The sequence below is a fragment of the Pseudomonas sp. ADAK7 genome, assembly GCF_012935675.1.
Lineage (GTDB): Bacteria > Pseudomonadota > Gammaproteobacteria > Pseudomonadales > Pseudomonadaceae > Aquipseudomonas.
In genome coordinates this window covers 3,069,060-3,184,402 of record NZ_CP052861.1, presented here as the reverse complement: position 1 = coordinate 3,184,402, position 115,343 = coordinate 3,069,060, and the positions used below count along the sequence as shown (strand labels likewise).

Here is a 115,343-nt window from a genome sequence, read left to right as displayed (position 1 = left end):
GTGCCGGTATCTTCCTTGAGATCGTGGTGACGCCTTCGCGGGCAAGCCTTGCTCCGACAGGTTTCGTGTCGTGCGCCAAACATGTGAACGACATCAACCCTGTAGGAGCAAAGCTTGCTCGCGATGCTTTTGTTAATGCTTGAACATCACATGCCGAACGACGGTGTAGTCCTCCAGCCCATACATGGACATGTCCTTCCCGTAACCGGACAATTTCTGACCGCCATGGGGCATCTCACTGACGAGCATGAAGTGGGTATTCACCCACGTGCAGCCGTACTGCAAACGTGCAGCCAGGCGATGGGCGCGGCCGACGTCCGCGGTCCAGACCGACGACGCCAGGCCATAATCCGAATCGTTGGCCCAGCCCAGCACCTGCGCTTCATCGTTGAACTTGGTCACCGACACCACCGGCCCGAACACTTCGCGACGAACGATCTCGTCGTCCTGTTGCGCATCGGCCAAAACAGTCGGTTCAAAGAAGAAACCGTTGCCTTCCACAGCCTTGCCACCCGTGATCAAACGGATGTGCGATTGCGCCACGGCACGCTCGACAAACCCGGCCACGCGGTCGCGGTGCTGAGCGGTGATCAGTGGCCCCAACTCGGTCGCCGGATCATCCTGCAACCCGTACTTGATGCTGCTGACCGCCGCGCCGAGCTTCTCGACGAATTTGTCGTAGATGCCTTTTTGCGCATAGATGCGGCAAGCAGCGGTGCAATCTTGCCCGGCGTTGTAGAAACCGAAGGTGCGAATGCCTTCTACGGCAGCATCGATGTCGGCGTCGTCGAAGATGATCACCGGCGCCTTGCCGCCCAGTTCCATGTGCATGCGTTTGACGCTGTCGGCGGTGCTGGAAATGATATTCGCGCCAGTGGCGATGGAACCGGTCAGCGAGACCATGCGTACTTTCGGGTGCGTGACCAATGGACTGCCAACCGTAGGACCACGGCCGAATACCAGATTGAGCACGCCTGCCGGGAATATTTCCGACGCCAATTCCACCAGGCGCAGCGCGGTCAGCGGGGTTTGTTCCGACGGCTTGAGCACCACGGTATTACCGGCGGCGAGGGCCGGGGCGATTTTCCAGGCGACCATCATCAGCGGGTAGTTCCACGGCGCGATGGAGGCGATCACGCCCACCGGGTCGCGGCGGATCATCGAGGTGTGGCCGGCCAGGTATTCGCCCCCGGCCGAACCGCTCATGCAGCGGCTGGCGCCGGCAAAGAAGCGGAACACGTCGGCAATCGCCGGGATCTCGTCGTTCAGCGCGGCGCTGTAGGGTTTGCCGCAGTTGTCCGATTCCAGTTTGGCCAGCTCCTCGCCATGGGCTTCGATGGCGTCGGCGAGTTTAAGCAACAGCAGCGAGCGTTCTTTCGGTGTGGTTTGCGACCAGGCTTCGAACGCGTTGTCGGCGGCACGCACGGCGGCATCGACCTGGGCTTCGCTGGCTTCGTTGATTTCTACGAGCACCCGGCCGAGGGCTGGGTTGAACACCGGTTGGGCGGGGCCTTCGCCGACGATCAGTTGGCCGTTGATCAAGAGTTTTGTTTGCATGGTTCTGTCCTCATCGAAACTATTATTTTTCTGCCGGAACCGGATCCCTTGTAGGCGCGAGGCTTGCCCGCGAAGGCGTCCTCAAGTGCGCTAAAAGCTTCGCGGGCAAGCCTCGCTCCTACGGGATTCGGTTTGCACATTGGGTTATTTCCCGCCACTACCCGCCACACTCTCACCACCCCGTGTCAGGTAATACGCCCCCAGAATCGGCAGCATGGTCACCATCATCACCAGCATCGCGACGACGTTGGTCACCGGCACGTCCCGAGGGCGGCTGAGTTGGTTGAGCAGCCACAGCGGCAAAGTGCGTTCATGGCCGGCGGTGAAGGTGGTGACGATGATTTCGTCGAACGACAGCGCAAACGCAAGCATGCCGCCGGCCAGCAATGCCGAGCCGAGGTTCGGCAGGACGATGTAGCGAAACGTTTGCCAGCCATCGGCGCCGAGGTCCATCGAGGCTTCGATCAAACTGTGCGAGGTGCGGCGCAAACGGGCGATGACGTTGTTGTAGACGATCACCACGCAGAAGGTCGCGTGGCCGACGATGATGGTGAACATCCCCGGCTCGATCCCCAACGTTTTGAAGGTCGCCAGCAGCGCGATCCCGGTGATGATCCCCGGCAGCGCAATCGGCAGGATCAGCATCAGCGAGATGCCTTGCTTGCCGAAGAAGTCCCGGCGGTACAACGCCGCCGAGGCGAGGGTGCCGAGCACCATGGCGATCAACGTGGCGATGGCGGCGATTTCCGCCGAGAGCTTGATCGCTTCCAGCACGTCGGGTCGCGAGAACGCGACGCTGAACCACTTCAGGGTGAAGCCCTTGGGTGGAAAGCTGAACGCCGCTTCTTCGGTGTTGAAGGCGTACAGGAAGATGATCAGGATCGGAAAGTGCAAGAACATCAACCCGCCCCAGGCTGCGATTTTCAGACCCAACGAAGCTTTCTCAGAGTGCATCGAAGGCCCCCAGTCGTTTGACGATGGTCAGGTAAATGGCGATCAACACAATCGGCACCAGGGTGAACGCGGCGGCCATCGGCATATTGCCAATCGCACCCTGCTGCGCATAAACCATGCTGCCGACGAAGTACCCCGGTGGGCCCACCAGTTGCGGCACGATGAAGTCACCCAAAGTCAGCGAAAACGTGAAGATCGAACCCGCCGCAATGCCCGGAATCGACAACGGCAAAATCACCTGCATAAAGGTCTGGCGCGGTTTCGCCCCCAGGTCGGCCGACGCTTGCAGCAGCGATGGCGGCAGGCGTTCCAGCGAGGCCTGGATCGGCAGGATCATGAACGGCAGCCAGATGTAGACGAACACCATGAACCGCCCCAGGTGCGAGGTCGATAAGGTGCTGCCACCCACGCCCGGAATGCCGAGGATGAATTGCAAAACCGGCTCCAGCCCCAGGTGCTGAACGAACCACTGTGCCACGCCGCCCTTGGCCAGCAGCAACGTCCAGGCGTAGGCCTTGACGATGTAACTGGCCCACATCGGCAGCATCACCGCGATGTAGAAAAACGCCTTGGTCTTGCCGGTGGTGTAGCGCGCCATGTAGTAGGCAATCGGGAACGCGACGACGGCGCTGGCGATCGACACGACAATCGCCATGCTCAGCGTGCGTAGGATGATGTCGAAGTTCGACGGCTGGAACAGCGCGGCGAAGTTCGCCAAGGTCAAGTCAGGGGTGACCGCCATGGTGAAGTCGTCGAAGGTGTAGAAACCTTGCCACAACAACACCAGCAGCGAGCCAAGGTAAATCGCGCCGAACCACAGCAGAGGCGGCACCAGCAGCAGCGCCAGGTAAAAGTTCGGCCGCCGATACAGCAGGTTGGAAAAACGGCGCAACGGCGAACCGCTGGCCGGGGTTTGCGAGATGGCCAAGGTGTTCATCTCACACCCCGCCGACAGCGTTGTCGTGCAGCGGAATCATCGCTTCCCGAGCCCAGCGCGCGCTGATGCGTTGCCCGGTCTGGTGCTGGGCGCTGGTGTCCAGCCACTGCACATTGGCCTGGCTGATGTTCAGGGTCTGGCCGTTCTCCAGTTTCACTTCATAGCGCGTGGCACTGCCCTGATATTGGATGTCGTGGAGCAGGCCGCTGACTTCGATTTCATGGCTGGCCAGCGGGCCTTCGGCGAAGCGCACGTGTTCCGGGCGGATCGAAAACGGCTGCGGATTGCCGCTCAACTGCTTGGCTAGATCGCCGCGAATCACGTTGGAAGTGCCGACGAATTCCGCGACGAACGTTGTAGCCGGTTTCATGTAGAGATTGCGCGGGGTGTCGACCTGTTCGATGCGACCCTTGTTGAACACGGCCACGCGGTCGGACATCGACAGCGCTTCGGTCTGGTCGTGGGTGACGAAGATGAAGGTAATGCCGAGCTGGCGTTGCAGTTTCTTCAATTCGCCCTGCATTTGTTCCCGCAGCTTGAGATCGAGAGCGCCCAGCGGCTCATCAAGTAACAGGACGCGAGGACGATTGACCAAGGCGCGCGCCAAAGCCACACGCTGGCGCTGACCGCCGGACAGTTGCACCGGTTTGCGTTCGCCGTAGCCACCGAGGGCGACCATGTCGAGGGCTTCTTCGGCGCGTTTCAGGCGTTCGGCCTTGCCGACACCTTTGACTTTCAAACCGTAGGCAACGTTGTCGCGAACGTTCATGTGCGGGAACAGCGCGTAATCCTGGAACACGGTGTTCACGTCACGCTGATACGGCGGCAGCCCGGCGGCTTCCTCGCCGTGAATGCGGATCGAGCCGGTGCTCGGTTGTTCGAACCCGGCGATCAGGCGCAGGCACGTGGTTTTGCCCGAGCCGGAAGGGCCGAGCATGGAAAAGAACTCGCCGTCCTGGATATCGATGGAAACCCGGTCAACGGCCTTCACTTCGCCGAACTGCCGGGAAACGTTGGTGAACTGGACTGCAAGCGTCATGGTGCGGTGCTCCAAAAAGGCGAGGGCCGTCGCAGCGGCCCTGCCTGGACTTCTGAAAAATCTGAATCATGGTGAAGAGCCGTCGCAGCTGCCGAGGCACGAGGCTGCGTTGGGCTGCGCAGCGGCCCCCGGGGGCGGTCCTGCGGACACGCAACGCAGCCTCGTGCCTCGGCAACTGCTACGAGGGGCTTTAACGACCGCCCATGATCGCGATGTAATCCTGGGTCCAGCGGCTGTACGGCACGAACTTGCCGCCTTCCGCCTGCGGGGTTTTCCAGAAGGCGATCTTCTCGAACTGGTCGAAACCGTTGGTTTTGCAACCCTCGGCGCCGAGCAATTCGCTGCCGGTGCACGCTGCCGGCACCGCTGGCAATGAGCCGAACCACGCCGCCACATCACCCTGGACTTTCGGTTGCAGCGACCAGTCCATCCACTTGTAGGCGCAGTTCGGGTGCTTGGCTTCGGCATGCAGCATGGTGGTGTCAGCCCAACCGGTAGCGCCTTCTTTCGGGATGGTCGAAGCAATTGGCTGCTTCTCGTTGATCAGGCCGTTGACCTGATACGGCCAGGCGCTGGACGCGACCACGCCTTCATTCTTGAAGTCACTCATTTGCACGGTGGTGTCGTGCCAGTAGCGGTGAATCAGCGGCTGCTGGGCACGCAACAGATCGAGCACGGCTTTGTACTGCGCTTCGGTCAGTTGATAGGGATCTTTGATCCCCAGTTCAGGCTTGGTGCTCTTGAGGTACAGCGCCGCGTCGGCGATGTAGATCGGGCCGTCATACGCCTGCACGCGGCCCTTGTTGGCCTTGCCGTCCGGCAGGTTTTGCGCGTCGAACACCACGCCCCAACTGGTCGGCGCGGTCTTGAACACGTTGGTGTTGTACATCAGCACGTTCGGGCCCCACTGGTACGGGGTGCCGTAAGTCTGCTGGTTGACCACGTACCACGGCGCATCCTTGAGGCGTGGGTCGAGGCCTTTCCAGTTCGGGATCAACGCGGTGTTGATCGGCTGCACCCGCTTGCCGACGATCAAGCGCAACGAGGCATCGCCCGACGCGGTGACCAGGTCGTAACCGCCCTTGGCCATCAGGCTGACCATTTCATCGGAGGTGGCGGCGGTTTTCACATTGACCTTGCAGCCGGTTTCCTTCTCGAAACCGGTCACCCAGTCGTAGGCCTTGTCGCTCTCGCCACGTTCGATGTAGCCCGGCCAGGCCACGATATCCAGTTGACCTTCGCCGGCGCCGACGGCTTTCAGCGGTTCGGCGGCCTGGATACTGGCACTGGCAAGCAATGCAGTGGTGATTGCACTGAGCAGTGCGGTCTTGTGCACGAACATGGGGTTTCCCTCTTCTTTAATTATGGTCGGGGCAGTTGTGAACGTGGTGAAGCATGCCGTTGGCGGCTTGTTATTAGCGTAGTCAGAGATGCTGGCCGTGGCGGGCCATGATGTGCCGCACCACGCTGTAGTCCTGCAGCGAATCGCTGGATAAGTCTTTGCCGTAGCCCGAACGCTTCAGGCCGCCGTGGGGCATTTCGCTGACCAGCATGAAATGGCTGTTGATCCAGGTGCAGCCGTACTGCAAGCGCGCCGCGACTTGCATGGCTTTGTCGAGGTTCTGGGTCCAGATCGAAGAGGCGAGGCCGTATTCAGAGTCGTTGGCCCAGTCCACCGCTTGCGCCAGTTCATCGAAACGGGTGACGGTGACCACCGGTCCGAACACTTCGCGCTGGACGATTTCATCGCTCTGTTTGCAACCGGCGAGCAAGGTCGGCTGGTAATAGAAGCCGACGCCGGAATGCACCGCCGCGCCGGTGACCCGTTCGATGTGCGGCTGGCCGAGGGCGCGTTCGACAAAACTGGCCACGCGATCACGCTGACGGGTGCTGATCAGCGGGCCGATTTCGTTGTCGGCATCGCGTTTACCGGCGAAGCGCAGGCTGCTGACCGCCGCGCCCAATTCCGCGACCAAGCGGTCGTGAATGCCGGCCTGGGCATAAATTCGGCACGCCGCCGTGCAGTCCTGGCCGGCGTTGTAATAACCGTAGGTGCGCACGCCTTCGACCACCGCTTGAATGTCCGCGTCATTGCAGACGATCACCGGGGCTTTGCCGCCGAGTTCGAGGTGCGTGCGCTTGAGGGTTTTCGCTGCGGCCTGGAGGATTTTTTGCCCGGTGACGATATCGCCGGTCAGCGAGACCATGCGCACTTTCGGGTGACTGACTAAATGACTGCCGACGCCTTCACCGCCGCCGCAGATGATGTTGATCACCCCGCGCGGCAGGATTTCCGCCAGCGCTGGCGCCAAGGCCAGGATCGACAGCGGCGTATGTTCGGATGGCTTGAACACCAAGGTGTTGCCGGCGGCCAGGGCCGGGGCGATTTTCCAGGCGGCCATCATGATCGGGTAGTTCCACGGCGCGATGGACGCGACGACGCCAATCGGATCGCGCCGCACCATGCTGGTGTAGCCCGGCAGGTATTCGCCGCTGAGCTGGCCGGTCTGGCAGCGCACGGCCCCGGCGAAGAAGCGGAACACATCCACCGTCGCGCTCAAATCGTCCTGACGGGCCAGGTGCAACGGCTTGCCACAGTTCAGGGATTCGAGACGGGCGAGGAGGTCGGCGTTTTTTTCGATGGCGTTGGCGATGTCCAGCAACAGGTTCGAACGTTGCTGCGGCGTGGTCCGCGACCAACTGGCAAAGGCGCGGTGGGCGGCGAGGATCGCGGCTTCCACCTGCTCGGTGCTGGCTTCGGCGATGTGCGTCAGCACTTCACCAGTGGCGGGGTTGAGGATCGGCTCGACAAAGCCCTGGCCCGCGACCAATTCGCCGTCGATCAACAACGCGGTGAACAACGGGGTCTGCGCGCCAGCCATTTTTCGGGTTCTCTTTTCTTGTGTGGCCATGGTGCTCCCAGTGACTGGGGCCCGGCCGTCTTATAAAGATGTAACAAGACTAGTGCGCGGACCTGCGGTCGACAAATTCTAAATACTGAAGGAGGCGTTCGATTAAATAGATGGCTTGCGCCCGCCGTGGGGCTGCTCACGGGCGACGGTCAGGAACGGATCGACCAGCGCCGGACGTGCAGTGCCACGGCGCCAGGCCAAGCCGACGTCGAGGGTTTGGCTGAGGTCGGCGATGGGCCGGGCTTCGATGATGTCGCCCTCCAGGGACCATGGGCGATAGGTCATGTCGGGCTGGATAGACACACCTAAACCCGCGGCGACCAGGCTTCGCACGGCTTCCGTTGAAGCGGTCCGCAGGGTGATGCGCGGTTGCAGCGACGCCGCTGACCACATGCGCTGGGCGTTGCGGTCCATTTCATCGACGTTGAGCTGAATCAGCGGTTCGCGCGTCACGTCGGCGAGGTTGATGCTGTCGTGTTCCAGCAATGGGTGCTGCGCCGGTAGCCACAAGCGGTGGGGGGAATGGGTCAGCACTTCGGTCTGCAAGGCGTGGCGGTCTTCGAGGTTGGAAAGGATCAGCACGCCGACATCAATCTCGCCGCTGACCAGCAAATGCTCGATGTAAGGACGCTCGTCTTCCATCACGCGGATTTCGACGTTGGGGTAGGCGCGTTGAAAGCGGGTAAGCAAATCGGCGAGGTAGTAACCGGCAACGAGGCTGGTCACGCCGACGATCAACTGGCCGGCCACCTGATCGGTGCTTTGCTGGAGGCTGCGTTTGGCATTATCGACGGTGGCCAGAATCAAGTGCGCCTGGCGTAGGAATTGATGCCCTTGGTGCGTAAGCGTCATGCCTTTAGCGTGACGGTTGAACAGGCTGACGCCGATTTCCTGTTCCAGTTGCTGGATCGCCAGGGTCAGGGTGGACTGAGAAATAAACGCGGTTTGCGCGGCGGCGGAGATCGAGCCGGTCTCGGCCACGGCGATGAAATGACGGATTTGACGCAAGGTCATCATGGGGAACGTACCCGGTGGGCGGTTTTTATAGATTTATTCGAGTGTATATCTTTTTTTCTGAAGGGCTGCCGAAGGCGGGCAACATCTCGAAGCACTCTCGCAAGCAGGCACCGGGCACTTTCGATCTAGGCTGGTGGCCTTAATGATCCGGTTACCCCGAATTCGTGGAGGCAGCAAATGAACACCCGTGGATTACTCGATCAGCTACTCAAGTCCGGCCAGGACATGTTGCAGAAGAAATCTGGCGGTCATCAGAACAAGTCTTCCGGCAGTGGCTTGGGCGGTTTGCTCGGCGGCAGCGGTGGCTCGGGCGGCCTCGGTGGCTTGCTCTCGGGGGCGGGGGGCGGTGCGTTGGCGGCTGGCGCGATGGGGCTGCTGATGGGGAACAAGAAGGTGCGCAAGGTGGGCGGCAAGGTCGCCATCTACGGCGGTCTCGCGGCGCTGGGCGTGATTGCCTACAAGGCCTACGGCAACTGGCAGGCCCAGCAGGGCACGGCACCGAAGACTGAACCGCAAACCGTCGACCGCTTGCCGCCCGCGCAGGTCGAGTTGCACAGCCAGGCGATTCTCAAGGCCCTGGTGGCAGCGGCCAAAGCTGATGGCCACGTCGATGAGCGCGAACGCGCATTGATCGAAGGTGAATTCACCAAACTCGATAACGACCAGGAACTGCAACACTGGCTGCACGCCGAACTCAACAAACCCCTGGACCCGACCGACGTCGCCCGCGCCGCCAGCACCCCGGAAATGGCCGCCGAGATGTACATCGCCAGTGTGATGCTGGTGGATGAGGAGAACTTCATGGAGAAGTCCTACCTCGATGAACTGGCGCGGCAGTTGAAACTTGAGCCGGGTTTGAAGGCAGAGCTGGAGAAGCAGGTGCGGCAGGCTTCCCTGTAAATCTCGAAATCGCCTTCGCGGGCAAGTCGAATCGTCGCACCGCGAAGGCGTCCTCAACCCAACACATCTCCCAATGACCATTCCACCGCCCATTTTTGCCGATACGCCACTGGTACTCCTTCCCCGAGATAGCGGAAAGTCCCCGCTCTACACCGCTGTCTGCAACGGCACGGAAACCTGATATTGCCGGCGCCAAAGCGCAGGTATCGCAAAGGACGCGACGCATGACCTCGCAGAATCGCCTGACACACCTGGATGCCCTGAGAGGCATCGCTGCGATGATGGTCGTGGTGGCTCACTTCATCGAACGGACGCCGCTCAAGGACACCTTCTTTTTCACCTATGTGAACCTTGGGCAAATGGGTGTCGTCATCTTTTTCCTGCTTAGCGGGATGGTTATTCCCTATAGCCTGAAAGAGGGGAAGCATGCGCTGGTTGCCTTTGGCGTTTCCAGATTCTTCAGGCTGTACCCGGCCTACTGGTTTTCCATTGCGCTGGCTGTCATCAGTTCGTACTGGTTTTTATCGACGCCGGTCCCGGTTAATAACGTACTGATCAACATGACGATGTTTCAGGCGCTCTTGGGGGCGCCTGATTTATTTGGCGTCTATTGGACACTGATCATGGAGATGTTTTTTTACATGTCCTGCGCCGCGTTATTTAGCGTCGGCTTGCTGGGACGTGTCTCCGTACGCTTTGGCGCGGCGGTCGGGTTGTTGCTCGTGGCGCTGGTTTTTTCAATAGCCCGATTTTATCTGGCGAAAAAAATCCCCGTGGGATTGCCTTTATGCCTGTCGATCATGTTCTTTGGCAGTTTCTGGCGAGACGTCAGTTTGGGTTCCACCAGGCAGTTGGATCGCAAGTACGTGTATGCGTGGCTCGCACTGTTCTTCGTTTTCCTGCCGTTCATTTGTTTTCTCGCCTATAACGCCAATTATGGGCATAACGAAAACCCTTACTCGTACTGGGTCAGTTACCTGGCAGGGATGGCATTTGCTATCGCCATGACCCTGTTTTTGCGCCGGCCAGTAAAAAGCCTGACTTATCTGGGCACCATCAGTTATTCGGTTTATCTCGTGCATCCCTTCTTCCTGGAGTGGGCGGCCTACGTAACAAACCTGCCGGCAGCGTTCAACGTGGGTGTTTTTCTGTTGTACATCCTGGCGACGCTCGCGCTCTCGAGCATCAGCTACGCCTTGTTGGAAAAGCCCTGCGTCAGCCTCGCAAGAACCCTCAATAAAAGGCTACAGACCGGCGCCACACACCGTGTGTCGCCGCTGAACACACCGGCAAGCGACAGCAGCGCTGGAAAGTAGCGGCACCAGAATGAGAAGTGGCAGGTCTGGCGTCTTATAAATGAGACACCCTCAGCTATACTCCGCAGCATTTGAAAATGGCCCCGAGGACATACTGTGAAGAACTGGACGTTGCGCCAACGCATCTTGGCGAGCTTTGCGGTCATTATCGCCATCATGCTGTTGATGGTGGTCGTCTCGTATTCCCGGCTGCTGAAGATTGAAGTCAGCGAAGCCAGCGTCCGCGACGACGCGTTACCCGGGGTTTATTACAGCTCGACCATTCGTGGCGCCTGGGTCGACAGTTTCCTGCAGACCCAGGAAATGCTCGGCTTGAAGGAAGGGCAGGGCATCAGTGCCGAAGACGCCGCCGACTTCAAAAGCTTCGAGGCGCGCGTGATCGATGCGATGGAGAGCTATCGCAAAACGGTCACCACGGATGAAGATCGGGTTGAATTCGCCGCCTTCGAAAAACTTCATGAGGATTACGGCAAGGTCCTCGCCGCTGTCCTCGACTTGCATAAACGCAATCAGGAAGCCGAGGCCATTAAGTTGTTCAACGAGCAACTGACCCCGGCGTGGACCGCAGGGCGCATGAAACTCAATGACATCCTGCGCGAAAACAAAGCGGTAGCCGACCAGGACATGGTGATCATCGATGACGCCGTGCTCACCGCGAAAACCATCATGGGGGTTTCCCTGCTGATCGCGGTGCTGGCCGCCGGCCTCTGTGGCCTGCTGCTGATGCGGGCGATCATGGCGCCGATGAATCGCATCGTGCAGATCCTCGAAATCATGCGCACCGGCGACCTCAGCAGCCGCCTGAACCTGGAGCGCAAGGACGAATTCAACGCCGTGGAAACCGGCTTCAACGACATGATGACCGAGCTGACCTCGCTGGTGTCCCAGGCCCAGCGTTCGTCGGTGCAGGTCACCACCTCGGTCACCGAAATCGCTGCCACCTCCAAGCAACAACAAGCCACCGCCACTGAAACTGCCGCCACCACCACCGAAATCGGCGCGACCTCCCGTGAAATCGCCGCCACCTCCCGCGACCTGGTGCGCACCATGACCGAAGTTTCCACCGCCGCCGATCAGGCCTCGGTGCTGGCCGGTTCCGGGCAACAGGGCCTGGCACGCATGGAAGACACCATGCACTCGGTGATGGGCGCGGCCGACCTGGTCAACGCCAAACTGGCGATCCTCAACGAGAAGGCCGGCAACATCAATCAGGTGGTGGTGACCATCGTCAAGGTCGCCGACCAGACCAACCTGTTGTCGCTCAACGCCGCCATCGAAGCCGAGAAGGCCGGTGAATACGGTCGCGGTTTCGCCGTGGTCGCCACCGAAGTGCGGCGTCTGGCGGACCAGACTGCCGTGGCCACTTACGACATCGAGCAAATGGTCCGTGAGATCCAGTCGGCGGTCTCGGCCGGGGTCATGGGCATGGACAAGTTCTCCGAAGAAGTGCGCCGCGGCATGTCCGAAGTGCAGCAGGTCGGCGAGCAGCTGTCGCAGATCATTCATCAGGTCCAGGCGTTGGCGCCGCGGGTGTTGATGGTCAACGAAGGCATGCAGGCCCAGGCCACCGGTGCCGAACAGATCAACCACGCGCTGGTGCAGTTGGGCGATGCCAGCAGCCAGACCGTCGAGTCCTTGCGCCAGGCCAGTTTCGCCATCGACGAACTGAGCCAGGTGGCGGTCGGGCTGCGCAGCGGCGTCTCGCGATTTAAAGTCTGATGAGCGAACTCGCGGCCAAACGCACTGCCGTGGTGTCGGCGAAGCAGGCGCTGTTCCTGGTGTTTCGCGTCGGTAACGAGCGTTATGCCCTGCAAGCCATCGAGGTGGCGGAAGTGCTGCCGCGCGTGCCATTGAAGCCGATTGCCCGGGCACCCGAGTGGGTGGCCGGGGTGTTTGCCTATCGCGGCGCGGTGGTGCCGGTGATCGACCTCAGTGCGCTGACCTTCGGCCAACCGGCCCAGGCCCGCACCAGCACGCGCCTGGTGCTGGTGCACTATCGGCCGGACGAAGCGACGCCGGCGCAACTGCTCGGGCTGATACTGGAACAGGCCACCGATACCGTGCGTTGCAACCCGGCGGATTTTCAGCCCTATGGCCTGGACAATCGCCAGGCGCCGTACCTCGGTCCGGTGCGCAAGGATGCCCAGGGTTTGCTGCAATGGGTGCGCGTCGCCGATCTGCTGGATGAGCAGGTGCGCGCGCTGCTGTTTCCATCGCCGCCCCTGGACCTGACACAGGTTGAGGAACAGCCATGAGCAGCGACCAGCGCTTTTTCGATTTTCTCAAGGACCGCATCGGCCTCGACGTCGCGTCGGTGGGCCCGGCGATCATCGAACGCGCGGTGCGCCAGCGCACCACCGCCTCCCAGGCGCTGACCGCCGACGAGTATTGGCACACCCTGCAAGGCTCGCGAGATGAGCAACAGGCGCTGATCGAAGCGGTGATCGTCCCGGAAACCTGGTTTTTCCGTTACCCGGAATCCTTCGCCACGCTGGCGAAACTGGCGAGCAAACGCCTGGCCGACATCAATAACATGCGCGCCCTGCGGATCCTCAGCCTGCCGTGTTCCACCGGCGAAGAGCCGTACTCCATCGCCATGGCCTTGCTCGATGCCGGGCTCAAGCCGCATCAGTTCAAGGTCGAAGGCATGGACGTCAGCCCGCTTTCGGTAGAGAAAGCCAAGCGTGCGCTGTACACCAAGAACTCCTTTCGCGGGCAGGACATCGCCTTTCGCGAGCGGCATTTCAGCGCCGAAGAGGACGGTTTTCGTCTCAGCGAGCGGGTGCTGGAACAGGTGCGTTTGCAGGTCGGCAATCTGCTGGATCCGGCCCTGCTGGCCAGCGAACCGCCCTATGACTTTGTGTTCTGTCGCAACCTGCTGATCTATTTCGACCAGCCGACCCAGCAACAAGTATTCGAAGTGCTCAAGCGCCTGACCCACGTCGACGGTGTGCTGTTTATCGGCCCGGCCGAGGGCAGTTTGCTCGGGCGTCTGGGCATGCGTTCGATCGGCATTGCGCAGTCGTTTGCCTTCAGCCGCCAAAGTGCGCCGGAGCCCGAACCTTTGCCGGCTTTCGTTCCAACCCCGCTGCCGGTGCGGCAACCGGTGCGCAGCGTGACTCCGCCGCCAGTGCGCAGCCGCCCGTTCGCCAGCGTCGTGCCGTTGCCCGCTACCGTGAAAACCGCCAACCCGGACGCCGCCGCGCTGCTGGCGAACATTGCGGCGCTGGCCAACGAAGGCAAAAGTGCCGAAGCCCGTGCCGCCTGCGACAGTTATCTGCGCAGCCACGAACCGGTGGCTCAGGTATTTTATTGGCTGGGACTGCTCAGCGATGTGGCCGGCCGCGCACTGGAAGCCCAAGGGTTTTATCGCAAGGCGTTGTACCTCGAACCGCAGCACCCCGACGCGTTGATGCACCTGGCAGCCTTGCTGCAATCCCAGGGCGACACGGCGGGCGCCAGACGATTGCAGGACCGCGCCGCCCGCAGCGAGCGCGCCGCCGACAGTGAGCGTAAACGATGAGCGTCTCTGACACCTTGAGCGTCACCCATGAAGATGCCCAGGCCATCGACGACTGCTGGAACCGTATCGGCATCCACGGCGACAAGTCGTGCCCGCTGCTGGTCGAACACATTCACTGCCGCAATTGCGCGGTGTATTCCGCCGCCGCCACGCGTTTGCTCGATCGCTACGCCTTGCAGCAGGAAGATCACGAGCAAGTGGCGATGGCCGTCGAAACCGACGTCAAGACCCGCTCACTGCTGATGTTCCGCCTCGGCGAAGAATGGTTGGGCCTGGCCACCCGCAGCCTGGTGGAAGTGGCGCCGCTGCAAACCATTCACTCGTTGCCGCACCAGCGCTCCCGGGCCTTGCTCGGCGTGGCGAACGTGCGCGGCGCCCTGGTGGCGTGCCTGTCGCTGGTGGAGCTGCTCGGTCTCGACACCAGCAACCCGGTGGCGTCGGGCGCGCGGGTCATGCCGCGCATGTTGATCATCGCCGCTCGCGGTGGCCCGGTGGTGGTGCCGGTGGACGAAGTGGACGGCATTCATGCCATCGACGAACGCATTCTCGATGCCGCGTCGCAGTCGGGTGCCCAGGCCAGTGCGAAGTACACCCGTGGCGTGTTGCAATTCAAAGGTCGCAGCCTGCGTTGGTTGGATGAAGAACAGTTATTGTCCGCCGTGACCCGGAGCCTCACATGACCCCCGAGCAAATGCGTGACGCCTCTTTGCTGGAACTGTTCAGCCTGGAAGCCGAGGCCCAGACCCAGGTGCTGAGCGCTGGTCTGTTGGCCCTCGAACGCGATCCGACCCAAGCCGATCACCTGGAATCGTGCATGCGCGCGGCGCACTCGCTCAAGGGCGCGGCGCGGATTGTCGGCGTGGATGCCGGGGTCAGCGTCGCCCATGTCATGGAGGATTGCCTGGTCAGTGCGCAGGAAGGCCGGCTGTATCTGCGCCCCGAGCACATCGATGCGTTGCTGCAGGGCACCGACCTGTTGATGCGCATCGCGACGCCAACCAATGCCCCTTCGGCGATAGAAATCGATGCCTATGTGGCGCTGATGGGACGCTTGCTCGATCCGATGGCCCTGGCGCCGCCGATCAGCACGCCGATTGCGCCCTTCATGGACGAACAGCAATTACAGCCACCGGTGGTCGAAGTGCCGATTCCGGTCGTCGAATCGCTGCCGATTGCCCCCGCCGAGCCGCCGCGCAAGACCAAACGCACCACCGAAAACGGTGAGCGGGTGTTGCGGGTCACCGCCGAACGCCTGAACAGCCTGCTCGACCTGTCGAGCAAATCCCTGGTGGAAACCCTGCGGCTCAAACCGCACCTGGCCACCATGCAGCGCCTCAAACGCACGCAGAGCAATGGCCTGCGCGCCCTGGAAAACCTCAACGTCCACCTCAAGGACCAGAACCTGAGCCTGGAAGCCCAGGAAGCGCTGGACGATGCCCGCCGGTTGTTGGCCGAGTCCCAGCAATTGCTGGTGGAAAAGAACGCCGAACTGGATGAATTCGCCTGGCACGCCAGTCAGCGCGCGCAGGTGTTGTACGACACGGCCCTGGCCTGTCGCATGCGGCCGTTTGCCGACGTGCTGACCGGGCAAGTGCGCATGGTCCGCGACCTCGGTCGCGATCTGGGCAAACAAGTGCGGCTGGAGATCGAAGGCGAAAAGACCCAGGTCGACCGCGACGTGCTGGAAAAACTCGAAGCGCCGCTGACGCACCTGCTGCGCAACGCCGTGGACCATGGCATCGAAAGTCCGGAACAACGGCTATTGGCCGGTAAACAGCCGGAAGGCCTGATCCGTTTGCGTGCGTCCCACCAGGCCGGTTTGTTGGTGCTGGAACTGAGCGATGACGGCAATGGCGTCGATCTGGAAAAGGTCCGCCGCAGCATCATTGAGCGGCAATTGTCTCCAGCAGAAACCGCCGCGCAGCTGAGCGAAGAAGAACTGCTGACGTTCCTGTTCCTTCCGGGGTTCAGCCTGCGGGACAAGGTCACCGAAGTCTCGGGGCGCGGCGTCGGCCTCGATGCGGTTCAGCACATGGTCCGGCAATTGCGCGGCGCGGTAGTGCTGGAACAGACGGCGGGCGAGGGCAGTCGTTTCCATCTGGAAGTGCCGCTGACCCTGTCGGTGGTGCGCAGCCTGGTGGTGGAGGTCGGCGACGAGGCCTACGCCTTTCCGCTGGCGCACATCGAGCGCATGTGCGACCTGGAGCCGGAAGACATCGTCCAGCTCGAAGGCCGCCAGCACTTCTGGTACGAAGGCCGGCATGTCGGGTTGGTTGCAGCCAGTCAGCTGTTGCAGCGCCCGGCGAGCCAGAACAGCCAGCAAACCCTCAAGGTCGTGGTGATTCGCGAGCGCGATGCGATCTACGGCGTGGCCGTCGAGCGCTTTATTGGCGAGCGGACCTTGGTCGTATTGCCGCTGGATGAGCGGCTGGGCAAGATTCAAGACATTTCCGCCGGGGCTTTGCTCGACGATGGATCGGTGGTGTTGATCGTCGACGTCGAAGACATGCTGCGTTCGGTGGACAAACTGCTCAATACCGGGCGTCTGGAGCGCATTGCCCGTCACAGCAATCAGGCCCCGGAAGCAGCGCGCAAGCGGATTCTGGTGGTGGACGATTCCCTGACCGTGCGCGAGTTGCAGCGCAAGTTGCTGCTCAATCGCGGCTACGACGTGGCCGTGGCGGTGGACGGTATGGATGGCTGGAACGCCCTGCGTTCGGAGGATTTTGACCTGCTGATTACCGACATCGATATGCCGCGCATGGACGGCATCGAACTGGTGTCTTTATTGCGCCGGGACAACCGCCTGCAATCGCTGCCGGTTATGGTGGTGTCCTATAAAGATCGCGAAGAGGACCGTCGTCGTGGACTGGACGCCGGAGCCGACTATTATCTAGCCAAAGCCAGTTTTCATGACGACGCCCTGCTCGATGCAGTGGTTGAGCTCATCGGGGGAGCGCGTGCATGAAAATCGCAATCGTCAACGACATGCCCATGGCGGTAGAGGCCCTGCGCCGCGCCTTGGCATTCGAACCGGCGCACCAGGTGATCTGGGTCGCCAGCAACGGCGCCGAGGCCGTACAACGTTGCGCCGAACAGACGCCGGACCTGATCCTGATGGACTTGATCATGCCGGTGATGGACGGCGTGGAGGCGACCCGGCGGATCATGGCCGATACGCCCTGCGCCATTGTGATTGTCACGGTGGACCGCCAGCAGAACGTGCATCGAGTGTTCGAAGCCATGGGCCACGGTGCGCTGGATGTGGTGGATACGCCCGCCATCGGCGCCGGCAATGCGGCAGAGGCGGCGGCGCCGTTGCTGCGCAAGATCATGAACATCGGTTGGCTGATCGGCGACAAGGGCAACCGGGTGCGAGCGGCGCCGAGCCCGCTGCGCAGCTCGGGCTCGCGGCAAAAACTGGTGGCCATCGGCTCGTCCGCGGGCGGGCCGGCGGCGCTGGAATTGTTGCTCAAGGGCCTGCCGCGGGATTTTTCCGCGGCCATCGTGCTGGTGCAGCACGTGGACCAGGTGTTCGCCGCCGGCATGGCCGAATGGCTCAGCAGCGCCAGCGGCCTCAATGTGCGCCTGGCCCAGGAAGGCGAACCGCCCCAGGCCGGCACGGTGTTGCTGGCCGGCACCAACCACCATATTCGCTTGTTGAAGAACGGGACGCTGGCCTACACCGCCGAACCGGTCAACGAGATTTACCGGCCCTCGATCGATGTGTTTTTCGAGAGCGTGGCCAGTTACTGGAACGGCGACGCCGTGGGCGTTTTGCTGACCGGTATGGGCCGCGACGGGGCGCAGGGGCTTAAACTCATGCGCCAACAGGGCTACCTGACCATCGCGCAGGACCAGAACAGCAGTGCGGTGTACGGCATGCCGAAAGCGGCTGCGGCCATCGACGCTGCCGTTGAAATTCGCCCACTGGACAAGATAGCGCCACGATTGCTGGAGATATTCCCCAAATGAAGGCTTTTCTCAGCAATCCTGGCCCAAGTAGTACTCAGGTGACCGCACATGAATGACTTACAGCTCGACGACTTCAAGACCGACGAAAACGCCGCCATGGTGTTGTTGGTGGACGATCAGGCGATGATCGGCGAGGCGGTTCGGCGCGGTCTGGCGAATCAAGAGAACATCGACTTCCACTTCTGCGCCGACCCGCACCAGGCCATTGCCCAGGCGATTCGGATCAAGCCGACCGTTATCCTGCAAGACCTAGTCATGCCCGGTCTCGACGGTTTGACTCTGGTGCGTGAATACCGCAATCACCCGGCGACCAAGGACATTCCGATCATCGTCCTGTCGACCAAGGAAGACCCGCTGATCAAAAGCGCGGCGTTCGCGGCCGGCGCCAACGATTACCTGGTGAAACTGCCGGACAACATCGAACTGGTGGCGCGCATCCGCTATCACTCGCGCTCCTACATGACCTTGCTGCAGCGCGACGCGGCCTATCGCGCGCTGCGAGTCAGCCAGCAGCAGTTGCTCGACACCAACCTCGTCTTGCAACGCCTGATGAACTCAGACGGCCTGACCGGCCTGTCGAACCGCCGGCACTTCGACGAGTACCTGGAACTGGAGTGGCGCCGCTCGCTGCGTGATCAGACTCAGCTGTCGCTGCTGATGATCGATGTGGACTACTTCAAGTCCTACAACGACAGCTTCGGCCACCTGGAAGGTGACGAGGCGCTGCGCAAAGTCGCCACCGCAATTCGCGACGCCAGCGCCCGACCGTCGGACCTGCCGGCGCGTTATGGTGGTGAAGAGTTTGCCTTGGTACTGCCCAATACGTCGCCGGGCGGCGCGCGGCTGGTGGCGGAGAAACTGCGCCAGACGGTGGCGGCGTTGAAGATTCCCCATGTATTCCCGGCGGAGGGGGCGAATCTGACGATCAGCATTGGCCTGTCGACCATCACCCCGCAGGCGGGCAGCGATTGCCGGCAGTTGATCTCGGCGGCGGACAAGGGGCTGTATCTGGCGAAGAACAATGGGCGCAATCAGGTGGGGATTGAATAATCCGCCACAAATCCTTGGTAGCAGCTGCCGAGCCCGCGAGGCTGCGTTCGGCGGCGAAGCCGTCGTAAAACCAGACGACTCGTTCTTTCAGGTATGACGCGGTGGCGAGGACTTCGTCCTCGAACGCAGCCTCGCGGGCTCGGCAGCTGCTACAAGCGTCAGCTTCCTCATAGCTACAGCCCAAATCATTCACCCCTAAAGCCGCCAGGCGGGCTGCCGTGACAGCTTGATTACGTTATACTCGCCGGCTTTCAAAAGTTCGCCAACGAGTGCTGCCCGCCATGGAAATCAACCCGATCCTTAACAGTATCAAGGACCTGTCCGAGCGCTCCGAAACTATTCGGGGGTATCTTTGACTACGATCAAAAGCATGAGCGTCTGACTGAAGTCAATCGCGAGCTTGAAGATCCGGCAGTCTGGAACAACCCGTCGTACGCCCAGGAACTGGGGCGCGAGCGTTCGCTGCTGGCGCAGATCGTCGAAACCCTCGACGAAATGCACACCGGCCTGGCCGATGCCAAAGAACTGCTGCTGATGTCCGCCGAAGAAGAAGACCAGGCCGCCGTCGATGACGTCGCGACCGAAGTCGAGCGTCTGCGCGAAGCCCTGGAAAAACTCGAATTCCGTCGCATGTTCAGCGGTGAGATGGACGCCAACAACGCCTACCTGGATATCCAGGCCGGCTCTGGCGGTACCGAAGCCCAGGACTGGGCCAACATCCTGCTGCGCATGTACCTGCGCTGGGCTGACAAACGCGGTTTCGACGCGACCATCATGGAGCTGTCGGCCGGTGAAGTCGCCGGGATCAAGGGCGCCACGGTGCACATCAAGGGCGAATACGCCTTTGGCTGGTTACGTACCGAGATCGGCGTGCACCGTCTGGTGCGCAAGAGCCCGTACGACTCCGGCAACCGTCGCCACACCTCGTTCTCGGCCGTGTTCGTGTCGCCGGAAATCGATGACAACATCGAAATCGACATCAACCCGTCGGACCTGCGCATCGACACCTACCGCTCCTCCGGTGCCGGTGGCCAGCACGTAAACACCACCGACTCGGCCGTACGGATCACCCACGTACCGTCCAACACCGTGGTCAGCTGCCAGAACGAACGCTCCCAGCACGCCAACAAAGACACCGCGATGAAAATGTTGCGGGCGCGCTTGTACGAGCAGGAAGTGCAGAAACGCAACGCCGCCTCCCAGGCCCTGGAAGACACCAAGTCGGACATCGGCTGGGGTCACCAGATTCGTTCTTATGTGCTCGATGCGTCGCGGATCAAGGATTTGCGCACTAACATCGAACGCAGTGACTGCGACAAGGTGCTGGACGGCGATATCGACGAATACCTGGTAGCAAGCTTGAAACAAGGGCTCTAAGGCACGCCCTGCAGATTCAACCTGCAGGAGCGAGGCTTGCCCGCGAACCCCGGCTCACAGCCGGGGGCAACGAACCTGTGATGGAATTTTTAAAGACATGAGCGACCTAGAACTCGACCCGCAAGCCCTGCAACAGGAAGAAAACTCCCTGATCGCCCTGCGCAAGGAAAAGCTGGCTGCCGAGCGCGCCAAGGGCAATGCCTTCCCGAACGACTTCCGCCGCGAAAACTACTGCGAAGAACTGCAGAAGAAATACGCGGACAAGACCAAGGAAGAGCTGGCAGAGGCTGCAATCCCGGTCAAGGTTGCCGGTCGCATCATGCTCAACCGTGGCTCGTTCATGGTGATCCAGGACATGACCGGTCGCATCCAGGTTTACGTCAACCGTAAAACCCTGTCCGAAGACACCCTGGCCTCGGTGAAAACCTGGGACATGGGCGACATCATTGCTGCCGTTGGCACCCTGGCACGTTCCGGCAAGGGCGACCTGTACGTCGAAATGACCGAAGTGCGCCTGCTGACCAAATCGCTGCGTCCGCTGCCGGACAAGCACCATGGCCTGACCGACACCGAACAGCGCTATCGCCAGCGTTACGTTGACCTGATCGTCAACGAAGAAGTACGCAATACCTTCCGCGTGCGTTCGCAAGTGATCGCGCACACCCGTGCCTTCCTGATGCAGCGTGACTTCCTCGAAGTCGAAACGCCGATGCTGCAAACCATCCCGGGTGGCGCGGCGGCCAAGCCGTTCGAAACGCACCACAACGCGCTGGACATGGGCATGTACCTGCGCATCGCGCCGGAGCTGTATCTGAAGCGCCTGGTAGTCGGCGGTTTCGAGAAAGTGTTCGAGATCAACCGCAACTTCCGTAACGAAGGCGTCTCGACCCGTCACAACCCTGAATTCACCATGTTGGAGTTCTACCAGGCTTACGCCGACTACGAAGACAACATGGACCTGACCGAAGAACTGTTCCGCGAACTGGCGCAGCTGGTCCTGGGCAGCACTGATGTCCCGTACGGCGACAAGGTGTTCCACTTCGGCGAACCGTTCGTGCGTCTGTCGGTGTTCGACTCGATCCTCAAGTACAACCCTGAGCTGACCGCTGACGACCTGACCGACATCGACAAGGCCCGCGCCATCGCCAAGAAGGCCGGCGCCAAGGTGCTGGGCTTCGAAGGTCTGGGCAAGTTGCAGGTGATGATTTTCGAAGAGCTGGTCGAGCACAAGCTGGAACAGCCGCACTTCATCACCCAGTACCCGTTCGAAGTGTCGCCGCTGGCCCGTCGCAACGATGACAACCCGAACGTCACCGACCGGTTCGAGCTGTTCATCGGCGGCCGCGAAATCGCCAACGCCTACTCCGAGTTGAACGACGCGGAAGACCAGGCCGAGCGCTTCATGGCCCAGGTGGCCGACAAGGACGCCGGCGACGACGAAGCCATGCACTACGACGCCGACTTCGTTCGTGCGCTGGAGTACGGCATGCCGCCAACGGCCGGTGAAGGGATCGGCATCGACCGGTTGGTGATGTTGCTGACCAACTCACCGTCGATCCGCGACGTGATCCTGTTCCCGCACATGCGGCCGCAAGCGTAAACGTTTCAGTTAAAAAGCCGCCTAAAACAGGCGGCTTTTTATTGCCTGTCTGGTACAAACGTATCAATTGGTTACTTTTGACGTAAGAGAGGAAGACCTGTCGTGAATCGTGCAATGGCTCAAGAAGGTGCAGCGGGTATCGCCACTGCGGTCGCTGAAAGTGTTCAGTACCAGGGCCGCAAGGCCAGCCGACAGGGCAGCGAACAGCGTCGACAGGACATTCTCGATGCGGCCATGCGCATTGTCGTGCGCGACGGCGTGCGCGCGGTACGGCACCGTGCGGTGGCGGCAGAGGCCGGTGTGCCATTGTCGGCCACCACTTACTATTTCAAGGATATCGATGACCTGCTCACCGATACCTTCGCCCAATACGTGGAACGCAGCGCGGCTTACATGGGCAAGCTGTGGGTCAGCAACGAAGGGCTGTTGCGCGAGATGGTGGTCAGCGGCGATGGCACTCCGGAGTCGCGCTCGCAGTTGGCGGACGATATCGCGCGGTTGATGGCGGACTATGTTCATCGGCAATTGATTAATCGTCGCGAGCATTTGATGGCCGAGCAGGCGTTCCGTCAGGAAGCCTTGTTGAACCCGCGCCTGGCGGTGTTGGTGCGTTCGCATCAGCAGATTCTGTTGCAGGGCACCTGCCAGCTTTTCGAGGTATTGGGCTCCCGTGAGCCACAACAGGATGCCAAAGTGTTGACGGCGATTATCGGACGGATGGAATATCAGGGCCTGCTCAACGACGCCGAGCCTGCGTGCGAAGCCGAAATGCTCGGCATCCTCACGCGCTACATGCATCTGGTCTTGGCGTCGGTCTGACTCTTGATCGTTCCCACGCTCTGCGTGGGAATGCCGCCCGGGACGCTCCGCGTCCCTTGCCCGGTGTGACGCAGAGCGTCACAGGATGCATTCCCACGCAGAGCGTAGGAACGATCATCGTGCTGTATCGATAGGGAGTGTTGAATGAAAGCCTGGCGCGTCGTTGTGATCGCCTTGTCGTTCCTGCTGCTCAGTGGCTGCCTGGTGACCTTCAAGGAACCGCTGCCTTCGAGCGAACCCGCGCCCAAAGGGCTGCTCGGCAAATGGACCAGCACCAATGCCTGGGGCGAACCGATGAACCTGGAACTGACCCGCATCGGCGACAACCGCTATCAGGCCGTCAGCTACTTCAAGGCCAAGCCTCGCGAGCGCGAAGCGTATCCCTTCACCGTGTCGCGCCATGGCAGTCGCTGGTACCTGTCGGCGCCAGTACCGGCCAGATTCGGCGGCCACTTCACCATTGCCGGGTTCGAAGTCAACGAAAAGCACGAACTGGTGGTCTACAACCTCGACCTCGAGCAGATCAACCAGGCCATGGGGCAAAAAGTCCTCAGTGGCGAAGGCTTCCAGACCGACGACGGCGATGGCGTGTTGATTAACACCGACATGAACCAAGTCTTCGCTTACCTCGACGACCCGGCCAATTCCGATGTGTTCGTCGAAGCCGTGCGCTACCAGCGCCTGGCCAAAGCCAAAGCAACAGTCAAATAAAGTCAGCACCTAACGGTTCTACTACAGGAGTTTCGGGTGGACGATTACCAGCAGACGATACGCATTTTGTCCGATCGCATAGTGCTGGCGCAGACGCCGATTCGCGTCCTCGATGCGGTCAAGTGGGACGACAACATCCGCAAGGGTTTCCTCAAGGCCAAGGGCAAGGAAATGCCCGCCGTGGACCGCGACTATTACCTGAACCGGCCGCTGGCCTTCGACTCGAGCAAGGTGAAACTGGAATTCCAGAACATCGAGCGCGACATCACCCGCCAGCTCGGCCAGTTCAACCCGGTCGGCCAGATCATGCGCCGCATGTGCAAGGAATACCGGATGGTGGTGCGCATGCTCGAAGCGCGCGGCACCGAGGATTTCGGGCTGATTTCCCAGGAACTGTACGGCGCCGCGTCCGACGCGTTCCATGCTGGCGACCCGACCCTGGCCGACCTCGGCCTGATGATGTCCGACTATCTGAACAACATCGACGGCCGTGGCGACCTGAAGGATGAGCCGAAAATCCTCACCGCCAAGGACGCTGTCAGCCTGCTGCAACATCGACTCAACAAAGTGTTCGGTGAAGCCGAGGAAACCATCCGGGTGTTCGAGTCCGACGGGATTGTCGCCGACGCTGCGGCGGGCGCCGACTACATCAAGATCCGCGCCGATGCGATGTTCAACGACCGTGATGTGCGCGCCCTCGAAGTCCATGAAGGCCTGGTGCATGTCGGCACCACGCTGAACGGTTTGAACCAGCCGATCTGCACCTTCCTGTCCAAAGGCCCGCCATCGTCGACCGTGACCCAGGAAGGCCTGGCGATCCTGATGGAAATCATCACCTTCGCCTCCTACCCGAGCCGCTTGCGCAAGCTGACCAACCGCACCCGCGCCATTCACATGGTGGAGGAGGGTGCGGACTTCTTGCAGGTGTTCGAGTTCTTCCGCGAGCAAGGCTTCGAAATGGCCGAAAGTTACGGCAACGCCAGTCGGGTGTTCCGTGGTTCGGTGCCCAATGGCTTGCCATTTACCAAAGACTTGTCCTACCTCAAGGGCTTTATCATGGTTTACAACTACATTCAGTTGGCCGTGCGTAAAGGCAAACTGGAGCAGATACCGCTGCTGTTTTGCGGCAAGACCACGCTGGAAGACATGCGGACCTTGCGCCAGTTGGTGGATGAAGGCCTGGTGGTGGCGCCCAAGTATTTGCCGGATCAGTTCCGCGACTTGAACGCACTGTCGGCGTGGATGTGCTTCTCCAACTTCCTCAATCACCTGAGCCTGGACCGGATCGAAGCCGACTACTCCAACATCCTGTAAGCACCGCAACACCTGTGGCGAGGGAGCTTGCTCCCGCTGGGCTGCGGAGCGGCCCCTCTTTCCCCAAAAAAGCAGGGGACTGCTTCGCAGTCCAACGGGAGCAAGCTCCCTCGCCACAAAGATGTGTAAGGTTTAAGAATTTCTTCACTCACTGCGAGGTTTCACCGGATGAGAATCCTCGGCATCGTCTGCCTTCTCCTGACCTTGAGCGGTTGCAGCTCGCTGCTGTTCTACCCTGAACCCGGCCAGCCGTTCACCCCGGACAAGGCCAAACTCGAATTCCGCGACGTCACCCTGACCACCGCCGACGGCCTGAAGCTGCACGGTTGGTGGCTGCCGGTGGCCAAAGGCGTCGAGGTCAAAGGCACGGTGCTGCACTTGCACGGTAATGGCGGCAACCTGTCGTACCACTTGGGTGGCAGCTGGTGGTTGCCGAAAGAGGGTTACCAGGTGTTGCTGGTGGACTACCGCGGTTATGGCCTGTCCGAAGGCAAACCGAGCCTTCCGGCGATCTACCAGGACATCGACGCTGCGTTCAAATGGCTCGACCAGGCGCCCGAAGTCAAAGGCAAGCCACTGGTTATTCTGGGTCAGAGCCTCGGCGGCTCGATGGCCGTGCATTACCTGGTTCAGCACCCGGAACGCCAGCCTCAGCTCAAGGCGTTGGTCCTCGACGGCGCGCCCGCCAGCTACCGCGATGTCGGTCGATTTGCCCTGACCACCTCGTGGCTGACCTGGCCACTCCAGGTGCCGCTGTCGTGGCTGGTGCCGGACGGCGACAGCGCGATCAACTCCATGGCGCAGCTCAAAGGCGTGCCGAAACTGATCTACCACAGCATTGACGATGCACTCGTGCCCCTTTCCAACGGCATTCGTCTGTATCAAGCTGCGCCGCCACCGCGGGTGCTGCAACTGACCCGTGGCGGTCATGTGCAGACCTTCGCCGACCCGGTCTGGCGCCAGGTGATGCTGCGCTACCTCGAAGACCCGCAGCATTTCAACGGTCTGCGCCGCCTGGGCGAAATCCCGAATTACCCGGTGCCCCTGAATTCAAAAGATGAACCACCGAGAGTCCGCAATGAGTGAAGAACGTAACGCCATCCCGATGATCATCACCGGCATCTGCACCATCCTCGGCACCGTCGGCGTGCTGTGGTACTACGGCTACCTGCATTTCGCCAAGCCCGAGGATGCGTTGCTGCTCAACGAATTCACCATGCTCAAGACCGTGCCCGGCGAAGACTACAAAGTCGCGCTGGAACCAGCGCCGCAAGTGGCCCAGTGCATTGATGGCGTGCTGGTATTGTTCGACACCGAACAGAAAGGCCTGACTGGCGTGTTGATCAACGGCCAGAAAAAAGCCGTGCGCTGCATGGGCCAGGAAACCCCGCAGAAACTCGAACAATGATGATTCTGTAGGAGCGAGGCTTGCCCGCGAAGGCGGTTTAACATTCAACAAATGGGTTGACTGACACAACGCCTTCGCGGGCAAGCCTCGCTCCTACAGAAATGCATAAAAAAGCCCCGCCTGATCAGATCAGGCGGGGCTTTTCAGTTACAGCGTGACGCTTAGTTCGAGCTAACCGCCGAACGTGGCACCACTGGCTGGTTGTCGTTGGAAATGGTCACTTCCACCCGACGGTTCATCGCACGGCCCGACGCGCTGCCATTTTCGGCAACCGGGTATTCCTTGCCATAACCCTGGGCAACGATGCGTGCTGGATCAACACCCATCTTCACCAGTGCCATGCGCACGGAACCGGCACGACGCTCGGACAACGACTGGTTATGGCTCGCGGTACCGGTGCTGTCGGTGTAACCCTCGACGATCACTTTGCGATCAGGGTTTTCCTGAAGGAATTGCGCCAGTTTGTTGATGTTCACCAGACCGCTGGACTTCAGGTCAGCACGGTCGGTGGCGAACAGCACGTCACCGAAGGTCACCAAGGTGCCGCGATCGGTCTGCTTGGCGTTCAGGCTGTCTTGCAGTTGCTTGATCTGCTGATCGCGGGCATCCAGACGCGCCTGGGCACGTTGGGCGGCTGCGTTCTTCAGATTGTTTTCAGCGGTGCGCAGGGCGATGGTCTGCTTGGCCACTTCCACGCGCTGGTTGGTCAGGTAAGCCAGTTGATCGACCTTGGCCTGGTCCTGTTTGTCCTGGTAAGCCTTGTCGGCCTTGTCCAGGTAATCACTGGCGTCTTTGGTCTCGAGGGCCGCGACTTTGCTCGCTTGCGGGTTGGCTTGCAGGCCGGAGTAGTTCACGCGGGCCTGTTCCAGGTTCGCGTTCGGCGGAGTGGAGCAGGCAGCCAGGGCGACGCTTGCGGCCAGGAGAGCGGGGATCATCAATTGTTTACGCATAATGGTTCGTCCTTTCTATCGATAAGAGCTTCAGGCGTGTGGTCCGGATGCGCGCTTACTGCACAGTGCGCTGGCTTTCCTGACGCAGTTCCTGAACACCTTTCTGGGAATCCTTCACAGCCTGTTCGGCTTTCATCGCCTGGGCCTTGCGTTCGGCGACGCGAGCGTCCCACTCGGCCTGTTCGGCGAGGGTGCGGGCTTCGTCATACTTCTTGTCGTGCATGGCGATTTCGGCTTGTTTCAGCTTGTCCTGGGCGGACTTCATTTCCACGGCTGCGAATTCAGTACCACCGGCGCTGACGGCGCTGTTCACGGCGGATTGGGTCACGGCGTACTGCTCGGTCGGCGGGTTGCCAGCGCAACCGGCGAGGACGAAGGTGCTGCCGATTGCCAGGGCAGCCAGTTTCAGACCGCGCAGGTGGGTGAACGAGGATTTGGCAGTGCTGGTCTTCATGGTCTTCAACTCCATTGGGTATCTCCTGAAAAACATCTGAATCCATCCTGGTCCAAGGGGCCGTAACCATGTTTTCAAAGCGTGATTTGAAACGGCCGTACCAGGCGTGGTTACTGGGTACGACCCGAGGGGTTTTTCAAAAGTTCAGAGAAGATGGCCCATTGCCTAAAAAAACTTTGACCGAACGGACAAGGCTCTAGGACGGGAACTTTCGCGATGCGCAGCGGTATTCCCGGCCTGGGACAGGCTCGGGAATACGTAGTTATGGAGGCGGGGAGAGGCGCGAAAGTCAGTGCTTTTGCTTGTCGCCATCGGCCGACAAATCGTGCAAATGACGCCGGGACAACGCGAGAAAACGCGGGGTCGGACCCACGTCTTCATACAGTGGATCACCTTCTTCATCGGTGGCAACCACGGTCTGGCCTTTCACATATGGGAAGCTCGCTTCGAGCTCTTCCAGCGCGGCACCGATCAATTCGCCCAGCAGTTCTTCGGGGTGCCGTTTGGGGTACATTTCGGTAATCGCTGCCAGCCGGGCGGCGGCTTCCAGGTCCAGGTGAATGGTGTAGCCAGTGTCGGTCAGGCGACCCTTGGCGTTTTCTTCCCAATGCTGGGCCAGCTCACGGATTTTCATAATGACCTCATTGCGCACCTGCTCGTGGCAGGCAGGGTGAGTGCCGGCTGTGGCCGGCGGCAGCCGTTATACGGCGTACTGTTGAGACTAGCTTTAACGCCTAAGGTTTAAAGTCCCTTCGTCGTTTGCTTGTAAGAAGCGCTTTACGGCGGCACTCTTGGACTTCAAAGCATGGTGTGAAAGCCGCCCGGATTTTTGCTGGAGAACTGCTGATGACCGATATTGATGCACGCTTGCGCGAGGATGTTCACCTGTTGGGTGAGCTGTTGGGCAACACCATTCGTGAACAGTACGGGGACGGTTTTCTCGACAAGATCGAGCAGATCCGCAAGGGCGCCAAGGCTGACCGTCGCGGTTCGATGGACGCCGAGCTGAGCGCCAGCCTCAACCAGTTGAGCGAAGACGAGTTGCTGCCGGTGGCGCGGGCGTTCAACCAGTTTCTCAACCTGGCCAATATCGCCGAGCAATATCAACTGATTCACCGTCGCGAAGAGTCGCAACCGGCGCCGTTCGAAGCGCGAGTGTTGCCGGAATTGCTCGCCCGCCTGCGCGCCGAAGGCCATAGCGCCGAATCCCTCGCTCGACAACTCGGCCGGCTGGAAATCGAACTGGTGCTGACCGCGCACCCGACCGAAGTCGCCCGCCGCACCCTGATCCAGAAATACGACGCCATCGCCGCGCAACTGGCCGCCCAGGATCACCGTGACCTGACCAGCGCCGAGCGCGAGCAGATCCAGGCGAAATTGCAGCGCCTGATCGCCGAAGCCTGGCACACCGAAGAAATTCGCCGCACCCGCCCGACCCCGGTCGACGAAGCCAAATGGGGCTTTGCGGTGATCGAGCATTCGCTGTGGCAAGCGATCCCTAATTATCTGCGCAAGGCCGACTTGGCGCTGCACGCCGCGACTGGCTTGCGTTTGCCACTGGAAGCGGCGCCGATTCGCTTCGCCTCGTGGATGGGCGGCGACCGCGATGGCAACCCGAATGTCACGGCGGCGGTCACCCGCGAAGTGCTGTTGCTGGCACGGTGGATGGCGGCGGATTTGTACCTGCGCGATGTTGATCACCTGGCCGCCGAGTTGTCGATGCAGCAGGCCAGCGAAGCGCTGAAAGCCAAGGCCGGCGACAGCGCCGAGCCTTACCGCGCGGTGCTCAAGCAATTGCGTGAACGCCTGCGGGCCACGCGCAACTGGGCGCATGCCTCGTTGACGAAGACCACGCCGGCCCCGGCCGATGTGCTGCAAAACAACCGCGACCTGCTCGATCCGCTGGAACTGTGCTTCAACTCGCTGCACGAGTGCGGCATGGGCGTGATCGCCGACGGTCCGCTGCTCGATTGCCTGCGTCGGGCGGTGACCTTCGGCTTGTTCCTTGTGCGCCTCGACGTGCGGCAGGACTCGTCCCGGCACACCGCGGCCATGACCGAAATCACCGATTACCTGGGCCTCGGTCGCTACGAAGACTGGAATGAGGAAGAGCGCATCGCCTTCCTGATGCGCGAGCAAAACAATCGCCGGCCGTTGCTGCCGGCGTACTTCAAACCGTCCGCCGACACCGCCGAAGTGTTGGCGACTTGCCGGGAAATCGCCGCCGCCCCGGGTGCGTCCCTCGGCTCCTATGTGATTTCCATGGCGGGCGCCGCTTCCGACGTGCTGGCCGTGCAACTGCTGCTCAAAGAGGCCGGCGTGTTGCGGCCGATGCGCGTGGTGCCACTGTTCGAAACCCTTGCCGACCTCGACAACGCCGGCCCGGTGATTGAAAAACTGTTGCTGCTGCCGGGCTATCGCGCGCGCCTGCAAGGGCCGCAGGAAGTGATGATCGGTTATTCCGACTCGGCCAAGGACGCCGGCACCACGGCGGCGGCCTGGGCGCAGTATCGGGCTCAGGAACGCTTGGTCGATATCTGTCGCGAGCAACAAGTGGAACTGCTGTTGTTCCACGGTCGCGGCGGCACTGTGGGCCGTGGCGGCGGCCCGGCGCACGCGGCGATTCTGTCGCAGCCACCGGGTTCGGTGGCAGGGCGTTTCCGCACCACCGAGCAAGGGGAAATGATTCGTTTCAAATTCGGCTTGCCGGACATCGCCGAGCAGAATCTCAATCTGTACCTGGCGGCGGTGCTCGAAGCGACCTTGCTGCCGCCACCACCGCCGGAGCCGGCCTGGCGCCACTTGATGGACGAATTGGCGGCTGACGGCGTCAGCGCTTACCGCGCCGTGGTGCGGGAAAATCCGCAATTCGTTGAGTACTTCCGCCAGTCGACCCCGGAACAGGAACTCGGTCGTTTGCCGTTGGGCAGTCGTCCAGCCAAGCGCCGCGCCGGTGGAATTGAAAGCCTGCGGGCGATCCCATGGATCTTCGGCTGGACCCAGACGCGCCTGATGCTGCCGGCCTGGCTCGGCTGGGAGGCGGCGCTGAGCAAGGCTCTGGAGCGTGGAGAAGGCGAGTTGCTGGGGCAGATGCGCGAGCAGTGGCCGTTCTTCCGCACCCGCATCGATATGCTGGAAATGGTGCTGGCCAAGGCCGACGCGGACATTGCCCAGTCTTACGATGAGCGGCTGGTCGAGCCCGATCTGCTTCCTTTGGGGGCGCATTTACGCGACCTATTGTCGCAGGCCTGCGCCGTGGTCCTTGGCCTGACCGGGCAGTCGCAGCTACTGGCACATAGCCCAGACACCCTGGAATTCATCCGCCTGCGCAACACCTACCTCGACCCGCTTCATCTATTGCAGGCCGAGTTGCTGGCCCGTTCGCGGCAACAGGAAGTGGCGCAGGGCAGCCCGGTAGAACAGGCGCTGCTGGTGTCTGTGGCGGGGATTGCCGCCGGTTTGCGAAATACCGGCTAAGGTTTTCCTCTTGGGTCCTGGCACTTGGCGCTCGCGCCAGGTGCTTGTGGGCGAGGGGCGGAAAAGGTCTGGCAGGCGACAGTTAATGACGGGGTTGCGACTAGGGGCACCTCGTCCAAAGGTCGCGACCGGCGCGGGTTTCTCCGACTTTCGGCGGCTTGTGTGGTCAGGGCCTGCTGTGTATCTTGATCAGCCTTTGGCCGTTTGGGCGGCCACGACCCTATTTTTGAGATTGGCCCCACGAGGCGAATCTGACGTTATCTATATAAAAAATTGAGGAGCACATCGATGCGCGTCATTCTGCTGGGAGCTCCCGGGGCCGGTAAAGGTACTCAGGCTAAGTTCATCACCGAAAAATTCGGCATTCCGCAAATCTCCACTGGCGACATGCTGCGTGCAGCGGTCAAGGCCGGCACCGAGCTGGGCCTGATCGCCAAGAGCGTCATGGACAGCGGTGGTCTGGTCTCCGATGACCTGATCATCAACCTGGTCAAGGAACGTATCAGCCAGGCCGATTGCGCCAACGGTTTCCTGTTCGACGGTTTCCCGCGCACCATTCCCCAGGCTGAAGCCTTGGTGAAAGCCGGCGTCGAGCTGGATCACGTGGTCGAAATCGACGTTAAAGACGAAGACATCGTCCAGCGTATCGCCGGTCGTCGTGTTCACGAGGCTTCCGGCCGCGTGTACCACATCGTCTACAACCCGCCGAAAATTGCCGGTAAAGACGACATCACCGGTGACGAGCTGGTGCAGCGCAAGGACGATACCGAAGAAACCGTGCGTCATCGTCTGTCGGTCTACCACGCGCAGACCGAGCCATTGGTTAAGTTCTATCAGGAGCTGTCCACCGCTCAAGGTAAGCCGAAGTACAGCCACATCGAAGGTGTTGGCTCGGTGGAAGCGATCACCGGCAAGGTGCTTGAAGCGCTGAACTGAAAAGTCTGAAACGCTTCATCTTCTACGGCCCGCTTGCGGGCCGTAGTTGTTTATACTGGCGCACTTTTTCTGACCTCTCTTACGGAAACATCGATGAGCACCTTGCTGGCCCTGGACACCGCGACTGAAGCTTGCTCCGTTGCCTTGCTGCATGACGGCAAGGTCACGAGCCATTACGAGGTGATCCCGCGCCTTCACGCGCAGAAATTGTTGCCGATGATTCAGCAACTGCTGGCCGACGCCGGCACCACCCTGCAAGCGGTGGACGCCATCGCCTTTGGTCGTGGACCGGGCGCGTTTACTGGCGTACGGATTGCCATCGGCGTGGTGCAGGGGCTGGCGTTTGCGCTGGAGCGCCCGGTGTTGCCGGTGTCGAACCTGGCCGTGCTGGCCCAGCGCGCCTTTCGCGAACACGGCGTCAGCCAGGTCGCGGCGGCCATCGATGCGCGGATGGATGAAGTGTATTGGGGCTGCTACCGCGAAACGGCCGGGGAGATGCGGCTTGTCGGCAACGAAGCGGTGTTGCCGCCGGAAGTGGCGGCGTTGCCGGCGGATGCCAGTGGCGAGTGGTTCGGCGCGGGTACCGGTTGGGGTTATGCCGAGCGCATCGGCGTCAATCTGAGCGGGCAGGACGCGGGGATGTTGCCCCATGCCGAAGACCTGCTGACGTTGGCGCGGTTTGCCTGGGAACGCGGTGAGGCGATTGTGGCGGATGAGGCGCAGCCGGTTTATTTGCGGGACAAGGTTGCCACGCCCAAAGCGCGTTGATGCTTCCAGACCGAGTTGGTTTCTTCGCGGGCAAGCCTCGCTCCCACAGGTCGATGTGATCCGTAGAAGCGAGGCTTGCCCGCGAAAGCGATCTAACAAGCAACGCCAATCGTCAGTTTCTAACCCCAGGCTTTAAACCTTTTTCCTTTTATGTGTTCTAGTTATCACTCGACAGTTTGCGAAGTGGCTTGTGCGCCACTAAACTGCCATCACTGATACCGAGCATGCACTTATGCGTATAGACGGCTTTTCCTCTCAGTCCTACCCCATCAAGCGCAAGCCTCGCAAAGGCAACATCGCGCTGGATGAATCCGTTGATGACATCGACGGCGAGCTGGAAATCCCATCCGAAGAACAATTGGCCGCCCGCGCCGCCAAAGCTTCCGCGCAACGCTTGAGCAATCTCCCCGCCCGTCAGCAAGACATGATTTACCACCGCGCCATGAGCAAAAGCGTGGCGATGGCCCTGGCCAGCTACCTGAGCACCGCCGGTTTTGTCGATTGGGACGCTGATGTGCTGGGTCTCGACCTCTACATCTGATGTTGCTGCCTTACTACCTCGGTTGCCCGTCCTGGAGTGAAAACGCCTGGCGCGACTATCTCTACCCGCAAGACGCAAAACCCGCCGAATTCCTCAATCTTTATTCTCAAGTATTCAACGCCGTTGAAGGCAATACGACCTTCTACGCGAGCCCGGCTGCCAGCACCGTGCAGCGCTGGGCCGAAACCATGCCCGAACACTTTCGCTTCACCGCGAAATTCCCCGGCGACATCAGCCACAGCGGCGACCTGCGCGAGCAACTGACCGCTGCCGAAACCTTCCTGCAATTGCTCAGCCCGCTGGGCGAGCGGGTTTCGCCACTTTGGCTGCAATTGTCGAAAAGCTTCACTCCGCAACGACTGTCGGAGCTGGCCGGTTTTATCGATGCCGTGGACCGGCCGCTGGCGGTGGAAGTGCGGCACGACGAATTCTTCGCTAAGGGCGATGCCGAGCGCATGCTCAATCGCCTGCTGCTGGATCGCGGCGTCGAGCGCATCTGCCTTGATCCGCGAGCGCTGTTCAGTTGCATATCGACTGATCCGTCGGTGCTCCACGCCCAATCGAAAAAGCCCAGGGTGCCTCCGCGCCCGGCAGCGTTCACCCAATTCCCGCAGGTGCGATTCATCGGTCATCCGCACCTGGAGGCTAACGATCCGTTCCTCGTGCCGTGGATCGAGAAGATCGCCGTGTGGATTGAAGAGGGCCGCACGCCTTATATCTTCCTGCACACCGCCGACAACCTGCTGGCGGCGAAACTGGCGCAACGTTTTCACGCAAAACTGATGCTGCGTTTGCCTGGCTTGCCGCCGCTGCCTGAGCTATACAGAGAGCCCGCCGCCGAGCAACTTGGCCTGCTCTGAGGCGGATTCCTTCCTCTTTTCAGGAGCCTGCCAATGGATGCGCAAACCCTTCGAGCCCAGGCGTTCAAAGCGCTGCATGAACGCGCGGGGGCTTTTGTCATTCCCAACCCGTGGGACGCCGGCTCGGCGAAAATGCTCGCCAGCCTGGGCTTCGAGGCACTGGCGACCACCAGCGCCGGTTATGCCTTTTCCAATGCTCGCCCCGATGGCGGATTGTCGCTGGACGACACCCTGGCCAATGTTCGGGCGATTGTCGCGGCGACTGATCTGCCGGTGGCGGTGGATCTGGAAAACGGTTTCGCCGATGATCCCGACGAATGCGCCCAGAGCATTTTGCGCGCAGTCGAGGCGGGCGCGGTCGGCGGTTCGATCGAAGATGCCACCGGCAATGCAGACGCGCCGATTTACTGTTTCGAACATGCCGTCGCCCGTGTCGAAGCAGCGGTGAAAGCCGCTCGCAGCCTGCCGTTTCCTTTCATGCTGACGGCTCGCGCCGAGAATTTCTTGCATGGCAATCCAGATCTGGACGACACCATTCGCCGCTTGCAGGCGTTCGCCGAGGCCGGCGCCGACGTGTTGTATGCGCCGGGCCTGCGCAACGCCGAAGACGTGTTGGCGGTGGTCCGCGCCGTGGCACCGAAACCGGTCAATGTGTTGATGTCCGGCGGGCTCAAGTTGACGGTCGAGCAGTTGAGCGAGATGGGCGTCAAACGCATCAGCGTCGGTTCGGCGCTGGCCCTGGCGGCGTATGGCGAGTTCTTCCGCGCGGCTGAAGAGATCAAGACGTCGGGCACGTTCAGCTTTACATCGCGTTCCATGCCGTATGCGAAGGCCAATCAGTTGTTCAAGGACTGACGATGCGGTTTGCCAAGGGATTGCTGCTGGTGTTGTTGGTGATTGGAGCGGTGGGGGTCAGCGTCTGGCGTGGCTGGATTTCCGTGCCCGCGCAGTGGAATCCCAGGGCGCCGTTGGACGTGAGCGCGGCGCCGAATTTTCTGACCCGCTACAAACTGATGCGCCTGCGCAATGATCCGCAATTGTGCGACCAGGCACTCAGCACCTCCGGTTTGCGCGTCGCACGCCAGGCCGATAGCCCGGACGCGGCTTGCCCGTTGGCCAACACCCTGCGCGTCCAAGGCGGCGAGGTGGCCTTGAGCAGCAGTTTCCTCGCCAGTTGCCCGTTGGCGGTGGCGTTCGCCCTGTTCGAGCGCCACGCCTTGCAGCCAGCGTCTCAGACGGTCTACGGCCAAGCTGTGACGCGGGTCGATCACCTCGGCAGCTTCGCTTGCCGCAACATGTACAACCGCGAGAACGGCGCCCGCAGCCAGCACGCCGGCGCCAATGCGCTGGATATCGCCGGTTTTCGCTTGGCCGATGGCCGAACCATCAGCGTGCTCAAGGATTGGCCCAAGGATAATCGGGACGCGCGGTTCCTGCGCCTGGTTCGCGACAGCGCCTGCGACATGTTCAGTGTGGTGTTGAGCCCGGACTACAACGCCGCCCATCGCAATCACTTTCATGTGGATGTGGGGCCGTGGTGGGTGTGTCGCTAAAGGCTTAAGCGGCGATGCGCAGGTTCTGCAGCACGATCGGGCGCGCCCAGCCGTTGTCGAAATCGAGTTGTTTCTGTTGTTCAACCAGTTCTTCGGGTGAGAACGGTGGGAACGGTTTGTCCAGCAGGTGCAGTTCGAATTCGGCGATTGGCAGATGCAACGGACGCGGCTGCGGCGCCGGGCCGGCGGCTGGCACAGGTTGGCCTGCAGTGAGGACGATTGGGCGCACCCAGCCACTTTCGAAGTTCTGCTGTTGCTGCTGGGCGACGATTTCATCCGGCGGGAACGGCGGGAAAGGTTTGTCAGCCAGCTCCATTTCGAACTCGGCGATCGGCAGGAACAGCGGCTCTGGCGGCTTGACCTGGGTTTCCGTTACATCGCATTCACGCTGGGAAATGATGTGCGCGTAGAGCTCGCTGCCGACGGTCGGTTCGACCGGGCTTTCCAGATCCACCGGTGGAAAAGTCCCGCACGCCGGCACCACATCGCTCGACTGTTCGGCCAGGGCCTGGGCAAAAAAATCTTGCCACAGGTGACTGACGCCGCTCAGTGCTTGGGAGTTTCGCAGCCCATAATCGCCATGACGCGATATATAGCCTACGGATGTGGTTTGAATGTCTGACATTTTTCTCGGTCGACGCTCAGCTCTGGCAAAATGCTCGATAGTTTTGTTATCGGACGTTTTTGGCCGATCATTAATTTTTTGAGCACCTTTTCCCATGATTGAACAACCCGCGGCCTGCCGCATCCATGTCGAGGCCTCGGCCCCGGCGTTTCAGCCACAGGCCGAGCAATGGGCCGAGCGCCTGGGCCTGCCCATGCAGGTGGATGACGGCGAGTTTGCCTTGCAGGTGGGCGAACAGGGTTTGCAGCTGCAACAGCTGGGGCCGGATGCGCCGGGGCCGGTGCGGGTGGACTTCGTCGAGGGCGGCGCGGCCCATCGTCGGTTGTTCGGCGGCGGTACCGGACAAATGATCGCCAAGGCGGTCGGCATCGCCCAAGGCGTGCGCCCACGGGTACTGGATGCCACGGCGGGGCTGGGCAAGGATGCGTTTGTGCTGGCGAGCCTGGGTTGCGAGATGAGCCTGATCGAACGTCAACCGCTGATCGGTGCGTTACTGGAAGATGGCCTGGCTCGCGGTGCGGAAGATTTCGACGTGGCGCCCATCGTCGCGCGGATGCGCTTGCTCAAAGGCAATTCGATTGAAGTCATGCGCAATTGGGAAGGCGAGCCGCCGCAGGTGATCTACCTCGACCCGATGTTCCCGCATCGCGAGAAAACCGCTCTGGTGAAGAAGGAAATGCGCCTGTTCCGCCCGCTGGTGGGCGATGACCCGGATGCACCGGCCTTGCTCGAAGCGGCGTTGGCCCTGGCCAGCCACCGGGTGGTGGTCAAGCGCCCGCGCAAGGCGCCGTGCATTGCCGGGCCGAAGCCGAGTCATGCGCTGGATGGGAAATCCAGTCGGTATGACATTTATCCGAAGAAGGCGCTCAAGCCCTGATTCAGCACTGATCGTTCCCACGCCCTGCGTGGGAATGCAGCCCGGGACGCTCCGCGTCCCTGCCGAAGCGGACGCGGAGCGTCCATTGAGGCGTTACCACGCAGAGCGTGGGAACGATCATCAGGCTGACGCTGACCGATACGCCCGCATAAACAACCCCACCACTTCCCGCACGTGGCTCTCCGCCGCCTCGCCGATCAACGGCTCACCGCAGCCATACAACAAGCGGAAATTCCCCGCGCCTTTGAGCAGGCAGAAGAAATGTTCGGCGGCATTGCGCGGTTTATCGATGCTCAGTGCGCCGGCCTGATCGATCCGGCTCAGCAAGCGCTCCATGCCACTCAACATGCGCTCAGGCCCGGCCTCGAAAAAGATCAGCGACAGTTTCGGGTCCTGGCTACCCAGGCTGATCATTAACCGATGCAGGTTCACCGACTCATCGCTATTGATCAGTTGATGAAAGCCACGAGCGATGTTCAACAGCACCGTTTCCACCGAAATGCCGTCCGGCAATTCAAAAAACAACGGCGGCAGTTGCTCTTCGCACTTGGCGACTACGGCGGCGGAGAACAGTGTCTCCTTGTCATTGAAATGGCTGTAGACCGTCAGCTTCGACACCCCCGCCTCGGTGGCCACGGCGTCCATGCTGGTGCTCGCATAACCATTACTCAGAAACAGAATTTTCGCCGCGTCGAGGATGGCCTGGCGCTTGGCCAGATCCTTGGGGCGGCCCGGACCATTGGATGCTGAAAGATTGTTCGACATTCTTCGCTTTTAATACTGGACTGGTGAGTTTGCTATTAATAACATACCGGCCAGTATAATTATTCCAAGCACCATTAGCGAAAGGTCCTTCACCATGTTCCGCTATGCCTTGCCCCTCGCGTTGCCAGTCACACTGGCTTTTTTATTGTCGGCGTGCGGTCACGACGAGGCGCCGCAAGTCAGCGTGCGACCGGCCATGGTGGTACAACCCGAGCCTTCGGCCCAGGCGATGGAAAGCTATCCCGGTGAAGTTCGCGCCCGTTATGAGCCGGACTTGGCATTCCGCATTGGCGGCAAAGTCAGCCGACGACTGGTCGAGGAAGGTCAGCGGGTCAAGGCCGATCAGCCGCTGGCCGAGCTCGATCCCCAGGACGTGCGCCTGCAACTGGAAGCCACCCGCGCCCAGGTCACCGCCGCCGAAGCCAATCTGAACCTGGTCCGCGCCGAACGGGATCGCTACAAGACGCTGATGGACCGTCAGATGGTCAGCAAGTCGGCGTACGACAATTCCGAAAACCTCTACCGATCCGGTGAAGCGCGCCTCAAGCAAATCAAAGCCGAGTTCAACGTCTCGACCAATCAGGCCAGCTACGCGGTGCTGCGTGCGCCGCAGGATGGGGTGGTGGCCAAGCGTGCCGTTGAAGTCGGTCAAGTGGTCGCTGCCGGGCAAACCGTGTTCACCCTTGCCACCGATGGCGAGCGCGAAGTGTTGATCAGCCTGCCGGAACAAAGCTTCGGCCGTTTTAAGGTCGATCAACCGGTGTCGGTGGAACTCTGGACCCAACCCGATCAACGTTTCACCGGGCGCATCCGCGAGCTGTCGCCTGCGGCCGATCCCAAATCCCGAACCTTCGCCGCGCGCATTGCCTTCACCTCCGGCAAAGTCCCGGCGGAACTCGGCCAGAGCGCCCGGGTGTTTATCCAGACCGCCGCCGTGGTGTCGCTGGCCGTGCCGCTGTCGGCAGTCACCGCAGAAAACGGTGCCACCTACGTGTGGGTGGTAGGTGCCAACAATACGTTGAGGAAAGTCCCGGTCCGGGTGGGTGCCTTCGGTGAGAAAACCGTGCCGGTGCTCGAAGGGTTGAGCGCCAGCGACTGGGTGGTGGCCGCCGGGGTTCATGTGCTTCACGACGGGCAGCAAGTGCGCCCGGTGGATCGCTCCAACCGCGTGGTCAATCTGGCGGACAAGGAGTAATTCCCGATGGGTTTCAATCTTTCCGAATGGGCGCTGCGTAACCGCCAGATCGTACTGTTCCTGATGCTTTTACTGGCGATTGTCGGCGCACTTTCCTACACCAAACTGGGACAAAGCGAAGACCCGCCGTTCACCTTCAAGGCCATGGTGATTCGCACCAACTGGCCGGGGGCCACGGCCCAGGAAGTCTCGCGCCAGGTCACCGAGCGCATTGAAAAGAAGCTGATGGAAACCGGCGAGTACGAGCGCATCGTCTCGTTCTCCCGCCCGGGTGAGTCCCAGGTGACCTTCATTGCCCGAGATTCGATGCACTCGGCGCAGATTCCGGAGCTGTGGTATCAGGTCCGCAAGAAGATCAGCGACATCCGCCAGACCCTGCCTCCGGGCATTCAAGGCCCGTTCTTCAATGATGAATTCGGCACCACCTTCGGCAATATCTACGCCCTGACCGGCGATGGTTTTGACTACGCCGTGCTCAAGGACTACGCCGACCGCATCCAGATTCAGCTGCAACGGGTCAAGGATGTGGGCAAGGTCGATCTGCTTGGCTTGCAGGACGAGAAGATCTGGATCGAACTGTCCAACGTCAAACTGGCGACCCTTGGGCTGCCATTGGCGGCAGTCCAACAGGCCCTTGAGGAACAGAACGCAGTGTCGACCGCCGGCTTCTTCGAAACCAGCAGCGAGCGATTGCAGCTACGGGTCACCGGGAATTTTCAGACGGTCGAGCAGATAAAAAGCTTTCCGATCCGGGTCGGTGATCGTACGTTCCGCATCGCCGATGTCGCCGACGTGCGTCGCGGTTTCAACGACCCACCGGCGCCGCGCATGCGTTTCATGGCCGAAGATGCGATTGGCCTGGCCGTGGCGATGAAGGACGGCGGCGACATTCTGGTGCTGGGCAAGGCGTTGGAAGTCGAGTTCGATCGCATCCAGAAAAACCTCCCCGCGGGTATGCAATTGCGCAAGGTCTCGGACCAACCCGCCGCGGTTAAAACCGGTGTTGGCGAGTTCGTCCAGGTGCTGGTGGAAGCCCTGGCAATCGTGTTGCTGGTGAGCTTTTTCTCCCTCGGCGTACGCACCGGCATGGTCGTGGCGCTGGCCATTCCGCTGGTGCTGGCGATGACCTTCGCCTGCATGTATTACCTCGGCATCGGCCTGCACAAGATCTCCCTCGGCGCGCTGGTGCTGGCCCTGGGGTTGCTGGTGGACGACGCGATCATCGCCGTGGAAATGATGGCGATCAAAATGGAGCAGGGCTTCGACCGGATCAAGGCCGCCAGCTATGCCTGGACCAGCACCGCGTTCCCGATGCTCACCGGTACGCTGATCACCGCAGCCGGGTTCCTGCCGATTGCCACCGCGCAGTCGGGCACGGGTGAATACACCCGCTCGATCTTCCAGGTGGTGACCATCGCGCTGCTGGCCTCGTGGATTGCCGCCGTGGTGTTTGTGCCGTACCTGGGGGAAAAACTCCTGCCGGACCTGGCGAAGATTCACGCCGCCAAACACGGCACGGCTGACGGTCAGCCTGACCCTTATGGCACGCCGTTCTATCAACGGGTTCGGCGCTTGGTGGAGTGGTGTGTGCGCTGGCGCAAGACCGTGATCGTGCTGACCGTGGTGTTGTTCATCGCCTCCATCGTGTTGTTCCGCTTCGTGCCGCAGCAGTTTTTCCCGGCCTCCGGTCGTCTTGAACTGATGATCGATTTGAAACTGGCCGAAGGCGCATCCCTGAGCAACACCAACGATGAGGTTAAACGCCTCGAACGTCTGCTGAAGGATCACGCCGGTATCGACAATTACGTGGCTTACGTCGGTACCGGTTCGCCGCGATTTTACCTACCGCTGGATCAGCAATTGCCTGCGGCGAGCTTCGCCCAGTTTGTCGTCCTGGCGAAAACCATCGAAGAGCGCGAAATCCTGCGCACCTGGCTGATCGAAACCCTCAACGAACAATTCCCGGCCCTGCGCTCGCGGGTCACGCGTCTGGAAAACGGTCCGCCGGTTGGCTACCCGGTGCAGTTCCGCATCACCGGCGAGCACATCGAAGAAGTGCGCGCCCTGGCCCGCAAAGTGGCGGAAAAGGTGCGCGAGAATCCTCATGTGGTCAACGTCCATCTGGACTGGGAAGAACCGAGCAAAGTTGTCTATCTGAACGTCGATCAGGACCGCGCCCGAGCCCTCGGTGTGAGCACCGCCAACCTGTCGAAGTTTTTGCAAAGCTCGCTGACCGGTTCCAGCGTCAGCCAGTACCGCGAAGACAACGAGTTGATCGAAATCCTCCTGCGCGGCACCGTGCATGAACGCACTGAGCTGTCGCTGCTGCCGAGCCTGGCGGTGCCCACCGACAACGGCAAAAGCGTCGCGCTGTCGCAGATCGCGACCCTGGAATACGGCTTCGAAGAAGGCATCATCTGGCACCGCAACCGCCTGCCCAACGTGACGATTCGCGCCGACATCTATGGCAAGGAACAGCCGGCGACCCTGGTGCAACAGATCCTGCCGACCCTCGACCCGATTCGCGCCGAACTGCCCGACGGCTACTTGCTGGAAGTCGGCGGCACGGTGGAAGACTCGGCCCGCGGGCAGAACTCGGTGAAGGCTGGCGTGCCACTGTTCATCGTCGTCGTGCTGACGTTGCTGATGCTGCAACTGCGCAGTTTCTCACGCACGGTGATGGTGTTTCTGACAGCGCCATTGGGATTAATCGGCGTGACCCTGTTCCTGATGGTGTTCCGCCAACCGTTCGGCTTTGTCGCCATGCTCGGGACCATTGCCCTGTCCGGGATGATCATGCGCAACTCGGTGATTCTGGTGGACCAGATCGAACAGGACATCGCCGCCGGGCTCAAACCCTGGCAAGCGATCATCGAAGCCACAGTGCGCCGCTTTCGGCCGATTGTGCTGACAGCACTCGCGGCGGTACTGGCGATGATTCCGCTGTCGCGTAGCGTGTTCTTCGGGCCAATGGCGGTGGCGATCATGGGCGGGTTGATTGTCGCGACGGCGTTGACGTTGCTGTTCCTGCCGGCACTGTATGCGGCGTGGTTCAGGATCAAGAAAGAATCGGCCTGATCCCCACGTAGGAGCAGCCTGCGGTAGCTCCTACAGGAATTTCAGAAGTCTCTGATATTGAGTCGCAGAGGGCTCAATGCTGTACTCCAGGCTCGGTTTGACGAGTTCTTGAGACAGTCGCAATGAAAAAGCCCCCCGCGCTGAAGGGCCGGACCGACCCGGTGTTCGACCTGTTGGCGCAATCACCTCACAAGGAACGCCTGTCGGATTACCTGGCGTTGCTAAAACCCCTGGATGACCAGGGGCGCTACTTGCCGTTTGATGATCTGCGCTACCGCTGGGCGCCGGGACTGGATAGCCATCTCTGTTGGGCGTTGGTCAAGAAGGCCCGAACCGCCCAGTACGCCAGCCTGCTGCCATTGGGAGAACCGATCCAGTGGGGCAGTTTCGTGCTGACACCGGTCGCGCAAAAAGCCATTTCGGCGGTCGATCGGCAAGCCACCATTGCCGCGCTGGAGTATATGACCAGCCAGATCGGTGAACGCGCGCATTTCAGCTATCTGCTCAATGACTTGATTGAAGACGAAGCCGTCAGCAGCAGCCAACTGGAAGGTGCGGCGACCACCACGCGCGTGGCCAAGGACATGCTCAAGCGCAAGCGCCTGCCACGCACGCCGGATGAGCGAATGGTCATCGGCAATTACAAGATGATGAATTTCGCCTGGGAAAAACGTTACGAACCCTTGAGCATCGAGTTGATCGCGGCGATCCATCGGGTGGGTGTCGAAGGCATCGATGACGCGCAATATGCGCCGGGGACCTTCAGGATCAACGACGACGTCGTGGTGCAGGACGGCGAGGGCAACACCGTCCACACACCGCCTCCAGCGGCGGGGCTTGTGTCACGCTTGCAGGCGCTGTCGAAGTGGATCAATCAATCCCACGACGACCCTAATCGGGTTGACTGCCTTCATCCACTGATCAAAGCCATCGCGCTGCATTTTGCCCTGGGCTACGAGCACCCGTTTCGCGACGGCAACGGTCGTGTCGCCCGGGCGCTGTTCTACTGGTTCATGTTCAAGCATGACTTTTCGGCCTTCCGCTACATTGCCATCAGCGTTCTGCTGCGCAACGCGCCGGTGAAATACGGGCGCTCCTATCTTTACACCGAAGCCGACGACCTGGACCTGACTTACTTCATCGACTTCCAGTGTTCGGTGATCTTGCGGGCTGTGACTGGTTTTACTGAGACCTATCGCAAAAGCCTGGCGTACGCGGAGGACTTTGATCGATGGCTGTTGGCATCCGGTTTTTTCGACCGGCTCACCGAAAAACAGCGGGCGGTTTACCAAGTGGCCAAGAGCGGGATGGCTAAGGAGTTTACGGCGGTCAACGTGATGGACAATCTGGATTGCTCATACAAAACAGCGACGGCCACCCTGAACGGGTTGGTCGATTTGGAGGTGTTCGAGAAGCGCAAGATGGGGCGGGAGTGGGTGTTTTTCTTGCGGATTGCTTGACGCTTGATCGTTCCCACGCGGTGGGAACGATCAACAACGGGTTTACAGCGTACCGAAGACTTTCTTGGCCAAACTGGTAGCCGCAGCTGCCGGGTTCTGGCGAATGGTTTCTTCCTGCTTGCCGATCATCTCGAACAAGCCGTTCAACGCCTGCTCTGTCACGTAGCTTTCGATGTTGGCGCTCTTCGCGTCGACTACACCCAAAGTCGCTGCTTGGCCGGCGAACGAGTTGTATTGCTTGGCCAAGCCTACTTGGTCGGTGGCTTGCTTGACGATCGGCAGGAACTTGGCGCGGATCTGTTCGCGGCTGGATTTATCCAGGTATTGGGTGGCCGAGTCCTTGCCGCCGCTGAGAATGCCCTTGGCATCGGCCACGCTCATTTTTTTCACGGCATCGACCAGGATTGGCTGGGCCTGGGTGACGGCGGTTTCCGCCGCTTTGTTCATGCTGGTTTCCAGTTGATCAACCTGGGCGCCCATGCCGAAGGCTTTCATCTTGCTGGCGACTTTGCCCAGCTTGCCTGGCAGTTCGATTTTCACGTCCGGGTTGTTGCTGAACCCGCCCGGCGTGCCGAGTTGTTTCACGGCCAATTGCGCGCCTTGGGTCAGGGCGTCTTTCAGGCCGCCGGTGGCGTCTTGTTGCGACAGGTCACTGAGGGACAGCGCGAGGGCGCTGGCGGAAATCATCAAGCCTGCGCACAGGCCGGCGAAGCGAAGGGTAGGGCGGAGCATGGCGGCTTCCTTGTACGAATAAGGGATATTAACGGACGGCGTCGACGCGGATTTTCAGCGGTTGCGGATCGTTGCCATCGAGTTGCACGGCGTGGTTCTCGGTGGTGATGAACATCAGCTCACCATTGACTTCAATGCGCGCGCTGACCGAGTAACGATGACCGGGTTTGACCTGCGCCGGGTCGTAGCTCAGGTGAAACGGCAGCGGCACCTGGCCTTTGACCGGGCCTTTCTGCTCATCGAGCACCACGGCGGGCGCGTCGGCCAGGGACACGTCCTGCAGGCTGACGCTCAACGTGGCGCTTGGCGGCAGGGCGATGCGTTGCAGGTAGAACACTTCGCCATCGAGGCTGGTTTTGGCGCCAGGGTGCAGGGTCTGGCAAGCACCGAGCAGGCTGGTCAGACAAACAAGCGTCAGTTTTTTCATCAAGGGCCTCTGAGACATTGGCGCCAGAAGAAGCCTGGCGCCCGGGGAATTTAGCGGATTTTGCGGTAGACGTCGAAAATCAAAAACCAGGCAGGCGAGCAAGCGCTCTCAACAGGTCAATAGTTGAAGTGTCAGCCTTTGAACCCAAAGGGCACTAATACGGCGAGATCAGGGGACACGGATATATTCTGGCCAAACCTGTTTTCCATGCCTTTTAGCGCGTAGCGTTTTCCTGGTACGGCTTGAGCCGGATCGTAATTCAAGTAAAAGGCTGTGGCCGTTTCTTCATCGCAGTGAATGCGTACAAGTTCAGCGCCCGGCTCATTATGTTCATGGGCGTGGATCGTGACTGCCTGATCACGCTCGATAGGCTTTGGTTGTTGCGCTTCGATATAAAGTTGCCCAATTGGACTTAAGTGAAGTGTCTGCCGATGGGGCGCCTTGTCGACAATGACAAAGTAATCCAGGTCCAGCAGTAACGGTTTTTGATTGTGGCTGAGTTGAATATTGATCTGATATTTGACGCTGACATCCACATACGTGTGCTGGAAGGAGAAGTTCCATTGGCCATCCGCTATTGCGGGATGAACCCAGTTCACCACGTTGATGGGACGGGAAGTATTAATGACCTGAATGTTGATTCGAGTTTCGCAGTCGCCATCTGTTGGCGCTACGTAAGCAGGTGGAAACTTGAAAGTTAGAGTGACGTTTGAATGATGGCTCATCGCGATGTCCTTATCGTGATAATGAAAAACCCAATTTATCTTTTAATTAACTAACAAAGAAACGTCCTTGTTTCTTTGTTAGTTGTCTGGAAGTTACAACGGGTTAGCGTCAGCCGCATCTTCACTGCGATGTAACGCCACCTGACGGATCGACAAGCGAATCTCCGCCGGCAACACACGCTTGGCCGCGCCTTCCGCCAACTCGCCGAGCAATTCGTGATAGCTCAGCTTGCCCGCTTCATCGCGCTTGAGTACGTCCAGATCAAGCAGGGTCTGGATAAAGTGACGGAACAGGCTCTTGTCGAAAAATTCCGGGGCGTTCAGACCATGCAGGATCGACAGGCGCTGGGCCATGACGGTGCAGAGGTCTTCCAGCTCTTCGGCGCTGATGCTGTTCTGGCCGCTGTTGAGCAGCAGGGAAACCGTCATGTAGAAACGTTGCAGGGTCTGGGCGATGCTTTTCGACAGCAGCGTCAGCAACACGAAGTGCCGCGAACTCGGCGCGGGACGCAGGTACACGTCGTTCTCGAATCGCAGCAGGCCTTGCTCGACAAAGGCTTCGAGCCATTGATCGACCACCGCCTCCAGTTCATCCATGGACCAGCGAATGAACAGCTCCGATTGCAGGTACGGATACAGCGCGCGGGTGTAGCGCAGGATCTGTTCGCGGCTCATGCGCGACGCACTCTGGAAGAAGCTCGCCAGCAGCGCCGGCAGCGCGAAGATGTGCAACACGTTGTTGCGGTAGTAGGTCATGAGGACGGCGTTCTGCTCATCCAGATACAGAATCTTGCCCAAGGCATCGCTCTGCTCGGACAGCAAGTCCATGTCCTTCACGTGCTCGATCAGCGCCCGACCGTCACCTTCCGGCAGCGTGGTGTGCGGCGAGTACGGCACCTTGCGCAACAGCGCCAGATACAAATCGAGCACCCGCGCCATGGCGCGATCGTCCAGCGCCAGACGAGTGGTGGACAGCAGCGCAAGCGCCACCAGGTTCACCGGGTTGATCGCGGCGGCTTCGTTCAAATGCTGCGCGACTTTTTCGCCGAGACGGTTAGTGGTTTCGTTGAGCCAGGCCGGTTTGAACTGTGGGCCGAGTTCCTGTTGGCGCCAGTCCGGCTGCTCGCTGTCGAGGAATTCCGCCAGTTTGATCGGTTCGCCGAAATTCACCGCCACCTGGCCGAAGCGCTGCTTGAGCGCGCCGATGACTTTGAAAATATCGAAGATCGATTCTTTCTTCTTGCTCGCGCCGCGCAGTTCACCGAGGTAGGTCCGGCCTTCCAGAACACGCTCATAACCGATGTAAACCGGGATGAACACGATGGGCATGCGCGACGAACGCAGGAAGCTGCGCAGGGTGATCGCCAGCATCCCTGTTTTCGGTTGCAGCATGCGCCCGGTGCGCGAACGGCCACCCTCGACGAAGTACTCCACCGGGAAGCCCTTGGTGAACAGGGTGTGCAGGTATTCGTTGAACACCGAGGTATAGAGCGGGTTGCCCTTGAAGGTACGGCGCATGAAAAACGCGCCGCCGCGACGCAGCAGGCTGCCGATCACCGGCATGTTCAGGTTGATCCCGGCGGCAATGTGCGGCGGGGTCAGGCCGTTGCGGAACAGCAAATACGAAAGCAGCAGGTAATCGATGTGGCTGCGGTGGCAGGGCACGTAGATCACTTCGTGACCCTGGGCGACTTTCTGCACGCCTTCGATGTGGTTGACCTTCACCCCATCGTAAATCTTGTTCCAGAACCAGCTCAGCACCACTTCCAGAAAGCGGATGGCGGTGTAGGTGTAGTCCGAGGCGATCTCGTTGCCGTAGCGCAGGGCCTGGGCCTTGGCTTTCTCCGGGGAGATGTTCTCGCGCTCGGCTTCGTCGAGGATCGCTTGTTTGACCAGTGGCTGATTCAGCAGACCTTTGACCAGGTTGCGACGGTGGGAAATGTCCGGGCCGATGACGGCGGCTTTGAGGTTGCGGAAGTGTACCCGCAGGATCCGCTGGGCCATGCGCACGGTGCGCTCGTGGCCCTTGTTGTGCTCGATCAGCTCGCGCAAATGGATCGGCGCCGAGAACTGCACGCGGGTCTTGCGCCCCAGCACGATGATGCTGAGCAAGCGGCGCAAACGCCCGGTGACCGCCCAGCTATCGGCAAACAACAGCTTCCACGGGCTCGACTCGCTGTCCGGCGACTGACCCCAGAACACGCTGACCGGAATGATCTGCGCATCTTCGGCGGCGTTCTGGCTCAGGGCGCTGACCAGGCGGGTCAGGGTCGGCGGCGCGCCGCGTTTGTCCTGGCGGCCGAGCCAGTCGGGCTCCGGCGTCAGATAGAAGAACGCGGCAGGCTCCAGCAGGTTACCCACCGACACCGGCAGCACCGGCCGCGGCAGGCCGGCCTTGGTGCACTCGGCGTCGACCACGGCCAGGTCGGTCAGCGAAGGGTTTTGCAGGACGTAGAACACCGGACGGCTGCGGTCGAGGTTGAGGGTTAGGGACGACTGGTTGATCGTCTCCGAGCGAACCCAGAGGTACAACAGTCGGCGCAGGGTGCCAAACACAAGACGACGGAACGGGGAGCGGGTCATACGGCTTCTGCGTGAGTGAATAAAACCGAGCAGTTGCTCGGGGGGCTGACAGTGTGCCGGATTCGCCGAAAATCGGCAAAAAAGCGGCCAAGTAATCTTGAGTTGAGAGTTTTTGCGGCTGTCATATACTCGACCGCTCAAAATAAAAAGAAGAGGGACTGATACATGGCAACGCGCGAAACCGGCAATGTGAAGTGGTTCAACGACGCCAAGGGCTACGGCTTCATTCAACGCGAGGACGGGGTGGACGTGTTCGTGCACTACCGCGCGATACGTGGCGAAGGCCACCGTTCGCTGGCTGAGGGCCAGCAGGTTGAATACGCCGTGGTGACAGGGGAGAAGGGGTTGCAGGCTGAGGATGTCCTAGGTCTGTAAACCGATTCTTCGAATCACACATCACCCGAGCGAAGCTTGCCCGCGAAGGCGTCATCACTGGCGCTAAAAGCTTCGCAGCAAGCTGCGCTCATGCGGGGCTGTTGTGTTTCCCATCAGAAATTTTGCAGATCATCTGTTCACCGTCGCCCTTGCGGGATGCCTTAGTGGCTGCTCACTGCCATGCCATGTCTCAATGCTGGATACTTGGCCACCTGTCATATCTGACAGTAGACGTTGAAAAATCCATAGCCTTATATTTTTCCTTCAGGGACTTGCTTCAACTAAAGAAGCCCGTCTCGCTGAAGGAAAATGACGATGAAATGTTGGCTGATTCTGTTGTTGTTCATTTTACTGGCCGGTTGTGCGAGTGCTCCCCATGATGACGCTGGCAAGCTCGCTGATGGTCGGGCGATTGTGCCGCCGGCTGAGGCTAATGGTGGGTTTGCCGGTGCCTTGTCAGTTTCGCAAGCGTCGGCACCCGCCGCCCCAGTCATCGAGACCCCCACGCAAAGCAGTCTAAACGGCCGTTATCCATTGCTCTCCGGTACAGGGGCGCCGGGAGCAACGGTGCAAGTGATGCAAAGCAGCCAGATCAACCGTGTCGTGGTCAGCACCGTCGTAGGCGCGAATGGGCGCTGGGCTGCCCGCAGTGCGTTGGAGTTGGCGCCGGGCTCCTTTTCCATGGCTGGCCGGCAGACCCTCGGCGGCCAAACATCGGCCTGGGGCCTGACGCGGGTGTTTACCGTCGTTGACGCGCCCGTTGCTCCGGTGATTGAAAACCCGCTGCAGAGCAGCCAGAGCGGCCGGTATCCGCTGCTTTCCGGCACGGGCATTCCGGGAGCCACCGTGCAAGTCATGCAGAGTAGCCAAATCAACAAAGTACTGGTTAGTACCACGGTTGATGCTCATCGTCAGTGGACAGGTCGCAGTGCTTTGGAGTTGGCTCCGGGTTCCTTTTCGATGGCTGGGCGACAGACGCTTGATGGCAAAACATCGGCTTGGGGCCTGACGCGTGTGTTTACTGTCGTTGACGCGCCCACTGCTCCGGTAATTGCCAGCCCGCTGCAGGGCAGCCTGAACGGCCGCTACCCTTTACTCTCCGGTACGGGCATTCCGGGGGCGACTGTGCAAGTCATGCAAAGTGGCCAAATCAACAACGTCCTGGTCAGTGCCACGGTTGATGCTCAGGGGCAGTGGACAGGTCGCAGTGCGTTGGAGTTGGCGCCGGGGCCCTTTTCGATGGCTGGGCGACAATTGCTTGATGGCAAAACGTCAGCCTGGGGGCTGACCCGTGTGTTTACGGTCGTTGCGGGCCCGTCTGTATTCAAGGTGGTCGAGGCGACGGCCGGTGAGTTGAATGCCGAAACCCTGGGCGCCAATGCCACCGTGCAGGTGAGTTATCCGACATTGGCGCCCCGCGATACGGTCGGTGTGCGTCTGAGCGGTGTGGAGTTGCGCGATGCACCGATTCAGACGGTGTCTACGGTCGGCGTGCTGACGTTTTACCTGCCCAAGGCGTGGATCACTAAAAATCTAAATCGCACTGTTAGTCTCACCTACACCTACAAGGTGGGTGGCGCGGGCAGTCTGATTACGTCGTCGCCGCTGGCGATCAAAATCGTCGGTGCCGCGGCCGAAGGCGATGGTCAGCGGGTTGCGAATGAACTGAATCAGCAATACGCCGATACCCGACAAAACTGCGGTAGCGCCTCATTGCCTGCTGTCCTGTGTTCTGGTGTCATTCTGCGGGCAACGATAAACGGCACAGGGTATCGCGCGTGGAATCCCAGCCCCTTGTCTCAAAAAAACGGTGGGGTTTCGTTTTTCTACATTCGCAAGGATGCCGCTTTCAAAGCCTTTCCTGCGGTTTACCCGAATACCAGTGGAATCATCTTCTACCCTCCGCAATCGCGTCCCCAGGGAATGGTCGACGTGCCGGTCCTGTGTATCTTTCCAATGGATGGCGGCAGTGATATCAGGGGGGATCAAGGTTGTGGCGTGTCGAGTAATTACCCCTCTGTCAGTCGCTCGTGCGAGTTGCAGGGGATCACTACGGCGGCGGGTTGGTTGACTCATTACAATCAGGGGGCGGGGGCGCAGAAGTACCAGCGTCAATGCGGTTTTAATGTCAGAACCAGCCAGGGGCAACTGGCGGCAAACGCGTTTTATCAAGGTATTTTGGCAATGAAGTTACTGGGCGCCGAGTCGTTCAATACCTGGAATGAAATCCGCCTTGCCACGTGGCCGCAGAATATTCACACCACCCTCCCGATCAAGGCATTCTTTTACACCCGTAATGGTTTGGCGAATGCCAGGTTCAATCAGCAGGATTTTTACAAGTACTCAAGTAAGGCCGTGCCAGTGATCAAGCTGACACTGCCCAGTACGACCACCGAGTCAGCCAGGTTTGAATTCATCAAGGCTGATCAGGTGGTAGGCAACTGGCGCTGACAGTGGCCGAGAGCAGCGCAGGTCCTGGCGTTGTCAGGACCTGCTACTTCAAGCGGTTTTCCAGGTGATCTCTTCTTCACCATCAGCGCTGATGCGCATCCAGCGATCCGCCGTCTCTTCACCTTCTTCCTCGACCCACGTACCCGGCGCGCAACGTACTTCGACGTTCAGCGCGGTGAAGGCGGCGCGGGCGCAGGCGATGTCGTCTTCCCATGGGGTCTGGTCGCTTTCAAGGTACAGGCTGTTCCACTTGCCCACGGCTTTCGGCAGCCAGGTCACGGGTACGTTGCCGGCCTTGCACTTGTAGGTCTGGCCCTTCTTGACCCACTCACTGCACGGGCCCAACGCTACGCTGAGCCAATCGGCGACGGCTTTGTAGTCGACGTCGGCGTCTTTCAGGTAAATCTCGATATCGGGTTGGCGCATGGATGTCCTCACTGCGGTCTTGAAAAATCCATTCGCGGATTTAGCCGGCCTCAAGCTGTTGCTCGAGACCAAAATTATTGAAGTACGAAGTAATCGTAACGCATCGACACGGTGACCTCGAACGGCTCGACCTGCTCGATGACCGCCGCGCGCCGTTCGGCACTGGCGCGCCAGCCGTGGGGCGTCATGGCCAACAGGTTGGCACGGTCCTGGCCACTTTCCAGTATCAATTTGAATTCCAGGGTTTCACTGTGCGCCAGCGCCATGCCTTCCGGCACCAGGGCCAGGTGCTTGTCGTCGGTGTACTCACGGACTTCGTCGTACAGACTTTCGCGCAATTCCATCAGGTGGCCGCTGGTCGGGCCGACTTTCATCAAACCACCGCCGGGGCTGAGCAGCCGCTTGGCTTCTTCCCAGTCCAACGGGCTGAACACGCTGGCGAGAAACTGGCAACTGCCGGACGCCAACGGCACCCGCGCCATGCTGGCGATCAACCAGGTCAGCTCGGGGTTGCGTTTGCAGGCGCGTTTCACCGCTTCCTTGGAGATGTCGAGGGCGTAGCCGTCAGCATTGGGCAAGGCCTCGGCGATTTGCGCGGTGTAATAACCCTCGCCACAACCGATGTCGAGCCAGCGCTGCGGCGCGTACTGCGCTGCCAACTCGGCCAGGCGCTTGGCCACCGGCGCGTAATGCCCGGCGTTCAGGAAATCGCGGCGGGCCTCGACCATCGCCAGGTTATCCCCTGGATCGCGGCTGTTCTTGTGCTGCACCGGCAACAGGTTCAGGTAACCCTGGCGCGCGCGGTCGAAACGATGCCCGGCGGGGCAAGCGACGCCGTTGTCCACCGCGCTCAGCGGTTCGCTGCAGATCGGGCAGGCCAGCATCAGGCGAGCAACTTGATCAGGGTCTGGTAGTAGATTTCGGTCAGCACGTCGAGATCAGCCGCCAGCACCCGCTCGTTGACCTGGTGAATTGTCGCGTTGACCGGCCCCAGCTCAACCACTTGCGTGCCCATGGTCGCGATGAAGCGCCCGTCGGACGTGCCGCCGCTGGTGGAGGCTTTGGTTTCGCGACCGGTGATGTCCTTGATGCTCGACGCCACGGCATCCAGCAGGGCGCCCGGTTCGGTGAGGAACGGCAGGCCGGACAGTGCCCAGTCGATGTGCCAGTCCAGGCCATGCTTGTCGAGGATGTCGGCCACGCGTTTTTGCAGGCCTTCGACGGTGGATTCGGTGGAGAAGCGGAAGTTGAACACCGCCACCAGATCACCCGGAATCACGTTGGTCGCGCCGGTGCCGGAATTCACGTTGGAAATTTGGAAGCTGGTCGGCGGGAAGAAATCATTCCCGTGGTCCCAATGCTCGGCGGCCAGTTCGGCTAATGCCGGAGCAGCGAGGTGGATCGGGTTTTTCGCCAGGTGTGGATAGGCCACGTGGCCCTGAATACCGCGTACGGTCAGCTTGGCGCCGAGGGAGCCGCGACGGCCATTCTTGACCACGTCACCGACCAGAGTGGTGCTCGACGGCTCGCCGACGATGCACCAGTCCAGACGTTCCTTGCGCGCGGCGAGGCGTTCGATCACGGCTTTGGTGCCGTGGTGCGCCGGGCCTTCTTCGTCGCTGGTGATCAGAAAGGCGACTTTGCCTTTGTGATCCGGGTAGTCGGCGACAAAACGCTCGGCGGCCACGGTCATCGAGGCGAGGCTGCCTTTCATGTCCGCTGCGCCACGCCCGCACAGCATGCCGTGTTCATCAATCACGGCGTTGAACGGGTCGATCTGCCAGGCGGTCACGGGACCGGTCGGCACCACATCGGTGTGACCGGCGAAGCACAGCACCGGACCGTCGTGTTTACCGTGGGTGGCCCAGAAGTTATCCACATCTTCGATGCGCATTGGCTCAAGCATGAAACCGGCATCGCCCAGGCGCTGCATCATCTGCTTCTGGCAATCGGCGTCGACCGGCGTCACGGACGGACGGCGGATCAGGTCGATGGCGAGTTGAAGGGTCGGCGAAAGGTCGGCGTGGGCCGTCATGGAAAACTCCGGAAGCTCTTGTGTAGGAGCGAGGCTTGCCCGCGAAGAACGATAATGCGGTGTATCTGTTACACCGAGTCGCTTCATTCGCGGGCAAGCCTCGCTCCTACGGGGGTTAGGCTGGGGCGCGCAAAATGGCGGTTATCTTAAAGCAAAACGGCGGCCATTGGCCGCCGTTTAGTGCATCTGTACGGATTTAGACGGCTGGTAGCGGCTCAGGCTCGGCAGCCGGTTTCGGCAGCGAAGACAGGAACGCCATGATCAGCGCCGCCAGGTACGGCAGCGACTGCACCAACAACATGATCACCCAGAAGCGGATGTCGTTGCTCGGCAAGCCCTGCACCAGGAAGATCCCCAGCGCCGCGCCCCACAACAGCAGCATGATGAACACCTCTTCCCGCGCTTCCGAAATCGCCACCCAGAAGCCGTGGTTGTCGGCGTTTTTCGGCGTACGGAAGAACGGAATGCTGCTGGTGAAGAAGCCGTACAGCACCGCTTTGGCGATGGTGTGCGACAACGCCAAACCGGCCAGCGCCGCGCAGAACGCGTCCTTGAGGTTGACCCCGACCGCACGGCGATACAGGAAGATGATCTTGGCCACCTTGAACACGAACAGCGCCAACGGCGGGATCGCGAAAATCAGCAGCGGTGGGTCGACCCGTTGCGGCACGATGATCATCGCCGCCGACCACAACAGCGCGCCGACGGTGAAGAAGATGTTCATGCCATCCGCGACCCACGGCAACCAGCCCGCGAGGAAGTGGTAACGCTGGCCACGGGTCAGTTCGGTGTCCTTGCCGCGCAGCAAACTGGCGGTGTGACGCTTGATGATCTGAATCGCGCCATAAGCCCAGCGGAAACGCTGTTTCTTGAAGTCGATAAAGGTATCCGGCATCAGGCCTTTGCCGTAGCTGGTGTGGTAATACGCTGCCGACAGGCCTTTTTCGAACACCCGCAGACCCAACTCGGCGTCTTCACAGATGCACCAGTCAGCCCAACCCAGTTCCTCGAGCACCGAACGGCGGGTCATGGTCATGGTGCCGTGCTGGATGATCGCGTCACGGTCGTTACGGGTGACCATGCCAATGTGGAAGAAGCCTTTGTATTCCGCATAGCAGAGCTTCTTGAAGGTGCTTTCGTTCTGGTCGCGATAATCCTGTGGCGACTGCACCACGGCGATTTTCGGATCGGCGAAGTGCGGCACCATGTGCTTGAGCCAGTTCGGGTCGACGCAGTAGTCCGAGTCGATCACCGCAATCACTTCGGCATCCTTGGCGGTGTGCGGGATCAAGTAGTTCAGCGCGCCGCCCTTGAAACCAGCCAATGGGGCGACGTGGAAGAACTTGAAGCGCGGGCCGAGGGTTTCGCAGTAATCGCGCACCGGTTCCCAGACCGCCGGGTCCTTGGTGTTGTTGTCGATGATCAGGACTTCGAAGTCCGGATAGTCGAGGTTGGCCAGGGCGTTGAGGGTCTGTTTGACCATCTCCGGCGGTTCGTTGTAGCACGGTACGTGAATCGAGACTTTTGGTCGGTAGTCCGAATCTCCCACCACCGGCAGGAATTCTCGCCGGCGCTTGTGAGTCCAGACCGCTTCGGCCAGTTCATGGGCTTCAGTCAGCAACACGATGAACACCCCGAGCGCACCGAGGGCGAGCAAGAAGCCCACCGTCAGGCTGAACCAGGTGCTGTATTGCTGGCTGTAGTCATAACCGATCCACACCAGAACCGAACCGCACAAGAACGCGATAAAGGTCAGGAAGGTGCGGCCACGCTGGCGCAGGGCCGAGCCGTCGATCATCAGCAAGGTCAGCGACAGCAGGGCCAATACGGCCGAGCCGATCGCCAGCACCCGCCATTGCGGGATCGCGACGACTGGGCCTTCGAAGTTGAATTTCTGCTGGCGCGCGGCGTTGAACACGCCCCAATACGCGCCCACCGAACCTTCGTCCGTGGCTTTCCACGGCTGGTCAAACGCTTCGATCACGAAGTAGTTGAAGCCTTGGCGGTTAAGCTTGTTGACCAGGGTGCGCAGGTAGATCGCCTGGTCCGCCGGACTCGAATCGGTGCCGCCACGCATGCGGCCGTTGCTCGGCCAGCCAACCTCCGAAAGCAGCAGCGGTTTTTTCGGGAACATCTTTTTCAGGTCCCGGGCGCGGTCGAGGACGAACTGCCCGGCCTTGTCCACCGGGACGAATTCCCAGTACGGCAGAACGTGGGCGGCGATCAGGTCAACGTGCTTGGCCAGTTCCGGGTGCTCTTCCCAGACGTGCCACTGCTCGGACGTGGTCACCGGCACTTTTACGGCGGCGCGCACGCGGTCGAGGATGACGCTGAGTTCGGCGGCGGTAATTTCCTTACGGAAGATCGCCTCGTTGCCTACAACCACGCGAACCACGCTGCGGGAAGTGTTGGCCAGTTCGATGGCGCGCAGGATCTCGCGTTCGTTGCGCTCCTGGTCCGGGCTGATCCAGATCCCCAGGGTCACCCGCAGGCCGAACTCTTCCGCCAGCTTGGGAATGTCCTGCAGCGTGCCGTCGACCGAGTAGGTACGGATGTTGTCCGTCAGCTTGCTCATGATCTCCAGGTCGCGACGCATTTCATCGTCGGTCGGGAACTGGTCTTTCTGTGGGTACTGGCCTTGTTGAAAGGGCGAGTAGGAAAAACCGGAGATCTGTTCAGGCCAGTTGGGGGCGGTGACCGGGCGGTTGATTAGCGCCCAGAAGCCGGTAAACAAGGCTGCGATGGCGAGCACCACGACCAGGTTGAGTCCAAATTTACGCGATGACATAGCTTTTTCGGGTTCCAGAGGCTGTGGAACGAAGGAACGGTCGGCATGCTGCCAAGGGGCGCGCATCCTACACCGTGCTTTCCCTTACCGTACAGCAGGCAGGGAAAAGCCTCACATTTGGCACTGAAGTTTGTCTTAAGTTCTTACACTTGTAGCGTGAAGCTTAAAACTTGTCGCTGCGAAGCCCTATAATGCGCGCCGGTTTTTGGGGTAATGGTCATGAGTACAGAAGATCCGCGGTTTGCCGGCATCGCTCGGTTGTATGGCATCGAAGGCCTGGAGCGTTTGCGCGCGGCCCATGTAGCGATTGTCGGCGTCGGTGGCGTCGGTTCCTGGGCGGCGGAAGCCGTGGCCCGGTGTGGCGTGGGCGAGATTTCACTGTTCGATCTGGACGACGTCTGCGTCAGCAACGCCAACCGGCAGTTGCATGCGCTGGACAGCACCGTCGGCAAGCCCAAGGTCGAAGTGATGGCCGAGCGCCTGCGCGGGATCAACCCGGACTGCACGGTGCACACGGTAGCGGATTTCGTCACCCGCGAGACCATGGCCGAGTACATCACGCCGAACATCGATTGCGTGATCGACTGCATCGACAGCGTCAACGCCAAGGCTGCGCTGATTGCCTGGTGCAAACGCCGCAAGATCCAGATCATTACCACCGGCGGCGCGGGCGGGCAGATTGATCCGACGCTGATCCAGGTCTGCGACTTGAACCGCACGTTCAATGACCCGTTGGCCTCAAAAGTGCGCTCGACATTGCGCCGCGATTACAACTTCTCCCGCACCGTGACCCGCCATTACAGCGTGCCGTGCGTGTTTTCGACCGAGCAACTGCGCTACCCGAAACCGGATGGCAGCATTTGTTTGCAGAAGAGTTTTGTCGGCGATGGCGTGAAGCTCGACTGCGCCGGCGGGTTTGGCGCGGTGATGATGGTGACGGCGACGTTCGGCATGGTCGCGGCGACCAAGGCTGTGGATAAGATTGTGGCGGGTGTGCGTCGCCCTTCGGATCGGGTTAAACCTGCTTGAACCGTGATCGTTCCCACGCTCTGCGTGGGAATGCAGCCCGGGACGCTCCGCGTCCCTTTCGAGAGCTGGAACGCGGAGCGTCCCTTGAGGCATTCCCACGCAGAGCGTGGGAACGATCGGTCATCAGTTACTGAGCCAACTCATTCATCCGCTGTAACACGGCATTCAGGCCATTACTGCGCGACGGTGACAACTGCCGGCTCAGCCCAAGCTGACTGAACCACTCCGGCAAATCCACCTGCCGCAACTCAACCGCCGACAACCCATTAACTCGCGCCAGCAACAACGCCACCAACCCGCGAATCAACCGTGCATCGCTGCTGGCGCTGAATTGCCAGTGGCCATCCTGCAACGCCCCCACCAACCACACCTGGCTTTCACAGCCATGCACGCGGTTGGCATCGACCTTTTCCACATCGCTCAACGCCGGCAGACGCTCGCCCCACTGCATCAACAACCGCGCCCGCTGTTCCCAGCTTCCGGCCTGCTGAAAGGTTTCCAGCGCCAACACCGCATCGGCCGGCAAGCTCATCGCAGCAACTCCAGCGCCTGATCCAGCGCTTCAAAGAACCGCTCCAGATCCTCAGAGTCGTTGTACAGCGCCAGCGACACCCGAATCGCCCCGGCCAGTTCGAAGCTTTTGAGCAACGGCATGGCGCAATGATGACCGGCGCGCACGGCGATCCCTTGTTCGGTCAGCAAGTGCGCCAAATCAGAGTTATGCACACCCTCGACGACAAAACTGGCCAATGCGAGTTGCGGTTTGCCCAATAAACGAATGCCGTTACGCGCCTCAAGACCTTTGAACAAGTAGTCATGCAACGCGGCTTCATGGGCGCACACCGCGTCCTGATCCAGCCCGGCGAGGTAATCCAGGGTCGCCCCCAGACCAATCACACTGGCAATCGGCGGTGTACCAGCTTCGAAACCCAGCGGTGCAGGGCGGAAGCGCGCGTCGTGGTAGTTGGCGTCCAGCACCATTTCGCCGCCGAATTGCCATGGTCGCAGTTGTTCAAGGGCCGCATTGCGGCCGAACAGCACGCCCAGGCCATCGGGGCCGTAGAGCTTGTGGCTGGAAAACACGTAGAAGTCGCAGCCCAGCGCCTGTACGTCATGCCGGCCATGGACCACGCCTTGGGCGCCATCGACCACGGTCAGGGCGTTGTGCGTCTTGGCCAGCGCCAGCAACTCGGGCAGCGGTTGCCAGACCCCGAGCACGTTGGACAGCTGACTGACCGCCAGCAATCGGGTGCGCGGGCCGATCAACTGCGCGGCGGCTGCGAGATCGATCACGCCGTCGGCATCCAGCGGCAAGATCAGCAGTTTCAGGTCGCGACGCAAGGCCAGTTGCTGCCAGGGCAACAGGTTGGCGTGGTGCTCCAGGGCGCTGATGACAATTTCATCGCCCGGATTGAATACGTGTTCCAGGCCATAGGCCAGGAGGTTCAGCGCCGAAGTCGCGCCGTGGGTAAAGATGATTTGTCCGCAGTCGCCGGCGTTGAGCCATTGCGCGACTTTGCTGCGGCTGTCCTCGAACGCCTGGGTGGCGTGGGCGCCGGGCAAGTGTTGCGCCCGATGCACGTTGGCCGCGCCATTGGCGTAGTAATGCGCCAGGGCATCCAGCAGGGCTTGGGGTTTTTGCGTGGTGGCGGCGTTGTCCAGATAGGTCTGGTCTTGCCGTTGCAGAGCGGCGATGGCCGGAAAATCGGCGCGCCAGGGAGAGGCAATCATCATGCTATCGGGCCCTGTTAAACATGGGCGGGGTGTACCCCTGACCGTGTAGGAGTGAAGCTTGCTCGCGAAAGGGCCCTTAAGGACGCCAAAAGCTTCGCGGGCAAGCCTCGCTCCTACAAAGTACAGGTGCGTTTTGCTTAGTTGTGAGCGTGCAGCGCTTCGTTCAGTTCGATGGCCGATTTGTGGGTTTTGCATTCCACGGCACCGGTTTCCGAATTGCGGCGGAACAACAGGTCAGGTTGACCGGCCAGTTCACGGGCCTTCACGACTTTGACCAGTTTGTTGTGCTCGTCCAGCAGCGCAACCTTGGTGCCAGCGGTCACGTACAGGCCCGATTCAACGGTGTTGCGGTCGCCCAACGGGATACCGATACCGGCGTTGGCGCCGATCAGGCAGCCTTCGCCGACCTTGATCACGATGTTGCCGCCGCCCGACAGGGTGCCCATGGTCGAGCAACCGCCGCCCAGGTCCGAGCCCTTGCCGACGAACACGCCAGCCGAAACGCGACCTTCGATCATGCCCGGGCCTTCGGTGCCGGCGTTGAAGTTGACGAAACCTTCGTGCATTACGGTGGTGCCTTCGCCCACGTAGGCTCCGAGGCGGATGCGTGCCGCGTCAGCGATACGCACGCCGGCCGGCACCACGTAGTCGGTCATTTTCGGGAACTTGTCCACCGAGAACACTTCCAGCAGCTCGCCGCGCAGGCGGGCTTCCAGTTGATGCTCGGCCAACTCGGCCAGGTCGATCGCACCCTGGCTGGTCCAGGCGACGTTCGGCAGCAACGGGAACACGCCAGCCAGGTTCAGGCCGTGCGGCTTGACCAGGCGATGGGACAGCAGGTGCAGCTTGAGGTAAGCCTCAGGCGTGGAAGTCAATTGGGCGTCTTCAGCCAGAATGGTCGCGACCAGCGGCTTGTGGCTCTCGGCCAGACGGGTCAGCAACGCAGCTTGAGCAGCGTCGACGCTTTTCAGCGCTTCAGCCAATTGCGAGGCCTGAGCGGTGGTGAATGCGATGGCCTGGTTGCCATCGGTATAACCCAGCACTGGCGCAATGGCCGCGACCAGTTCGGCCGATGGGTTGAGCAGCGGCTGTGCGTAAAACACTTCCAGCCAGGCGCCTTGACGGTTTTGAGTGCCGACACCGAAGGCCAGGCTGAACAGAGAATTGGACATGTTGAGACCTCTAACAAAAAGGAACGGGCTGCCTTACTTGAGTGCGGCCGCGTAGATATCTGGCTTGAAGCCAATCAGGGTTCGGTCACCGAGATCAAGCACCGGGCGCTTGATCATCGAGGGTTGTGCGAGCATCAATTCGATGGCTTTCGCTTGGTCGAGATCGGCTTTGCGTTCGTCGTCGAGTTTGCGAAAGGTCGTGCCTGCACGGTTCAACACCACTTGCCAGCCGTGCTCGTCGCACCATTGGGTCAGGTGTTCACGGTCGATTCCGACCGCTTTGTAGTCATGGAAGTCATAGCTGACAGCGTGTTCATCGAGCCAGTTGCGCGCCTTTTTCATGGTGTCGCAGGCTTTGATGCCGAAAAGGTGCAACGTTTTACTTGAAACGGTCAAGGAATTGCCCCCTTTACAGGTGCTGGAAAAAAATGGTGACGGATTATGCCATGGCCTTCCGGTTTTGCGGTGTTTGTGGGCGATGCGACATTCGTGCAACGGCCAGCCGCCAGTCTAAGCGGCTAATATGGCACTTCAATGCTGTCGATTGCCTGGGAAAACGCTTTATGCAGACCGCCTACACCGTCCTGATCCTGTTGATGCTGGTCGGCGTTTCACGCCTGATCGGACGGGTGATCCCGCTGCCATTACCGCTGGTGCAAATCGGCGCAGGGGCATTACTGGCCTGGCCGACGCTGGGATTGCACGTGGCGCTGGACCCGGAGCTGTTCCTCTTTCTGTTCCTGCCGCCGCTGTTGTTTTCCGATGGCTGGCGCATGCCCAAGCGTGAATTGTGGCGGTTGCGCGGACCGATCCTGACCTTGGCGGTCGGTTTGGTGTTGTTCACTGTGGTCGGCGCCGGGTATTTCATTCATTGGTTGATCCCAGGCATTCCACTGCCGGTGGCGTTCGCGTTAGCGGCGGTGTTGTCGCCGACTGACGCCGTGGCGGTTTCGGCGATTTCCCAGAACCGCCTGCCGACGCCGCTGATGCACATGCTGCAGGGCGAGGCGTTGATGAACGACGCGTCGGGACTGGTGACCTTCAAATTCGCCCTGGCCGCCGCGGTGACCGGGGTGTTCTCCCTGGCCAACGCCAGTCTGACCTTCGTGCTGGTGGCGGTCGGCGGCCTGGCGATTGGTGTGGCGCTGAGTTGGCTGGTCGGCCGCTTGCGTGCCTGGATGATTGCCCGTGGCTGGGATGACCCGGCGACTCACGTGGTGTTCATGTTGCTGCTGCCGTTCGCCGCGTATGTGCTGGCCGAACGTCTCGGTGCTTCGGGCATTTTGTCGGCGGTGGCGGCGGGGATGATGCAAAGCTGGCTTGACCTGCTGCCGCGCCAGACCAGCACCCGCTTGCTCAATCGCAGTGTCTGGTCATTGCTGGAATTCGCCTTCAACGGCTTGATCTTCCTGCTACTGGGCTTGCAGTTGCCAGACATCATCAAGGCCGTGGCCAGCCACGAAACCTCGTTGTGGCCAACGCTGCTCTACCGCTGCCTGGACGTGGTGGCGATTTTCCTGGTGCTGCTGGTGCTGCGGTTTGTCTGGGTGCAGAGCACGTGGCGGATGTCGGGCCTGCTGCGGCGCTGGCGGGGCAAGGGTGAGTTGACGCTGGTGCCTACGGCGCGCTCCTGCTGGTTGCTGACGGTCGGTGGTGTGCGCGGCGCGGTGACCCTGGCGGGCGTACTGTCGGTGCCGCTGTTGATGGGCGATGAGGGGTTTCCCGAGCGCGACCTGCTGATCTTCATCGCCGCAGGAGTGATTCTGCTGTCGCTGATTGCCGCGTGCATCGCCTTGCCGCTGTTATTGCGCGGCATCGAGAAAAGTCCCGACGACAAGCGCCGCAATGAAGTGCGCGACGCCTGGCGCAAAACTGCCGAAGCGGCGATTCATGCGCTGGAAGTCGAAGAGGCCAAGCCGGCGGATGCGGCTGAAGCAGCGTTGGCGGCTGAACTCAAGGCGCGGATCATGTCCGAATACCGTCATCAGCTTGAGGTCTTCAATGACTCCGCCGAAGCCCAGGCCCTGGCGTTCCAGATGGATCTGCTGGAACGCCGTCTGCGCTTGAAGGCGCTGCGGGCGCAGCGCCTGGAGTTGTACAGCTTGAGTCGTCATCACCAGATTGGTGATGACGTATTGCGCGAAGTACTGGGGGAGCTGGATTTAAGCGAGGCCAACCTGGGCCAGGTCAAATAGCATCGGGGTAAGGATAGGCCTCGGCCATGAACGCCTTGTCCTTTTCACTGAGCACCAGGTTCAGGTCAATCTTGAAGTCGCCATGGGTCCATTCCTGACGGATCGCGTAGTGCATGATCGACTTCGGATCATAGGACGAGTGGCGGACTTCGTTGGCATCGAGGCGATTGAGGTAACGTTGCTTAATGAGGTCACGCACGTAATCGTAATAATCGTCGTCTTCCCCGTCTTCTTCGTAATCGTCTGCATTCCCGCCATGCGCCTCGTAGAGCGCGGGCTTGTTCCAGGGAATGTTTACCTCGGGGTGCTGGTGCTCATGTTGGGCGCCCAGCACATGGCCAAATTCGTGCATCACATTCGCGGCAAAAAATGCCGGCATGCGCATGTCCGGTGACAGGCCCATGGTGGCGCCTTCTTCCTGCAACAAGGCATCGGTGCCAACCGTCGACCAGTACGTGCCGGGCGTGCAACTGATGCGGATGTCGCCTGTTTCACCGTCGACGAAATCGAACTTCAGATTGACATGAGGCAGCCAGTTATTTGCGGCAGCTATGGTTGCATCCTTGAAGGCTTGATCACCGTTCAGAAAGGCGATGCGCAATGTGCGGCCCGGTGCCCAGAAGTGCGTATGTTTGACAGCCGCGCGCTTATTGCGGCGGGACCCGGATGTGGGGCCGCGATTTGCCGGGTTTTCAGCAATGGCGACCTCATAAGAGGCGTTGATGTCGTCGGCTACTTTAATCTGGCAGGGCAGTGCGTTGTTCATTGTGGACTTCCATGTACATGAAGACTGATGCCTGAGTCATTTCGGGCATTTAGCATGGAGTGAAGGCTAAGCGAGAGGCGCCAAGTTGTTAAGTTTAAATATGAGTGGTGCTGTTACTTGAGATGAATAAACCCACACGACATTGCACCGTGTGGGTTTTTTATTAACGACGACTTATGACTTGTTCGTAATAAACGCGCGAATCCGCTCTGCGGCTTCTATGCATTCCGCCAATGGCGCGACGAGTGCCAGGCGCACGCGGCCGGCACCTGGATTGAAGCCATCGACGTCTCGGGACAGATAAGAACCCGGCACTACTGTCACGTGTTCCTGCACAAATAAATCCCGGCAGAACGCCTCATCATCGCCTTCAACGTTCGGCCACAAGTAGAAACCACCGTCTGGACGCTGCACGTCCATCACCGGGCTGAGGATTTCCAGCACCGCATCGTACTTCTCGCGATACAGCGCACGGTTGGCGCGCACGTGCACTTCATCGTTCCATGCAGCAACGCTGGCCAGTTGCGTCTGAACCGGCATCGCGCAGCCGTGGTAAGTGCGATAGAGCAAAAAGCCCTTGAGGATATCGGCATCACCGGCGACAAAACCCGAACGCAGGCCCGGCAAGTTGGAGCGCTTGGACAGGCTGTGGAACACCACGCAGCGCTTGAAGTCCTGGCGACCCAGTTCCACGCAGGCACTGAGCAGGCCCGGCGGCGGGGTTTGTTCGTCGAAGTAGAGTTCGCTGTAGCACTCGTCGGCGGCAATCACGAAATCGTACTCGTCGGCCAGGGCGATCAGTTTTTTCAGGGTGTCGAGCGGAATCAGTGCGCCAGTCGGGTTGCCCGGTGAGCACAGGAACAGGATCTGGCAGCGTTTCCAGATGTCTGGCGACACGGCGTCGAAATCCGGATTGAAGCCGTTTTCGTCCAGGCAAGGCAGGTAATGCGGCTTGGCTCCGGCGAGGAACGCGGCACCTTCGTAGATCTGATAGAACGGGTTCGGGCTGACCACCAGCGCATCTTCGCCGCGGTTGACCACGGTTTGGGTGAAGGCAAACAGCGCTTCACGGGTGCCGTTGACCGGCAGCACGTTGCGCGCCGGGTCGAGCCAGCCGCTCGGGACGTTGAAACGACGTTCGCACCAGGCAGCGATGGCTTCACGCAGGGCCGGGATGCCGAGGGTGGTCGGGTACACGGCCATCTGATCCAGATTGCTGGCCAGGGCTTCGGCAACGAAACTGGGCGAACGGTGCTTCGGCTCGCCGATGGACAGCGCGACAGGGCGCTTGTCCGGGTTTGGCGTGACGCTGCCGAGCAGGGCGCGGAGCTTCTCGAACGGGTAGGGCTGCAACTGGTTCAGTGCGTTGTTCATCGGTGCGGGGTCTCGTTCAAAGCGGCTGAATCCTGGCGCGCGGCTAGATGCTGATGCGCGACAGTTTGATCTCGGGTTCGTGGCTGACGCTCAACTGCTCAACGATCGCATCCTGCAAGCGGCTGCACAGCAACGGGTCGGACAACGGCTGGTTGTTGGCGTCGGTGATGAAGAACACGTCTTCCACGCGCTCGCCCAACGTAGCGATCTTGGCGTTCTGCAGCGACAGGTCGAACTCCAGGAATATCGTACCGATCCGCGCCAGCAGGCCCGGGCGATCAGGTGCGCTGAGCTCCAGTACGGTCACCGGACGTTGGGCATCGTTGTGGATCGTTACCTGTGGCGCAAACGCGAAATGCTTGAGCTGGCGCGGCACGCGGCGCTGGATGATCGTCGGGTAGTCGTCCGGGTTGCGCAGGGCTTCGGTCAGGCCCTCGCGGATCTGCTTGACCCGCGTCGGGTTGTCGCCGATCGAGTCGCCGTCGGTGTCGAGCACGATATAGGTATCGAGGGTGAACTGGCTGCTGGAGGTGATGACCCGGGCGTCATGAATGTTCAGGTTGAGCTGATCCATCGCCGCCACGGTCACGGCGAAGAAGTCATGCTGGTCTGGCGCATAGATGAAGATCTGCGTGCCGCCCTCGAATTCGCGCTGGGTGGTTTCCTTGATCAGCACCAGCGGCCCGCCATCGGCCGGTTGCTGCAGGATTGCGTCACTGTGCCAGGCGACGTCGCCGGCGGTATGGCGCAGGAAATAGTCATCGCCCAGTTGCGCCCACAACTGCTCGACGTCGTCCGGATCGGTGCCACCGCGCACCAGGATGTCCAGGGCGGCGCTCTGGGTCTGGCGGATCTGCTCTTCGCGATCCACCGGGTTTTCCAGGCCGCGGCGCAAGGCACGCTTGGTCTCGGTGTAGAGCTGGCGCAACAGGCTGGCGCGCCAGGAATTCCACAGCGTCGGGTTGGTGGCGTTGATGTCGGCGACGGTCAGTACGTACAGGTAATCAAGATGGGTTTCATCGCCGACGATCTGCGCGAAATCGTGGATCACCTGCGGGTCGGACAAGTCCTTGCGCTGGGCGGTGGTCGACATTACCAGGTGGTTTTGCACCAGCCAGACAATCAGGCGGCTGTCCCACGTCGGCAACTGATGGCGCTGGCAAAAGGCTTCGGCATCAACGGCGCCGATGTCCGAATGATCGCCGTGCCGGCCCTTGCCGATGTCGTGGTACAGGCCGGCCAGGTAAATCAGCTCAGGCTTGGGCAGCTTGGCCATGAGCTTGCTGGCCAGCGGGAATTTTTCCGACACCTGGGTGTACTGCAACTTACGCAGATGCTTGATCAGGTTCAGGGTGTGGGCGTCGACCGTATAGATGTGGAACAGGTCATGCTGCATCTGCCCGACAATAAAGCCGAACTCCGGCAAATAGCGCCCGAGGATGCCGTAACGGTTCATCCGCCGCAGGTTGCGATGGATGCCGATCTTGCACTTGAACAGCTCGATGAACAGGCTGGTGTTGCGGATGTCATTGCGAAAGTCATCGTCGATCAAATGACGGTGCTCGCGCAGCAGACGAATGGTATCGGCGCGAACGCCTTTGATTTCCGGCTGCTGGGCCATCAGCACGAAGATTTCGAGCATGGCGAACGGCGTACGGCGGAACACGTTGTTGTTACGCGCCTCGATGTAGCCATCGTGCAGCTGGAACCGCGAATTGATCGGCTGCGGCGGCGCTTCGTCTTCCGGCGCGAGGATGACTTCCTCGAAGTGCTGGATGATCAGGTCGCTGAGCTGAGCGATGCTCATCACCACCCGGTAATACTGCTGCATGAAGTTTTCGATAGCTTGCTTGGCGTCGTCGCCTTCGAAGCCCAGCAACCCGGCGATGGAGCGCTGGTGGTCGAACAGCAAGCGGTCCTCGGAACGCCCGGCGAGCATGTGCAGGGCGTAACGGACCTTCCACAGGAATTCCTGGGACGAGGCCAGCAGCGCGTTTTCGCTCTCGACCAGAAAGCCTTCACCGGCCAGGGCCCGCAGGTTCAGGGTGCCGTATTCGCGACGGGCCACCCACAGAATCGTCTGGATATCCCGAAGGCCGCCGGGCGAGCCTTTGACGTTGGGTTCCAGGTTGTATTCAGTGTCGTTGTACTTGTGGTGACGGGCCTTCTGCTCGGCGCGCTTGGCCAGGAAGAAGTCCTTGCTTGGCCACATGTGCGCGGTGCTGGTGACGTCGAGCATGCGCTGGCGCAAACGCTCGGGGCCGCAGATGGTGCGGCTTTCCATCAGGTTGGTGACCACCGTGAGGTCGGCGCGGGCCTCGACGGCGCATTCGTCCACCGAGCGCACGCTCTGACCGACCTCCAGGCCGATGTCCCACAACAGCGTCAGAAAACGCTCAATGGAATCGCGGAAAACTTCGTGGTCGGCGCTGTCCAGCAGGATCAGCAGATCGATGTCGGAATAAGGATGCAGTTCGCCGCGACCGTAGCCGCCGACCGCGACCAGCGCGATGTCGGCGTCTTCGCTCCAGTTGAACTGCTCCCAGGCCTTTTGCAGGATGTTATCGACGAACCAGGCGCGATCCTCGATCAGCCGGCGAATGTCGCGGCCGCTGCGAAAGCGCCCGTCGAGCACCTCGCGGGCCTGGCGAATCGCCTTCTTGAAGGCCGCGATCGGGCTGGCCTTCAGGGCCAGTTCAGCCTGGAACTGGCCACGGTCGAAGAGTTCTGGATCCACCTGCGGCATCGATTGGCTTTCCTTTCTATAAGGCTATGAGCTACGTGGGTCGATCAGGCCGAAACGCGGGGGATGGTGTCATCGGCGCGCAGGGTGAAGATCTCGTAGCCGGTGTCGGTCACCAACAGGGTGTGTTCCCACTGGGCGGACAGCTTGCGGTCCTTGGTGATCGCGGTCCAGCCGTCGCCCAGGACCTTGGTGTCGGCCTTGCCCTGGTTGATCATCGGCTCGATGGTAAAGGTCATGCCTGCTTTCAGCTCCATGCCGGTGCCGGCGCGGCCGTAATGCAGGATCTGCGGCTCTTCGTGGAACACCTTGCCGATGCCGTGGCCGCAAAACTCGCGAACCACCGAGAAGCCGTTCTTTTCAGCGTGCTTCTGGATCACTTCACCGATATCGCCCAGGCGGCAGCCGGGTTTGACGATTTCGATGGCCTTGTACATGCATTCCTGGGTGACCTGGGACAGGCGCTCGGCCCAGACCGGCACGGTGCCGACGTGGAACATGCGGCTGGTGTCGCCGTGGTAGCCATCTTTGATCACGGTCACGTCGATATTCACGGTGTCGCCATTCTTCAGCGGCTTCTCGTTGGGGATGCCGTGGCAGACCACGTGGTTGATCGAGGTGCAGATCGACTTCGGGAAGCCTTTATAGTTGAGCGGGGCAGGGATGGCTTGCTGCTCGTTGACGATGTAGTCGTGGCAGATGCGGTCCAGCTCTTCGGTGGTGATGCCCGGTTTGACATGTTCGGCAATCATTTCCAGCACATCGGCGGCCAGTTTGCCGGCGATCCGCATTTTTGCGATGTCCTCGGGGGTTTTGAGGGTGACGGTCATACAGGCTCTCTCTGCGCTCAATGGCGCTTACTAATTCGGGATGGGCATTGCGCGATCTATCTTCGCGGCCCTGAAAAACGCAATTCTAACAGACGATCAGCGCAAATCTGAGCCTCTGTGCATCGCTTCTCTCTATAGATAGGCGCATTCTTGAGCGATTCCAAGGGCGCTGATAAAGGCGCGCGCCAGGAATTGAGAATCCGGGTTCCGTTTTTTGCAGCCCTGTGATATAAAATGCGCCGCTTTCCGGGGATACCCCGAGAGGCTTAAATCCACACACGTGTCGACACGATGACCTGGGTGCCTTCAGCTGATGCTGCTGGTTGGTCATTGGGATACGTGGAGGCCAAACCCGACTTATTAAGGAACTATCATGTCCCAAGTCAACATGCGCGATATGCTGAAGGCCGGTGTGCACTTCGGTCACCAAACCCGTTACTGGAACCCGAAAATGGGTAAATACATTTTCGGCGCGCGTAACAAGATCCACATCATCAACCTTGAAAAAACCCTGCCAATGTTCAACGAAGCTCTGACTTTCGTAGAACGCCTGGCCCAGGGCAAAAACAAGATTCTGTTCGTTGGCACCAAGCGTTCCGCTGGCAAGATCGTTGCTGAAGAAGCAGCACGTTGCGGTTCGCCGTACGTCGATCACCGCTGGTTGGGCGGCATGCTGACCAACTTCAAAACCATCCGTGCTTCCATCAAGCGTCTGCGTGACCTTGAAGTGCAAGCAGAAGACGGTACTTTCGCCAAGCTGACCAAGAAAGAAGCGCTGATGCGCACTCGCGATCTTGAGAAGCTCGATCGTTCCCTGGGTGGTATCAAGGACATGGGCGGTCTGCCAGACGCACTGTTCGTTATCGACGTTGATCACGAGCGCATCGCGATCACCGAAGCCAACAAGCTGGGCATCCCGGTTATCGGCGTAGTCGATACCAACAGCAGCCCGGAAGGCGTTGACTACATCATCCCAGGCAACGATGACGCAATCCGCGCTATCCAGCTGTACATGGGTTCGATGGCTGACGCAGTAATCCGCGGTCGCAACCACGTTGCTGGCGGCACCGAGCAGTTCGTTGAAGAAGCTCCGGTAGCAGCAGCTGAGTAATTGACGCCTTGGCGTTGACTCAGTAAGCAAAAAGGGGGCTTGGCCCCCTTTTTGCCACCTCGAAAACCATTTGTCGGCAGCGCAGCTACAGCTTCTGTAACGTGCAGCGGCCTACAAGGGTGATTCGGGAAGAATTGAACGCCCGTTCGATCGGGTGGAATGGTTGATAACCTATCCAAGAGGATTTTTGAAATGGCAGAGATTACTGCAGCGTTGGTTAAAGAACTGCGTGAGCGTACTGGCGAAGGCATGATGGATTGCAAAAAGGCCTTGACCAAGGCCGGCGGCGACATCGAAAAAGCCATTGATGACATGCGTGCTTCGGGCGCCATCAAGGCTGCCAAGAAAGCTGGCAACGTGGCTGCTGAAGGCGCGATCGCTCTGAAAGAAGACGGTAAAACCGCCGTTCTGCTGGAAGTGAACTCGCAGACCGACTTCCTGGCTCTGCAGGACGACTTCAAGGCATTCGTTGCTTCCAGCGTTGAAAAAGCATTCGCTGACAAGCTGACTGATGTGGCTCCGCTGATCGAAGCTCAAGAAGCTGCTCGCCTGGTACTGGTCGGCAAGGTTGGCGAAAACGTCAACATCCGTCGCCTGGCACGCGTTGAAGGTGACGTTGTCGGTGGTTACCTGCACGGCAACAAGATCGGTGTTGCAGTTGTCCTGAAAGGCGGCACTGTTGAGCTGGCCAAAGACATCGCCATGCACGTAGCGGCGACCAACCCTGAATTCCTGCTGCCATCGGAAGTTTCCGCTGAAGCGGTTGAGCGTGAGAAGGGCGTGTTCCTGACCCTCAATGCCGACAAGATCGCTGGCAAGCCAGAAAACATTGTTGAAAACATGGTCAAAGGCCGTATCAGCAAGTTCCTGGCTGAGGCTTCCCTGGTTGAGCAGGCGTTCGTGAAGAACCCTGAAATCAAGGTTGGCGAACTGGCCAAGAAAGCCGGTGCTGAAATCGTTTCCTTCACCTACTTCAAAGTAGGCGACGGCATCGAGAAGCCGGTCGACAACTTCGCTGAAGAAGTTGCTGCCCAGCTGGCTGCCGCCAAGCAATAAGACGGTTTTTTAACTGTCGCCCTGAAGAGGCTGCCCGCTTACGCGCGCAGCCTCTTTTCAGATGGGCTACCAATTTTTATTGGTTTCCCCTTGGAACTGGCTTACAAAGCCATGTTCCGATGGCGCTGAAGCAGCGCCAAGCTAGAGTGAACGCCAGCTGTAAACAGCTCGCAAAGAATTTTTTAAAATACGCCGCAGGAGAGATTCGCAATGGCTCAGCAGGGCAGTGGTTATCAGGCTCGCTATAAACGCATTCTACTCAAGCTTAGCGGCGAGGCCTTGATGGGCTCGGAAGAGTTCGGGATCGATCCGAAAGTTCTGGATCGCATGGCGCTGGAAGTCGGCCAACTGGTCGGTATCGGTGTGCAGGTCGGTCTGGTGATCGGCGGCGGCAACCTGTTCCGTGGGGCAGCGCTGAGCGCGGCTGGCATGGATCGGGTCACCGGTGACCACATGGGCATGCTGGCCACTGTTATGAACGCCCTGGCCATGCGCGACGCGCTGGAACGTGCCAATATCTCGGCCATCGTGATGTCGGCCATTTCCATGGTTGGCGTGACCGATCACTACGATCGCCGCAAGGCCATGCGCCACCTGAACGCCAAGGAAGTCGTGATTTTCGCGGCCGGTACGGGCAATCCGTTCTTCACTACGGATTCGGCAGCTTGCCTGCGTGCAATCGAAATCGATGCCGATGTCGTGCTCAAGGCGACCAAGGTCGATGGCGTCTACACCGCTGACCCATTCAAAGACCCGCATGCCGAGAAGTTCGATCATCTGACCTACGATGAAGTGCTGGATCGCAAGCTGGGTGTGATGGATCTGACGGCCATTTGCCTGTGCCGCGACCACAAGATGCCATTGCGCGTATTTAACATGAACAAGCCCGGCGCCCTGCTGAACATCGTACATGGCGGCGCTGAAGGGACCCTGATCGAGGAAGGCCAACAATGATCAACGAAATCAAGAAAGACGCTCAAGAGCGCATGCAGAAATCCCTGGACTCTCTGAACCATGCATTTGGTCAGATTCGTACCGGCAAGGCTCACCCAAGCATTCTGGGCAGCGTGATGGTGCCGTACTACGGCACAGACACTTCCATCACCCAAGTGGCCAACATCACCGTAAAAGATTCCCGGACCCTTCAGGTCGTGGCGTTTGAGCGCAATATGCTCGCGGCAGTCGACAAAGCGATCCAAAGTGCCGGTTTGAACCTCAACCCGACCAACCTGGGCGAGTTGCTGCTGATCTCCATGCCTGCCCTGACTGAAGAAACCCGCAAGGGCTTCACCAAGCAGGCGCGTAGCGCAGCTGAAGATGCTCGTGTTGCTGTGCGCAATATTCGTCGTGATGCACTTGGCGACCTGAAGAAACTGGTCAAGGACAAGGAAATCAGCGAAGACGAAGAGCGTCGTGCCGCAGCTGATATCCAGAAGCTGACCGACAAGGCTGAGGCCGATATCGACGCAGCGACCAAGCAAAAAGAAGCGGACCTGATGGCCGTATAAGGGTCGCGTTTTCATGGATAAGACCAAGCAGACTGCGCCGTCCGCGGTGCCGCGCCATGTCGCGATCATCATGGATGGTAACAATCGCTGGGCGAAAAAACGCTTTATGCCGGGTGTCGCCGGGCATAAAGCGGGTGTGGATGCGGTTCGTGCGGTGATCGAGGTGTGCGCCGAGGCCAAGGTCGAGGTGCTGACCCTGTTCGCCTTCTCCAGTGAAAACTGGCAGCGGCCGGCCGATGAGGTCAGCGCCTTGATGGACCTGTTCTTCAAGGCGTTGCGTCGCGAGGCCAAGCGCCTCAACGACAACAACATCAGCCTGCGCATCATTGGCGACCGTTCGCGTTTTCACCCCGAGCTTCAAGCCGCCATGCGCGAAGCCGAGGCGATTACCGCCGGCGCCAATCGTTTTATCCTGCAGATCGCCGCCAACTACGGCGGTCAGTGGGATATCGCGCAAGCTGCGCAGCGTCTGGCACGGGAAGTCCAGGCCGGGCATCTGCGCCCGGAAGACATTACCCCGGAACTGCTGCAAACCTGTCTGGTAACCGGTGATCTGCCGTTGCCGGATTTGTGCATTCGTACCGGCGGTGAGCACCGCATCAGCAATTTCCTGCTGTGGCAGCTGGCTTACACCGAGCTGTACTTCTCCGACCTGTTCTGGCCGGACTTCAAACACGAAGCCATGCGCACCGCGCTGGCCGATTTCGCTTCTCGTCAGCGCCGCTTCGGTAAAACGAGCGAGCAGATCGAGTCTGGAGCCCGGGTTTAATGCTTAAACAACGAATCATTACTGCGCTGATCCTGCTGCCGATTGCCTTATGTGGGTTTTTTCTGCTCGAAGGCTCCGGTTTTGCGCTGTTCATCGGGCTGGTCGTGACCCTGGGTGCATGGGAGTGGGCTCGCCTGGCAGGTTTCACTGCCCAGCCAATTCGCGTTGCTTATGCGGCTGTGGTCGCATTGATGCTGTTTGTCATGCATATCCTTCCCGGGCTCGCGCCTTGGGTCTTGGGCGCTTCGGTGCTCTGGTGGGCTGTGGCGACTTATTTGGTACTGACTTACCCGCGCACGAGTGAACACTGGGCCAGTGCCGCTTGCAAACTGGTGATCGGCTTGCTGATTTTGCTGCCGGCCTGGCAAGGTCTGGTGCAGATCAAGCAGTACCCGTTGGGCAACTGGCTGATCATGGCGGTCATGGTGCTGGTCTGGGGCGCCGACATCGGTGCGTACTTTTCCGGCCGCAAGTTCGGCAAGCGCAAGCTGGCGCCGCAAGTCAGCCCCGGCAAGAGCTGGGAAGGCGTGTATGGCGGCCTGGCCCTGAGCCTTGTGATCACGCTGGTGGTCGGCCTGGTTCGCGACTGGACAGTGGCGGAACTGCTTAAGGGCCTGGTAGGCGCGGCATTGATCGTGTTCATTTCGGTGGTGGGCGACCTCACCGAAAGCATGTTCAAGCGTCAGTCCGGGATCAAGGACAGCAGTAATCTGCTGCCGGGTCACGGCGGCGTGCTCGATCGTATCGACAGCCTGACCGCAGCGATCCCGGTCTTCGCGGTGTTGTTGTGGATGGCGGCACCGTGAGCCGCCCACAGCAGATTACCGTCCTGGGGGCGACGGGCTCGATTGGCCTGAGCACCCTGGATGTCATTGCGCGTCATCCCGAGCGCTATCAGGTGTTCGCGTTGAGCGGCTTTACTCGGCTGAGTGAGCTGCTGGCCCTGTGCGTGCGGCATACGCCGCGGTTTGCGGTCGTACCTGAAGCGGGTGTTGCCCGTGTTCTGCAGGACGACTTGCGCGCTGCCGGCCTGACGACTCAAGTGCTGGTGGGGGAGGAGGGCCTGTGTCAGGTCGCCGCCGACCCTGAAGTCGATGCGGTCATGGCGGCCATCGTCGGTGCGGCGGGCTTGCGCCCGACCCTGGCGGCAGTCGAGGCGGGGAAGAAGATCCTGCTGGCCAACAAGGAAGCGCTGGTGATGTCCGGCGCCTTGTTTATGCAGGCTGTGCGCAAAAGCGGTTCGGTGTTGCTGCCGATCGACAGCGAGCACAACGCGATTTTCCAGTGCATGCCCAGCGATTTTGCGCGCGGTCTGGGTGCGGTCGGCGTACGTCGGATTTTACTGACAGCCTCTGGCGGTCCGTTCCGGCAGACGCCGATGGCGGAATTGGCGCATGTTACGCCTGATCAAGCCTGCGCCCACCCGAACTGGTCGATGGGTCGCAAGATCTCGGTCGACTCGGCAAGCATGATGAACAAGGGCCTCGAGCTGATCGAAGCGTGCTGGCTATTCGATGCCAAGCCTTCCCAGGTCGAAGTGGTGATTCATCCCCAGAGCGTTATCCACTCGCTGGTCGACTATATCGATGGTTCGGTATTGGCCCAGCTGGGCAACCCGGACATGCGCACGCCGATTGCCAACGCCCTGGCCTGGCCGGAGCGGATCGACTCGGGTGTCGCCCCGCTGGATCTGTTTGCCATTGCGCGCCTGGATTTCCAGGCTCCCGATGAAGAACGTTTCCCGTGCCTGCGCCTGGCGCGGCAAGCGGCAGAGGCGGGCAATAGCGCGCCGGCCATGCTCAATGCGGCAAATGAAGTGGCGGTCGCGGCCTTTCTCGACGGACGGGTTCGTTACCCGGAAATCGCGAGTATCATCGAGGAAGTCTTGAATCTCGAACCTGTGGTTGTGGTGAGTGATCTCGAGGCGGTGTTCACCGCAGACGCCAAGGCGCGTGTGCTGGCCGGACAGTGGTTGAGTCGTCACGGGCGATAAGTGCTGCAGTACGTTGGCCCAATGCAGCACTGAATAGGATTGCGGAGAAAGTAGATGAGCGCGCTCTATATGATTGTCGGCACCCTGATAGCCTTGGGCGTGCTGGTCACCTTCCACGAATTCGGCCACTTCTGGGTCGCGCGTCGCTGTGGGGTTAAAGTGCTGCGCTTCTCCGTGGGCTTTGGCATGCCGTTGCTGCGCTGGCACGACAAGCAAGGCACCGAGTTCGTGCTGGCCGCCATTCCGCTGGGCGGCTACGTGAAGATGCTCGACGAGCGCGAAGGCGAAGTGCCGGTCGATCAGCTTGATCAATCCTTCAATCGCAAGTCCGTGCGCCAGCGCATTGCCATTGTTGCTGCGGGTCCGATCGCCAACTTCTTGCTGGCGATGGTGTTTTTCTGGGTGTTGGCCATGCTCGGCAGTGAGCAGGTGCGCCCGATTATCGGCGCGGTCGAGTCGGGCAGCATCGCGGCCAAGGCCGGTTTGGGCCCGAATCAGGAAATCGTTGCCATCGATGGCGAGCCGACTTCCGGGTGGGCCGCCGTCAACCTGCAACTGGTCCGTCGCCTCGGCGAGAGCGGTACCTTGCAATTGCTGGTGCGTGAACAGGGCTCTACTGCCGATTCGCCGCGAGAGCTGGCGCTGGATCATTGGCTCAAGGGCGCCGATGAGCCAGACCCGATTCGCTCGCTGGGTATTCGCCCATGGCGTCCGGCATTGCCGCCGATCCTGGCGGAACTTGATTCGAAAGGGCCGGCGCAAGCCGCGGGCCTGAAGACCGGTGACCGGTTGTTGGCGCTTGATGGCAAGTCACTGGATGACTGGCAGCAAGTGGTCGATACCGTCCGTATTCATCCTGATACCAAAATCATGCTGCGCGTCGAGCGCGATGGTGCTCAAATCGACGTCCCTGTGACGCTGGCGGCCCGCGGCGGGAGCAAAGCACCCACAGGTTACCTGGGCGCCGGGGTCAAAGCAGTCGATTGGCCACCAGAGATGATTCGCGAGGTCAGCTACGGTCCGGTGGCAGCGATTGGGGAGGGTGCCCGACGCACCTGGACCATGAGTGTACTGACCCTCGATTCGCTCAAGAAAATGTTGTTCGGCGAGCTCTCGGTAAAAAACTTGAGTGGACCGATAACCATTGCTAAAGTGGCGGGCGCTTCTGCCCAGTCGGGTGTCGCTGATTTCCTGAATTTCCTTGCTTATCTGAGTATTAGCCTGGGGGTTCTGAATTTGTTGCCCATTCCAGTACTGGATGGGGGGCATTTGTTGTTTTATCTGATCGAGTGGGTGCGTGGTCGCCCCTTGTCAGATCGGGTGCAGGGTTGGGGGATACAGATCGGTATCAGTTTGGTGGTCGGGGTGATGTTGCTTGCTCTGGTCAATGATCTGGGTCGACTGTAACGCTTCGCTGAATTGCGAATCTGCCGCATTTTGCGGCAGTTTGTTTATTGCCAGTTGGAATAAGAAAGGACTTCATGAAACGTCTGCTGCTAACTGCGGTTCTCACCGTATTGATGATCGCCGAAGTTCACGCCGAGTCCTTCACTATCTCTGATATTCGCGTCAATGGCCTCCAGCGGGTCTCCGCGGGTAGTGTTTTTGGTGCTTTGCCGTTGAACGTCGGTGAACAGGCGGATGATCGTCGCCTGGTGGAATCCACTCGTGCGTTGTTCAAAACCGGTTTCTTTCAAGATATCCAGCTGGGTCGCGAAGGCAATGTCCTCGTTATCACGGTAGTCGAGCGTCCGTCGGTCGCGAGTATCGAGATCGAGGGTAACAAGGCCATCTCCACTGAGGACCTGATGAAGGGCCTCAAGCAATCCGGGTTGTCCGAGGGCGAGATCTTCCAGCGTGCCACCCTCGAAGGTGTGCGTAACGAACTGCAGCGTCAATATGTCGCTCAGGGCCGTTACTCGGCAACGGTCGACACCGAAGTGGTGGCGCAGCCGCGTAACCGCGTGGCGTTGAAGGTCAACATCAACGAAGGCACCGTGGCTGCTATCCAGCACATCAACGTGGTGGGTAACACGGTCTTCGCCGATGACGACCTGATCGACCTGTTCGAACTCAAGACCACCAACTGGCTGTCGTTCTTCAAGAACGATGACAAGTACGCTCGTGAGAAACTCTCCGGTGACCTGGAGCGTCTGCGCTCCTACTACCTGGACCGCGGCTATATCAACATGGATATCGCTTCGACCCAGGTGTCCATCACCCCGGACAAGAAACACGTCTACATCACGGTCAACGTCAACGAAGGCGAGAAGTACACCGTTCGTGACGTGAAGCTCAGCGGTGACCTGAAAGTGCCTGAAGACCAGGTCAAGTCCCTGCTGCTGGTCCAGAAAGGTCAGGTGTTCTCGCGCAAGCTGATGACCACGACTTCCGAACTGATCACCCGTCGTCTCGGTAACGAGGGTTACACCTTCGCCAACGTCAACGGCGTGCCTCAGCCGCATGATGACGATCACACGGTAGACATCACGTTCGCCGTCGATCCTGGTAAGCGTGCCTATGTGAACCGCATCAACTTCCGTGGCAACACCAAGTCCGAAGACGAAGTGCTGCGTCGTGAAATGCGTCAGATGGAAGGCGGCTGGGCTTCGACCTACCTGATCGACCAATCCAAGACCCGCCTTGAGCGTCTGGGCTTCTTCAAGGAAGTCAACGTCGAAACCCCGGCCGTACCGGGCGTGGACGACCAGGTTGACGTGAACTACAGCGTTGAAGAGCAGGCTTCCGGTTCGATTACCGCCAGTGTCGGTTTCGCCCAGAGCGCCGGTCTGATCCTCGGTGGTTCGATCACCCAGAACAACTTCCTGGGTACGGGTAACAAGGTCAGCATCGGTCTGACCCGAAGCGAATACCAGAGCCGCTATAACTTCGGTTATGTCGACCCGTACTGGACTGCTGACGGTGTGAGCCTGGGTTACAACGCGTTCTATCGCACCACTGACTACAAAGACCTCGATGTCGATGTTGCAAGCTATGCGGTAGACAGCCTGGGTGCTGGCGTCAGCGTCGGTTACCCGATCAGCGAGACGTCGCGTCTGACCTTCGGCCTGACTGCACAGCAGGACAAGATCAAGACCGGTCAATACACCGTCGACGAGATTTTCGACTTCGTTAATCGCGAAGGCGACAGCTACCTGAACTTCAAGGCCTCGGCCGGTTGGTCCGAGTCCACGTTGAACAAAGGCGTACTGGCGACCCGTGGCCATTCCCAGAGCCTGACTCTGGAAACCACCACGCCGGGTAGCGACCTGTCGTTCTTCAAACTTGATTACCGCGGTCAGCTGTTCCAGCCAATCACTGAAAACTATACCCTGCGCCTGCACACCGAGCTGGGTTATGGCGATGGCTACGGTTCCACCGAAGGCTTGCCGTTCTATGAAAACTACTATGCTGGTGGTTTCAACTCGGTTCGTGGCTTCAAGGACAGTACCCTTGGCCCGCGCAGTACCCCAAGCCGTGGCTTTGACAAGACGGGTAACGCCGGTACTCTCGCCGACCCGGACCAGGATCCGCTGCCGTTCGGTGGTAACGTCCTGATCCAGGGTGGTGTCGAGGTGCTGTTCCCGCTGCCATTCGTCAAGGATCAGCGTTCCCTGCGTACTTCGGTATTCTGGGACGTGGGTAACGTATTCGACTCCAAGTGCGACAAGACGACTAACGCCAATGTCGGCTCGACCTCTCAAACAGAGTGCAACGACATCAGCCTGAGCAACGTAGCCAGTTCCGTTGGTGTCGGCGTGACCTGGGTCACCGCACTGGGTCCTCTGAGCTTCGCGTTGGCCATGCCGATCAAGAAACCGGATGACGCTGAGACTCAAGTGTTCCAATTCTCCCTCGGCCAGACGTTCTAAGCGTCTGACCCAAGATAACGACAATGGATTTTGTAGGAGTGCATCGTGCGTAAGTTGACTCAATTGGTTCTCCTGGCGACCGTACTGGTAGCAGGTCCGGCTTTTGCCGACATGAAAATCGCCGTCCTGAACTATCAGATGGCCCTGCTGGAATCCGACGCGGCCAAGAAGTACGCCGTGGATGCCGAGAAGAAGTTCGGCCCGCAGCTGAGCAAACTCAAGACACTGGAAAGCAGTGCCAAAGGTATCCAGGACCGTCTGGTCGCCGGTGGCGACAAGATGCAGCAAGGTGAACGCGAGCGTCTGGAGCTTGAATTCAAGCAAAAGGCCCGTGACTTCCAGTTCCAGTCCAAGGAACTGAACGAAGCCAAAGCCGTTGCCGATCGTGAAATGCTGAAGCAGCTCAAGCCGAAACTGGATAGCGCTGTGGAAGAAGTCATCAAGAAAGGTGCTTTTGACCTGGTCTTCGAGCGTGGCGCAGTGATTGATGTCAAGCCTCAGTACGACATCACTCGCCAGGTTATCGAGCGCATGAATCAGCTGAAGTAATCCATGACAGCGACTATAAAGCTCGGCCAATTGGCCGAGTTCCTCGGCGCCACCCTCAGTGGCGACCCGGAGAAGGAAATTACTGGGCTAGCCACTTTGCAAGAGGCTGGCCCAGCTCAGTTGAGCTTTCTGGCAAACCCTCAATACCGTAAATACCTGCCGGACAGCAAAGCTGCAGCCCTGTTGCTCAAGGCTGCTGACGCTGAAGGTTTTGCCGGTAATGCGCTGGTCGTGCCTGATCCGTACTTGGCTTACGCTCGTGTTTCCCATCTGTTCGATCCCAAGCCGAAAGCGGCTGCCGGTATTCATCCGACAGCGGTAGTAGCGGTGGACGCGGTGGTCGATCCAGCGGCGAGCATCGGGGCCTTTGCGGTAATCGAAAGCGCCGCGCGTATTGCGGCAGGTGTGACCGTCGGGGCTCATTGCTTCATCGGCGCCCGTTGCGAGATTGGTGAAGGTGGCTGGCTGGCTCCGCGGGTCACGCTGTATCACGACGTGCGCATTGGCAAACGCGTGGTAATTCAGTCGGGCGCCGTACTCGGTGGCGAAGGTTTCGGTTTTGCCAACGAGAAAGGCATCTGGCAGAAAATTGCCCAGATTGGTGGTGTGCTGGTCGGCGACGACGTGGAGATTGGCGTGAATACCGCCATCGACCGTGGCGCCCTGGCCGATACCGTTCTTGGCAACGGTGTGAAGCTCGACAATCAGATCCAGATCGCCCACAACGTCCAGGTCGGTGATCACACTGCCATGGCAGCGTGCGTGGGAATCTCCGGCAGCACCAAGATCGGCAAGCACTGTATGCTCGCCGGCGGTGTCGGGCTGGTGGGGCATATCGAGATTTGCGACAACGTTTTCCTGACCGGGATGACCATGGTGACCCACTCGATTACCGAGCCGGGTTCCTATTCTTCCGGTACAGCCATGCAACCGGCTGCCGAGTGGCGCAAAAGCGCGGCACGCATCCGTCAGCTCGATGACATCGCGCGGCGTCTGCGACAGCTGGAAAAGCGAGTAGGGGAAGTGACCCCTGGCGGTAATGCTTCATCAGATGGCTGATACCATTTCCATATCAAGTGTGCACAGCCGCTAGACTGCCTCCTTGATTTGCTAGAGGGGTGCGCGTCAGTCGCGCTCTCCCAATCTTTACATAGGCTTCCCCCCGAAATGATGGACATCAACGAGATTCGCGAATACCTGCCTCACCGTTACCCGTTCCTGCTGGTGGACCGGGTCGTGGATCTGGATGTGGAAGGCAAGCGCATTCGCGCCTACAAGAATGTCAGCATCAACGAACCGTTCTTCAATGGTCACTTCCCTGCGCATCCAATCATGCCGGGCGTACTGATCATCGAAGCGATGGCTCAGGCTGCCGGTATCCTTGGTTTCAAAATGCTCGACGTGAAGCCTGCCGACGGCACGCTTTACTACTTCGTCGGCTCCGACAAGCTGCGTTTTCGCCAGCCTGTCACCCCAGGCGATCAGTTGATCCTCGAAGCCCGCTTCATCAGCTGCAAGCGCCAGATCTGGAAATTCGAATGCCAGGCTTCGGTCGATGGCAAACCTGTCTGCTCCGCTGAAATCATCTGCGCGGAACGCAAACTATGAGTTTGGTTGACCCTCGCGCAATCATCGATCCGACAGCCATCCTGGCTGACGACGTCGAGGTCGGCCCATGGTCGATCATCGGCGCAGGTGTGGAAATCGGCGAGGGGACAGTGATCGGGCCGCATGTGATTCTCAAGGGCCCGACCCGTATCGGTAAGCACAACCGCATCTACCAGTTTTCCTCGGTAGGTGAGGACACGCCCGATCTGAAATACAAAGGTGAAGAAACCCGCCTGGTCATCGGTGACCACAACGTTATCCGCGAAGGCGTGACGATTCACCGTGGCACCGTTCAGGATCGGTCGGAAACCACCCTGGGTGATCACAACCTGATCATGGCGTATGCCCATATCGGTCATGACAGCGTAATCGGCAACCACTGCATCCTGGTCAACAACACCGCGTTGGCCGGCCATGTGCACGTTGAAGATTGGGCGATCCTCTCCGGCTTCACCCTGGTTCACCAGTATTGCCACATCGGCGCCCACAGCTTTTCGGGCATGGGCACTGCCATCGGCAAGGACGTTCCCGCATACGTCACAGTATTCGGCAACCCCGCCGAAGCCCGCAGCATGAACTTCGAAGGCATGCGCCGTCGTGGTTTCAGCGAAGACGCGATCCATGCGCTACGTCGAGCCTACAAAGTGGTTTACCGCCAGGGCCTGACGGTCGAACAGGCGCTCGGCGAACTGGCCGAACCTTCGGCACAGTTTCCGGAAGTCGCGGTGTTCCGTGATTCCATCCAGTCTTCGACCCGCGGCATCACTCGTTAATCATGGCTAATCTGCGTATTGCGCTGGTAGCGGGTGAGGCTTCCGGTGACATTCTGGGTGCCGGTTTGATGCGCGCCCTCAGGGCCCGGCATCCGGCGGTGGAGTTCATTGGTGTCGGTGGCCCGCTGATGCAGGCCGAAGGCCTGACTTCGTACTTCCCGATGGAACGTCTTTCGGTCATGGGCCTGGTGGAAGTGCTGGGCCGCTTGCGCGAACTGCTGGCCCGACGCAAGAAGCTGATTGCGGACCTGATCGCCGAAAAGCCGGACGTGTTCATCGGTATCGATGCCCCGGATTTCACCCTCAATATCGAACTCAAGCTGCGTCAGGCCGGGATCAAGACCGTGCATTACGTCAGCCCGTCGGTCTGGGCGTGGCGGCAAAAGCGGGTGCTGAAGATTCGCGAAGGCTGCGACCTGATGCTCACGCTGTTCCCGTTTGAAGCGAAGTTCTACGAAGAAAAGGGCGTGCCGGTGCGGTTTGTCGGGCATTCCCTGGCCGATGCGATTCCGCTGCAAGCTGATCGCGCAGCAGCGCGGGCTGAGCTGGGCTTGCCCGACGGTCCGCTGGTGGCGTTGATGCCCGGCAGTCGTGGCGGCGAAGTCGGCCGTCTCGGCGCGTTGTTCCTCGATACCGCCCAGCGCCTGCGCGCCTTGCGCCCCGGCGTGCGCTTCGTCATGCCGTGCGCCAGCCCACAGCGCCGGGCCCAACTCGAAGAGCTGTTAGCCGGCCGTGATCTGCCGCTGACCCTGCTCGATGGCAACTCCCATCTGGCCCTGGCGGCCTGTGACGCAGTGTTGATCGCCTCCGGCACGGCGACGCTCGAAGCGTTGTTGTACAAACGTCCGATGGTGGTTGCCTATCGCCTGGCACCGCTGACGTTCTGGATCCTCAAGCGCATGGTGAAAAGTCCCTACGTATCGTTGCCAAACTTGCTGGCCCAGCGCCTGCTGGTGCCCGAGTTGCTGCAGGACGATGCGACGGTCGAAGCGCTGGCTCAGACCTTGTCCCCACTGATCGACGGTGGCGAAGAACAGACCCGCGGCTTCGATGAAATCCACCGGACCTTGCGTCTGGATGCCTCCAACCAGGCGGCGGATGCCGTGCTGAATCTGATCGGCCACGTACAATGAGTAAAACAAGCATGCAAATGGGGCTGGATTTCACCTTGGTCGCTGAAGTGGAAGATTTGGTTGCCGGTGTCGACGAAGTCGGTCGCGGCCCGCTCTGCGGCGCCGTGGTCACGGCTGCGGTGATTCTCGATCCGAATCGGCCGATTCTCGGCTTGAACGACTCGAAGAAGCTCACCGAAGCCCGCCGCGAAAAGCTCTACGACGAAATCTGCGAGAAGGCCCTGAGCTGGCACATCGCCCGGGCCGAAGTCGAGGAAATCGACGAGCTGAACATCCTGCATGCCACCATGCTGGCCATGCAGCGCGCCATCGAAGGCCTGCATATCCAGCCGAAACTGGCGATGATCGACGGCAACCGCTGCCCGAAGCTGTCCATGCGCGCTGAAGCGGTGGTGCAGGGCGACGGCAAGGTGCCGGCCATCGCTGCCGCGTCGATTCTGGCCAAGGTCAGCCGCGACCGTGAAATGGCCGCGTTCGAATTGATTTACCCGGGTTACGGCATCGGTGGCCACAAAGGCTACCCAACGCCCGTTCATCTGGAAGCCCTGGCCCGTTTGGGGCCGACCCCGATTCACCGCCGCTCGTTCGCCCCAGTACGCCTGGCCTACGAGGCGCGGGAAAACCTGATCGAGAGTTAGTCGCAAGGCTGATGTTTTTACCAAGGCCCGGTACAATCCGGGCCTTGTTGTCTTCACGTTACTAGACAGGATCACTATGCCGGCTTCATTCGTTCACCTACGCCTGCACACTGAATATTCCCTGGTCGACGGTCTGGTGCGGATCAAACCGCTGGTCAAGACCCTGGTCGGCATGAACATGCCTGCCGTGGCGGTCACTGACCAGAACAACATGTGTTCCCTGGTCAAATTCTATAAAGCCTCGATGGGCGCAGGGATCAAGCCGATCTGCGGCGCCGACCTGTGGCTGTCGAACAAGGATCCGGACAACGCTCTGAGCCGGATCAGCCTGCTGGCGATGAACGCCGTGGGCTATCGCAACCTCACCGAGCTGATCTCCCGTGGCTTCATCGACGGCCAGCGCAACGGCTCGATCATCATCGAGCGCGAATGGGTGGCCGAAGCCAGCGAAGGCTTGATCATGCTGTCGGCGGCGAAAGAGGGCGAAATCGGCTTGGCCATGCTCGGTGGCAATCCGGCCGAAGCCGAAGCCCTGGCGCGCGAATGGATGGCGGTGTTCCCGGATCGCTTCTATCTGGAAATCCAGCGCACCAACCGCCCCAACGATGAAGAGCAACTGCACGGCGCCGTGGCCCTGGCCGAGAAAATCGGCGCGCCATTGGTCGCGACCAACGACGTGCGCTTTATCAAGCAGGAAGACTTCGAAGCCCACGAAACCCGCGTTTGCATCGGTGAGGGCCGCGCCCTCGACGATCCGCGGCGTTCGAAAAACTACAGCGATCAGCAATACCTCAAAAGCGCCGAGGAAATGGCTGAGCTATTCAGCGACATTCCCGAAGCGCTGGAAAACACCGTCGAGATCGCCAAGCGCTGCAACATCGAAGTGAAGCTGGGCAAGCACTTCCTGCCCAACTTCCCGATCCCCGATGGCATGACCATCGACGAGTATTTCCGCAAGGTGTCCTTCGACGGTCTGGAAGAGCGCCTGACCGTCCTGCTGCCCAAGGACACCACTGAAGACTACGAAGCCAAGCGTCAGGTCTACGTCGACCGGTTGAATTTCGAGCTGGATATCATCATCCAGATGGGTTTCCCCGGTTACTTTCTGATCGTGATGGACTTTATCCAGTGGGCCAAGAGCAACGGTGTGCCGGTAGGTCCGGGCCGGGGGTCGGGTGCCGGGTCGCTGGTGGCCTATGTACAGAAGATCACCGACCTTGATCCGCTGGAATATGACCTGCTGTTCGAACGTTTCCTTAACCCGGAACGGGTATCGATGCCCGACTTCGACGTCGACTTCTGCATGGACGGACGTGACCGGGTTATTGAATACGTGGCCGAGAAATACGGCCGCAACGCGGTAAGCCAGATCATCACCTTCGGTTCCATGGCCGCTAAAGCGGTGGTCCGTGACGTGGCGCGGGTGCAGGGCAAGTCCTACGGCCTGGCCGATCGTCTGTCGAAGATGATTCCGTTCGAAGTCGGCATGACGTTGGAAAAAGCCTACGAGCAGGAAGAAATCCTCCGTGATTTCATCAAGGTCGATGAAGAAGCCGCGGAAATCTGGGAGATGGCGCGCAAGCTGGAAGGTGTTGTACGTAACGTCGGTAAGCACGCCGGTGGTGTGGTTATTGCCCCGACCAAGCTGACTGACTTCTCGCCGATCTATTGCGACGAGGCCGGTGACGGTCTGGTAACCCAGTTCGACAAGGACGACGTTGAGGCCGCCGGTCTGGTGAAGTTCGACTTCCTGGGTCTGCGGACCCTGACGGTCATCGACTGGGCGCTGAAAACCATCAACCGCGATCGCGCCAAGGTTGATGAGCCGCCGCTGGACATCGCGTTCATCCCGCTGGACGACAAACCGACCTACACGCTGCTGCAAAAAGCGGAAACCACTGCGGTATTCCAGCTTGAATCCCGCGGCATGAAAGAGCTGATCAAAAAGCTCAAGCCCGACTGCCTGGAAGACTTGATCGCACTGGTGGCGCTGTTCCGTCCGGGCCCGCTGCAGTCCGGCATGGTTGACGACTTTATCAACCGTAAGCACGGTCGCGCCGAACTGGCATACCCGCACTCGGACTATCAGTACGAAGGCCTCAAGCCGGTCTTGGCACCCACTTACGGCATCATCCTGTATCAGGAACAGGTGATGCAGATTGCCCAGGTCATGGCCGGCTACACCCTCGGCGGCGCGGACATGCTGCGTCGGGCCATGGGTAAGAAAAAACCCGAAGAAATGGCCAAGCAGCGCGGCGGTTTCATTGAGGGCTGCACCGCTAACAATATCGACCCGGACCTGGCCGGTAACATTTTCGACCTGGTGGAAAAATTCGCCGGTTACGGCTTCAACAAATCTCACTCGGCTGCTTATGGCCTGGTGTCGTACCAGACGGCGTGGCTGAAAACCCACTATCCGGCGCCGTTCATGGCTGCGGTACTGTCGGCGGACATGCACAACACCGACAAGGTCGTGACCTTGATCGAAGAAATTCGCACCATGAAGCTGCGTCTCGACGCGCCGGATGTGAATACGTCGGAGTTCAAGTTCACGGTGAATGACGAAGGCCGGATTATCTACGGTCTCGGCGCGATCAAAGGGGTGGGCGAAGGTCCGGTGGAAGCGATCACCGAGGCGCGTCAGGCGGGTCCGTTCAAGGACCTGTTCGACTTCTGCGCCCGGGTCGATCTCAAGCGGATCAACAAGCGCACCCTCGACGGTCTGATCCGCAGCGGTGCGCTGGACCGCCTGGGGCCTTACTTCCATGACGAGCAGAAAGCCTATCAGGCCAACATCGACCGTAACCGTGCGGTGTTGCTCAACGCGATGGAAGGGGCGATCAAGGCCGCCGAACAAACTGCGCGCACCAAAGACAGCGGTCACGTTGATCTGTTTGGCGGCCTGTTCGTCGAAGAAGACGCCGATGTCTACGCCAACCACCGCAAGGCCAAGGAACTGACCCTCAAGGAACGCCTGAAAGGGGAGAAAGACACCCTCGGCCTGTACCTGACCGGTCACCCGATTGACGAGTACGAAGGCGAAATCCGTCGCTTCGCCCGTCAACGCATCATCGATCTGAAACCGGCGCGCGATACCCAGACCGTCGCCGGCATGATCATCGCCCTGCGCGTCATGAAGAACAAAAAGGGCGACAAGATGGGTTTCATCACCCTCGACGACCGCTCGGGGCGGATCGAAGCGTCGTTGTTTGCCGAGGCGTTCCATTCCGCGCAGTCGCTGTTGCAGACCGACGCGATGGTGGTGGTCGAAGGCGAAGTCAGCAACGACGATTTCTCCGGTGGCTTGCGCCTGCGGGTCAAACGGGTGATGAGCATGGAAGATGCGCGCACCAACCTGGCCGAAAGCCTGCGCCTGAAGCTGCACACGAAGGATTTGAAAGGCGATCAGCTACGCTGGCTGGGTGAGCTGTTCAAGCGTCACCGCGGTGCGTGCCCGATCACCATGGAGTACACCAGTCCCGATGCGAAGGCCTTGCTGCAGTTCGGCGAGACCTGGCGGATCGACCCGGCGGATGCCTTGATTCAAGCCCTGCGTGACCAGTTCGGGCGAGACAACGTCTTCCTCCAATACCGTTGACGGTCAGGTCCTGTAGTTAGGGCCTGATCTCGACCTGAATTTTTAATCTCGACCTGAACGCGCCTCTCCCTTAAGGTAGGGCGCGAATAGACAACCGGCCGGCCCAAGCTCCCTTGGAAGTCGACCCAAGACGGACGCCTATGAACCCGAATTTTCTAGATTTCGAACAGCCGATCGCCGACCTGCAAGCCAAGATCGAAGAGTTGCGCTTGGTCGGTAATGACAATTCGCTGAATATCGGCGATGAGATCTCCCGCCTGCAGGACAAAAGCAGCACCTTGACCGAAGACATCTTCGGCAAGCTGACCAGCTGGCAGATCGCGCGTCTGGCGCGCCACCCGAAACGTCCATACACCCTGGACTACATCGAACACATCTTCACCGAGTTCGACGAGCTGCACGGCGACCGTCACTTCTCCGACGACGCTGCCATCGTTGGCGGCATTGCCCGTCTGGACGATGAGCCGGTGATGATCATCGGTCACCAGAAAGGCCGTGAAGTGCGCGAGAAGGTGCGCCGCAACTTCGGCATGCCGCGTCCGGAAGGCTACCGCAAGGCCTGCCGCCTGATGGAAATGGCCGAACGTTTCAAAATGCCGATCCTGACCTTTATCGATACCCCGGGTGCTTACCCAGGCATCGACGCCGAAGAGCGCAACCAGAGCGAAGCGATTGCCTGGAACCTGCGCGTCATGGCACGCCTGAAAACCCCGATCATCGCCACCGTGATCGGTGAGGGTGGTTCCGGCGGTGCGTTGGCGATTGGTGTCTGCGATCAGTTGAACATGCTGCAGTACTCGACCTACGCGGTGATTTCGCCGGAAGGTTGCGCGTCGATCCTGTGGAAAACTGCCGAGAAAGCCCCGGATGCCGCTGAAGCCATGGGCATCACCGCCGAGCGCCTGAAAGGGTTGGGCATCGTGGACAAAGTGATCGGCGAACCGTTGGGTGGCGCCCACCGCGACCCGGCTGCTGCCGCTGCCTCGATCCGCGCCGAGCTGAGCTCGCAACTGGCGATGCTGAAGAAGTTCGACAACGAGGCGCTCCTGGCCCGTCGTTACGAGCGTCTGATGAGCTACGGTCTCTGATCAATCGCTCCTGCATCACCCTGTAGGAGCAAGGCTTGCCCACGATGGGGACGCAGCGGTTTAACTGACCGACCGCGTTATCGTTCATCGCGAGCAAGCGTTGCTCCTACAAGGTTTTGGTGTGCCCCATGTCACTTCACGCGAAACTGCTCAAGCAACTTGCCCCTTGGCGCAATGCCAATACTTGGCGCATCGCCTTCTCCGGCGGCCTCGACTCCACCGTCCTGTTGCACCTTCTTGCCCACCTCGCCAAAACCGACTCTCTGCCCACGCTCAGCGCGATCCATGTTCATCACGGCCTTCAGGCTGTGGCCGATGCGTGGCCGGATCATTGTCAGTCGGTCTGCGATGCCTTGGGTGTGCCGCTAGAGGTTGTTCGCGTCCAGATTCAACCCGGCGCCAGCCTTGAGCGTGCCGCCCGAGATGCGCGTTATGGCGCCTTCATCGCGGCGACTCACGCCAATGACGTGCTGCTGACCGCCCAGCATCGCGACGATCAGGCCGAAACCCTGTTGTTTCGACTGTTGCGCGGGGCCGGGGTGAGGGGGTTGTCGGGGATGCCGGGCGAACGTGGCTTGGGTCAGGGCCATTTGCTTCGTCCGCTACTGGACGTCACCCGCGCGGAACTCGAGGCTTATGCCGCCGAACATCAATTGAGCTGGATCGAAGACCCCTCGAATGAGGATCGGCAGTTCTCGCGCAATTACCTGCGTCATCAAGTGTTCCCGGTGCTGACCGAGCGTTGGCCGCAAGCGCAGGCGACCATGGCCCGCAGCGCGGCGCATCTGCGCGAAGCCCAAGGGTTGCTGGATGAGCTGGCGGTGATCGATCTGGCCGAGGCGAGCAGTCGCAATGATTTCGATTGGCTGGGATTGCCGTCCCTGGAACTGGCTTCATTGGCAAAACTCTCCGCTGCACGTCAACGCAATGCCTTGAGTTACTGGTTGAAGACGCAGACACGGCTGCCGGACAGTGACCATTGGTCGGGTTGGCAGGATCTGCGCGATGCCACTGGCGATGCCCGTCCAATCTGGCGGCTGGCAGACGGTGAACTGCACCGGGCGAGCGGGCGTATCTGGTGGTTGTCCGGTGCCTGGCTGCGCACGCCACCGGTGGTCGGACGCTGGGCCGATCCCACGTTGCCACTGGTGTTGCCGGATAACGGCCTGCTCACGCTGACCGGGCAAATCCCCGCTGACCCGCTGCAGATCCGCTATCGTGAAGGAGGCGAGATCATGAATTTGCCTGAGCGCGGTCACCGTGACCTGAAGCGTTTGCTTAATGAAAGTGGCGTGCCTTTGTTTGCCCGTGGCAGATTGCCGCTGCTCTATCGCGGTGAGCAATTGCTGGCTGTGGCGGGGTTGCAGGGGTTGAATGGCAGCACACGGGACGGCTGGAATTTACTTTGGCAGCCGCCGAGCGAAGATCAAGGTTTGAGCTGAAAGGGGCTTTCCGGTAGACTACGCTCCCTTCTTGATACAACTTCTGTGGATTCGCCTGAATTGCAGGAGTTGCCGATTACCAAGCAGTCTTTGCTGGGCGATTCCAAAAAATGTGTAGCGAGCAACGCACCGGTGTTTCATCTCCCGGTCTGTCCCAACGCGGCGGTTTTTTTGAAAGATGCACTGTGATTAATGCAGGTGATCGGGGGCTTCGGCCTTCCTTCGCTTTCCCCGGCGGCTCGGACCGCTTTAACGCAGACTTCTAGGGTTTTTCATGACGCGCTACATATTCGTCACGGGCGGTGTTGTTTCTTCATTGGGGAAAGGCATTGCCTCGGCTTCATTGGCGGCCATCCTGGAGGCGCGGGGACTTAAGGTCACCATGCTGAAGCTGGACCCGTACATCAACGTTGACCCGGGCACCATGAGCCCGTTCCAGCACGGTGAAGTGTTCGTCACCCACGACGGCGCCGAGACCGACCTGGACCTGGGCCACTACGAGCGGTTCATCCGCACGACCATGACCCAGAACAACAACTTCACCACCGGTCGTGTCTACGAACACGTCCTGCGCAAAGAGCGCCGTGGTGATTACCTGGGCGCCACCATCCAGGTGATCCCGCACATCACCGACGAAATCAAGCGCCGGATCATCAAGGGCGCCGGCGATGCCGACGTGGCCATGGTCGAGATCGGTGGCACCGTGGGTGACATCGAGTCGCAACCGTTCCTCGAAGCGATTCGCCAATTGCGTTTCGAAGTCGGCGCCAAGCGCGCGATGCTGATGCACCTGACTTTGGTGCCGTACATCGCCACCGCCGGCGAAACCAAAACCAAGCCAACCCAGCACTCGGTCAAGGAACTGCGTTCCATCGGCCTGCAACCTGACGTGCTGGTCTGCCGCTCCGATCACCCGATCGACATCTCGTCCCGTCGCAAGATCGCGCAATTCACCAACGTTGAAGAACGTGCGGTGATCGCGCTGGAAGACGCCGACACCATCTACAAGATCCCGGGCATCCTGCATTCCCAGGGCCTGGATGATTTTGTCGTTGAGCGTTTCGGCCTGCAATGTGGCGGCGCCGATCTGTCCGAGTGGGAAGCCGTGGTCGACGCCAAGCTCAACCCTGAGCACGAAGTCACCATCGCCATGGTCGGCAAGTACATGGAACTGCTGGACGCCTACAAGTCGCTGATCGAAGCGATGAGTCATGCCGGCATCAGCAACCGCACCAAGGTCAACCTGCGCTACATCGATTCCGAAGACATCGAAAACCAGGGCACCGCGCTGCTCGAAGGTGTCGACGCGATCCTCGTACCGGGCGGCTTCGGTCTGCGTGGCGTGGAAGGCAAGATCACTGCCGTTCAATTCGCTCGCGAAAACAAGGTTCCGTACCTGGGCATCTGCCTGGGCATGCAAGTGGCCGTGATCGAGTTCGCTCGTAACGTGCTGGGCTGGAAAGACGCCAACTCCACCGAGTTCGATCGCACCAGCGGTCACCCGGTAGTGGGCCTGATCACCGAGTGGGAAGATGCCACCGGCGCCGTCGAAACCCGTACCGAAGCGTCCGACCTGGGCGGCACCATGCGCCTTGGCGCACAGGACTGCCTGCTGGAGCCGGGTTCGCTGGTTCACGATTGCTACGCAAAAGACGTGATCGTCGAGCGTCACCGCCATCGCTACGAAGTGAACAACAACCTGCTGCCGCAGATCATGGAAGCCGGCCTGAAAATCTCCGGTCGTTCCGGTGATGGCGCGCTGGTTGAAGTGGTTGAAGCCCCGGATCATCCATGGTTCGTCGCTTGCCAGTTCCACCCTGAGTTCACCTCGACCCCGCGCGACGGCCACCCGCTGTTCACCGGCTTCGTCAAAGCAGCGTTGACTCAACACCAGAAGAAGGCGTAATTCCAATGGCGCAGAAGATCATCCGTGTAGGCGATATCGAGATTGCCAACGACAAGCCAATGGTGCTTTTCGGTGGCATGAACGTGCTGGAAAGCCGCGACATGGCGATGCAGGTCTGCGAAGAGTACGTAAAGGTTACCGAGAAACTCGGTATCCCTTACGTGTTCAAGGCCAGCTTCGACAAGGCTAACCGTTCCTCCGTGACCTCTTACCGTGGCCCCGGCCTGGAAGAGGGCATGCGGATCTTCCAGGACATCAAGCAAGCCTTCGGCGTGCCGATCATCACCGACGTCCACGAGCCTGAGCAGGCTGCGGTCGTCGCTGAAGTCTGCGACATCATCCAGTTGCCGGCCTTCCTGTCGCGCCAGACCGACCTCGTGGTTGCGATGGCCAAGACCGGCGCGGTGATCAACATCAAGAAAGCCCAGTTCCTTGCACCGCACGAGATGAAACACATCTTGAGCAAGTGCGTGGAAGCGGGTAACGATCAGTTGATCCTCTGCGAACGCGGTTCGAGCTTCGGCTACAACAACCTGGTCGTCGACATGCTCGGCTTCGGCATCATGAAGCAGTTCGAATACCCGGTGTTCTTCGACGTGACCCACTCGCTGCAAATGCCTGGCGGTCGCTCCGATTCCGCTGGCGGTCGCCGTGCCCAGGTCACCGATCTGGCCAAGGCCGGCATCAGCCAGTCGCTGGCGGGTCTGTTCCTCGAAGCCCACCCGGATCCGGACAACGCCAAATGCGACGGCCCTTGTGCCTTGCGCCTGGACAAACTGGAGCCATTCCTGGCCCAGCTCAAAGCGTTGGACGAACTGGTTAAGAGTTTTCCGACGGTAGAAACCGCGTAAACCTCTTTTCTCCGGTAAAGTACCGCACGATTTAATGTTCAGGCCCTCGGGCCTGAGCCTTATCGTCCGCAAGACTGCCCGCTGCACATCACTTGCCGACGGTAAAAGATTTCCTCTAGCTGCGTCGTTTTCGTCAACTTTGGAGTGTTTACAACAATGGCAAAAATCGTCGACATCAAAGGTCGTGAAGTTCTCGACTCCCGTGGCAATCCCACCGTCGAAGCGGACGTGCTTCTCGATAACGGCATCATCGGTAGCGCTTGCGCGCCGTCCGGTGCTTCCACTGGCTCGCGTGAAGCACTCGAGCTGCGTGATGGCGACAAGAGCCGTTACCTGGGCAAGGGCGTACTCAAAGCCGTAGGCAACATCAACGGTCCGATTCGCGACCTGCTGTTGGGTAAAGACCCAAGCGACCAGAAAGCCCTCGATCACGCGATGATCAAGCTCGACGGTACTGAAAACAAAGGTTCCCTGGGCGCCAACGCGATCCTCGCCGTTTCCCTGGCCGCGGCCAAGGCAGCAGCACAGGACCAGGACCTGCCGCTGTACGCTCACATCGCCAACCTGAACGGCACTCCGGGTGTCTACTCGATGCCGGTTCCGATGATGAACATCATCAACGGTGGCGAGCACGCCGATAACAACGTCGACATCCAGGAATTCATGGTTCAGCCGGTTGGCGCCAAGTCTTTCTCGGAAGGTCTGCGCATGGGCACCGAGATTTTCCATCACCTCAAAGCTGTGCTGAAGGCCCGTGGCCTGAGCACTGCCGTCGGCGACGAAGGCGGTTTCGCACCGAACCTGGCCTCCAACGAAGACGCGTTGAAAGTGATCTCCGAAGCCGTGGCCAACGCCGGTTACAAACTGGGCACCGACGTGACCCTGGCCCTGGACTGCGCGGCGAGCGAATTCTACGAAGACGGCAAATACAACCTGTCCGGCGAAGGCCATGTCTTCACCTCCGAAGGTTTCGCTGATTACCTCAAAGGCCTGACCGAGCGCTACCCGATCATCTCCATCGAAGATGGCCTGGACGAGTCCGACTGGGCTGGCTGGAAAGTCCTCACCGACAAGATCGGCGAGAAAATCCAACTGGTGGGCGACGATCTGTTCGTGACCAACACCAAGATCCTGAAAGAAGGCATCGATAAAAAGATCGCCAACTCGATCCTGATCAAGTTCAACCAGATCGGCACCCTGACTGAAACCCTGGAAGCCATCCAGATGGCCAAGGCTGCCGGTTACACCGCCGTGATCTCGCACCGCTCCGGCGAAACCGAAGATTCGACCATTGCCGACCTGGCGGTGGGCACCGCGGCTGGCCAGATCAAGACCGGCTCCCTGTGCCGTTCCGATCGCGTTTCCAAGTACAACCAACTGCTGCGTATCGAAGAGCAGTTGAATGGCAAAGCCAAGTACAACGGCCGCAGCGAGTTCCGCGGTTAAGTCGTACATGGTAAAAAAGACACCGGATTGTGTCGGAAAAATCGCTACAGCGATGGATTTGCCACTAATCTGATGCCTTAAGAGCACAAGCCTGGGTCCTCCAGGCTTCGTGCTATCAGTAGCTTCATAGTTTTGGCATGGCTGTCTTTTTTCACTGGATACCTGATATTCGATGCGCAGTCCCAATTGGTTGTTCCTCGTCTTGCTCCTGTTGCTGGCTGGCCTGCAGTACCGCCTGTGGGTGGGAAACGGCAGTCTGGCGCAAGTGGCCGAGCTGACTCAGCAGATCGCGGATCAACACGCTGAGAATGAAGGCTTGCTGGAACGCAATCGGGTGATGGACGCCGAAGTCAGCGAGTTGAAAAAAGGCATGGAGACCGTTGAAGAACGGGCTCGTCATGAGTTGGGCATGGTCAAGGACGGTGAAACCCTTTACCAGTTGGCTCAATGATCCAGTCGTTACCGGCCTTCTGGGCCGTGGTTCCTGCCGCGGGCGTCGGTGCCCGTATGGCCGCGGACCGTCCCAAGCAATACTTGCAACTGGGCGGGCGCACTATTCTCGAACACAGCCTCGGCTGTTTCCTTGATCATCCATCCCTGAAGGGGTTGGTGGTCAGTCTTGCGATTGATGACCCTTATTGGCCAAACCTGGCTTGTGCTTCCGATGCTCGCATTCAGCGGGTCGAGGGTGGTGCGGAGCGTTCCGGGTCGGTGCTCAATGCGTTGCTGCACCTGCACGCGTTGGGTGCTGATGATGAGGATTGGGTGCTGGTGCACGATGCTGCGCGGCCGAACCTGGCCCGCGATGATCTCGATAAATTACTGAGTGAACTGGCGGACGATCCGGTCGGTGGTTTGTTGGCGGTGCCTGCACGGGACACCCTCAAGCGCGTCGACAAAAACGGACGAGTGCTGGAAACCGTGGATCGCAGCGTGATCTGGCAGGCCTATACGCCGCAGATGTTTCGCCTGGGGGCCTTGCATCGGGCGTTGGCGGATAGCCTGGTCGCGGACGTGGTGATTACTGATGAGGCGTCGGCGATGGAATGGTCGGGTTTGGCGCCACGCTTGATCGAAGGGCGTTCCGATAACATCAAAGTTACACGCCCGGAAGACCTCGAATGGTTGCGTCAGCGTTGGGCTAACCGCCGCTAAAAGAACGCAGCCTGCGATCTTTTAATCTTCAATCCCTCAATCCCGATACTCCGGCCGCTCCGCCAACCCTTCCTTCAAATAATCCACCAACTTGCGCACCTTCGGCGACAGATGCCGCTGCTGTGGATAAAGCGCCCACACCGCCGTATTCGGTGGTTGATGCGCTTCCAACAGCGAAATCAACGCGCCGCTGTGCAAATGCTCCAGCACGTAATAATCCGGCAATTGACACAATCCGACCCCTTGCAGCGCCGCATCCAACACCGCTTGCCCACTGTTGCAACGCCAGTTTCCCTGCACCCGTTGCGAAAATTCCCGCCCGTTCTGTTCCAGTTGCCACAGGTCTGAACTGCCGATGAGGCAATTGTGCCGGCTCAATTCCGACAAACTGTGTGGGCGACCGTATCGTTCCAGGTAGGACGGTGAGGCGCACAAATACATGCGTCGCGGTGCCAGGCGTGTCGCCACCAGCCGCGAGTCCTGCAGGCGACCCAGGCGGATCGCCAGGTCCAGGCCTTCATGCACCAGATCGAGTTGGCGATTGCTGAGTTCGATGTCGATGCGCAATTGCGGATAGAGGCCCATGAAGCGAGTCACCAGCGGCACGATAAAGCGCTCGCCATACGCCACGGCGCAGGTCATGCGCAGCATGCCCTTGGGTTCGCTGGTCAGGTCGCCGACCGCGCGCAAGGCTTCTTCGCGTCCGTCCTGCAAACGCTGGCAATGTTGCAGGAAGGTTTGCCCGGCTTCGGTCAGGGTGACCCGCCGGGTGCTGCGATACAGCAACCGCGTCTGAAGGCGTTCTTCCAGGCGTACGATTTGTCGACTGACATGGGAGGACGAAACCCCAAGACGTTCGGCGGCAGCGGTGAACTGGCTGCACTCGGCGACGGCGACGAACTCGTCGATCCCTTCCCAGCGGTTTTCCGACATTTAGGATTATCCCTGTACAGCAATAATATTTTGCATTTGTCCCGATTATTCATCGTACGGCGGTGTATTACACTCCTTGTCTCGTTTTTATTCACTGGAGAGTCAGCATGATCAAGTCGCGCGCCGCCGTTGCCTTCGAGGCCAAGAAACCCCTCGAGATCGTTGAAGTCGATGTCGCCATGCCGAAGGCCGGTGAAGTCCTGTTGCGCATCGTCGCTTCCGGTGTTTGCCACACCGATGCCTATACCTTGTCCGGCGCTGACCCGGAAGGCATCTTCCCGTCGATCCTCGGTCACGAAGGCGGCGCTGTGGTTGAAGCCATCGGCGAAGGCGTAACCTCGGTTGCTGTCGGCGATCACGTGATCCCGCTGTACACCCCGGAATGCCGTCAGTGCAAATTCTGCCTGTCGGGCAAAACCAACCTCTGCCAGGCGATTCGCGCCACCCAAGGCAAAGGCCTGATGCCGGATGGCACTTCGCGCTTTTCCTACAAGGGTCAGCCGATTTTCCACTACATGGGCACCTCGACCTTTTCCGAATACACGGTGCTGCCGGAAATCTCCGTGGCCAAGATCGCGAAAGAAGCGCCCCTGGAAAAAGTCTGCCTGCTGGGCTGCGGCGTCACCACCGGCATCGGCGCGGTGCTCAATACCGCCAAGGTAAAACCGGGTGACACCGTGGCCATTTTCGGTCTCGGTGGCATCGGTCTGTCGGCCGTGATCGGCGCAGTCAAAGCCAAGGCTGCACGCATCATCGCCATCGACATCAACCCAGCCAAATTCGAGATCGCCAAGCAACTGGGTGCAACCGATTGCGTGAACCCGAAAGACTTCGACCGCCCGATCCAGGAAGTCATCGTCGACATGACCGATGGCGGCGTCGACTTCTCCTTCGAGTGCATCGGCAACGTGCAGTTGATGCGTGCGGCCCTTGAGTGCTGTCACAAAGGTTGGGGCGAGTCGGTGATCATCGGCGTGGCCGGTGCCGGCCAGGAGATTTCCACCCGTCCATTCCAACTGGTCACCGGTCGCGTCTGGCGCGGTTCGGCATTCGGCGGCGTGCGTGGTCGCACCGAATTGCCAAGCTACGTAGAAATGGCTGAAACCGGCGAGATTCCGCTGGATACCTTCATCACCCACACCATGGGCCTGGAAGATATCAACAAGGCGTTCGACCTGATGCATGAAGGCAAGAGCATCCGTTCCGTCATCCATTTCTGAGGTCGGTCATGAGCCTGGAAAATATTTCCTGCCAGAAAAGCTTCGGCGGCTGGCACAAACGCTATCGGCACCGCTCCGACGTGCTCGGCTGCGACATGGTGTTCGCGGTGTACCTGCCGCCGCAAGCGGAGCAGGGCGGCAAGCTCCCGGTGCTGTACTGGCTGTCCGGCCTGACCTGCACCGATGAGAACTTCATGCACAAGGCCGGCGCCCTGCGCATGGCCGCCGAGTTGGGGCTGATCATCGTTGCGCCGGACACCAGCCCGCGCGGTGCTGATGTGCCGGGTGACCCGGATGGCGCCTGGGACTTCGGGCTCGGTGCCGGCTTCTATCTGAATGCCACGCAGGAACCGTGGTCCCGGCACTATCGGATGCATGACTACGTTGTGCAGGAATTGCCGGCATTGGTCGAAGCGCATTTCCCGGCGTCGGACAAGCGCGGCATCAGCGGGCATTCCATGGGTGGCCACGGTGCACTGGTTTGCGCGCTGCGTAATCCGGGGCGTTATCAGTCGGTGTCGGCGTTTTCGCCGATCAACAACCCGATGGATTGCCCGTGGGGGCAGAAAGCTTTTTCCCGTTATCTTGGGGAGGACCGTTCGAAGTGGCGCGAATGGGATGCTTGCGCCCTGATCGCCGAGGCCGATGAGCAGTTGCCATTGCTGGTCGATCAAGGCGATCGCGACGATTTCCTTGCCACCCAACTCAAACCTGAAGCCTTGCAGCAAGCGGCCAAACTGGCCGGTCATCCGTTGACGTTGCGTCTGCAACCGGGCTACGACCATAGCTATTTCTTCATCGCCAGCTTCATCGACGACCACTTGCAGCATCATGCGCGCGCCCTAGGCGCCTAATGCAGGTAGAATCACGCCCTGACAAAAATCGGGGCGTTTTTTTATGCGTATTGGCCACGGCTATGATGTGCACCGTTTCGCTGAAGGCGATTTCATTACTCTGGGCGGTGTGCGGATTGCACACGGCTTCGGGCTGCTCGCTCACTCCGACGGTGACGTCCTGCTGCACGCCTTGAGCGATGCCTTGCTCGGCGCCGCCGCGCTGGGTGATATCGGCAAGCATTTCCCGGACACCGATCCAACCTTCAAGGGCGCCGACAGCCGCGTGCTGTTGCGTCACGTCGTCGCACTGATCCACGCCAAGGGCTGGAAAGTCGGCAACGTCGATAACACCATCGTCGCCCAGGCGCCGAAAATGGCTCCGCATATCGAATCGATGCGCGCGCTCATTGCCGCGGATCTTCAAGTTGAGTTGGATCAAGTGAACGTGAAAGCTACCACTACCGAAAAGCTTGGCTTCGTCGGTCGCGAAGAAGGCATTGCCGTGCATTCCGTTGCCTTGTTGCTGCGCGCATGAACGAACTGCAACTGCTTGGCCCGCGCGCCTATGGCGAAGCCCTTGGCACCGCGGTACTGAAAGCCACGGCGGAAGATTTCCAGGTTGATGAAGTGCTCAACATCCCGCTCAGTGGCGATGGCGAGCACCTGTGGATCTGGGTGGAAAAGCGCGGTCTGAACACCGAAGAAGCCGCACGCCGGATTGCAAAAGCGGCCGGCGTGCCGTTGAGGACCGTCAGTTATGCGGGCCTCAAGGATCGTCAGGCACTGACCCGCCAGTGGTTCAGTGTGCAACTGCCGGGCAAGGCCGACCCCGATCTGTCGGCGGCGGAAAACGACACGCTGAAGATCCTCAAGACCGGCCGGCACAAGCGCAAGCTGCAACGCGGTGCCCACTCGGCCAATGGCTTCACTTTGCGCCTGACCCAATTTGCCGGCGACAAGGCGGCGATCGAAGAACGCCTGCAACTGATCACCCAGCAAGGTATTCCGAATTATTTCGGTGCCCAGCGCTTCGGCTTTGATGGCGGCAACGTAGTCGATGCCCGCGCCTGGGCTGCGCGTAAAGCGTTGCCGGAGCAGCGCAACGTGCGTTCGCGCCTGCTCTCCACCGCCCGCAGTTTTCTGTTCAACCAGGTGTTGGCGGCGCGTGTCGCTGATGGCAGCTGGCAGCGCGCCCAGGTCGGCGATCTGCTGGCTTTCACCGACAGCCGCAGTTTCTTTCCGGCCGGTGAAGCCGAGTGCAACGATCCACGCCTGGCGATACTTGACCTGCATCCGACCGGTCCGCAGTGGGGCGAAGGTGACTCGCCGACCACGGGCGCTGTCCATGAACTGGAGCAGGCAATCGCCAGCCGCGAAGCAGACTTGCGCGATTGGTTGATTAACGCCGGAATGAGCCACGAACGTCGCATCCTGCGGCTGCCCATTGGTGGGTTGACGTGGCATTATCCCGAGCCTGACATTCTGCAACTGGAATTCGTCCTCCCGGCCGGATGCTTCGCCACCGTATTGGTGCGCGAACTCGTCGATCTGGTGCCGGTGGGGCAGACGGACAGCCCATGCGTATTCTGATTTCTAACGACGATGGGGTAACCGCACCCGGTCTCGCCGCGCTTTATGCTGCGCTGGCGGATTTCACCGAGTGCGTGGTTATCGCCCCGGACCAGGACAAAAGCGGCGCCAGCAGTTCGCTGACGCTCGACCGTCCGTTGCACCCGCAAACCCTGGCCAACGGCTTTATCAGCCTCAATGGCACACCCACCGATTGCGTGCACCTGGGCCTTAACGGCTTGCTGGAGCGCCAGCCGGACATGGTGGTTTCCGGTATTAACCTGGGTGCGAACCTGGGGGACGACGTGCTGTATTCCGGCACCGTGGCGGCGGCCCTTGAAGGTCGCTTCCTGGAGCGTCCTTCGTTTGCCTTTTCGTTGGTCTCACGGCAAATAGAGAACCTTCCCACAGCCGCCTACTTTGCGCGCAAACTGGTCGAAGCCCATGCTGACCTCCAGCTGCCACCGCGCACGGTGCTGAACGTGAATATTCCGAACCTGCCGCTGGACCATATCCGCGGTATTCAGTTGACCCGCCTCGGGCATCGCGCCCGCGCCGCGGCGCCAATAAAAGTCGTCGATCCACGGGGCAAGTCCGGCTATTGGATTGCCGCCTCAGGGGACGCCGAAGACGGCGGTCCGGGAACCGATTTCCATGCGGTGATGCAGGGCTATGTCTCAATCACTCCACTACAACTGGATCGCACCTTCAATGATGCCTTCAGAAGTCTCGATGGCTGGCTGGAGGGGCTGCGTTAATGTCTCGTGAACAAGACGATATGCTGCGTCGCGGCATCGGCATGACTTCCCAGCGGACCCGCGAGCGCCTCATTCAGCGGCTGTATGAAGAGGGGATTTCCAACGCCAAGGTGCTGGAAGTCATCCGCCGTACACCGCGTCACCTGTTCGTTGACGAGGCGCTGGCTCACCGCGCCTACGAAGACACCGCGCTGCCGATCGGCAATAACCAGACGATCTCCCAGCCTTATATGGTGGCGCGCATGAGCGAGCTGCTGCTGGAGGCCGGTCCGTTGGACAAGGTGATGGAGATCGGCACCGGCTCGGGCTACCAGACCGCCGTGCTGTCGCAGTTGGTGGAGCGGGTGTTCTCCGTGGAGCGCATCAAGGTGTTGCAAGACCGGGCCAAGGAACGCCTGGTCGAGCTGAACCTGCGCAACGTGGTCTTCCGCTGGGGCGATGGTTGGGAAGGCTGGCCGGCACTGGCTCCTTATAACGGCATTATCGTCACCGCTGTTGCCACCGATGTGCCCCAGGCACTGCTTGATCAGTTGGCGCCGGGCGGACGCCTGGTGATTCCGGTCGGCTCCGGTGAGGTCCAGCAATTGATGCTGATCATCCGTGAAGAACAGGGCTTTTCCAGGCGTGTTCTGGGAGCGGTACGCTTCGTGCCATTGCTCAATGGGCCACTGGCCTGAGCATTTGTTTTCGCGCGCTGAATTCTCTTCGATCGGCCGTGTCTTACAGCGGCATCGATTGTTTAAACGGATTTCATCGTCAGGCAGCAAACGTGTGCGCGAAGCGATTTCACGTCATTAAAGGTAAAGCCTGTACGGCCCGTTATACTTGCGACATTTCGTGCCGGAACACGGCAATCCACATTTTCAGCCACCACAAAGGGAGCGGCGGGTGAGTCTCACAGTCATTGCGCAGCGTATGGGTACAGCAAGCTTTCAGCGCCTGGTGACTGGCCTTGTCTTGAGCACGTTGCTGGTCGGTTGCTCCAGCACCAAGTCGAGCACCGTTGGCGTGGTGGATCGCAACAAAACCGTAGCCCAGCGTCCGGCCGTCACCACGGGTCAATATGTCGTTCGACCTAAAGACACTCTGTTCTCGATCGCTTTTCGCTACGGTTGGGACTACAAAGCCCTCGCTGCCCGGAACAATATTCCTACGCCATACACGATCCATCCGGGTCAGACGATTCGCTTCGATGGTCGTACCGGTTCAACGCCGACGACAGTCGTAAGCTCGTCAAATTCAACGCCTTCATCGTCGCTGAAAACCACAGTAATCCGACGCCAACCGAATGGCGCAACGACCAGTACAGCGGTGGTTGCACCGTCCGTCGCGAGCAAGCCAGCCCTCGCACCACTGCCTCCTGCAGGTCCGGCCCCGACCGGCTGGGGATGGCCTTCTAATGGCATATTAATTGGAAAATTCTCTTCAAACGGTAGTTTGAATAAAGGAATTGATATCGCCGGGGATTTGGGACAGCCTGTTTTAGCTGCGTCTGATGGGACGGTGGTATACGCCGGGAGTGGCTTAAGGGGCTACGGCGAATTAGTCATCATCAAACACAGCGATACCTACGTCAGTGCTTACGGACATAACCGTAGGCTGTTGGTTCGGGAGGGGCAGCAGGTCAAAGTCGGACAGACAATTGCCGAAATGGGGTCAACGGGTACAGACCGGGTGAAACTGCATTTTGAGATTCGCCGACAAGGTAAGCCTGTAGATCCGCTGCAATTCCTGCCACGTCGTTGATTTGTTGTCAGCCTGTTCCGTCACGTAGAGGGAACAGGCTCCAGCGTTGCCAAGGATAAAGGCGCCGCTTGAGCTTGAGGTCGAACTCACCAAAGGACTATAACAATGGCTCTCAGTAAAGAAGTGCCGGAGTTTGACATCGACGATGAGGTTCTCCTTATGGAGACCGGCATCGGCACGGATTCGATGTCGAATGATGAAGGGGCTGCACCGCCTTCCGTTCGCGCCAAATCCAAACACTCCGCTTCGCTAAAGCAACACAAGTACATCGACTACACTCGGGCACTCGATGCCACGCAGCTGTACCTCAACGAAATCGGCTTTTCCCCACTGCTCTCTCCGGAAGAAGAAGTTCATTTTGCGCGCTTGTCGCAAAGTGGCGATCCGGCCGGGCGCAAACGCATGATCGAAAGTAACCTGCGGCTGGTGGTGAAAATCGCCCGGCGTTACGTCAATCGTGGCTTGTCGCTGCTGGACCTGATCGAAGAGGGTAACCTCGGGCTGATCCGGGCCGTGGAAAAGTTCGACCCTGAGCGCGGCTTCCGCTTTTCGACCTACGCAACCTGGTGGATACGTCAGACCATCGAGCGCGCGATCATGAATCAGACCCGGACCATCCGGTTGCCGATCCATGTGGTCAAAGAGCTCAACGTGTACCTGCGGGCTGCACGGGAACTGACGCAAAAGCTCGATCACGAACCCTCACCCGAAGAAATCGCCAACCTGCTGGAAAAACCGGTGGGCGAGGTCAAGCGCATGCTGGGCCTGAACGAGCGGGTTTCTTCGGTCGACGTCTCGCTGGGTCCGGATTCGGATAAAACCCTGCTGGACACCCTTACCGACGATCGTCCAACCGATCCATGCGAACTGCTGCAGGACGATGACCTGTCACAGAGCATCGATCAGTGGCTCTCGGAGCTGACCGACAAGCAACGCGAGGTGGTCATACGCCGCTTCGGCCTGCGCGGTCACGAGAGCAGCACGCTGGAAGATGTGGGCCTGGAGATCGGTTTGACCCGGGAGCGGGTCAGGCAAATCCAGGTGGAAGGCCTTAAGCGACTTCGAGAGATTCTCGAGAAGAACGGCCTGTCGAGTGAGTCGCTGTTTCAATAAGCGTCCACTCAATGGCAACCAAAAGCCCCGACTGGTTCGGGGCTTTTTGTTGCCTGGGAGAAATCTCGGGTTCGTAGACTCGCGTTGTAAGACTTTGCTTACTCTTTCGTAAGTGTTCGCTATTTTTACAGGTTGGCAGTTGTCTATTTTGACTGCGGCATGATTTTAACTAGCTGTTTTATATGGTTATTTTGTTTTGTTTCGCGCATATGACAAGCCGTTACCTGCCCGAAGGGCGGTTGTTCATGCCGGGGAATTCTCTAGTATCTGGGTTGTGTCGACGGATAGACACGCCCTTCAAGGAAGAGGGGAAAGGACATCGCAGGACGCGGTTCATCAGGACGATGAAAAGGAATACAGGGAATAGGGAAAAAATGTGGGCGGGTCAAACCGCCCCTTTTTTTGCCTGCAGAAAAGCAAAAAGGCCCACAAGGGGCCTTTTCAAGAACGCGGGGTCAATCAGCGTTCGAGGTCTTTGATCTTGCCTTTCACGCCATCCCACTCTTCGGCATCGGGCAGCGATTCTTTCTTCTCGGTGATGTTCGGCCAGATTTCGGCCAGATCAACGTTCAGCTGAATGAATTCCTGCATCTCTTCCGGGACTTCATCTTCGGAGAAGATGGCCACGGCCGGGCATTCTGGTTCGCACAGTGCGCAGTCGATGCACTCATCCGGGTGAATCACCAGGAAGTTCGGGCCTTCGTAAAAGCAGTCCACCGGACAGACTTCTACGCAGTCGGTGTACTTGCACTTGATGCAGTTGTCGGTGACGACGAAGGTCATTTCTAATTTTCTCCTCAGGCGGCGGCAGCGGAGCCCCTTCACGTTGGGGTCGCCAGGTTCGGGAGCGATAGTCTGCTGGCCAGGCTATGAGCCAGCAGCATCCCAAACCGCGCGAGATTCTAACAGCTTGCACGCAAGTGCGTTAGATCCGTGTCTTTAGTGTATAGAGCATTTCGAGCGCACGACGCGGACTCATATCGTCCAGGTCCAGTTTGGCCAGTTCGTCGAGCACCGGATGCGGCAGGCTGGCGAACATGTCGCTCTGCTGCGGCGCGGCCGGTTTGCCTTTGACGGCTTTCGGCACTTCGTGGGGCAGGGCAGTGGCTTCCAGGCGACCCAGGTGCTCGCGAGCACGCACGATCACTTCGCTCGGCACGCCGGCCAATTGCGCAACCGCCAAGCCGTAGCTTTGGCTGGCAGGCCCAGGCAACACATGGTGCAGGAACACGATGCGTTCGTTGTGCTCGGTGGCATTCAGATGCACGTTGGCCACCAGCGGCTGGGCCTCCGGCAACACGGTCAGTTCGAAGTAGTGGGTAGCGAACAGCGTGTAGGCACGCAGGTGCGCCAGGCGCTCGGCAGCAGCCCAGGCCAGGGACAGACCGTCGAAGGTGCTCGTACCGCGTCCGACTTCGTCCATCAGCACCAGGCTGCGCTCGGTGGCGTTGTGCAGGATGTTCGCCGTTTCACTCATTTCAACCATGAAGGTCGAACGGCCACCGGCCAAGTCATCGCTGGAACCGATCCGGGTGAAGATGCGATCCACCAGCGACAATTCGCAACTGGCTGCCGGTACGAAGCTGCCGATGTGCGCCAGCAACACGATCAACGCAGTCTGGCGCATGTAGGTGGATTTACCGCCCATGTTCGGACCGGTGATCACCAGCATGCGGGTATTGTCGTCGAGGCTCAGGTCGTTGGCCACGAACGGCGTGCTCAGCACTTGCTCGACCACCGGGTGACGCCCCTGGCTGATGCGCATGCACGGCTCGTCGACGAAGCGCGGGCAGTTCAGGTCAAGGTTCAGTGCACGTTCGGCGAGGTTGCTCAACACGTCCAGTTCGGCCAGCGCGGCGGCAGTGTCCTGCAACGGCGGCAATTGCGAAATCAAGTCTTCGAGCAACGCTTCGTAGAGCATCTTCTCGCGCGCCAGGGCACGGCTCTTGGCCGATAGCGCCTTGTCTTCGAACGCCTTCAGTTCTGGCGTGATGAAACGCTCGGCACCCTTGAGCGTCTGGCGACGGATGTAGTCCGCCGGCGCCGATTCGGCCTGTTTGCTCGGCAACTCGATGAAGTAACCGTGAATGCGGTTGTAGCCGACTTTCAGGTGCGACAGACCGGTGCGGGCCTTCTCGCGGGCTTCAAGGTCGATCAGGAACTGCCCGGCGTTTTCGCTGAGCGATTGCAGGTCGTCCAGCTCGGCGTCGTAACCGGTTTTCAACACGCCGCCGTCACGGATGACTGCCGGCGGGTTGTCGATAATGGCTTTTTCCAGCAACGCCGCGAGTTCCGGGTAGGTGCTGGTGGTCGCGGCCAGTTGAATGATGTGCGGGGCTTCGAGTTCGGCCATCGCCACTTGCAGCTCGGGCAATGCGCCGAGGGCATCACGCAGGCGGGCCAAGTCACGAGGACGAGCGTTACGCAAACCGATCCGCGCCAGGATCCGCTCGATGTCGCCGATTTCCTTGAGTTGTGGTTGCAGCTTTTCGAAACGGTAGCCGTCGAGCAGGCAAGTGATTGAGGTCTGACGCGCCAGCAACACGGTCAAGTCCCGCAGTGGACGGTTCAGCCAACGGGTCAGCAAGCGGCTGCCCATGGCGGTCTGGCAGCGATCGACCACCGATTGCAGGGTGTTCTCGCGGCCACCGGCCAGGTTGGTGTCCAGCTCCAGGTTGCGACGGCTTGCGCCGTCCAGCACCACGGTGTCGTCCAGGCGTTCATGACGCAGGCTGCGCAAGTGCGGCAGGGCGGTGCGCTGGGTTTCCTTGGCGTAGCTGAGCAGGCAGCCGGCGGCACCGATGGCCAGGGTCAGGTTCTCGCAGCCGAAGCCTTTAAGGTCCTGGGTCGAGAATTGTTGGCAGAGACTTTTCAGCGCCGTATCGCGTTCAAAATCCCACGGTGCCCGACGACGAACCCCGCGGCGTTTTTCCGCCGGCAGGTCCTTCGGCCAATCGTCCGGGATCATCAGCTCTACCGGATTGACCCGCTCCAGCTCCGCCAGCAGGTTTTCCCAGCCTTTGATTTCCAGCACGGTGAAGTTGCCGCTGGTGATGTCCAGCACCGCCAAACCGAACAGACGCTCGTCACCCAGCACCGCCGCGATCAGGTTGTCCCGACGCTCATCCAGCAACGCCTCATCACTGACCGTACCCGGCGTGATGATCCGCACCACCTGCCGATCCACCGGCCCCTTGCTGGTGGCCGGATCGCCAACCTGCTCACAGATCACCACCGACTCGCCGAGCTTCACCAGTTTCGCCAGGTAACCTTCGGCGGCGTGGTAAGGAATCCCGCACATCGGAATCGCCTGGCCCGCCGACTGCCCACGGGCGGTCAAGGTGATGTCCAGCAACTTGGCGGCCTTCTTCGCGTCTTCATAGAAGATCTCGTAGAAGTCACCCATGCGGTAGAACATCAGCTGGTCAGGGTGCTGGTTCTTCAGGCGCCAGTATTGCTGCATCATCGGCGTGTGCGAGGACAGATCGGAGATAGCTTTATTCATCGGAAATCAGGAAAACTCGTTGAAAGGTGTAGGGCAAAGGAGGGGCATCGGCCCGGCTTTTCCGCGATGGGCGCAAGGTTAACATGAGCCGTCTGCCGGACGCAGGCATGAAAGGCCTGAGACCATTGCGCTTTTATTTACGTTTTATGCGCTCTCTATGCAATTCTGCATTTGTTTTCCGGAAAAAGATCAAGCACTATTCGCGTTATGCAAAAACGCAATGTTTCTTCAGTCTTAAGAGCGCTGCTCGATCAGCACGGGATCTCCCCCACGGAGCTTCACCGACGCACCGGCGTGCCTCAATCCACACTCTCGCGCATCCTCAGCGGGAAGATCGTCGATCCTTCGGATAAGCACATCTCGAAGATCGCCGAGTACTTCGCCGTGAGCACCGATCAATTGCGCGGGCGCGCGGATGTTGCGCCGGCCGCCGGTGCCGGGCGCGAGCCCCTACATTCCGAACTCAAGGATATAAGCTTGTGGGACGACGATACCCCTGTCGATGACGACGAGGTGTCGGTCCCCTTTCTTCGCGAGGTTGAATTGGCTGCTGGATCAGGAAGATTCGTCATCGAAGAAAGCGAGCGCTCCAGCTTGCGCTTCGGCAAGCGCAGTCTGCGTCATAACGGCGTGCAGTTCGACCAGGCCAAGTGCGTGACGGTGCGCGGCAACAGCATGTTGCCGGTCCTGCGCGATGGTGCCACCGTCGGCGTGAATGCCGGTAAATGCGGGATTGGCGACATCGTCGACGGCGACCTGTACGCGATCAACCATAACGGCCAACTGCGGGTGAAACAGCTTTATCGTCTACCCTCCGGTATCCGTCTGCGCAGCTTCAATCGCGATGAGCACCCGGACGAGGACTACACCTTCCAGGAAATCCAGGAAGAGCAGATCGTCATCCTCGGTCACGTCTTCTGGTGGGGCATGTACGCCCGCTAACCTAACCGTTACCCGATAAAACCCGCCACCCGGCGGGTTTTTTTTCGCCTGCGCAAAACCACCAACACCTTTGTCTGCGAGGCTTTCATGCGTCAGCGCAAAACAAATGCATAAATAAATGCATTTGCGCATTGACTGTATATGCATCCATGCATATTCTTTGTCTCAAGCCGCTCAACAAAGCGGCTCGAAACGAAGCTCTTTAGTTCCACCACAAAGGCAGCGATGAACCGGCCTCAACGGTTCAGAGGGTTGGCAACTGACCCGGGTGTGCAGCGTAAAGCACCAGAAGCAGTTATCCGGCGGGCAGGGACCGCGGTCGGAAAAACAATTTGAATGGACTCGTACCGCGCCAGTAGCGCCGAAAAGTCAGCTTCCTTTTTTGCTAACAGGATCAAAGGAAGGCGAAGGACCGCATTACTGAAAAGCCCGGTTAATCGCCGGGCTTTTTGGAATGCCTACCTACCGTCAGGCACTTCAAGAGACAAGGTTTGAAATACACACATCACTCATCAATCACCCCAGGAGGCGTGACATGACAAACGAGCAACAAGCGTTGCTGGACATGCCGATCTGGCTTGTCATCGTCCTCGCCCTGGTGGGCGGGGTGTCCGGCGAAATGTGGCGCGCCGACAAGGAAGGCGCTCGAGGCTGGGCGCTGTTGCGGCGCCTGGCGTTGCGCTCCGGGGCCTGCGTGATCTGCGGAGTCTCCGCGATCATGTTGCTGTACGCCGCTGGCGTGTCGATCTGGACCGCGTGTGCGTTTGGTTGCCTCACGGCGATGGCGGGGGCGGACGTGGCCATCGGGCTTTATGAGCGCTGGGCGGCGAAGCGGATCGGTGTCTGCGACCTCCCGCCACGTCCGGATCAACAATAAAACAACGGCGCTGATCTTTGCGTTGCAGGTGAACAGGAGGCCATTAATGTCCGTTGTCATCGAAAAACCTTCGCAGTTTGTTACTGCCATTGCCGAGGCGTTGCGCATCGCCCTTCCCGGCGTGAAGGTCGGCAGCCATCAAGACTTCGACAGCACCGACGATTCGACCCGGGTGCTGATCTCGATCGACCACGATGCGCCGGGCAACCGCGCCAATAACGGACGTATTGCCCATGTCCTGACGGTTTCGTTGCAAGTTGTGTTGCCGACGCCGGGGCCTGAAGTGTGCGACCTGGTCAGCGAGTTGAAAAACCTCGTCACCGACAATCGCTGGAAACTGCCGGCCGATCAATGCGACTTGCCGCAGAACATCGATGGCCTTCCGACCACATCCCTCAGCGGCACACGGGAATACAACGCCTGGACCGTTTTATTCACCCAGACGTTGTACCTCGGGCCATTGCTGCTCGAAGACCCGACGGGCATCCCGAAATTCGCCCGCACCTGGGAGGTGTCAAACATCGACGACCCGGATCAATACACCGCACTCGAGGACTAGCCCATGTTTGACGCGCTGTTACGCATGCAACTGGGCCCGATCATCGAGCGCTTGGCGCAGATGGAGACTGAGCTTGAAGACCTGTATCGACGCGCCGACAGCTTTTGTCGGATCGGCGTGTGTCAGGAAGTCGATGCGGCCAGCAATACCTGCAAGGTCCGCCACGGTGAATTGCTGAGCCCGGCCATCCGTTTTTTCAACCCGAGTGCCGGGGCTCAGAGCGAGTCGCGGATCCCCTCCGTCGGCGAGCAATGCCTGTTGCTGAATCACGGTGGCGGCGAGGGCGGTGGGCAGTCGGTCGCGCTGTTCGGGCTTAACGGTGACCGGTTTCCCCCGGCCTCGACACTGGCGTCGCTGACCCGTCGCCTCTATCAGGACGGCACGGAAAGCGGCTACGACGATGCCAGCCATGTCCTGCACTGGAACAACGGCCCGGCGGCTTTCAGCGGTTCTCGCGAATCCCTTGAGCTGAACATCGGCCCGGCGCGACTGGCGATGACGCCCCAGGCAATTACCTTGCAACTGGGCGCGGTCGGTTTGCTGATCGACGCTGCCGGCGTGCACCTGAGCGGCCCGGTGGTGGATCACCAAGGGCGTGTCATCAGCCCCAAATAAAGGGTTTCCCATGATCGGAATCGATAGAAACACCGGAGCCACCGTCGACGACTGGCTGCAGTTTGTGCAGCGCGCCACCCGCGCACTGACCACGCCGTTGGGCACACGCCAGAAACGACCACTGTATGGCAGCACACTCCCGCAGTTGCTGGGCCAGAACCTCGGCGACGACGTGCTGATCCTGGCCCAGAGCCATGCAGCGCAGGCGTTTTACAACAAGCAGAACGGCATCGACGATTTTGAGCCGCAAGTCATTGTGGCCAGCCGACAGGGCGCGGGGTTGCTGCTGCGCTTCGCCGGCACCTGGAAAAACCGTCAACAGACTTTCGAGGTAGTGACATGAGTATGTTGATCCCCGGCCAGAACCAGTTGGCCGAGCCGGCCATCGTCACCGTCGAAGCCTTTGAGGACTTGCTCGCCGAGTTCAAGACTTTCGTCGTTGAATACGTCGGCGCTCGTTCCCCCGAGAGCGCGACAAAGGTTGTGGTCAGCCTGGAAAACGAAAGCGAATTGCTGACCCTGGCCCTAGAAGCGTTTTGTGTGCGACTGCAAACCCACGAACGCAAATACAACGCCCGCATCAAGCAGATGCTGGCGTGGTGGGCCACCGGCAGCAACCTCGATGCACGCCTGGCGGACATGGGCCTTGAGCGTCAACTGCTGGACCCGGGCGACCCGGCGGCATTCCCGCCGATCCCTCCGGTTTTTGAAAGCGACGACGACGCCCGGTTGCGTTATTACCTGGCGCCCCACGCCCCGGCAGCGGGTTCGCGGATGCAGTATCGCCGGGAGGTTTTTACCCTCGGCGAACGGCCTGCGGTGAAGGTCGAAACCGCTGCGGCGGGCGTGGTGACCGTCACCTACACCTTCGATCCGGACGGCTATGCCGCGCAGGTCAAGGACGGCAACGGACGCCGCACTGCGCCCGGCGAGGTGATGGTCACGGTGCTGGCCCGGGAGGGCGATGGCACGCCGTCCGCAGACCTGCTCGATGGCGTTCGCCAGCATTTCGCCCGGCCTGATGTACGCCCCGAAACCGACCTGGTCACCGTGCAGGGCGCGCAAATCAAGACCTACAAAATCCGCGTCGTGGCGAAGATCAACGCCGGTCCCGATTCGGGGCTGACCAAGGTCGCCGCGCAACAGCAATTGCAGGCCTATGCCGACTCCTGTCATCGCCTGGAAGGGCGGGTGGACCCGAGCTGGATCGACTACACGCTGCACAGCGCCGGCGCGGTTCAACTGCAAATCCTTGAACCGTTGGCGCCGATTGTGACGACGGCGTTCCAGGCCCCGTATTGCACGGGTGTCGAGGTTGAGGTGGACACGTTATGAGTGACGACATACCTCGTCCAAGCCTGTTGCCAGCCAACAGTTCGCCATTGGAACGGGCACTGGATCTCGGTTTCGGCAAATTGCTTGAGCGCATTACGCCGCCGTTTCCGGAGTTGATGAACCCCGCCGAAACACCGTTGGCGTTCTTGCCTTACCTCGGTGCAGATCGGGGTGTCAGCGAGTGGAGTTCCGAAGCGCCAGAAGCTGAGAAGCGCCTGACGGTCGAACTCGCTTGGCCCACCGCACGGCAGGCCGGTACTCGAAAGGCGTTGGAAAACGCCGCCAAAGGTTTGCGGCTCCAACCCGATGTGCGGGCCTGGTACGAACAAACACCACCGGGCGCGCCTTACAGCTTTTCCGTCAGGGCTTTTTCCGAGCAGCCCTACAGCGAAGAAATCGATGCGCGTCTTGATCGACGCCTGGCGGACGCCAAAAGTGAGCGCGACACCTTAAAGGTCTCCGTCGGCCTGAGTGCCTTCGGCAATCACGTCATCGGCGCCGTCACCCTATGCGGCGAGCTGACCACGGTTTATCCGATCGTCATCGAAGGGCTCGAAGCCTCGGGCCAATTCTTTCTGGCCGCCGGGCTCTACACCGTCGAAACCTCCACTATTTATCCTCAGGGGTCCTAAATGGCCGACTACTACACCCTGCTTACCAACGCGGGGATCGCCTACGAAACTGCCTGCAAAGCGGCGGGCCTGCCGATCAAGTTGTCACAGATTTCCGTCGGTGACGGTGGTGGCAGCGTCTACAACCCGGCCGCCACGGCCACCGCACTGAAACGCGAAGTCTGGCGCGGGCCGCTCAATGCACTGTTCCAGGATGAGAAAAATCCGAGCTGGCTGCTCGCTGAAGTCACCATCCCGCCGGACGTGGGCGGCTGGTATGTGCGCGAGGCCGGGATCTGGACCGATACCGGGGTTTTGTACGCCATCGTTAAATATCCGGAGTCGTTTAAACCGGTATTGGCAACGTCGGGATCGGGGAAAGAGTTTTACATTCGCTCGATTTTCGAGACCAGTAACGCGTCGTTAGTGACGCTTCTGATCGATGACACTGTAGTCAAGGCCACCCGTGCCTGGGTCATGAGCTACCTCGCCGAAGAACTCGGCAAACTCGACGGCAAGCAATCGGTTCGCGTTGCCGCAACTGGCAACCTGGTGTTGAACGGTGCGCAACAGATTGATGGTGTCGCGGTTGTTGCCGGCGATCGCGTGTTGCTGACGACGCAGACGTTGGCCAAGGACAACGGCCTTTGGGTAGTTGCCAACGGCGCCTGGGTCCGCACGACTGACGCCAACACCAGCGCCAAGGTAACGCCGGGCCTGACGGTGATGGTTGAAGAAGGAACGGCGAATGGTGACTCGCTGTGGCACCTGACCACCAACGGTCCGATTACGTTGGACGCGACTGCGCTGACGTTTGAGATGTTGGCGGGGCGGACCGGGATTCAGCCTGGCACCTACAAGAGTTTGACCGTTGATAAGTATGGACGGGCAACCGGTGGGGCGAATCCTGAAACGCTGGCCGGATTTGGTATCAAGGACACCTATACCAAGCCTGAAATCGAGGCGCTGATTGCCAAGGCTTCGGCGTTGCCGGTGGGGGCGATTGTCGCGTTCCCGGTTGATACGCCACCGCCGGGGTTTCTTGAGCTGGATAACAGCGTCAAGAGCAGCGCGGTTTATCCCGACTTGAGCGCTTATCTGGCAGGCAAGTTCAATAAGGGGGATGAAGGGGTTGGTAACTTCCGGTTGCCGGAAACGCGTGGCGAGTTTTTGCGCGGTTGGGATCACGGGCGTGGGGTCGATGCTGGGCGTGCGCTGGGCAGTTGGCAGAAAGGCAGCTTGCAGTCCTTCGACCCGTCTAACATCGCCCAAGCCGTTTCCGGCCTCTGGCACAACGTATCATCGGACGCAGGCATAGCGGAGGCTCATGGACTAGATCCATACACCGCATTGGACTATCCCGTCAGTAACTCTGTTTTTACAGCCGGCACGACACCGGTGAACGCTGGTGCTTTAGGTGTTGCACGTCCGCGTAACATTGCGTTGATGTTGTGTATCAAAGCCTGGAACGCTCCGGTTAATCAGGGAAATATTGATATCGCCGCGCTTGCTGCTCTAGCCACCCAGGCAACGGAGATCAAGCAAGGGACAGCCAAGGTCGCAACTCAGACCGCGGTCAATTTGGGTACGGACGATTCAACAATCGTTACGCCTAAAAAGTTGCTTTGGGGCTTTCAGATACTGAAGTCCGGCATCGGCTACTGCGTATTCCCGTCGTGGCTTGGCGGATTCATTATCCAATGGGGTGTGTATAGCGTGGTTTCCACTACGGTTGACCGGGTGGTTGACTATCCGCTCACGTTTCCAACGGCTGCGTTGTCTGCCATCGCAATGAGTGACTACACCCCTGGATCGGGGGCGGTTGGATTTGTTGCAATGGGAGGGGTAACCAGGACAGGCTTCACCGTTCGGTCTTCTGCGGGCACTTCAACAAGATGGTTGGCCGTGGGCTGCTAGGGGAAAGTTATGACTAATAAATACGTTACGTTTGATCAGCACGGTTATATAAAAGAACGTCTTATTCAGGGTGTTTGCGACATTCCTGAAGGAGCGATGAAAATTGATGATGATCTATGGGCGAGGTCTGCAACGGACATAACAGGACGCTGGTGTCTGATAGATGGAGCGTTAACCAAAACTCCATTTCCTGATGTTCAGGTGGATTTTGCAGCGTTGATAGCGGCTGAGCGCTATCAACGAGAAGCGTCAGGCGTTGTTGTCGATGGTTCGACGATTGATACATCGCGAGATGGACAGGCGTTGATTGCAGGTGCAGCCGTCTCGGCCATTCTTGACTCATCTTACAAATGCTCATGGAAAACGGCTGAAGGTTTTGTTGAGTTGGATGCGCCCAGGATTATCTCTATTGCGACGGCTGTTCGTGCCCACGTACAGACTTGTTTTGACCGCGAACTGACATTACTGCGCGCAGTCGAGACGGGTACTTATCGTGACAGCATGTTGACTGAAGGCTGGCCGGATTCATCGCCGCCCGAAAAGACCTCGGTCATCACCCAGCTTCAATAAACGCCCCGCACCGTCGGGGCGTTTTCTTATCCGCTAATTAACACCCAACAGCCCCTTCCTAAAACCAAGGGGCTTTTTCGTCTCTGGAGAAACCCAAATGGCAGAACGCCAAACTTACACCGTCCTCGTCCCGTTCCCCGTCGGGCGTGGTCACTGGTCCACCGCCGGCCAGGAACTCGACCTGCTCGACGTCGAAGCCAATGCACTGCTCAGCGCCGGTCGCCTGGAACTGAAAACATCCACCCAGGCCCAACCGGCCGCTGCCAAGAAGGCTGAATAACATGGCTGAGGTTTTGAACTTCGAGCACAACGGCATTACCGTCAATGCCACTGAATCCCCCGAGGCCATGGGTGGCCTGGGCGACAACGTCATTGGCCTGGTCGGCACCGCGCCGAAAGCCGATCCGCTGATTCCGCGTAACTCCCCGTTCCGCATCAACAGCTTCACCACTCAGGCACTGCTCGATCCGACCGGCGCCGAGTCGGGCACGCTGTACCACGCGGTGTACCAGATCCTCAAAGTGGTGAAGGTGCCGGTCTACGTGGTCATCGTCGAAGAGGGCACCGCCCCGGCCGATACCATCAACAACGTGATCGGCGGCATTGAGCCGGTGACCGGTCGCAAACTCGGCCTGGCTGCACTGAGCGGCGTGCCGGAAGACCTGACCATCATTGGTGCGCCAGGTTTCACAGGTACCAAAGCGGTGGCCAGCGAATTCGCTTCGTTCGGCAAGCGCATCAAGGCCCGCGTAGTGCTCGACGGCAAGGATGCCGCGGTCGCTGATCAAGTGACTTACAGCCAGGAATTGGGCGGTGCGGACCTCGGTTTCGACCGTTGCCTGGTCGTGCACAACATGCCGGCCGTTTACTCCAAAGCGGCGAAGAAAAACGTGTTCCTCGCACCTTCCAGCCTGGCCATCGCCGCACTGGCCAAGGTCAAGCAATGGGAAAGCCCGGGCAACCAGGTGACCTATGCCGAAGACGTTTCGCGGGTCGTGGAATACAACATCCTCGACACCTCCACCGAAGGCGATCTGCTCAACCGTTATGGCATCAGCTATTACGCCCGCACCGTCCTCGGCGGCTTCTCGCTGCTGGGTAACCGCTCCGTCACCGGCAAGTTCATCAGCTACGTCGGCCTCGAAGACGCCATCAGCCGCAAGCTGGTGAAAGCCGGCCAGAAAGCCATGGCCAAGAACCTGACCAAGTCGTTCATGGATCAGGAGGTCAAGCGCATCAACGACTGGCTGCAAACCCTGGTCGCCGACGAAACCATCCCGGGCGGCAGCGTGTACCTGCACCCGGAATTGAACAGCGTCGAGAAATACAAGAACGGCACCTGGTTCATCGTCATCGACTACGGCCGCTACGCGCCGAACGAACACATGGTTTACCAACTCAACGCCCG

At 59.9% G+C, this 115,343-nt stretch carries 105 protein-coding genes (2 of these 105 cut by a window edge); 74 read left to right on the top strand and 31 right to left on the bottom strand.

The window, feature by feature from the left end:
• Positions 1–143: the 3' portion of a hypothetical protein gene (locus HKK53_RS14885; protein ID WP_169371449.1), read on the top strand. 67 nt of this gene lie to the left of the window's left edge; the window shows 143 of its 210 coding nt (coding positions 68–210); its start codon lies beyond the left edge, outside the window; the stop codon is at positions 141–143.
• Here the strand turns inward: HKK53_RS14885 and HKK53_RS14880 are convergent.
• The 7 genes from HKK53_RS14880 to HKK53_RS14850 form a co-directional block, all read right to left on the bottom strand.
• Positions 133–1,557, bottom strand: coding sequence for a gamma-aminobutyraldehyde dehydrogenase (locus HKK53_RS14880; RefSeq protein WP_169371448.1), 1,425 nt, complete (start codon positions 1,555–1,557; stop codon positions 133–135). The genes HKK53_RS14885 and HKK53_RS14880 overlap by 11 nt on opposite strands.
• Before the next feature lie 144 nt (positions 1,558–1,701).
• Positions 1,702–2,511: an ABC transporter permease gene (locus HKK53_RS14875; protein ID WP_169371447.1), complete on the bottom strand. Its 810-nt coding sequence runs from the start codon at positions 2,509–2,511 to the stop codon at positions 1,702–1,704.
• Entirely contained in the window at positions 2,501–3,448 is a 948-nt protein-coding gene (locus HKK53_RS14870; protein WP_169371446.1) for an ABC transporter permease, read from the bottom strand. Before HKK53_RS14870 ends, HKK53_RS14875 begins: the two co-directional genes overlap by 11 nt.
• 1 nt (position 3,449) lies before the next feature.
• Entirely contained in the window at positions 3,450–4,487 is a 1,038-nt protein-coding gene (locus tag HKK53_RS14865) for an ABC transporter ATP-binding protein (RefSeq protein ID WP_169371445.1), read from the bottom strand.
• A gap of 190 nt (positions 4,488–4,677) precedes the next feature.
• Complete coding sequence (gene ydcS / locus HKK53_RS14860; protein ID WP_169371444.1) at positions 4,678–5,829, bottom strand: putative ABC transporter substrate-binding protein YdcS; 1,152 nt, start codon at positions 5,827–5,829, stop codon at positions 4,678–4,680.
• Between the two features lie 82 nt (positions 5,830–5,911).
• On the bottom strand, positions 5,912–7,399 hold the full coding sequence (locus tag HKK53_RS14855) for a gamma-aminobutyraldehyde dehydrogenase (protein WP_169371443.1): 1,488 nt from the start codon (positions 7,397–7,399) through the stop codon (positions 5,912–5,914).
• 102 nt (positions 7,400–7,501) lie between these two features.
• Positions 7,502–8,416, bottom strand: coding sequence for a LysR family transcriptional regulator (locus HKK53_RS14850; protein ID WP_169371442.1), 915 nt, complete (start codon positions 8,414–8,416; stop codon positions 7,502–7,504).
• 177 nt (positions 8,417–8,593) lie between these two features.
• Here HKK53_RS14850 and HKK53_RS14845 point away from each other — a divergent pair, with 177 nt between their 5' ends.
• From HKK53_RS14845 to HKK53_RS14770, 16 genes are all read left to right on the top strand, one after another.
• A complete protein-coding gene (locus HKK53_RS14845; protein ID WP_169371441.1) occupies positions 8,594–9,316 on the top strand; it encodes a tellurite resistance TerB family protein in 723 nt (240 codons plus the stop codon).
• Positions 9,317–9,540: 224 nt separating this feature from the next.
• Positions 9,541–10,632 carry an acyltransferase family protein gene (locus HKK53_RS14840; protein ID WP_169371440.1) on the top strand — a complete coding sequence of 364 codons (1,092 nt, stop codon included), beginning with the start codon at positions 9,541–9,543 and terminating at the stop codon, positions 10,630–10,632.
• 96 nt (positions 10,633–10,728) lie between these two features.
• On the top strand, positions 10,729–12,351 hold the full coding sequence (locus HKK53_RS14835) for a methyl-accepting chemotaxis protein (RefSeq protein WP_169371439.1): 1,623 nt from the start codon (positions 10,729–10,731) through the stop codon (positions 12,349–12,351).
• The gene (locus tag HKK53_RS14830) at positions 12,351–12,887 is read left to right on the top strand and encodes a chemotaxis protein CheW (protein ID WP_169371438.1); all 537 of its coding nucleotides are present in this window, start codon (positions 12,351–12,353) and stop codon (positions 12,885–12,887) included. Before HKK53_RS14835 ends, HKK53_RS14830 begins: the two co-directional genes overlap by 1 nt.
• Positions 12,884–14,155, top strand: a complete 1,272-nt coding sequence (locus HKK53_RS14825) for a CheR family methyltransferase (RefSeq protein WP_169371437.1) — start codon at positions 12,884–12,886, stop codon at positions 14,153–14,155. Before HKK53_RS14830 ends, HKK53_RS14825 begins: the two co-directional genes overlap by 4 nt.
• The gene (locus tag HKK53_RS14820; RefSeq protein ID WP_169371436.1) at positions 14,152–14,835 is read left to right on the top strand and encodes a chemotaxis protein CheW; all 684 of its coding nucleotides are present in this window, start codon (positions 14,152–14,154) and stop codon (positions 14,833–14,835) included. The genes HKK53_RS14825 and HKK53_RS14820 overlap by 4 nt, the downstream gene beginning before the upstream one ends.
• Complete coding sequence (locus HKK53_RS14815; protein WP_169371435.1) at positions 14,832–17,123, top strand: hybrid sensor histidine kinase/response regulator; 2,292 nt, start codon at positions 14,832–14,834, stop codon at positions 17,121–17,123. The genes HKK53_RS14820 and HKK53_RS14815 overlap by 4 nt, the downstream gene beginning before the upstream one ends.
• Positions 17,120–18,130 carry a chemotaxis response regulator protein-glutamate methylesterase gene (locus HKK53_RS14810; protein WP_169371434.1) on the top strand — a complete coding sequence of 337 codons (1,011 nt, stop codon included), beginning with the start codon at positions 17,120–17,122 and terminating at the stop codon, positions 18,128–18,130. The genes HKK53_RS14815 and HKK53_RS14810 overlap by 4 nt, the downstream gene beginning before the upstream one ends.
• 48 nt (positions 18,131–18,178) lie before the next feature.
• Positions 18,179–19,180, top strand: a complete 1,002-nt coding sequence (locus tag HKK53_RS14805) for a response regulator (protein ID WP_169371433.1) — start codon at positions 18,179–18,181, stop codon at positions 19,178–19,180.
• Between the two features lie 281 nt (positions 19,181–19,461).
• A protein-coding gene (gene prfB / locus HKK53_RS14800; protein WP_169371432.1) for a peptide chain release factor 2 occupies positions 19,462–20,557 on the top strand; the annotation gives its coding sequence in 2 pieces (ribosomal slippage) (positions 19,462–19,533 and positions 19,535–20,557; 1,095 coding nt in all).
• Positions 20,558–20,654: 97 nt separating this feature from the next.
• The gene (lysS, locus tag HKK53_RS14795; protein WP_169371431.1) at positions 20,655–22,157 is read left to right on the top strand and encodes a lysine--tRNA ligase; all 1,503 of its coding nucleotides are present in this window, start codon (positions 20,655–20,657) and stop codon (positions 22,155–22,157) included.
• A gap of 102 nt (positions 22,158–22,259) precedes the next feature.
• Positions 22,260–22,976 (top strand): TetR/AcrR family transcriptional regulator, encoded by a 717-nt coding sequence (locus HKK53_RS14790; protein WP_169371430.1) that lies wholly within the window; start codon positions 22,260–22,262, stop codon positions 22,974–22,976.
• A gap of 144 nt (positions 22,977–23,120) precedes the next feature.
• Positions 23,121–23,687, top strand: coding sequence for a hypothetical protein (locus HKK53_RS14785; RefSeq protein WP_169371429.1), 567 nt, complete (start codon positions 23,121–23,123; stop codon positions 23,685–23,687).
• A gap of 36 nt (positions 23,688–23,723) precedes the next feature.
• A complete protein-coding gene (locus HKK53_RS14780) occupies positions 23,724–25,001 on the top strand; it encodes a flavohemoglobin expression-modulating QEGLA motif protein (protein ID WP_133837211.1) in 1,278 nt (425 codons plus the stop codon).
• A gap of 168 nt (positions 25,002–25,169) precedes the next feature.
• Positions 25,170–26,087 carry an alpha/beta hydrolase gene (locus HKK53_RS14775; protein ID WP_169371428.1) on the top strand — a complete coding sequence of 306 codons (918 nt, stop codon included), beginning with the start codon at positions 25,170–25,172 and terminating at the stop codon, positions 26,085–26,087.
• The gene (locus HKK53_RS14770; RefSeq protein WP_169371427.1) at positions 26,080–26,409 is read left to right on the top strand and encodes a hypothetical protein; all 330 of its coding nucleotides are present in this window, start codon (positions 26,080–26,082) and stop codon (positions 26,407–26,409) included. The genes HKK53_RS14775 and HKK53_RS14770 overlap by 8 nt, the downstream gene beginning before the upstream one ends.
• A gap of 161 nt (positions 26,410–26,570) precedes the next feature.
• On the opposite strand, the gene HKK53_RS14765 is transcribed toward HKK53_RS14770, so the two are convergent.
• From HKK53_RS14765 to HKK53_RS14755, 3 genes are all read right to left on the bottom strand, one after another.
• Entirely contained in the window at positions 26,571–27,359 is a 789-nt protein-coding gene (locus tag HKK53_RS14765) for an OmpA family protein (RefSeq protein ID WP_169371426.1), read from the bottom strand.
• 55 nt (positions 27,360–27,414) lie between these two features.
• Positions 27,415–27,828, bottom strand: coding sequence for a DUF4398 domain-containing protein (locus tag HKK53_RS14760; RefSeq protein WP_123507994.1), 414 nt, complete (start codon positions 27,826–27,828; stop codon positions 27,415–27,417).
• A 274-nt stretch (positions 27,829–28,102) separates the two neighbouring features.
• The gene (locus HKK53_RS14755) at positions 28,103–28,447 is read right to left on the bottom strand and encodes a pilin assembly protein (RefSeq protein ID WP_169371425.1); all 345 of its coding nucleotides are present in this window, start codon (positions 28,445–28,447) and stop codon (positions 28,103–28,105) included.
• 212 nt (positions 28,448–28,659) lie between these two features.
• Between HKK53_RS14755 and ppc the strand changes: the two genes are divergently transcribed.
• The 7 genes from ppc (at position 28,660) to HKK53_RS14720 (ending at position 35,948) form a co-directional block, all read left to right on the top strand.
• Positions 28,660–31,290: a phosphoenolpyruvate carboxylase gene (gene ppc / locus HKK53_RS14750; RefSeq protein ID WP_169371424.1), complete on the top strand. Its 2,631-nt coding sequence runs from the start codon at positions 28,660–28,662 to the stop codon at positions 31,288–31,290.
• 288 nt (positions 31,291–31,578) lie between these two features.
• A complete protein-coding gene (adk, locus tag HKK53_RS14745; protein WP_054047246.1) occupies positions 31,579–32,226 on the top strand; it encodes an adenylate kinase in 648 nt (215 codons plus the stop codon).
• Positions 32,227–32,319: 93 nt separating this feature from the next.
• Positions 32,320–32,994 (top strand): tRNA (adenosine(37)-N6)-threonylcarbamoyltransferase complex dimerization subunit type 1 TsaB, encoded by a 675-nt coding sequence (gene tsaB / locus HKK53_RS14740; RefSeq protein WP_169371423.1) that lies wholly within the window; start codon positions 32,320–32,322, stop codon positions 32,992–32,994.
• A 232-nt stretch (positions 32,995–33,226) separates the two neighbouring features.
• Positions 33,227–33,535 (top strand): hypothetical protein, encoded by a 309-nt coding sequence (locus HKK53_RS14735; RefSeq protein ID WP_169371422.1) that lies wholly within the window; start codon positions 33,227–33,229, stop codon positions 33,533–33,535.
• Positions 33,535–34,395 carry a DUF72 domain-containing protein gene (locus HKK53_RS14730; protein WP_169371421.1) on the top strand — a complete coding sequence of 287 codons (861 nt, stop codon included), beginning with the start codon at positions 33,535–33,537 and terminating at the stop codon, positions 34,393–34,395. Before HKK53_RS14735 ends, HKK53_RS14730 begins: the two co-directional genes overlap by 1 nt.
• Before the next feature lie 33 nt (positions 34,396–34,428).
• Entirely contained in the window at positions 34,429–35,250 is an 822-nt protein-coding gene (locus HKK53_RS14725) for an isocitrate lyase/PEP mutase family protein (protein WP_169371420.1), read from the top strand.
• A gap of 2 nt (positions 35,251–35,252) precedes the next feature.
• Positions 35,253–35,948 carry an extensin-like domain-containing protein gene (locus tag HKK53_RS14720; RefSeq protein WP_169371419.1) on the top strand — a complete coding sequence of 232 codons (696 nt, stop codon included), beginning with the start codon at positions 35,253–35,255 and terminating at the stop codon, positions 35,946–35,948.
• Positions 35,949–35,952: 4 nt separating this feature from the next.
• Here the strand turns inward: HKK53_RS14720 and HKK53_RS14715 are convergent, their stop codons facing one another.
• A complete protein-coding gene (locus HKK53_RS14715; protein ID WP_169371418.1) occupies positions 35,953–36,573 on the bottom strand; it encodes an energy transducer TonB in 621 nt (206 codons plus the stop codon).
• A 94-nt stretch (positions 36,574–36,667) separates the two neighbouring features.
• Between HKK53_RS14715 and HKK53_RS14710 the strand changes: the two genes are divergently transcribed.
• A complete protein-coding gene (locus HKK53_RS14710; RefSeq protein ID WP_169371417.1) occupies positions 36,668–37,450 on the top strand; it encodes a class I SAM-dependent methyltransferase in 783 nt (260 codons plus the stop codon).
• Positions 37,451–37,570: 120 nt separating this feature from the next.
• On the opposite strand, the gene HKK53_RS14705 is transcribed toward HKK53_RS14710, so the two are convergent.
• The gene (locus HKK53_RS14705; RefSeq protein WP_169371416.1) at positions 37,571–38,215 is read right to left on the bottom strand and encodes a TetR/AcrR family transcriptional regulator; all 645 of its coding nucleotides are present in this window, start codon (positions 38,213–38,215) and stop codon (positions 37,571–37,573) included.
• 94 nt (positions 38,216–38,309) lie between these two features.
• Here HKK53_RS14705 and HKK53_RS14700 point away from each other — a divergent pair, with 94 nt between their 5' ends.
• From HKK53_RS14700 to HKK53_RS14690, 3 genes are all read left to right on the top strand, one after another.
• Positions 38,310–39,410, top strand: a complete 1,101-nt coding sequence (locus tag HKK53_RS14700) for an efflux RND transporter periplasmic adaptor subunit (RefSeq protein ID WP_169371415.1) — start codon at positions 38,310–38,312, stop codon at positions 39,408–39,410.
• Positions 39,411–39,416: 6 nt separating this feature from the next.
• Positions 39,417–42,488, top strand: a complete 3,072-nt coding sequence (locus HKK53_RS14695) for an efflux RND transporter permease subunit (RefSeq protein WP_169371414.1) — start codon at positions 39,417–39,419, stop codon at positions 42,486–42,488.
• Positions 42,489–42,610: 122 nt separating this feature from the next.
• On the top strand, positions 42,611–43,948 hold the full coding sequence (locus HKK53_RS14690) for a Fic family protein (RefSeq protein WP_169371413.1): 1,338 nt from the start codon (positions 42,611–42,613) through the stop codon (positions 43,946–43,948).
• 42 nt (positions 43,949–43,990) lie between these two features.
• Here HKK53_RS14690 and HKK53_RS14685 read toward each other — a convergent pair whose 3' ends face one another.
• The 4 genes from HKK53_RS14685 to plsB form a co-directional block, all read right to left on the bottom strand.
• Positions 43,991–44,680, bottom strand: coding sequence for a DUF4197 domain-containing protein (locus tag HKK53_RS14685; RefSeq protein ID WP_169371412.1), 690 nt, complete (start codon positions 44,678–44,680; stop codon positions 43,991–43,993).
• Between the two features lie 28 nt (positions 44,681–44,708).
• Positions 44,709–45,107 carry a YbaY family lipoprotein gene (locus tag HKK53_RS14680; RefSeq protein ID WP_169371411.1) on the bottom strand — a complete coding sequence of 133 codons (399 nt, stop codon included), beginning with the start codon at positions 45,105–45,107 and terminating at the stop codon, positions 44,709–44,711.
• A 131-nt stretch (positions 45,108–45,238) separates the two neighbouring features.
• Positions 45,239–45,832 (bottom strand): hypothetical protein, encoded by a 594-nt coding sequence (locus HKK53_RS14675; RefSeq protein WP_169371410.1) that lies wholly within the window; start codon positions 45,830–45,832, stop codon positions 45,239–45,241.
• Positions 45,833–45,925: 93 nt separating this feature from the next.
• Positions 45,926–48,415 (bottom strand): glycerol-3-phosphate 1-O-acyltransferase PlsB, encoded by a 2,490-nt coding sequence (gene plsB / locus HKK53_RS14670; protein ID WP_169371409.1) that lies wholly within the window; start codon positions 48,413–48,415, stop codon positions 45,926–45,928.
• A 165-nt stretch (positions 48,416–48,580) separates the two neighbouring features.
• Here plsB and HKK53_RS14665 point away from each other — a divergent pair, with 165 nt between their 5' ends.
• Positions 48,581–48,790 (top strand): cold-shock protein, encoded by a 210-nt coding sequence (locus HKK53_RS14665; protein WP_169371408.1) that lies wholly within the window; start codon positions 48,581–48,583, stop codon positions 48,788–48,790.
• Between the two features lie 315 nt (positions 48,791–49,105).
• Positions 49,106–51,241 carry a hypothetical protein gene (locus HKK53_RS14660; RefSeq protein ID WP_169371407.1) on the top strand — a complete coding sequence of 712 codons (2,136 nt, stop codon included), beginning with the start codon at positions 49,106–49,108 and terminating at the stop codon, positions 51,239–51,241.
• 48 nt (positions 51,242–51,289) lie between these two features.
• Here HKK53_RS14660 and HKK53_RS14655 read toward each other — a convergent pair whose 3' ends face one another.
• The 4 genes from HKK53_RS14655 to HKK53_RS14640 form a co-directional block, all read right to left on the bottom strand.
• Complete coding sequence (locus HKK53_RS14655) at positions 51,290–51,667, bottom strand: hypothetical protein (protein WP_169371406.1); 378 nt, start codon at positions 51,665–51,667, stop codon at positions 51,290–51,292.
• 74 nt (positions 51,668–51,741) lie between these two features.
• Positions 51,742–52,551: a putative RNA methyltransferase gene (locus HKK53_RS14650; protein WP_169371405.1), complete on the bottom strand. Its 810-nt coding sequence runs from the start codon at positions 52,549–52,551 to the stop codon at positions 51,742–51,744.
• The gene (dapE, locus tag HKK53_RS14645; RefSeq protein WP_169371404.1) at positions 52,551–53,702 is read right to left on the bottom strand and encodes a succinyl-diaminopimelate desuccinylase; all 1,152 of its coding nucleotides are present in this window, start codon (positions 53,700–53,702) and stop codon (positions 52,551–52,553) included. The genes HKK53_RS14650 and dapE overlap by 1 nt, the downstream gene beginning before the upstream one ends.
• A 196-nt stretch (positions 53,703–53,898) precedes the next feature.
• Positions 53,899–56,490, bottom strand: coding sequence for a glycosyltransferase (locus HKK53_RS14640; RefSeq protein ID WP_169371403.1), 2,592 nt, complete (start codon positions 56,488–56,490; stop codon positions 53,899–53,901).
• A 213-nt stretch (positions 56,491–56,703) separates the two neighbouring features.
• Here HKK53_RS14640 and tcdA point away from each other — a divergent pair, with 213 nt between their 5' ends.
• Entirely contained in the window at positions 56,704–57,519 is an 816-nt protein-coding gene (gene tcdA, locus HKK53_RS14635; RefSeq protein ID WP_442962285.1) for a tRNA cyclic N6-threonylcarbamoyladenosine(37) synthase TcdA, read from the top strand.
• Positions 57,520–57,646: 127 nt separating this feature from the next.
• Here the strand turns inward: tcdA and HKK53_RS14630 are convergent, their stop codons facing one another.
• The 4 genes from HKK53_RS14630 to HKK53_RS14615 all read right to left on the bottom strand — a co-directional run bounded on the left by HKK53_RS14630 (position 57,647) and on the right by HKK53_RS14615 (position 60,821).
• Positions 57,647–58,051, bottom strand: coding sequence for a SufE family protein (locus tag HKK53_RS14630; RefSeq protein WP_169371401.1), 405 nt, complete (start codon positions 58,049–58,051; stop codon positions 57,647–57,649).
• Positions 58,048–59,253 carry an aminotransferase class V-fold PLP-dependent enzyme gene (locus tag HKK53_RS14625; RefSeq protein WP_169371400.1) on the bottom strand — a complete coding sequence of 402 codons (1,206 nt, stop codon included), beginning with the start codon at positions 59,251–59,253 and terminating at the stop codon, positions 58,048–58,050. The genes HKK53_RS14630 and HKK53_RS14625 overlap by 4 nt, the downstream gene beginning before the upstream one ends.
• 137 nt (positions 59,254–59,390) lie before the next feature.
• A complete protein-coding gene (dapD, locus tag HKK53_RS14620; protein WP_169371399.1) occupies positions 59,391–60,425 on the bottom strand; it encodes a 2,3,4,5-tetrahydropyridine-2,6-dicarboxylate N-succinyltransferase in 1,035 nt (344 codons plus the stop codon).
• A 33-nt stretch (positions 60,426–60,458) separates the two neighbouring features.
• Positions 60,459–60,821 (bottom strand): ArsC family reductase, encoded by a 363-nt coding sequence (locus HKK53_RS14615; protein ID WP_429513803.1) that lies wholly within the window; start codon positions 60,819–60,821, stop codon positions 60,459–60,461.
• Positions 60,822–60,988: 167 nt separating this feature from the next.
• Between HKK53_RS14615 and HKK53_RS14610 the strand changes: the two genes are divergently transcribed.
• On the top strand, positions 60,989–62,620 hold the full coding sequence (locus tag HKK53_RS14610) for a Na+/H+ antiporter (RefSeq protein WP_169371398.1): 1,632 nt from the start codon (positions 60,989–60,991) through the stop codon (positions 62,618–62,620).
• Here HKK53_RS14610 and HKK53_RS14605 read toward each other — a convergent pair.
• From HKK53_RS14605 to map, 4 genes are all read right to left on the bottom strand, one after another.
• Positions 62,613–63,386, bottom strand: a complete 774-nt coding sequence (locus tag HKK53_RS14605) for a hypothetical protein (protein WP_169371397.1) — start codon at positions 63,384–63,386, stop codon at positions 62,613–62,615. The genes HKK53_RS14610 and HKK53_RS14605 overlap by 8 nt on opposite strands.
• Positions 63,387–63,560: 174 nt before the next feature.
• Positions 63,561–64,760 (bottom strand): succinyldiaminopimelate transaminase, encoded by a 1,200-nt coding sequence (gene dapC / locus HKK53_RS14600; protein ID WP_169371396.1) that lies wholly within the window; start codon positions 64,758–64,760, stop codon positions 63,561–63,563.
• Positions 64,761–64,803: 43 nt separating this feature from the next.
• Positions 64,804–67,506 carry a [protein-PII] uridylyltransferase gene (locus HKK53_RS14595; protein WP_169371395.1) on the bottom strand — a complete coding sequence of 901 codons (2,703 nt, stop codon included), beginning with the start codon at positions 67,504–67,506 and terminating at the stop codon, positions 64,804–64,806.
• A 44-nt stretch (positions 67,507–67,550) separates the two neighbouring features.
• The gene (map, locus tag HKK53_RS14590; RefSeq protein ID WP_123508101.1) at positions 67,551–68,333 is read right to left on the bottom strand and encodes a type I methionyl aminopeptidase; all 783 of its coding nucleotides are present in this window, start codon (positions 68,331–68,333) and stop codon (positions 67,551–67,553) included.
• A 373-nt stretch (positions 68,334–68,706) separates the two neighbouring features.
• On the opposite strand from map, the gene rpsB reads away from it, so the two are divergent.
• The 23 genes from rpsB (at position 68,707) to ispD (ending at position 94,829) form a co-directional block, all read left to right on the top strand.
• Entirely contained in the window at positions 68,707–69,444 is a 738-nt protein-coding gene (gene rpsB / locus HKK53_RS14585; protein ID WP_003219330.1) for a 30S ribosomal protein S2, read from the top strand.
• Positions 69,445–69,636: 192 nt separating this feature from the next.
• Positions 69,637–70,500, top strand: coding sequence for a translation elongation factor Ts (gene tsf / locus HKK53_RS14580; protein ID WP_123405753.1), 864 nt, complete (start codon positions 69,637–69,639; stop codon positions 70,498–70,500).
• A 210-nt stretch (positions 70,501–70,710) separates the two neighbouring features.
• Complete coding sequence (gene pyrH / locus HKK53_RS14575) at positions 70,711–71,454, top strand: UMP kinase (protein WP_003172271.1); 744 nt, start codon at positions 70,711–70,713, stop codon at positions 71,452–71,454.
• Entirely contained in the window at positions 71,451–72,008 is a 558-nt protein-coding gene (frr, locus tag HKK53_RS14570) for a ribosome recycling factor (RefSeq protein ID WP_007949335.1), read from the top strand. The genes pyrH and frr overlap by 4 nt, the downstream gene beginning before the upstream one ends.
• A 13-nt stretch (positions 72,009–72,021) precedes the next feature.
• The gene (gene uppS / locus HKK53_RS14565; RefSeq protein ID WP_133837242.1) at positions 72,022–72,777 is read left to right on the top strand and encodes a polyprenyl diphosphate synthase; all 756 of its coding nucleotides are present in this window, start codon (positions 72,022–72,024) and stop codon (positions 72,775–72,777) included.
• A complete protein-coding gene (locus tag HKK53_RS14560; RefSeq protein ID WP_169371394.1) occupies positions 72,777–73,583 on the top strand; it encodes a phosphatidate cytidylyltransferase in 807 nt (268 codons plus the stop codon). Before uppS ends, HKK53_RS14560 begins: the two co-directional genes overlap by 1 nt.
• Positions 73,580–74,770 carry a 1-deoxy-D-xylulose-5-phosphate reductoisomerase gene (gene ispC, locus HKK53_RS14555; RefSeq protein ID WP_169371393.1) on the top strand — a complete coding sequence of 397 codons (1,191 nt, stop codon included), beginning with the start codon at positions 73,580–73,582 and terminating at the stop codon, positions 74,768–74,770. Before HKK53_RS14560 ends, ispC begins: the two co-directional genes overlap by 4 nt.
• A gap of 54 nt (positions 74,771–74,824) precedes the next feature.
• On the top strand, positions 74,825–76,177 hold the full coding sequence (gene rseP, locus HKK53_RS14550; protein ID WP_169371392.1) for a sigma E protease regulator RseP: 1,353 nt from the start codon (positions 74,825–74,827) through the stop codon (positions 76,175–76,177).
• Between the two features lie 74 nt (positions 76,178–76,251).
• Positions 76,252–78,642, top strand: a complete 2,391-nt coding sequence (gene bamA / locus HKK53_RS14545; protein ID WP_169371391.1) for an outer membrane protein assembly factor BamA — start codon at positions 76,252–76,254, stop codon at positions 78,640–78,642.
• Positions 78,643–78,687: 45 nt separating this feature from the next.
• Positions 78,688–79,191: an OmpH family outer membrane protein gene (locus tag HKK53_RS14540; RefSeq protein ID WP_092272436.1), complete on the top strand. Its 504-nt coding sequence runs from the start codon at positions 78,688–78,690 to the stop codon at positions 79,189–79,191.
• Positions 79,192–79,194: 3 nt separating this feature from the next.
• Positions 79,195–80,250 carry a UDP-3-O-(3-hydroxymyristoyl)glucosamine N-acyltransferase gene (gene lpxD / locus HKK53_RS14535; protein ID WP_169371390.1) on the top strand — a complete coding sequence of 352 codons (1,056 nt, stop codon included), beginning with the start codon at positions 79,195–79,197 and terminating at the stop codon, positions 80,248–80,250.
• Between the two features lie 108 nt (positions 80,251–80,358).
• On the top strand, positions 80,359–80,799 hold the full coding sequence (gene fabZ, locus HKK53_RS14530; RefSeq protein ID WP_008154051.1) for a 3-hydroxyacyl-ACP dehydratase FabZ: 441 nt from the start codon (positions 80,359–80,361) through the stop codon (positions 80,797–80,799).
• Complete coding sequence (gene lpxA, locus HKK53_RS14525; RefSeq protein WP_169371389.1) at positions 80,796–81,572, top strand: acyl-ACP--UDP-N-acetylglucosamine O-acyltransferase; 777 nt, start codon at positions 80,796–80,798, stop codon at positions 81,570–81,572. The genes fabZ and lpxA overlap by 4 nt, the downstream gene beginning before the upstream one ends.
• Before the next feature lie 2 nt (positions 81,573–81,574).
• Positions 81,575–82,705 (top strand): lipid-A-disaccharide synthase, encoded by a 1,131-nt coding sequence (gene lpxB, locus HKK53_RS14520; RefSeq protein WP_169371388.1) that lies wholly within the window; start codon positions 81,575–81,577, stop codon positions 82,703–82,705.
• A gap of 11 nt (positions 82,706–82,716) precedes the next feature.
• Positions 82,717–83,343, top strand: coding sequence for a ribonuclease HII (rnhB, locus tag HKK53_RS14515; RefSeq protein ID WP_054047172.1), 627 nt, complete (start codon positions 82,717–82,719; stop codon positions 83,341–83,343).
• Between the two features lie 76 nt (positions 83,344–83,419).
• On the top strand, positions 83,420–86,941 hold the full coding sequence (dnaE, locus tag HKK53_RS14510) for a DNA polymerase III subunit alpha (RefSeq protein ID WP_169371387.1): 3,522 nt from the start codon (positions 83,420–83,422) through the stop codon (positions 86,939–86,941).
• Between the two features lie 140 nt (positions 86,942–87,081).
• A complete protein-coding gene (locus tag HKK53_RS14505; RefSeq protein WP_169371386.1) occupies positions 87,082–88,029 on the top strand; it encodes an acetyl-CoA carboxylase carboxyltransferase subunit alpha in 948 nt (315 codons plus the stop codon).
• A 128-nt stretch (positions 88,030–88,157) separates the two neighbouring features.
• Positions 88,158–89,471, top strand: a complete 1,314-nt coding sequence (gene tilS, locus HKK53_RS14500; protein ID WP_169371385.1) for a tRNA lysidine(34) synthetase TilS — start codon at positions 88,158–88,160, stop codon at positions 89,469–89,471.
• A gap of 274 nt (positions 89,472–89,745) precedes the next feature.
• A complete protein-coding gene (locus HKK53_RS14495) occupies positions 89,746–91,377 on the top strand; it encodes a CTP synthase (RefSeq protein ID WP_123508114.1) in 1,632 nt (543 codons plus the stop codon).
• 5 nt (positions 91,378–91,382) lie between these two features.
• Positions 91,383–92,228 (top strand): 3-deoxy-8-phosphooctulonate synthase, encoded by an 846-nt coding sequence (gene kdsA / locus HKK53_RS14490; RefSeq protein WP_054047163.1) that lies wholly within the window; start codon positions 91,383–91,385, stop codon positions 92,226–92,228.
• A 156-nt stretch (positions 92,229–92,384) separates the two neighbouring features.
• Positions 92,385–93,674 (top strand): phosphopyruvate hydratase, encoded by a 1,290-nt coding sequence (gene eno, locus HKK53_RS14485; protein WP_169371384.1) that lies wholly within the window; start codon positions 92,385–92,387, stop codon positions 93,672–93,674.
• A gap of 172 nt (positions 93,675–93,846) precedes the next feature.
• Positions 93,847–94,125, top strand: a complete 279-nt coding sequence (ftsB, locus tag HKK53_RS14480; protein WP_008028992.1) for a cell division protein FtsB — start codon at positions 93,847–93,849, stop codon at positions 94,123–94,125.
• Entirely contained in the window at positions 94,122–94,829 is a 708-nt protein-coding gene (gene ispD, locus HKK53_RS14475) for a 2-C-methyl-D-erythritol 4-phosphate cytidylyltransferase (RefSeq protein WP_169371383.1), read from the top strand. The genes ftsB and ispD overlap by 4 nt, the downstream gene beginning before the upstream one ends.
• A 36-nt stretch (positions 94,830–94,865) precedes the next feature.
• On the opposite strand, the gene HKK53_RS14470 is transcribed toward ispD, so the two are convergent.
• A complete protein-coding gene (locus HKK53_RS14470) occupies positions 94,866–95,762 on the bottom strand; it encodes a LysR substrate-binding domain-containing protein (RefSeq protein WP_169371382.1) in 897 nt (298 codons plus the stop codon).
• 107 nt (positions 95,763–95,869) lie between these two features.
• Here HKK53_RS14470 and HKK53_RS14465 point away from each other — a divergent pair, with 107 nt between their 5' ends.
• From HKK53_RS14465 to rpoS, 8 genes are all read left to right on the top strand, one after another.
• Complete coding sequence (locus HKK53_RS14465; protein WP_169371381.1) at positions 95,870–96,982, top strand: S-(hydroxymethyl)glutathione dehydrogenase/class III alcohol dehydrogenase; 1,113 nt, start codon at positions 95,870–95,872, stop codon at positions 96,980–96,982.
• Positions 96,983–96,990: 8 nt separating this feature from the next.
• On the top strand, positions 96,991–97,836 hold the full coding sequence (gene fghA / locus HKK53_RS14460; RefSeq protein WP_169371380.1) for an S-formylglutathione hydrolase: 846 nt from the start codon (positions 96,991–96,993) through the stop codon (positions 97,834–97,836).
• Positions 97,837–97,879: 43 nt separating this feature from the next.
• Positions 97,880–98,353, top strand: a complete 474-nt coding sequence (ispF, locus tag HKK53_RS14455; RefSeq protein WP_010462780.1) for a 2-C-methyl-D-erythritol 2,4-cyclodiphosphate synthase — start codon at positions 97,880–97,882, stop codon at positions 98,351–98,353.
• Complete coding sequence (gene truD, locus HKK53_RS14450; RefSeq protein ID WP_169371379.1) at positions 98,350–99,408, top strand: tRNA pseudouridine(13) synthase TruD; 1,059 nt, start codon at positions 98,350–98,352, stop codon at positions 99,406–99,408. The genes ispF and truD overlap by 4 nt, the downstream gene beginning before the upstream one ends.
• Positions 99,396–100,145 (top strand): 5'/3'-nucleotidase SurE, encoded by a 750-nt coding sequence (surE, locus tag HKK53_RS14445; protein WP_169371378.1) that lies wholly within the window; start codon positions 99,396–99,398, stop codon positions 100,143–100,145. Before truD ends, surE begins: the two co-directional genes overlap by 13 nt.
• A gap of 41 nt (positions 100,146–100,186) precedes the next feature.
• The gene (locus HKK53_RS14440; RefSeq protein WP_173860469.1) at positions 100,187–100,822 is read left to right on the top strand and encodes a protein-L-isoaspartate(D-aspartate) O-methyltransferase; all 636 of its coding nucleotides are present in this window, start codon (positions 100,187–100,189) and stop codon (positions 100,820–100,822) included.
• A 211-nt stretch (positions 100,823–101,033) separates the two neighbouring features.
• Complete coding sequence (locus HKK53_RS14435) at positions 101,034–101,891, top strand: peptidoglycan DD-metalloendopeptidase family protein (protein WP_169371377.1); 858 nt, start codon at positions 101,034–101,036, stop codon at positions 101,889–101,891.
• A gap of 105 nt (positions 101,892–101,996) precedes the next feature.
• Positions 101,997–103,004: an RNA polymerase sigma factor RpoS gene (gene rpoS, locus HKK53_RS14430; protein WP_008154012.1), complete on the top strand. Its 1,008-nt coding sequence runs from the start codon at positions 101,997–101,999 to the stop codon at positions 103,002–103,004.
• Positions 103,005–103,463: 459 nt separating this feature from the next.
• Here rpoS and fdxA read toward each other — a convergent pair whose 3' ends face one another.
• A complete protein-coding gene (gene fdxA, locus HKK53_RS14425; protein ID WP_008077096.1) occupies positions 103,464–103,787 on the bottom strand; it encodes a ferredoxin FdxA in 324 nt (107 codons plus the stop codon).
• Positions 103,788–103,929: 142 nt separating this feature from the next.
• The gene (gene mutS, locus HKK53_RS14420; RefSeq protein WP_178117486.1) at positions 103,930–106,497 is read right to left on the bottom strand and encodes a DNA mismatch repair protein MutS; all 2,568 of its coding nucleotides are present in this window, start codon (positions 106,495–106,497) and stop codon (positions 103,930–103,932) included.
• Positions 106,498–106,716: 219 nt separating this feature from the next.
• Between mutS and HKK53_RS14415 the strand changes: the two genes are divergently transcribed.
• From HKK53_RS14415 to HKK53_RS14365, 11 genes are all read left to right on the top strand, one after another.
• Positions 106,717–107,451, top strand: coding sequence for a LexA family transcriptional regulator (locus tag HKK53_RS14415; protein ID WP_169371375.1), 735 nt, complete (start codon positions 106,717–106,719; stop codon positions 107,449–107,451).
• A gap of 535 nt (positions 107,452–107,986) precedes the next feature.
• Complete coding sequence (locus HKK53_RS14410; protein ID WP_169371374.1) at positions 107,987–108,328, top strand: phage holin family protein; 342 nt, start codon at positions 107,987–107,989, stop codon at positions 108,326–108,328.
• Positions 108,329–108,374: 46 nt separating this feature from the next.
• Positions 108,375–108,887 carry a hypothetical protein gene (locus tag HKK53_RS14405; RefSeq protein ID WP_169371373.1) on the top strand — a complete coding sequence of 171 codons (513 nt, stop codon included), beginning with the start codon at positions 108,375–108,377 and terminating at the stop codon, positions 108,885–108,887.
• Between the two features lie 3 nt (positions 108,888–108,890).
• Positions 108,891–109,502 carry a phage baseplate assembly protein V gene (locus HKK53_RS14400; protein ID WP_169371372.1) on the top strand — a complete coding sequence of 204 codons (612 nt, stop codon included), beginning with the start codon at positions 108,891–108,893 and terminating at the stop codon, positions 109,500–109,502.
• A 10-nt stretch (positions 109,503–109,512) separates the two neighbouring features.
• Entirely contained in the window at positions 109,513–109,845 is a 333-nt protein-coding gene (locus HKK53_RS14395) for a phage baseplate protein (RefSeq protein ID WP_123405816.1), read from the top strand.
• Positions 109,842–110,837, top strand: a complete 996-nt coding sequence (locus HKK53_RS14390; protein ID WP_169371371.1) for a baseplate J/gp47 family protein — start codon at positions 109,842–109,844, stop codon at positions 110,835–110,837. The genes HKK53_RS14395 and HKK53_RS14390 overlap by 4 nt, the downstream gene beginning before the upstream one ends.
• On the top strand, positions 110,834–111,469 hold the full coding sequence (locus HKK53_RS14385; RefSeq protein ID WP_169371370.1) for a phage tail protein I: 636 nt from the start codon (positions 110,834–110,836) through the stop codon (positions 111,467–111,469). The genes HKK53_RS14390 and HKK53_RS14385 overlap by 4 nt, the downstream gene beginning before the upstream one ends.
• On the top strand, positions 111,470–113,365 hold the full coding sequence (locus HKK53_RS14380; RefSeq protein WP_169371369.1) for a phage tail-collar fiber domain-containing protein: 1,896 nt from the start codon (positions 111,470–111,472) through the stop codon (positions 113,363–113,365).
• Positions 113,366–113,374: 9 nt separating this feature from the next.
• Positions 113,375–113,935, top strand: a complete 561-nt coding sequence (locus tag HKK53_RS14375; protein ID WP_237150783.1) for a DUF4376 domain-containing protein — start codon at positions 113,375–113,377, stop codon at positions 113,933–113,935.
• Between the two features lie 97 nt (positions 113,936–114,032).
• On the top strand, positions 114,033–114,215 hold the full coding sequence (locus HKK53_RS14370) for a hypothetical protein (RefSeq protein ID WP_169371368.1): 183 nt from the start codon (positions 114,033–114,035) through the stop codon (positions 114,213–114,215).
• A 1-nt stretch (position 114,216) separates the two neighbouring features.
• Positions 114,217–115,343, top strand: the 5' portion of a protein-coding gene (locus tag HKK53_RS14365) for a phage tail protein (protein WP_169371367.1). 40 nt of this gene lie beyond the right edge of the window; the window shows 1,127 of its 1,167 coding nt (coding positions 1–1,127); its start codon is at positions 114,217–114,219; its stop codon lies beyond the right edge, outside the window.

Coding starts and splice junctions, on each gene's coding strand:
- HKK53_RS14390 (WP_169371371.1), top strand. CDS start 109,842: ATGAGTATGTTGATCCCCGGCCAGAACCAGTTGGCCGAGCCGGCCATC.
- HKK53_RS14735 (WP_169371422.1), top strand. CDS start 33,227: ATGCGTATAGACGGCTTTTCCTCTCAGTCCTACCCCATCAAGCGCAAG.
- HKK53_RS14870 (WP_169371446.1), bottom strand. CDS start 3,448: ATGAACACCTTGGCCATCTCGCAAACCCCGGCCAGCGGTTCGCCGTTG.
- HKK53_RS14605 (WP_169371397.1), bottom strand. CDS start 63,386: ATGAACAACGCACTGCCCTGCCAGATTAAAGTAGCCGACGACATCAAC.
- HKK53_RS14875 (WP_169371447.1), bottom strand. CDS start 2,511: ATGCACTCTGAGAAAGCTTCGTTGGGTCTGAAAATCGCAGCCTGGGGC.
- lpxD (WP_169371390.1), top strand. CDS start 79,195: ATGACAGCGACTATAAAGCTCGGCCAATTGGCCGAGTTCCTCGGCGCC.
- HKK53_RS14665 (WP_169371408.1), top strand. CDS start 48,581: ATGGCAACGCGCGAAACCGGCAATGTGAAGTGGTTCAACGACGCCAAG.
- HKK53_RS14815 (WP_169371435.1), top strand. CDS start 14,832: ATGACCCCCGAGCAAATGCGTGACGCCTCTTTGCTGGAACTGTTCAGC.
- dapE (WP_169371404.1), bottom strand. CDS start 53,702: ATGACGGCCCACGCCGACCTTTCGCCGACCCTTCAACTCGCCATCGAC.
- ppc (WP_169371424.1), top strand. CDS start 28,660: ATGACCGATATTGATGCACGCTTGCGCGAGGATGTTCACCTGTTGGGT.
- HKK53_RS14595 (WP_169371395.1), bottom strand. CDS start 67,506: ATGCCGCAGGTGGATCCAGAACTCTTCGACCGTGGCCAGTTCCAGGCT.
- HKK53_RS14805 (WP_169371433.1), top strand. CDS start 18,179: ATGAATGACTTACAGCTCGACGACTTCAAGACCGACGAAAACGCCGCC.
- HKK53_RS14700 (WP_169371415.1), top strand. CDS start 38,310: ATGTTCCGCTATGCCTTGCCCCTCGCGTTGCCAGTCACACTGGCTTTT.
- HKK53_RS14380 (WP_169371369.1), top strand. CDS start 111,470: ATGGCCGACTACTACACCCTGCTTACCAACGCGGGGATCGCCTACGAA.
- HKK53_RS14610 (WP_169371398.1), top strand. CDS start 60,989: ATGCAGACCGCCTACACCGTCCTGATCCTGTTGATGCTGGTCGGCGTT.
- ispF (WP_010462780.1), top strand. CDS start 97,880: ATGCGTATTGGCCACGGCTATGATGTGCACCGTTTCGCTGAAGGCGAT.
- HKK53_RS14375 (WP_237150783.1), top strand. CDS start 113,375: ATGACTAATAAATACGTTACGTTTGATCAGCACGGTTATATAAAAGAA.
- HKK53_RS14395 (WP_123405816.1), top strand. CDS start 109,513: ATGATCGGAATCGATAGAAACACCGGAGCCACCGTCGACGACTGGCTG.
- HKK53_RS14775 (WP_169371428.1), top strand. CDS start 25,170: ATGAGAATCCTCGGCATCGTCTGCCTTCTCCTGACCTTGAGCGGTTGC.
- HKK53_RS14690 (WP_169371413.1), top strand. CDS start 42,611: ATGAAAAAGCCCCCCGCGCTGAAGGGCCGGACCGACCCGGTGTTCGAC.
- HKK53_RS14705 (WP_169371416.1), bottom strand. CDS start 38,215: ATGTCGAACAATCTTTCAGCATCCAATGGTCCGGGCCGCCCCAAGGAT.
- tilS (WP_169371385.1), top strand. CDS start 88,158: ATGTCACTTCACGCGAAACTGCTCAAGCAACTTGCCCCTTGGCGCAAT.
- HKK53_RS14675 (WP_169371410.1), bottom strand. CDS start 45,832: ATGAGCCATCATTCAAACGTCACTCTAACTTTCAAGTTTCCACCTGCT.
- HKK53_RS14845 (WP_169371441.1), top strand. CDS start 8,594: ATGAACACCCGTGGATTACTCGATCAGCTACTCAAGTCCGGCCAGGAC.
- plsB (WP_169371409.1), bottom strand. CDS start 48,415: ATGACCCGCTCCCCGTTCCGTCGTCTTGTGTTTGGCACCCTGCGCCGA.
- rpsB (WP_003219330.1), top strand. CDS start 68,707: ATGTCCCAAGTCAACATGCGCGATATGCTGAAGGCCGGTGTGCACTTC.
- rseP (WP_169371392.1), top strand. CDS start 74,825: ATGAGCGCGCTCTATATGATTGTCGGCACCCTGATAGCCTTGGGCGTG.
- HKK53_RS14710 (WP_169371417.1), top strand. CDS start 36,668: ATGATTGAACAACCCGCGGCCTGCCGCATCCATGTCGAGGCCTCGGCC.
- HKK53_RS14840 (WP_169371440.1), top strand. CDS start 9,541: ATGACCTCGCAGAATCGCCTGACACACCTGGATGCCCTGAGAGGCATC.
- HKK53_RS14370 (WP_169371368.1), top strand. CDS start 114,033: ATGGCAGAACGCCAAACTTACACCGTCCTCGTCCCGTTCCCCGTCGGG.
- HKK53_RS14820 (WP_169371436.1), top strand. CDS start 14,152: ATGAGCGTCTCTGACACCTTGAGCGTCACCCATGAAGATGCCCAGGCC.
- ydcS (WP_169371444.1), bottom strand. CDS start 5,829: ATGTTCGTGCACAAGACCGCACTGCTCAGTGCAATCACCACTGCATTG.
- lysS (WP_169371431.1), top strand. CDS start 20,655: ATGAGCGACCTAGAACTCGACCCGCAAGCCCTGCAACAGGAAGAAAAC.
- eno (WP_169371384.1), top strand. CDS start 92,385: ATGGCAAAAATCGTCGACATCAAAGGTCGTGAAGTTCTCGACTCCCGT.
- truD (WP_169371379.1), top strand. CDS start 98,350: ATGAACGAACTGCAACTGCTTGGCCCGCGCGCCTATGGCGAAGCCCTT.
- lpxA (WP_169371389.1), top strand. CDS start 80,796: ATGAGTTTGGTTGACCCTCGCGCAATCATCGATCCGACAGCCATCCTG.
- HKK53_RS14385 (WP_169371370.1), top strand. CDS start 110,834: ATGAGTGACGACATACCTCGTCCAAGCCTGTTGCCAGCCAACAGTTCG.
- HKK53_RS14730 (WP_169371421.1), top strand. CDS start 33,535: ATGTTGCTGCCTTACTACCTCGGTTGCCCGTCCTGGAGTGAAAACGCC.
- dapC (WP_169371396.1), bottom strand. CDS start 64,760: ATGAACAACGCACTGAACCAGTTGCAGCCCTACCCGTTCGAGAAGCTC.
- HKK53_RS14810 (WP_169371434.1), top strand. CDS start 17,120: ATGAAAATCGCAATCGTCAACGACATGCCCATGGCGGTAGAGGCCCTG.
- tcdA (WP_442962285.1), top strand. CDS start 56,704: ATGGTCATGAGTACAGAAGATCCGCGGTTTGCCGGCATCGCTCGGTTG.
- HKK53_RS14865 (WP_169371445.1), bottom strand. CDS start 4,487: ATGACGCTTGCAGTCCAGTTCACCAACGTTTCCCGGCAGTTCGGCGAA.
- HKK53_RS14405 (WP_169371373.1), top strand. CDS start 108,375: ATGTCCGTTGTCATCGAAAAACCTTCGCAGTTTGTTACTGCCATTGCC.
- tsf (WP_123405753.1), top strand. CDS start 69,637: ATGGCAGAGATTACTGCAGCGTTGGTTAAAGAACTGCGTGAGCGTACT.
- HKK53_RS14415 (WP_169371375.1), top strand. CDS start 106,717: ATGCAAAAACGCAATGTTTCTTCAGTCTTAAGAGCGCTGCTCGATCAG.
- dapD (WP_169371399.1), bottom strand. CDS start 60,425: ATGTCCAATTCTCTGTTCAGCCTGGCCTTCGGTGTCGGCACTCAAAAC.
- tsaB (WP_169371423.1), top strand. CDS start 32,320: ATGAGCACCTTGCTGGCCCTGGACACCGCGACTGAAGCTTGCTCCGTT.
- rnhB (WP_054047172.1), top strand. CDS start 82,717: ATGCAAATGGGGCTGGATTTCACCTTGGTCGCTGAAGTGGAAGATTTG.
- HKK53_RS14715 (WP_169371418.1), bottom strand. CDS start 36,573: ATGTCAGACATTCAAACCACATCCGTAGGCTATATATCGCGTCATGGC.
- map (WP_123508101.1), bottom strand. CDS start 68,333: ATGACCGTCACCCTCAAAACCCCCGAGGACATCGCAAAAATGCGGATC.
- HKK53_RS14850 (WP_169371442.1), bottom strand. CDS start 8,416: ATGATGACCTTGCGTCAAATCCGTCATTTCATCGCCGTGGCCGAGACC.
- HKK53_RS14685 (WP_169371412.1), bottom strand. CDS start 44,680: ATGCTCCGCCCTACCCTTCGCTTCGCCGGCCTGTGCGCAGGCTTGATG.
- HKK53_RS14855 (WP_169371443.1), bottom strand. CDS start 7,399: ATGGCCACACAAGAAAAGAGAACCCGAAAAATGGCTGGCGCGCAGACC.
- kdsA (WP_054047163.1), top strand. CDS start 91,383: ATGGCGCAGAAGATCATCCGTGTAGGCGATATCGAGATTGCCAACGAC.
- HKK53_RS14650 (WP_169371405.1), bottom strand. CDS start 52,551: ATGCTGGCCTGCCCGATCTGCAGCGAACCGCTGAGCGCGGTGGACAAC.
- HKK53_RS14400 (WP_169371372.1), top strand. CDS start 108,891: ATGTTTGACGCGCTGTTACGCATGCAACTGGGCCCGATCATCGAGCGC.
- pyrH (WP_003172271.1), top strand. CDS start 70,711: ATGGCTCAGCAGGGCAGTGGTTATCAGGCTCGCTATAAACGCATTCTA.
- adk (WP_054047246.1), top strand. CDS start 31,579: ATGCGCGTCATTCTGCTGGGAGCTCCCGGGGCCGGTAAAGGTACTCAG.
- HKK53_RS14785 (WP_169371429.1), top strand. CDS start 23,121: ATGAAAGCCTGGCGCGTCGTTGTGATCGCCTTGTCGTTCCTGCTGCTC.
- HKK53_RS14560 (WP_169371394.1), top strand. CDS start 72,777: ATGCTTAAACAACGAATCATTACTGCGCTGATCCTGCTGCCGATTGCC.
- fdxA (WP_008077096.1), bottom strand. CDS start 103,787: ATGACCTTCGTCGTCACCGACAACTGCATCAAGTGCAAGTACACCGAC.
- ftsB (WP_008028992.1), top strand. CDS start 93,847: ATGCGCAGTCCCAATTGGTTGTTCCTCGTCTTGCTCCTGTTGCTGGCT.
- fghA (WP_169371380.1), top strand. CDS start 96,991: ATGAGCCTGGAAAATATTTCCTGCCAGAAAAGCTTCGGCGGCTGGCAC.
- HKK53_RS14725 (WP_169371420.1), top strand. CDS start 34,429: ATGGATGCGCAAACCCTTCGAGCCCAGGCGTTCAAAGCGCTGCATGAA.
- HKK53_RS14830 (WP_169371438.1), top strand. CDS start 12,351: ATGAGCGAACTCGCGGCCAAACGCACTGCCGTGGTGTCGGCGAAGCAG.
- surE (WP_169371378.1), top strand. CDS start 99,396: ATGCGTATTCTGATTTCTAACGACGATGGGGTAACCGCACCCGGTCTC.
- HKK53_RS14440 (WP_173860469.1), top strand. CDS start 100,187: ATGACTTCCCAGCGGACCCGCGAGCGCCTCATTCAGCGGCTGTATGAA.
- HKK53_RS14765 (WP_169371426.1), bottom strand. CDS start 27,359: ATGCGTAAACAATTGATGATCCCCGCTCTCCTGGCCGCAAGCGTCGCC.
- bamA (WP_169371391.1), top strand. CDS start 76,252: ATGAAACGTCTGCTGCTAACTGCGGTTCTCACCGTATTGATGATCGCC.
- frr (WP_007949335.1), top strand. CDS start 71,451: ATGATCAACGAAATCAAGAAAGACGCTCAAGAGCGCATGCAGAAATCC.
- HKK53_RS14760 (WP_123507994.1), bottom strand. CDS start 27,828: ATGGAGTTGAAGACCATGAAGACCAGCACTGCCAAATCCTCGTTCACC.
- HKK53_RS14695 (WP_169371414.1), top strand. CDS start 39,417: ATGGGTTTCAATCTTTCCGAATGGGCGCTGCGTAACCGCCAGATCGTA.
- HKK53_RS14505 (WP_169371386.1), top strand. CDS start 87,082: ATGAACCCGAATTTTCTAGATTTCGAACAGCCGATCGCCGACCTGCAA.
- rpoS (WP_008154012.1), top strand. CDS start 101,997: ATGGCTCTCAGTAAAGAAGTGCCGGAGTTTGACATCGACGATGAGGTT.
- HKK53_RS14680 (WP_169371411.1), bottom strand. CDS start 45,107: ATGAAAAAACTGACGCTTGTTTGTCTGACCAGCCTGCTCGGTGCTTGC.
- ispD (WP_169371383.1), top strand. CDS start 94,122: ATGATCCAGTCGTTACCGGCCTTCTGGGCCGTGGTTCCTGCCGCGGGC.
- lpxB (WP_169371388.1), top strand. CDS start 81,575: ATGGCTAATCTGCGTATTGCGCTGGTAGCGGGTGAGGCTTCCGGTGAC.
- HKK53_RS14465 (WP_169371381.1), top strand. CDS start 95,870: ATGATCAAGTCGCGCGCCGCCGTTGCCTTCGAGGCCAAGAAACCCCTC.
- HKK53_RS14410 (WP_169371374.1), top strand. CDS start 107,987: ATGACAAACGAGCAACAAGCGTTGCTGGACATGCCGATCTGGCTTGTC.
- HKK53_RS14825 (WP_169371437.1), top strand. CDS start 12,884: ATGAGCAGCGACCAGCGCTTTTTCGATTTTCTCAAGGACCGCATCGGC.
- HKK53_RS14655 (WP_169371406.1), bottom strand. CDS start 51,667: ATGCGCCAACCCGATATCGAGATTTACCTGAAAGACGCCGACGTCGAC.
- uppS (WP_133837242.1), top strand. CDS start 72,022: ATGGATAAGACCAAGCAGACTGCGCCGTCCGCGGTGCCGCGCCATGTC.
- dnaE (WP_169371387.1), top strand. CDS start 83,420: ATGCCGGCTTCATTCGTTCACCTACGCCTGCACACTGAATATTCCCTG.
- fabZ (WP_008154051.1), top strand. CDS start 80,359: ATGATGGACATCAACGAGATTCGCGAATACCTGCCTCACCGTTACCCG.
- HKK53_RS14755 (WP_169371425.1), bottom strand. CDS start 28,447: ATGAAAATCCGTGAGCTGGCCCAGCATTGGGAAGAAAACGCCAAGGGT.
- HKK53_RS14625 (WP_169371400.1), bottom strand. CDS start 59,253: ATGATGATTGCCTCTCCCTGGCGCGCCGATTTTCCGGCCATCGCCGCT.
- HKK53_RS14470 (WP_169371382.1), bottom strand. CDS start 95,762: ATGTCGGAAAACCGCTGGGAAGGGATCGACGAGTTCGTCGCCGTCGCC.
- HKK53_RS14495 (WP_123508114.1), top strand. CDS start 89,746: ATGACGCGCTACATATTCGTCACGGGCGGTGTTGTTTCTTCATTGGGG.
- HKK53_RS14630 (WP_169371401.1), bottom strand. CDS start 58,051: ATGAGCTTGCCGGCCGATGCGGTGTTGGCGCTGGAAACCTTTCAGCAG.
- HKK53_RS14660 (WP_169371407.1), top strand. CDS start 49,106: ATGAAATGTTGGCTGATTCTGTTGTTGTTCATTTTACTGGCCGGTTGT.
- HKK53_RS14770 (WP_169371427.1), top strand. CDS start 26,080: ATGAGTGAAGAACGTAACGCCATCCCGATGATCATCACCGGCATCTGC.
- HKK53_RS14720 (WP_169371419.1), top strand. CDS start 35,253: ATGCGGTTTGCCAAGGGATTGCTGCTGGTGTTGTTGGTGATTGGAGCG.
- HKK53_RS14880 (WP_169371448.1), bottom strand. CDS start 1,557: ATGCAAACAAAACTCTTGATCAACGGCCAACTGATCGTCGGCGAAGGC.
- HKK53_RS14640 (WP_169371403.1), bottom strand. CDS start 56,490: ATGTCATCGCGTAAATTTGGACTCAACCTGGTCGTGGTGCTCGCCATC.